108 protein-coding genes, 1 pseudogene and 2 riboswitches are annotated in these 111,691 nt (G+C 37.0%); of the genes and pseudogenes, 95 read left to right on the top strand and 14 right to left on the bottom strand.

Features of this window, described 5'->3' with window-relative positions; translation table 11 throughout:
- Positions 1-61: 61 nt before the first annotated feature.
- The gene (ltrA, locus tag HMPREF1630_RS06370) at positions 62-1,342 is read left to right on the top strand and encodes a group II intron reverse transcriptase/maturase (RefSeq protein ID WP_037328172.1); all 1,281 of its coding nucleotides are present in this window, start codon (positions 62-64) and stop codon (positions 1,340-1,342) included.
- Positions 1,343-1,411: 69 nt separating this feature from the next.
- Here ltrA and pepF read toward each other — a convergent pair whose 3' ends face one another.
- A complete protein-coding gene (pepF, locus tag HMPREF1630_RS06365) occupies positions 1,412-3,211 on the bottom strand; it encodes an oligoendopeptidase F (protein WP_037328170.1) in 1,800 nt (599 codons plus the stop codon).
- A 531-nt stretch (positions 3,212-3,742) separates the two neighbouring features.
- On the opposite strand from pepF, the gene HMPREF1630_RS06360 reads away from it, so the two are divergent.
- The 4 genes from HMPREF1630_RS06360 (at position 3,743) to HMPREF1630_RS06345 (ending at position 6,954) form a co-directional block, all read left to right on the top strand.
- Entirely contained in the window at positions 3,743-4,975 is a 1,233-nt protein-coding gene (locus HMPREF1630_RS06360; protein ID WP_037328168.1) for an aminopeptidase, read from the top strand.
- Between the two features lie 144 nt (positions 4,976-5,119).
- Positions 5,120-5,497, top strand: a complete 378-nt coding sequence (locus HMPREF1630_RS06355) for a GntR family transcriptional regulator (protein WP_004827114.1) — start codon at positions 5,120-5,122, stop codon at positions 5,495-5,497.
- Positions 5,490-6,356 carry an ABC transporter ATP-binding protein gene (locus tag HMPREF1630_RS06350; protein ID WP_037328165.1) on the top strand — a complete coding sequence of 289 codons (867 nt, stop codon included), beginning with the start codon at positions 5,490-5,492 and terminating at the stop codon, positions 6,354-6,356. The genes HMPREF1630_RS06355 and HMPREF1630_RS06350 overlap by 8 nt, the downstream gene beginning before the upstream one ends.
- Positions 6,337-6,954, top strand: a complete 618-nt coding sequence (locus HMPREF1630_RS06345) for an ABC-2 transporter permease (RefSeq protein WP_037328162.1) — start codon at positions 6,337-6,339, stop codon at positions 6,952-6,954. Before HMPREF1630_RS06350 ends, HMPREF1630_RS06345 begins: the two co-directional genes overlap by 20 nt.
- A 35-nt stretch (positions 6,955-6,989) precedes the next feature.
- Here HMPREF1630_RS06345 and HMPREF1630_RS06340 read toward each other — a convergent pair whose 3' ends face one another.
- Both HMPREF1630_RS06340 and HMPREF1630_RS06335 read right to left on the bottom strand, forming a co-directional pair.
- Entirely contained in the window at positions 6,990-7,415 is a 426-nt protein-coding gene (locus HMPREF1630_RS06340; protein WP_004827108.1) for a DUF3021 domain-containing protein, read from the bottom strand.
- A 9-nt stretch (positions 7,416-7,424) separates the two neighbouring features.
- Complete coding sequence (locus HMPREF1630_RS06335; protein WP_037328159.1) at positions 7,425-7,865, bottom strand: LytTR family DNA-binding domain-containing protein; 441 nt, start codon at positions 7,863-7,865, stop codon at positions 7,425-7,427.
- Between the two features lie 227 nt (positions 7,866-8,092).
- Between HMPREF1630_RS06335 and HMPREF1630_RS06330 the strand changes: the two genes are divergently transcribed.
- The gene (locus HMPREF1630_RS06330) at positions 8,093-9,619 is read left to right on the top strand and encodes an AbgT family transporter (RefSeq protein WP_037328156.1); all 1,527 of its coding nucleotides are present in this window, start codon (positions 8,093-8,095) and stop codon (positions 9,617-9,619) included.
- A gap of 1,056 nt (positions 9,620-10,675) precedes the next feature.
- On the opposite strand, the gene HMPREF1630_RS06325 is transcribed toward HMPREF1630_RS06330, so the two are convergent.
- On the bottom strand, positions 10,676-12,379 hold the full coding sequence (locus tag HMPREF1630_RS06325; RefSeq protein ID WP_037328154.1) for a DUF2207 domain-containing protein: 1,704 nt from the start codon (positions 12,377-12,379) through the stop codon (positions 10,676-10,678).
- Between the two features lie 137 nt (positions 12,380-12,516).
- Here HMPREF1630_RS06325 and HMPREF1630_RS06320 point away from each other — a divergent pair, with 137 nt between their 5' ends.
- The 8 genes from HMPREF1630_RS06320 (at position 12,517) to HMPREF1630_RS06285 (ending at position 20,419) form a co-directional block, all read left to right on the top strand.
- The gene (locus HMPREF1630_RS06320; RefSeq protein ID WP_037328153.1) at positions 12,517-13,863 is read left to right on the top strand and encodes a TrkH family potassium uptake protein; all 1,347 of its coding nucleotides are present in this window, start codon (positions 12,517-12,519) and stop codon (positions 13,861-13,863) included.
- A 9-nt stretch (positions 13,864-13,872) separates the two neighbouring features.
- Positions 13,873-14,532, top strand: coding sequence for a potassium channel family protein (locus HMPREF1630_RS06315; RefSeq protein ID WP_004827095.1), 660 nt, complete (start codon positions 13,873-13,875; stop codon positions 14,530-14,532).
- A 333-nt stretch (positions 14,533-14,865) separates the two neighbouring features.
- Positions 14,866-15,270: a DUF3842 family protein gene (locus HMPREF1630_RS06310; protein ID WP_004827091.1), complete on the top strand. Its 405-nt coding sequence runs from the start codon at positions 14,866-14,868 to the stop codon at positions 15,268-15,270.
- A gap of 198 nt (positions 15,271-15,468) precedes the next feature.
- A complete protein-coding gene (locus HMPREF1630_RS06305; RefSeq protein ID WP_037328151.1) occupies positions 15,469-17,142 on the top strand; it encodes an ABC transporter substrate-binding protein in 1,674 nt (557 codons plus the stop codon).
- On the top strand, positions 17,143-18,126 hold the full coding sequence (locus HMPREF1630_RS06300) for an ABC transporter permease (RefSeq protein ID WP_037328149.1): 984 nt from the start codon (positions 17,143-17,145) through the stop codon (positions 18,124-18,126).
- Positions 18,110-18,997, top strand: coding sequence for an ABC transporter permease (locus tag HMPREF1630_RS06295; RefSeq protein WP_156095812.1), 888 nt, complete (start codon positions 18,110-18,112; stop codon positions 18,995-18,997). The genes HMPREF1630_RS06300 and HMPREF1630_RS06295 overlap by 17 nt, the downstream gene beginning before the upstream one ends.
- A gap of 4 nt (positions 18,998-19,001) precedes the next feature.
- The gene (locus HMPREF1630_RS06290; protein ID WP_037328147.1) at positions 19,002-19,805 is read left to right on the top strand and encodes an ATP-binding cassette domain-containing protein; all 804 of its coding nucleotides are present in this window, start codon (positions 19,002-19,004) and stop codon (positions 19,803-19,805) included.
- Positions 19,799-20,419: an ABC transporter ATP-binding protein gene (locus HMPREF1630_RS06285; RefSeq protein WP_004827081.1), complete on the top strand. Its 621-nt coding sequence runs from the start codon at positions 19,799-19,801 to the stop codon at positions 20,417-20,419. Before HMPREF1630_RS06290 ends, HMPREF1630_RS06285 begins: the two co-directional genes overlap by 7 nt.
- 60 nt (positions 20,420-20,479) lie before the next feature.
- On the opposite strand, the gene HMPREF1630_RS06280 is transcribed toward HMPREF1630_RS06285, so the two are convergent.
- Positions 20,480-21,736, bottom strand: a complete 1,257-nt coding sequence (locus tag HMPREF1630_RS06280; protein ID WP_004827079.1) for an AraC family transcriptional regulator — start codon at positions 21,734-21,736, stop codon at positions 20,480-20,482.
- A 271-nt stretch (positions 21,737-22,007) separates the two neighbouring features.
- On the opposite strand from HMPREF1630_RS06280, the gene argF reads away from it, so the two are divergent.
- The 22 genes from argF (at position 22,008) to HMPREF1630_RS06160 (ending at position 48,648) form a co-directional block, all read left to right on the top strand.
- Positions 22,008-23,000 (top strand): ornithine carbamoyltransferase, encoded by a 993-nt coding sequence (gene argF / locus HMPREF1630_RS06275; protein WP_037328145.1) that lies wholly within the window; start codon positions 22,008-22,010, stop codon positions 22,998-23,000.
- 134 nt (positions 23,001-23,134) lie between these two features.
- Positions 23,135-24,499 (top strand): alanine/glycine:cation symporter family protein, encoded by a 1,365-nt coding sequence (locus tag HMPREF1630_RS06270; protein WP_004827072.1) that lies wholly within the window; start codon positions 23,135-23,137, stop codon positions 24,497-24,499.
- A gap of 121 nt (positions 24,500-24,620) precedes the next feature.
- Positions 24,621-25,796: a CD0519/CD1768 family membrane protein gene (locus tag HMPREF1630_RS06265; RefSeq protein WP_052039392.1), complete on the top strand. Its 1,176-nt coding sequence runs from the start codon at positions 24,621-24,623 to the stop codon at positions 25,794-25,796.
- Positions 25,797-25,802: 6 nt separating this feature from the next.
- Positions 25,803-28,334: an ATP-dependent Clp protease ATP-binding subunit gene (locus tag HMPREF1630_RS06260; RefSeq protein WP_037328143.1), complete on the top strand. Its 2,532-nt coding sequence runs from the start codon at positions 25,803-25,805 to the stop codon at positions 28,332-28,334.
- Positions 28,335-28,338: 4 nt separating this feature from the next.
- The gene (locus HMPREF1630_RS06255; protein WP_004827066.1) at positions 28,339-29,514 is read left to right on the top strand and encodes a putative NPN-dependent ornithine cyclodeaminase; all 1,176 of its coding nucleotides are present in this window, start codon (positions 28,339-28,341) and stop codon (positions 29,512-29,514) included.
- A complete protein-coding gene (locus HMPREF1630_RS06250) occupies positions 29,514-30,608 on the top strand; it encodes a fused N-dimethylarginine dimethylaminohydrolase/saccharopine dehydrogenase domain-containing protein (RefSeq protein WP_037328141.1) in 1,095 nt (364 codons plus the stop codon). The genes HMPREF1630_RS06255 and HMPREF1630_RS06250 overlap by 1 nt, the downstream gene beginning before the upstream one ends.
- Positions 30,609-30,629: 21 nt before the next feature.
- Entirely contained in the window at positions 30,630-31,556 is a 927-nt protein-coding gene (gene arcC / locus HMPREF1630_RS06245; protein ID WP_037328139.1) for a carbamate kinase, read from the top strand.
- 155 nt (positions 31,557-31,711) lie between these two features.
- The gene (locus HMPREF1630_RS06240; protein ID WP_037328137.1) at positions 31,712-32,059 is read left to right on the top strand and encodes a hypothetical protein; all 348 of its coding nucleotides are present in this window, start codon (positions 31,712-31,714) and stop codon (positions 32,057-32,059) included.
- A gap of 92 nt (positions 32,060-32,151) precedes the next feature.
- On the top strand, positions 32,152-33,033 hold the full coding sequence (locus HMPREF1630_RS06235; protein ID WP_037328135.1) for a radical SAM protein: 882 nt from the start codon (positions 32,152-32,154) through the stop codon (positions 33,031-33,033).
- A 19-nt stretch (positions 33,034-33,052) separates the two neighbouring features.
- Positions 33,053-33,484 (top strand): GNAT family N-acetyltransferase, encoded by a 432-nt coding sequence (locus HMPREF1630_RS06230; protein WP_037328133.1) that lies wholly within the window; start codon positions 33,053-33,055, stop codon positions 33,482-33,484.
- Positions 33,485-33,540: 56 nt separating this feature from the next.
- Positions 33,541-34,179 (top strand): hypothetical protein, encoded by a 639-nt coding sequence (locus HMPREF1630_RS06225; RefSeq protein ID WP_052039391.1) that lies wholly within the window; start codon positions 33,541-33,543, stop codon positions 34,177-34,179.
- Positions 34,180-34,735: 556 nt separating this feature from the next.
- Positions 34,736-35,437: a zinc metallopeptidase gene (locus tag HMPREF1630_RS06220; RefSeq protein WP_037328131.1), complete on the top strand. Its 702-nt coding sequence runs from the start codon at positions 34,736-34,738 to the stop codon at positions 35,435-35,437.
- Positions 35,438-35,696: 259 nt separating this feature from the next.
- A complete protein-coding gene (locus HMPREF1630_RS06215; protein WP_037328130.1) occupies positions 35,697-36,158 on the top strand; it encodes a CtsR family transcriptional regulator in 462 nt (153 codons plus the stop codon).
- Between the two features lies 1 nt (position 36,159).
- Complete coding sequence (locus tag HMPREF1630_RS06210) at positions 36,160-36,744, top strand: UvrB/UvrC motif-containing protein (protein WP_037328127.1); 585 nt, start codon at positions 36,160-36,162, stop codon at positions 36,742-36,744.
- The gene (locus HMPREF1630_RS06205; protein WP_037328125.1) at positions 36,741-37,718 is read left to right on the top strand and encodes an ATP--guanido phosphotransferase; all 978 of its coding nucleotides are present in this window, start codon (positions 36,741-36,743) and stop codon (positions 37,716-37,718) included. Before HMPREF1630_RS06210 ends, HMPREF1630_RS06205 begins: the two co-directional genes overlap by 4 nt.
- Positions 37,708-40,152 carry an ATP-dependent Clp protease ATP-binding subunit gene (locus HMPREF1630_RS06200; RefSeq protein ID WP_037328123.1) on the top strand — a complete coding sequence of 815 codons (2,445 nt, stop codon included), beginning with the start codon at positions 37,708-37,710 and terminating at the stop codon, positions 40,150-40,152. The genes HMPREF1630_RS06205 and HMPREF1630_RS06200 overlap by 11 nt, the downstream gene beginning before the upstream one ends.
- 625 nt (positions 40,153-40,777) lie before the next feature.
- Positions 40,778-42,928 carry an ABC transporter substrate-binding protein gene (locus tag HMPREF1630_RS06190; RefSeq protein WP_037328118.1) on the top strand — a complete coding sequence of 717 codons (2,151 nt, stop codon included), beginning with the start codon at positions 40,778-40,780 and terminating at the stop codon, positions 42,926-42,928.
- A gap of 143 nt (positions 42,929-43,071) precedes the next feature.
- Positions 43,072-44,256 carry an amidohydrolase gene (locus HMPREF1630_RS06185; RefSeq protein ID WP_231549520.1) on the top strand — a complete coding sequence of 395 codons (1,185 nt, stop codon included), beginning with the start codon at positions 43,072-43,074 and terminating at the stop codon, positions 44,254-44,256.
- 266 nt (positions 44,257-44,522) lie between these two features.
- A riboswitch (SAM riboswitch) is annotated at positions 44,523-44,636 on the top strand.
- An 88-nt stretch (positions 44,637-44,724) separates the two neighbouring features.
- The gene (locus HMPREF1630_RS06175; RefSeq protein ID WP_004827040.1) at positions 44,725-45,561 is read left to right on the top strand and encodes an SAM hydrolase/SAM-dependent halogenase family protein; all 837 of its coding nucleotides are present in this window, start codon (positions 44,725-44,727) and stop codon (positions 45,559-45,561) included.
- The gene (locus HMPREF1630_RS06170) at positions 45,561-46,112 is read left to right on the top strand and encodes an ECF-type riboflavin transporter substrate-binding protein (protein WP_004827038.1); all 552 of its coding nucleotides are present in this window, start codon (positions 45,561-45,563) and stop codon (positions 46,110-46,112) included. The genes HMPREF1630_RS06175 and HMPREF1630_RS06170 overlap by 1 nt, the downstream gene beginning before the upstream one ends.
- Before the next feature lie 5 nt (positions 46,113-46,117).
- Positions 46,118-47,827, top strand: a complete 1,710-nt coding sequence (locus tag HMPREF1630_RS06165) for an ABC transporter ATP-binding protein (protein WP_037328112.1) — start codon at positions 46,118-46,120, stop codon at positions 47,825-47,827.
- Positions 47,824-48,648, top strand: a complete 825-nt coding sequence (locus tag HMPREF1630_RS06160) for an energy-coupling factor transporter transmembrane component T family protein (RefSeq protein WP_037328110.1) — start codon at positions 47,824-47,826, stop codon at positions 48,646-48,648. The genes HMPREF1630_RS06165 and HMPREF1630_RS06160 overlap by 4 nt, the downstream gene beginning before the upstream one ends.
- Before the next feature lie 50 nt (positions 48,649-48,698).
- Here HMPREF1630_RS06160 and HMPREF1630_RS06155 read toward each other — a convergent pair whose 3' ends face one another.
- Both HMPREF1630_RS06155 and HMPREF1630_RS06150 read right to left on the bottom strand, forming a co-directional pair.
- The gene (locus tag HMPREF1630_RS06155; RefSeq protein WP_037328106.1) at positions 48,699-49,346 is read right to left on the bottom strand and encodes a hypothetical protein; all 648 of its coding nucleotides are present in this window, start codon (positions 49,344-49,346) and stop codon (positions 48,699-48,701) included.
- A gap of 52 nt (positions 49,347-49,398) precedes the next feature.
- Positions 49,399-50,904 carry a C69 family dipeptidase gene (locus tag HMPREF1630_RS06150; protein ID WP_037328103.1) on the bottom strand — a complete coding sequence of 502 codons (1,506 nt, stop codon included), beginning with the start codon at positions 50,902-50,904 and terminating at the stop codon, positions 49,399-49,401.
- A 254-nt stretch (positions 50,905-51,158) separates the two neighbouring features.
- Between HMPREF1630_RS06150 and HMPREF1630_RS06145 the strand changes: the two genes are divergently transcribed.
- The 5 genes from HMPREF1630_RS06145 to HMPREF1630_RS06125 are packed head-to-tail and all read left to right on the top strand — an operon-like array spanning position 51,159 to position 56,966.
- A complete protein-coding gene (locus tag HMPREF1630_RS06145) occupies positions 51,159-52,493 on the top strand; it encodes a sugar ABC transporter substrate-binding protein (protein ID WP_004827027.1) in 1,335 nt (444 codons plus the stop codon).
- 47 nt (positions 52,494-52,540) lie between these two features.
- A complete protein-coding gene (locus tag HMPREF1630_RS06140; RefSeq protein WP_004827025.1) occupies positions 52,541-52,945 on the top strand; it encodes a hypothetical protein in 405 nt (134 codons plus the stop codon).
- Positions 52,946-52,950: 5 nt separating this feature from the next.
- Positions 52,951-54,981: an ABC transporter permease subunit gene (locus tag HMPREF1630_RS06135; RefSeq protein WP_037328182.1), complete on the top strand. Its 2,031-nt coding sequence runs from the start codon at positions 52,951-52,953 to the stop codon at positions 54,979-54,981.
- 1 nt (position 54,982) lies between these two features.
- Positions 54,983-55,876, top strand: a complete 894-nt coding sequence (locus tag HMPREF1630_RS06130; protein ID WP_037328100.1) for a sugar ABC transporter permease — start codon at positions 54,983-54,985, stop codon at positions 55,874-55,876.
- 4 nt (positions 55,877-55,880) lie between these two features.
- Positions 55,881-56,966 (top strand): ABC transporter ATP-binding protein, encoded by a 1,086-nt coding sequence (locus HMPREF1630_RS06125; protein WP_037328097.1) that lies wholly within the window; start codon positions 55,881-55,883, stop codon positions 56,964-56,966.
- A gap of 156 nt (positions 56,967-57,122) precedes the next feature.
- Here the strand turns inward: HMPREF1630_RS06125 and HMPREF1630_RS06120 are convergent, their stop codons facing one another.
- Positions 57,123-57,587, bottom strand: a complete 465-nt coding sequence (locus HMPREF1630_RS06120; protein WP_037328093.1) for a methylated-DNA--[protein]-cysteine S-methyltransferase — start codon at positions 57,585-57,587, stop codon at positions 57,123-57,125.
- A gap of 64 nt (positions 57,588-57,651) precedes the next feature.
- Between HMPREF1630_RS06120 and HMPREF1630_RS06115 the strand changes: the two genes are divergently transcribed.
- The 3 genes from HMPREF1630_RS06115 to HMPREF1630_RS06105 all read left to right on the top strand — a co-directional run bounded on the left by HMPREF1630_RS06115 (position 57,652) and on the right by HMPREF1630_RS06105 (position 62,259).
- Positions 57,652-58,953 carry a glutamate-cysteine ligase family protein gene (locus HMPREF1630_RS06115; protein WP_037328090.1) on the top strand — a complete coding sequence of 434 codons (1,302 nt, stop codon included), beginning with the start codon at positions 57,652-57,654 and terminating at the stop codon, positions 58,951-58,953.
- On the top strand, positions 58,946-60,316 hold the full coding sequence (gene radA, locus HMPREF1630_RS06110; RefSeq protein ID WP_004827013.1) for a DNA repair protein RadA: 1,371 nt from the start codon (positions 58,946-58,948) through the stop codon (positions 60,314-60,316). The genes HMPREF1630_RS06115 and radA overlap by 8 nt, the downstream gene beginning before the upstream one ends.
- A 101-nt stretch (positions 60,317-60,417) precedes the next feature.
- Positions 60,418-62,259 (top strand): FAD-dependent oxidoreductase, encoded by a 1,842-nt coding sequence (locus HMPREF1630_RS06105; RefSeq protein WP_331279820.1) that lies wholly within the window; start codon positions 60,418-60,420, stop codon positions 62,257-62,259.
- A 62-nt stretch (positions 62,260-62,321) separates the two neighbouring features.
- On the opposite strand, the gene HMPREF1630_RS06100 is transcribed toward HMPREF1630_RS06105, so the two are convergent.
- Positions 62,322-63,191 carry an NAD(P)/FAD-dependent oxidoreductase gene (locus HMPREF1630_RS06100; RefSeq protein WP_037328088.1) on the bottom strand — a complete coding sequence of 290 codons (870 nt, stop codon included), beginning with the start codon at positions 63,189-63,191 and terminating at the stop codon, positions 62,322-62,324.
- Between the two features lie 211 nt (positions 63,192-63,402).
- Between HMPREF1630_RS06100 and HMPREF1630_RS06095 the strand changes: the two genes are divergently transcribed.
- From HMPREF1630_RS06095 to HMPREF1630_RS06085, 3 genes are read left to right on the top strand one after another with little or no spacing between them, the layout of a single operon-like run.
- Positions 63,403-64,272, top strand: a complete 870-nt coding sequence (locus tag HMPREF1630_RS06095) for a D-alanyl-D-alanine carboxypeptidase family protein (protein ID WP_037328085.1) — start codon at positions 63,403-63,405, stop codon at positions 64,270-64,272.
- Position 64,273: 1 nt separating this feature from the next.
- Positions 64,274-65,218, top strand: coding sequence for a type I phosphomannose isomerase catalytic subunit (locus HMPREF1630_RS06090; RefSeq protein ID WP_037328083.1), 945 nt, complete (start codon positions 64,274-64,276; stop codon positions 65,216-65,218).
- 1 nt (position 65,219) lies between these two features.
- Positions 65,220-66,482 (top strand): beta-N-acetylglucosaminidase domain-containing protein, encoded by a 1,263-nt coding sequence (locus HMPREF1630_RS06085; protein ID WP_037328080.1) that lies wholly within the window; start codon positions 65,220-65,222, stop codon positions 66,480-66,482.
- A 31-nt stretch (positions 66,483-66,513) separates the two neighbouring features.
- On the opposite strand, the gene HMPREF1630_RS06080 is transcribed toward HMPREF1630_RS06085, so the two are convergent.
- A complete protein-coding gene (locus tag HMPREF1630_RS06080) occupies positions 66,514-67,956 on the bottom strand; it encodes a nicotinate phosphoribosyltransferase (RefSeq protein WP_037328077.1) in 1,443 nt (480 codons plus the stop codon).
- A gap of 151 nt (positions 67,957-68,107) precedes the next feature.
- Here HMPREF1630_RS06080 and HMPREF1630_RS06075 point away from each other — a divergent pair, with 151 nt between their 5' ends.
- The 39 genes and pseudogenes from HMPREF1630_RS06075 (at position 68,108) to thiE (ending at position 102,961) form a co-directional block, all read left to right on the top strand.
- Positions 68,108-68,755 carry an HAD family hydrolase gene (locus tag HMPREF1630_RS06075; protein ID WP_037328074.1) on the top strand — a complete coding sequence of 216 codons (648 nt, stop codon included), beginning with the start codon at positions 68,108-68,110 and terminating at the stop codon, positions 68,753-68,755.
- On the top strand, positions 68,755-69,213 hold the full coding sequence (locus tag HMPREF1630_RS06070; RefSeq protein WP_037328070.1) for a PTS sugar transporter subunit IIB: 459 nt from the start codon (positions 68,755-68,757) through the stop codon (positions 69,211-69,213). The genes HMPREF1630_RS06075 and HMPREF1630_RS06070 overlap by 1 nt, the downstream gene beginning before the upstream one ends.
- A 181-nt stretch (positions 69,214-69,394) precedes the next feature.
- Positions 69,395-70,876: a glutamate--tRNA ligase gene (gltX, locus tag HMPREF1630_RS06065; RefSeq protein ID WP_037328066.1), complete on the top strand. Its 1,482-nt coding sequence runs from the start codon at positions 69,395-69,397 to the stop codon at positions 70,874-70,876.
- Positions 70,876-72,294, top strand: a complete 1,419-nt coding sequence (gene cysS, locus HMPREF1630_RS06060) for a cysteine--tRNA ligase (protein ID WP_037328062.1) — start codon at positions 70,876-70,878, stop codon at positions 72,292-72,294. Before gltX ends, cysS begins: the two co-directional genes overlap by 1 nt.
- Complete coding sequence (gene rlmB, locus HMPREF1630_RS06055; protein ID WP_037328059.1) at positions 72,294-72,998, top strand: 23S rRNA (guanosine(2251)-2'-O)-methyltransferase RlmB; 705 nt, start codon at positions 72,294-72,296, stop codon at positions 72,996-72,998. The genes cysS and rlmB overlap by 1 nt, the downstream gene beginning before the upstream one ends.
- Positions 72,985-73,509, top strand: a complete 525-nt coding sequence (locus tag HMPREF1630_RS06050; RefSeq protein WP_037328056.1) for a YacP-like NYN domain-containing protein — start codon at positions 72,985-72,987, stop codon at positions 73,507-73,509. The genes rlmB and HMPREF1630_RS06050 overlap by 14 nt, the downstream gene beginning before the upstream one ends.
- 30 nt (positions 73,510-73,539) lie before the next feature.
- A complete protein-coding gene (locus tag HMPREF1630_RS06045; RefSeq protein WP_037328054.1) occupies positions 73,540-74,562 on the top strand; it encodes a sigma-70 family RNA polymerase sigma factor in 1,023 nt (340 codons plus the stop codon).
- Between the two features lie 162 nt (positions 74,563-74,724).
- A complete protein-coding gene (locus tag HMPREF1630_RS09655; protein ID WP_037328051.1) occupies positions 74,725-75,738 on the top strand; it encodes an SHOCT domain-containing protein in 1,014 nt (337 codons plus the stop codon).
- A gap of 100 nt (positions 75,739-75,838) precedes the next feature.
- On the top strand, positions 75,839-76,561 hold the full coding sequence (locus tag HMPREF1630_RS06035) for an ABC transporter ATP-binding protein (RefSeq protein ID WP_037328048.1): 723 nt from the start codon (positions 75,839-75,841) through the stop codon (positions 76,559-76,561).
- Positions 76,554-78,203 carry a hypothetical protein gene (locus tag HMPREF1630_RS06030; protein WP_037328045.1) on the top strand — a complete coding sequence of 550 codons (1,650 nt, stop codon included), beginning with the start codon at positions 76,554-76,556 and terminating at the stop codon, positions 78,201-78,203. Before HMPREF1630_RS06035 ends, HMPREF1630_RS06030 begins: the two co-directional genes overlap by 8 nt.
- A 59-nt stretch (positions 78,204-78,262) precedes the next feature.
- Complete coding sequence (locus HMPREF1630_RS06025) at positions 78,263-79,057, top strand: hypothetical protein (protein ID WP_037328042.1); 795 nt, start codon at positions 78,263-78,265, stop codon at positions 79,055-79,057.
- Positions 79,048-79,542: an FUSC family protein gene (locus HMPREF1630_RS06020; protein ID WP_037328040.1), complete on the top strand. Its 495-nt coding sequence runs from the start codon at positions 79,048-79,050 to the stop codon at positions 79,540-79,542. Before HMPREF1630_RS06025 ends, HMPREF1630_RS06020 begins: the two co-directional genes overlap by 10 nt.
- A 190-nt stretch (positions 79,543-79,732) precedes the next feature.
- On the top strand, positions 79,733-81,100 hold the full coding sequence (locus HMPREF1630_RS06015; protein ID WP_231549519.1) for a DUF3798 domain-containing protein: 1,368 nt from the start codon (positions 79,733-79,735) through the stop codon (positions 81,098-81,100).
- A 71-nt stretch (positions 81,101-81,171) separates the two neighbouring features.
- Positions 81,172-82,749 carry a sugar ABC transporter ATP-binding protein gene (locus HMPREF1630_RS06010; RefSeq protein WP_037328036.1) on the top strand — a complete coding sequence of 526 codons (1,578 nt, stop codon included), beginning with the start codon at positions 81,172-81,174 and terminating at the stop codon, positions 82,747-82,749.
- A complete protein-coding gene (locus HMPREF1630_RS06005) occupies positions 82,742-83,818 on the top strand; it encodes an ABC transporter permease subunit (protein ID WP_037328033.1) in 1,077 nt (358 codons plus the stop codon). The genes HMPREF1630_RS06010 and HMPREF1630_RS06005 overlap by 8 nt, the downstream gene beginning before the upstream one ends.
- Positions 83,811-84,935: an ABC transporter permease subunit gene (locus tag HMPREF1630_RS06000; protein WP_037328030.1), complete on the top strand. Its 1,125-nt coding sequence runs from the start codon at positions 83,811-83,813 to the stop codon at positions 84,933-84,935. Before HMPREF1630_RS06005 ends, HMPREF1630_RS06000 begins: the two co-directional genes overlap by 8 nt.
- A gap of 205 nt (positions 84,936-85,140) precedes the next feature.
- Complete coding sequence (locus HMPREF1630_RS05995) at positions 85,141-85,683, top strand: ECF transporter S component (RefSeq protein ID WP_037328028.1); 543 nt, start codon at positions 85,141-85,143, stop codon at positions 85,681-85,683.
- Positions 85,684-85,738: 55 nt separating this feature from the next.
- Positions 85,739-86,377: a CpXC domain-containing protein gene (locus HMPREF1630_RS05990; protein WP_037328025.1), complete on the top strand. Its 639-nt coding sequence runs from the start codon at positions 85,739-85,741 to the stop codon at positions 86,375-86,377.
- A gap of 45 nt (positions 86,378-86,422) precedes the next feature.
- Complete coding sequence (locus HMPREF1630_RS05985; protein WP_037328022.1) at positions 86,423-87,724, top strand: radical SAM protein; 1,302 nt, start codon at positions 86,423-86,425, stop codon at positions 87,722-87,724.
- A 3-nt stretch (positions 87,725-87,727) separates the two neighbouring features.
- Positions 87,728-89,128 carry a beta-Ala-His dipeptidase gene (gene pepD, locus HMPREF1630_RS05980; protein WP_037328019.1) on the top strand — a complete coding sequence of 467 codons (1,401 nt, stop codon included), beginning with the start codon at positions 87,728-87,730 and terminating at the stop codon, positions 89,126-89,128.
- Positions 89,129-89,628: 500 nt separating this feature from the next.
- Positions 89,629-90,456 carry a class I SAM-dependent methyltransferase gene (locus HMPREF1630_RS05975; RefSeq protein ID WP_037328017.1) on the top strand — a complete coding sequence of 276 codons (828 nt, stop codon included), beginning with the start codon at positions 89,629-89,631 and terminating at the stop codon, positions 90,454-90,456.
- A 53-nt stretch (positions 90,457-90,509) separates the two neighbouring features.
- The gene (locus HMPREF1630_RS05970) at positions 90,510-91,136 is read left to right on the top strand and encodes an L-2-amino-thiazoline-4-carboxylic acid hydrolase (protein WP_037328014.1); all 627 of its coding nucleotides are present in this window, start codon (positions 90,510-90,512) and stop codon (positions 91,134-91,136) included.
- Positions 91,136-91,468: pseudogene (locus HMPREF1630_RS05965) on the top strand (alpha/beta fold hydrolase); the annotation flags it as partial. The gene HMPREF1630_RS05970 and the pseudogene HMPREF1630_RS05965, both read left to right, overlap by 1 nt.
- 10 nt (positions 91,469-91,478) lie before the next feature.
- Positions 91,479-91,985, top strand: coding sequence for a hypothetical protein (locus tag HMPREF1630_RS05960; RefSeq protein WP_037328011.1), 507 nt, complete (start codon positions 91,479-91,481; stop codon positions 91,983-91,985).
- A 181-nt stretch (positions 91,986-92,166) separates the two neighbouring features.
- Positions 92,167-92,298 (top strand): hypothetical protein, encoded by a 132-nt coding sequence (locus HMPREF1630_RS09720; protein ID WP_269319701.1) that lies wholly within the window; start codon positions 92,167-92,169, stop codon positions 92,296-92,298.
- 268 nt (positions 92,299-92,566) lie between these two features.
- Complete coding sequence (locus tag HMPREF1630_RS05950) at positions 92,567-92,833, top strand: HPr family phosphocarrier protein (RefSeq protein ID WP_004826954.1); 267 nt, start codon at positions 92,567-92,569, stop codon at positions 92,831-92,833.
- A gap of 131 nt (positions 92,834-92,964) precedes the next feature.
- Positions 92,965-93,696 carry a Fe-S cluster assembly ATPase SufC gene (gene sufC, locus HMPREF1630_RS05945; RefSeq protein ID WP_037328009.1) on the top strand — a complete coding sequence of 244 codons (732 nt, stop codon included), beginning with the start codon at positions 92,965-92,967 and terminating at the stop codon, positions 93,694-93,696.
- A 1-nt stretch (position 93,697) separates the two neighbouring features.
- Positions 93,698-95,110, top strand: coding sequence for a Fe-S cluster assembly protein SufB (gene sufB / locus HMPREF1630_RS05940; RefSeq protein WP_037328008.1), 1,413 nt, complete (start codon positions 93,698-93,700; stop codon positions 95,108-95,110).
- A complete protein-coding gene (locus tag HMPREF1630_RS05935; RefSeq protein WP_037328005.1) occupies positions 95,110-96,153 on the top strand; it encodes a SufD family Fe-S cluster assembly protein in 1,044 nt (347 codons plus the stop codon). Before sufB ends, HMPREF1630_RS05935 begins: the two co-directional genes overlap by 1 nt.
- 1 nt (position 96,154) lies before the next feature.
- Complete coding sequence (locus HMPREF1630_RS05930; protein WP_037328003.1) at positions 96,155-97,375, top strand: aminotransferase class V-fold PLP-dependent enzyme; 1,221 nt, start codon at positions 96,155-96,157, stop codon at positions 97,373-97,375.
- Positions 97,375-97,806 carry a Fe-S cluster assembly sulfur transfer protein SufU gene (sufU, locus tag HMPREF1630_RS05925; RefSeq protein WP_004826942.1) on the top strand — a complete coding sequence of 144 codons (432 nt, stop codon included), beginning with the start codon at positions 97,375-97,377 and terminating at the stop codon, positions 97,804-97,806. Before HMPREF1630_RS05930 ends, sufU begins: the two co-directional genes overlap by 1 nt.
- Positions 97,793-97,984, top strand: a complete 192-nt coding sequence (locus HMPREF1630_RS05920) for a hypothetical protein (RefSeq protein WP_004826940.1) — start codon at positions 97,793-97,795, stop codon at positions 97,982-97,984. Before sufU ends, HMPREF1630_RS05920 begins: the two co-directional genes overlap by 14 nt.
- A gap of 47 nt (positions 97,985-98,031) precedes the next feature.
- A riboswitch (TPP riboswitch) is annotated at positions 98,032-98,127 on the top strand.
- 137 nt (positions 98,128-98,264) lie between these two features.
- Complete coding sequence (thiS, locus tag HMPREF1630_RS05915; protein WP_037328001.1) at positions 98,265-98,462, top strand: sulfur carrier protein ThiS; 198 nt, start codon at positions 98,265-98,267, stop codon at positions 98,460-98,462.
- 1 nt (position 98,463) lies between these two features.
- The gene (gene thiF / locus HMPREF1630_RS05910) at positions 98,464-99,069 is read left to right on the top strand and encodes a sulfur carrier protein ThiS adenylyltransferase ThiF (protein ID WP_037327999.1); all 606 of its coding nucleotides are present in this window, start codon (positions 98,464-98,466) and stop codon (positions 99,067-99,069) included.
- On the top strand, positions 99,059-99,829 hold the full coding sequence (locus HMPREF1630_RS05905) for a thiazole synthase (RefSeq protein WP_037327997.1): 771 nt from the start codon (positions 99,059-99,061) through the stop codon (positions 99,827-99,829). The genes thiF and HMPREF1630_RS05905 overlap by 11 nt, the downstream gene beginning before the upstream one ends.
- A gap of 1 nt (position 99,830) precedes the next feature.
- Entirely contained in the window at positions 99,831-100,988 is a 1,158-nt protein-coding gene (thiH, locus tag HMPREF1630_RS05900; protein ID WP_037328178.1) for a 2-iminoacetate synthase ThiH, read from the top strand.
- A gap of 8 nt (positions 100,989-100,996) precedes the next feature.
- Positions 100,997-101,554 carry an energy coupling factor transporter S component ThiW gene (gene thiW, locus HMPREF1630_RS05895; protein WP_052039389.1) on the top strand — a complete coding sequence of 186 codons (558 nt, stop codon included), beginning with the start codon at positions 100,997-100,999 and terminating at the stop codon, positions 101,552-101,554.
- Positions 101,523-102,350: a hydroxyethylthiazole kinase gene (gene thiM / locus HMPREF1630_RS05890; protein WP_081931877.1), complete on the top strand. Its 828-nt coding sequence runs from the start codon at positions 101,523-101,525 to the stop codon at positions 102,348-102,350. The genes thiW and thiM overlap by 32 nt, the downstream gene beginning before the upstream one ends.
- Positions 102,347-102,961: a thiamine phosphate synthase gene (gene thiE, locus HMPREF1630_RS05885; protein WP_037327992.1), complete on the top strand. Its 615-nt coding sequence runs from the start codon at positions 102,347-102,349 to the stop codon at positions 102,959-102,961. Before thiM ends, thiE begins: the two co-directional genes overlap by 4 nt.
- 287 nt (positions 102,962-103,248) lie before the next feature.
- Here thiE and HMPREF1630_RS05880 read toward each other — a convergent pair whose 3' ends face one another.
- Together HMPREF1630_RS05880 and deoC are read right to left on the bottom strand one after the other, a co-directional pair.
- Positions 103,249-103,959 (bottom strand): GntR family transcriptional regulator, encoded by a 711-nt coding sequence (locus HMPREF1630_RS05880; protein ID WP_037327989.1) that lies wholly within the window; start codon positions 103,957-103,959, stop codon positions 103,249-103,251.
- A 7-nt stretch (positions 103,960-103,966) separates the two neighbouring features.
- The gene (gene deoC / locus HMPREF1630_RS05875; RefSeq protein WP_004826929.1) at positions 103,967-104,674 is read right to left on the bottom strand and encodes a deoxyribose-phosphate aldolase; all 708 of its coding nucleotides are present in this window, start codon (positions 104,672-104,674) and stop codon (positions 103,967-103,969) included.
- 161 nt (positions 104,675-104,835) lie between these two features.
- Between deoC and HMPREF1630_RS05870 the strand changes: the two genes are divergently transcribed.
- The 7 genes from HMPREF1630_RS05870 to HMPREF1630_RS05840 all read left to right on the top strand — a co-directional run bounded on the left by HMPREF1630_RS05870 (position 104,836) and on the right by HMPREF1630_RS05840 (position 109,817).
- Positions 104,836-105,261 (top strand): PTS sugar transporter subunit IIA, encoded by a 426-nt coding sequence (locus HMPREF1630_RS05870; RefSeq protein WP_004826928.1) that lies wholly within the window; start codon positions 104,836-104,838, stop codon positions 105,259-105,261.
- Positions 105,262-105,278: 17 nt separating this feature from the next.
- Positions 105,279-105,773, top strand: coding sequence for a PTS system mannose/fructose/N-acetylgalactosamine-transporter subunit IIB (locus tag HMPREF1630_RS05865; RefSeq protein ID WP_037327987.1), 495 nt, complete (start codon positions 105,279-105,281; stop codon positions 105,771-105,773).
- Between the two features lie 61 nt (positions 105,774-105,834).
- Positions 105,835-106,659 (top strand): PTS mannose/fructose/sorbose/N-acetylgalactosamine transporter subunit IIC, encoded by an 825-nt coding sequence (locus HMPREF1630_RS05860; protein ID WP_004826926.1) that lies wholly within the window; start codon positions 105,835-105,837, stop codon positions 106,657-106,659.
- A gap of 15 nt (positions 106,660-106,674) precedes the next feature.
- Entirely contained in the window at positions 106,675-107,499 is an 825-nt protein-coding gene (locus tag HMPREF1630_RS05855) for a PTS system mannose/fructose/sorbose family transporter subunit IID (RefSeq protein WP_155811853.1), read from the top strand.
- A 59-nt stretch (positions 107,500-107,558) separates the two neighbouring features.
- Positions 107,559-108,467 (top strand): class I mannose-6-phosphate isomerase, encoded by a 909-nt coding sequence (locus tag HMPREF1630_RS05850; protein WP_037327984.1) that lies wholly within the window; start codon positions 107,559-107,561, stop codon positions 108,465-108,467.
- Positions 108,468-108,476: 9 nt separating this feature from the next.
- Positions 108,477-109,127 carry a ribulose-phosphate 3-epimerase gene (locus HMPREF1630_RS05845; RefSeq protein WP_004826923.1) on the top strand — a complete coding sequence of 217 codons (651 nt, stop codon included), beginning with the start codon at positions 108,477-108,479 and terminating at the stop codon, positions 109,125-109,127.
- A gap of 12 nt (positions 109,128-109,139) precedes the next feature.
- A complete protein-coding gene (locus tag HMPREF1630_RS05840; protein WP_037327982.1) occupies positions 109,140-109,817 on the top strand; it encodes a transaldolase family protein in 678 nt (225 codons plus the stop codon).
- Positions 109,818-109,867: 50 nt separating this feature from the next.
- On the opposite strand, the gene HMPREF1630_RS05835 is transcribed toward HMPREF1630_RS05840, so the two are convergent.
- Positions 109,868-110,113 (bottom strand): hypothetical protein, encoded by a 246-nt coding sequence (locus HMPREF1630_RS05835; RefSeq protein ID WP_037327979.1) that lies wholly within the window; start codon positions 110,111-110,113, stop codon positions 109,868-109,870.
- A complete protein-coding gene (locus tag HMPREF1630_RS05830; RefSeq protein ID WP_037327977.1) occupies positions 110,110-110,598 on the bottom strand; it encodes a dihydrofolate reductase in 489 nt (162 codons plus the stop codon). Before HMPREF1630_RS05830 ends, HMPREF1630_RS05835 begins: the two co-directional genes overlap by 4 nt.
- Before the next feature lie 88 nt (positions 110,599-110,686).
- Here HMPREF1630_RS05830 and HMPREF1630_RS05825 point away from each other — a divergent pair, with 88 nt between their 5' ends.
- Positions 110,687-111,244, top strand: a complete 558-nt coding sequence (locus tag HMPREF1630_RS05825) for a chromate transporter (protein WP_037325864.1) — start codon at positions 110,687-110,689, stop codon at positions 111,242-111,244.
- On the top strand, positions 111,234-111,691 hold a 458-nt coding region (locus HMPREF1630_RS05820; protein WP_037325863.1), incomplete at its 3' end, for a chromate transporter. The genes HMPREF1630_RS05825 and HMPREF1630_RS05820, both read left to right, overlap by 11 nt.

Here is a 111,691-nt window from a genome sequence, read left to right as displayed (position 1 = left end):
TGAAATCAAAATCTCACACCTAAGAAATAAGTTACGCAAGCGGAAAGGAGCAAGTGCACACATGGAAGATAAAATAATAAATCAAATCCTAAACCCAGAAAACATGCACCAAGCCAAAGTAAAAGTCATCTCCAACAAAGGAACAGCAGGAACAGATGGAATAAGTGTAAAAGAAATAGATGAATACATCAAAGCTAACTGGGCAAGGATAAGACAAGAAATAATCGAAAGACGCTACAAACCACAGCCGGTAGTCCGAGTAGAAATCCCAAAATCAAACGGAGGAAAAAGAAAACTAGGAATACCAACAGTAATGGACAGAATAATCCAACAAGCAATCGTACAAGTACTAACCCCGATAATAGACAAAAGATTTTCTGAAACAAGCTATGGCTTCAGACCAGGAAGAAACTGTCAAATGGCAATAACCAAAAGCCTAGAATACTTAAATGATGGATTCGAATGGGTAGTAGACATAGACCTAGAAAAATTCTTCGACAAAGTGCCACAAGATAAACTAATGAGCATAGTCCATGAGCATATCAAAGCACCAGATACAGAATCACTAATCAGAAAATACCTAAAAGCGGGAATAATGAACAAAGGCGCATACGAAAAAAGTGAAATAGGAACCCCACAAGGTAGAAACCTATCACCACTACTAAGCAACATCATGCTAGACAAACTAGACAAAGAACTAGAAGCAAGAAAACTTAGGTATACAAGATATGCAGACGATTGTTTAATATTTGTAAAAAGTAAAGCAGCAGCCACAAGAGTAATGCACTCAATAACAAGATTCATAGAAAATAAACTAGGATTAAAAGTAAATGCAGAAAAAAGCAAAATAACAAGACCAAACAAAATAAAATATCTTGGATTTGGCTACTGGAAAGACAACAAAACAAATCAATGGAAAGCACGAGTCCATGAAACATCATTTAAAAGATTCAAAGATAAAATAAAGACTCTAACCACAAGAAAATGGTCAGTTTCTTTTGATTACAGAATAAAGAAAATAAATGAAGTAACAAGAGGTTGGATAAACTACTTTAAAATAGCAAGCATGAAAAGTAAACTAAAAGCTTTCAGCGAGCATTTAAGAACCAGACTAAGAATAATATGTTGGAAAATGTGGAAAGTACCAAAGAAAAGACAATGGGCGTTAAGAAAAATGGGAGTAGTAAAAGACCTAGCAAGATTAACATCCTATTGTGGAAACAGATACTACTTTGTAGCAACAAAAACCTGCTTAGTAAGAGCAATCACAAAAGAAAGATTAAGTAAAACAAGCTTAATTGACCCTTATGACTACTACATAAGCAGGACATGTGTAAATTAAATTGAACCGCCGTATGCCGAACGGCACGTACGGTGGTGTGAAAGGGGCTAGATCTTAGCCCCTATTCGATTATTTATACATATTTAGTTTTTTCAAAAGTTCATCTATTTGATCAACAATTTGGCCGATGAAGGCTATTGCGTCTTCTATTGGTTTTGTACTTGTCATGTCTACGCCAGCTGCTTTTGCTAAGTCTATTGGGCCCATGGATCCGCCTAGTTTTAGGACTTCTAGCCACTGTTTTCTGTCTTCTTCTGTGCCGTGGACTATTTTTTCTGAGATGGCTGTACCTATTGTAAGACCTGCTTGGTAGGTGAAGGAATATAGTCCCATGTAGTAGTGTGGTTGTCTCATCCAGGTGAGTTCTGCTCCTTCATTTAAGATTACAGCGTCGCCCCAGAATTTTTCTAGTTTTTCTTTGAAGATTTGATTGAAATCTGCTGCTGAGAGGCTTTCGCCTTTTTCGACTCTCCTATATACTTCTCTTTGGAAGGCTGCTTCGAGGTAGTGGGTTACAAAGTTGTGGTAGTAGGTTTTGCCGATCATTGTTGATAGGACCCAAAGTTTTTCCCTGTCATCTTTGGCTTTTTTCAATAGATATCTTTCCATGGTGATTTCGTTGGCTGTTGATGGAGCTTCGACGAAGTACATGGACATATCGCATGAGAGGGCGTTTTGGTTAGCGTTTGACAAGATGCCTTGGCCGGCGTGGCCTAGTTCGTGGGCAAGGGTCATGACTTGGCTCATGGAATGGTTGTAGGTTGTCATGATGAATGGGTGGGATGGGTAAGGTGAGGAGCAGAAGGCGCCAGTTCTCTTACCAATATTTTGTGAATAGTCTATCCACCTGTCAGCAAAGGCTTGTTTCATGTAGCCGATATAGTTTTCTCCGAGTGGAGATAGGCCGTCAACTATATAGTCTCTTGCTTCTTCTATGGAAACTTGTGGTTCATAGTCTGGGTCAATGGATAGTTTTAAATCAGCGTAGGTCATTTCGTCTAGGCCGTAGTGGTTTTTGATGATGGTCGCATATTTTCTCATAATTGGGGCAAGTTTTTCCATAATTATGTCAATATGGTTTTCGTAAATATCAAAATCTACGTCTTGGCGAGCTAGTAAATAGTGAAATACTGAGTCATAGCCACGTAAATCTGCCATTATCTTTTCGTTTTGGATAAGGTTGTTATAAACAGAAGCATCTGCATTTTGGTAAGCTCCTAAAACCTTGTGGTAGTCAGCAAAGGCCTTTCTTCTTAGTTCTGTGTCAGTTTCACCTTCTAGAAATTCTTCGAAAGTGTTGTGGTTAAGGACAACTTCCTTGCCATTGTGGTTGATATTTTCAAATTTCATATCTCCATATCTCATGTCATTGTAGTTGGTATATGGAGCGTCAAAGGTAGGTGCAAGGGCAGCTAGGGCTGCTTCGGTCTTTTCATCTAGTAAATATTTTGCCTTGTCTTTTACTCTTTGGAGGTAGTAGGCATAACCAGGGTGGTTTTTGATAACTTCATCTAGAATCTTGCTGTCAACTTTGACAAGGGCAGATTCGTAGAAAGAAAGATTTGCAAAAATCTTTGCAGCCTCGCTACCAAACTTAGCATCTCTTTTAGCCATGGCATCGTCTGTGGCATCTGTTTCCTTAGAAATACCTGAAAAAGTACCAAGGCCATCAGTTAAAGAAATTATATCTGAATAGGCTTCAAGAGAATTATAAACATCCTCGCTTGTCTCAAGTTTAGCATATTTTTCTTTAAAATCAGAAGCCATTCTGGCTAATTTTTCAATATCAGCATAAAAAGCTTCATCAGAAGCGTAAAGGTCTTCAATGGCCCAAGTTTCTTTTGGGTCAACATCACATCTTTTTTTCATTTTTTCCTCCTTAATGGTAATAAAATTTTTGTTAGCAAAAATTTTATGGTCTACACAATATATCAAGCAACGAAAGTTGCGAAGATAGATTGACGTAGAACCTTATGTAACTTTTTAGAATCGATGCGGTGAAAAGGAGCATTGATTCTAAAAAGATTACTTTCCTTACAAAATTCACTTAGTGAATTTTGAATAAAATTTTCACTAAAACATCAGCCCTCCCTGCAATCTGATTTCATCAAATCGGGATAGGGCTTCAGTTTGCAAAGTTTTTACGGTTTTCAAAATTTCTCAAGGTGCAAAGCACCACAGTAGAAATTTATGAAAAACCTCATGTAATTTTTTGCTGGTGACGCGACGAATTTTATCTCGAGCGTAGTCGAGAGAAGGAGCGTTATTAGCAAAAAGATTACGTTCCTTAAAATTTTACTTTTAACTATTAACTATTATATCACTTTGTATGTTTAGTAAAAGACTATTAGCCTAAAATTAAGAGTATAATGTAATAAATGCTTTACATTGGGAGGAAATATGCAAAAAAGAATAGAAAATTTTGCCAGGCTTGCAGTTGAGTTTGGTGTTAATGTACAAGAGGGTGAAGATGTTTTAATTTCTTCTCCTGTTGAATCGCCTGAATTAGCCCGTCTTATGACTAAGGCAGCTTATGAGAAGGGGGCCAGGAAGGTTTCTATAAATTGGGTTGATGACGCCCTTACAAGACTTGCCTATGAATACGAAAGTCAGGAAACTTTAAACGAAGTGCCTGACTGGCTTGTGGAGAAATCTCGCTACCAAATCGCTGAGAAGAGGTCAAATAGGATTTCTATTGTTTCTGAAGACCCAGATCTACTTAAGGGACTTGATGAGACAAAGATTTCTGAGGCTGTTAAGGCTCGCTCCCTAAAGCTAAAGGACTTTGTAAAATATACTATGAATGATATTGTGTCTTGGCTTGTAATTTCAGTCCCATCTGTAAAATGGGCAGAAAAAGTATTTCCAGACCTTAAGGGCGATGAAGCTTGCCAAAGGCTTTGGGAAGTTATCCTTGATGTTTGTAGGGTTTCTGATTCTTGGGAAGAAACTAAGAAAAATTGGGAGGACCACCTTAAGACCCTCGATGATAAGGCAGAATTTTTAAATAGCCACCAATTTGAATATGTTCATTACAAATCAGCTAATGGTACAGATCTTAAGGTGAAATTACCAAAAAATCACATTTGGATGTCTGCTGGATCTAAAAACGCAAAGGGAGACAGGTTTATTCCAAATATGCCAACTGAGGAAGTCTTCACAGCTCCTCAATACGATGGTGTTGACGGTAAGCTTGTGGCTACAAAACCTCTTGTTTACAACGGTGTAGTTATAAACCACTTTGAATTTACCTTCAAGGATGGGGTGGTAATTGATTTTGATGCCAAGGAAGGCAAGGACACCCTAAAGAAGATGTTAGAGTCTGACGAGGGCTCAAAAAATCTTGGCGAAATTGCTCTTGTTCCTTATGATAGCCCAATTTCAAATTCAAATATTTTATTTTACAATACCCTTTTTGACGAAAATGCCTCCTGCCACTTTGCTTTGGGCAAGGCATATCCAACCTGCGTTGAAGGTGGGGCCGACCTTGACGATAGCGAAGTTAAGTCTATAGGCATAAATGATTCTCTAATCCACGAAGACTTCATGGTTGGCGATAAGGACTTAGAAATAATCGGCTACAAAAATGAAAAAGCCTATCCAATATTTAAGGACGGAAATTGGGCGTTTTAAAATAAGATTAATCATAAAAGATAAATATATAAGATGCCCCTTTTGCTTATTTTAAAGTAAAAGGGGTATTTTTAATTATCAGTTTATAAAAAAGTCTTGACAAATTATAACTGTTAATATACACTATATACAGATGGAGGATATATGGACATAAAAATAAATTACTCGAGTAAAGATCCGATATATTTACAAATCAAAAATCAAATTAGGGATGCAATCTTAGATGACAAACTTGATATAGACAAGCCTCTGCCTTCCATAAGGCTCCTTGCTAAGGAGCTTAGGGTGAGCGTGATTACAACCAAGAGGGCCTATGACGAACTAGAAAAGGACGGATTAATCAATTCTGTTCCGGGCAAGGGCAATTTTATCAAAAGCCAGGACCCTCAAATGGTCAAGGAAAAACTCATGGTGAAAATCGAAGACCATATCAGGGAAGTCATCAAGCTTTGCAAGTTGGGCGATATTTCCAAGGAAGAGATCCTCGCCCTAGTTGATGTATTGGAGGAAAGTGATGACTGATGCGATAAAAATAAAAAATCTAGTGAAATCTTTCGGCAATTTTAGGCTGGGCCCTGTCGATTTAGGGATCAAAAAGGGAACTATAACAGGTTTTATTGGCGAAAATGGGGCAGGAAAATCTACCACCATCAAGCTTATTTTGGATGTAATTGGCAGAGACGGTGGGGCAATAGAAATTTTTGGCAAGGACATAAAAGACTTGTCTGTTGACGATAAGTATGAAATCGGTTTTGTCTTTGATGACTTATTTTTGCCGGGGTCTATGAAGGCCTGTGAAATCGAGAAAATGCACTCATTGCTTTATAAGGACCATTGGGAAAAAGGAACTTTTTATGAATTTGTAGAAAAATTTGCTCTTCCAACTAATATTCCTATAAAGACTTTCTCGAGAGGAATGAAAATGAAATTGGGCCTTGCCCTCGCTATGAGCCATGGGGCAGAAATCCTAATCTTAGATGAGCCTACAAGTGGTCTTGATCCAGTTGTGAGGGATGATTTTCTGGATATCCTCCTAGATTTTATCCAAGATGAGGACCACACAGTTTTGATTTCTTCCCATATTTTGTCAGACCTTGAAAAAATCGCCGACTACATTGCCTTTATCCACAAGGGTCAGCTAATTTTTAACGAAGAAAAAGACGGCCTAAGTGAAAAATATGGCCTTGTTTCCTTGGGAGATGAAGAATTTGAAAGCCTAGATAAATCTGCCCTTGTAGGTGTGAGAAAGCACCAATTTGGTAGGGAATGTTTGGTAAGAAGAGAAAAAATGCCAGATGGTTTTGAAATGCAAAAACCATCTATAGAAGACATTATGGTCTATATGATAAAGGAGGCCTACAATGAAAGCCTTGATATATAAGGATTTAACAACAACAAAATCATCAATTGGGCTGATGACAGTAATCATGGTTGCCATTGCCTTTATTTTTAATAAGGAAGGTCAACTGTCACTTTTTCCTTTGACCTTTATCTTGCTTCCAACCATACTTTTGGGAATCCTATTTGGAGTTGACGCAGAAAGTCACATTGATAAGTATTTGATTTCAACAGGGATTGGCAAGGAAAAAATCGTCGGATCAAGGTATTCCTTTGTTTGGATTCTTTCCATCTTTGCCTTTATCATAAGCCTAATTGTTGGCTACAGAGTAAAAATGCCCCTCGCCCTTTACTGTGCAAGCGTCCTTTTTTTCTCAAACTTCATAGCCCTAGTCCAACTACCCCTCATGTATAAGTTTGGAGAAGAAAAGTCCAGGATGATTTTCTTCCTATTTTATTTTATAATCTTTGGAAGCTTTTCCTATTTTGGGGCAAACAAGGAGAAACTTTTAGACTTGATAAATTTGGGTGTGAGTTTGAATAAAAATATCTTGGCCCTAGGCCTTTTGATTCTAACAATTTTATTAAGTTTTCTTTCCTTTAAAATTTCTGCTGGAATCTATAAGGCCAAGGAATTTTAAAAAATGGTCCCGAATTTGGGACCATTTTTACCTGCTTATAACTTTTTGTTGATTTGGCCTATCATATTTTTTTCGTAAATATAACAAGCGAAAGAGATTAATAAATAAACTCCAACAAAGAGGATGATTGAAATTACTAGGCTTAAATTATATTCAAACCACCTTAGGTAAAGGCCTGCACAGATAAAATAGATAATCATTGCACAAAAGTGGATGGAATGACTTAAATAGGTTGCCCTATTCTTGTTTTTAAAAATATTCGCCATTAGGACTGAAACAATGCCAAAGCCACCATAGACCAAGCATTGAATGATTTTTGCATAACCAGGTGCTTGGCTTGCCACAAATCCAGAAACCCCAACTATATTTTCCTTAATTATCATAGATAAAACTGCCTCGATTAAGGCGCCTATACCTACACCTACCAAAAATCCACCTAATAAATCTTTAAAATTTTTCATTACTCCTCCTTATAGGCCCAAGGCCCTCCTAAATTCTTTTAAATTTCGCCTAGAAACGTAGGCTACATCACCATTTGTAAGCTCGACTGCTATTGTTCCTGTAAAGGAAAGGTCGAGTTTTTTCACAAAGTCAAGATTTACAATATCTGAACGAGATATCCTTATGAATTTTTTCTTATCAAGCCTCTTATCCAATTCAGAAACAGTAAGTCTTGATGAAAAAGTTTCGTTTTTCGTTTTTATAAAAACACTCTTATCTTGGGCAAAAATTCTTATAATTTCTTCGTGAGAGAGGATAAAAACCTCCTTATCACGAAAGGCCACAAGCTTGTCAATTAACCTGTCAGCAAGCAAATCCTTTATTGTTTCGATTTCTTTTGAATATTCCTTGGCAAATATTTTTACCTGGGTTTCGTCGATTGTTCCATCAATTATTATGTCAACTTTCATCCCTGCCTCCTGATTCTATTATAAAGCCTAGATCCAACTAATGCATTCATTTTCGGATAAAAGGTCAAAATTCGGCGACAAACGGTCTGTAAAGAAGGTTTTAGATGAGTTTTGAAATATTTTAGGTGAATTTGATTGAAAAAAATCGTATATTGGAAAGGTGCTAATTTTTCAAGACAGTTTTTAAAACTTAGAATATATAAGAATTTAATAAAAAAGGAGGACTTATGTCTAAGAATAATAAATCAGGAGGAATCTTGGCTAAGATCGAAAAAGTCGGTAATGCCCTGCCCCATCCTGCTATAATTTTTGTAATGATGATTGTAATTTTAGCTGCCATTGCGCAAATATGTGTATCAGCTGGCCTTTCTGTATCCTACTATGATGCAAAAGCCGAAGCTGAAACTACTATAGAGGCTGTGAGCCTTATAAACGCTGAAGGCATTCGTTATATGTTTTCATCTCTAGTTCCAAATTTCACATCCTTCGCACCTCTCGGTGTAGTTTTAGTCGCTATGCTTGGTGTAGGTGTGGCTGAAGATGCGGGATTTTTTGATGCTGGTCTAAAGAAGATGCTTTCAAATGTGCCACCAATGATCCTTACAGGAGCTGTTGTCTTTACAGGAATCGTATCAAACATCGCCTCTGATGCGGGTTATGTTGTGGTAATTCCTCTTGGGGCAATGATTTTCGCCTCAGCTGGCAAACATCCAATAGCAGGTTTGGCTGCAGCTTTTGCAGGTGTATCTGGTGGATTTTCTGCCAACCTAATTTTTGGGCCAACAGATGTCATGCTGGGTGGAATCACAAACGAGGCCCTAAGGGCAGCAAATATTTCCTATACAGTAGATGCTTCAGGCAACTGGTATTTCCTAATAGTTTCTACCTTTGTTTTAACTTTAGTAGCAAGCGTGGTTACAGAAAAAATTGTAATTCCAAACCTTGGAGAATATAAGGGAGCCTATGTCCACGAAGATAACCCCCTAACTGACCTAGAGAAAAAGGGACTTAGAAATGCCATAATAGGTTTTTTAGTCTTTGCTATAGTTATGGCGATTTTAATGGTACCAGAAAATGCTATCTTAAGGGAAGCAAATGCCCAAGGCAAGATGACCTTAGACGCCTTTTTGGGCAAGGGCTTAGTAGGAGCAATCTTATTTATGTTCCTAATTCCGGGCTATGTTTTCGGAAGGACAACAGGCAAATTTAAGGATTCAAAAGACCTAATAGGAGCCATGACCAAGTCAATGGAATCAATGAGCGGATTTTTGGTACTAGCATTTTTCGCGGCCCAATTCGTATCATTTTTCGCCTATACCAACCTCGGCACAATCCTATCTGTAAAGGGAGCTGAGTTTTTAGAATCGATAAAATTAACAGGAGTACCATTAGTAATCCTCTTTATCATCCTATCAGCCTTCATCAACCTCTTCATAGGATCAGCCTCAGCCAAATGGGCAATCATGGCACCAATTTTTGTGCCAATGTTTATGAACATGGGACTTTCCCCAGAACTAAGCCAAATGGCATACAGGATAGCCGACTCATCAACCAACATCATAAGCCCACTAATGAATTATTTTGCAATGATAGTAATCTTCATGCAAAAATACGACAAAGACAGGGGACTAGGAACCCTAATCTCAACCATGCTACCATACTCGATAGCATTCTTAATCTTCTGGACAATCCTCTTAATAGGTTGGATGCTACTAAATATCCCACTAGGACCAGGAGTAAAGCTATTTGTTTAATCTATCCGAGATTAATGGTAGTAAAAACTTTTAAATAAAAGTTTTTACGGTTTTCAAAATTTCTCAAGGTGCAAAGCACCGCAGCAGAAATTTATGAAAAACCTTATGTAATTTTTTACAAGCGATGCGACGAGTAGGAGCATTGATTGTAAAAAATTACGTTCCTTAGCTCGTTAATCTTATATTAACTGTGTTAAAAATTATGTCTAGGTCATTTACATGACCCCTCCGTAATAAAGGGGACCCCAGGGGAACGTTTCGCACGTTCCCCCATCGGGTCCCCTTTAAAACCCCTTCCGTTACCCCCTCCGGGCGACCCCTCTCGGGGGACAAGGAGTTTGCCTATCGGCAAACTTGTTGGTATGGAGGAGCCCTTGTTCTAGATAACTATTATTCTAACTTTTTAAAATCCCAAGCCTCCTAAAAATTGCAATCTAGTCTGACTTGAACTTTTTATTTATAAATTAGTTCACAGTATTTATATTGCTTTTATTCGTAAAAAGCTGTCAGTGCAATTTTCTTTACGGATGCATGGGATTTTAAAATTCTCGACTTTAAGACTTTTAATCTCTCCTTATAAGAAAAATAAAACTCATTTAGCAAAGTTTGGCGAAAGCCAAACGAGCTCAGCAAAATCTGGAACATCGAAACTAATTCTCCCCTTTATCGAGAAAAGATTTCTAATCAAGGGTTGCGTTAAGAAAACTGATTGTTTGAGGCGTAGCCGAGTTATCAGTTTTTAGCAGCCCGAAGATTAGAAATCTGTGCTGAGATACGAACGCTTATACAAGGTAGTTATCTCTACACAAAAAAGCTTGCCGAAAAGGCAAGCTTCTACTCCCGCCCTCCGCATAAGGAGCCGCTTGTGTGGTGTAACGGAGGGGGGGTCAAGGGGGAGGGCGATGAGGGACGACTTGCCCAGCGGCCGAGAGCGGCGGAAGGTCCCTTGGGCCTCCCCTTTGAACGGAGCAGTTATGTCAATGACTGAAATAATATAAGAGATAAGTTCAATCTCGGATTGATAGAGAATAATAACTTATCTTGGATAAGCACTACCTACCTACCTCCTCCACCTCCACCACCAAAGGATCCGCCTCCTCCACCAACAGAGGTTTGGCCACCGAAACCAGCGTTAGAAAATCCTGTGGCATTTGCATAGGATTGGTTGATGGATTTTGAGTAAGCCCCTGCATTGGTGAAAAAGTATGGGTGGTAGATGAAGTAAGACTGGTCATTGTAGTTTTCATCTACAAATCCTTGGAAATTGCTATCTACATTCAAAAGTATGGAGTAGAGGAGGTATTCTTTCCAGTTTTTCATCTCTTCCGGGCTCTTTGTTCCTTCATCGGCGTAGTCTCTTAGGTAGGATTTAAAACCAAGGATATTTTCGTAAAGACCTAGACCCTTGTTTGTAATCCTTAGTTCCTTGCCAGTTCTCTTGGAAGATAGGAAGGTTTTTTCAAATTCGTAGTCTTCGATGTAGGCTTCAGCTTTTAGGGCCTTGATAGATTCATCTTCAAGTTTGTCGTAGATATTATCTAGGTCATCCTTCTTTGCTTTTAGATATTTCGAAAAGTCGGAGTCGGTGAGCATTCCGTCGTGTTTCCTAAGACTTGCCCTATAAAGCATGTCAAACAAACTTTCCTCTACAGGACCCATGTCTTCAGGTTTTGAGAGGATTTTTATGGCTTGGACTTCTAAAAATCTCGGCTCCCTATCTCCTAAATCAATATGGCCTTCCATGGCCCATTTTAGGATGAAGGCGTTCATGTAAGCTGTGCCAAGGTCGCCACCTATGATTGGTATATATTTTATAAGGTAGGCTAGGTTTTCTATGTGGCCCTCATAAGGTACTTGGCGATAATATTTGTTTTTAAAATCATTTGGATGTGGGAGGTCGTCTGCATTTGCAAGAGCTTTTGGATCAAAGCTTAGTTTGATAGCTCTAATTATGGAAAATATTCCGGTTAGGCCAAGGGCAGTGGCTAGACCGATTAGGACTTTAGCCCAGATTGGCAAAGGAATTTTGTAAGCTCTTCCTTCATTTTCTTCCCATTTGGATCCCTTAACTGCTTGGTTGGCATAGTCTTCGAAATTTTTATTTTCCCTGTAGGAAGTGGCAAAAGTCCCCTTTGGGAATTTGACCATGACTGTTGTGTAGTTTATATCTCCGGTTGATTCTAGGATAATTTCCCCATTTTCTTCGTGGATGGTACCCTTAAGACCAAAGGCCCAAAATTTTATGTCTTTAAAAGGCTTGTAACCCTTGATTTTGACCTTGACATTTTCTGGTTCAGGGTCAAAATTATCTCCTACAAAGGTAAAGAACACCATATCAGCATCCTTAAGTCCAACTGCTAGAGGATTTATTTTGTAGGATAGCTTGTAGGCGTTGTCAGCGTAGTTTGAAATCCCCCAACAAAGCTCGACCTCATCGTCGCCTCTCTTTATGATTCCCTTCTTGTAGGCCTTTTCTTCAAAAGAAAGGTCAGTATCCCAAGGTTCTATAGGTCCAAATTTTTTGCCAAAGGCAGTGAGGTTAAAGTCCTCAATTTTTAAGCCTTTGAGGTTGTTAATGGTCTTGTATCTTTCTGTATAATCTTCGTTGGTTTCGTCTATTTTCCAAGTTTCGTCTATGTGACCGACACCCTTTTCATCGATGTTTGCATCTATTGATATTTCTTTAAATTCATCTGCATGGGAAAAATTTGGGATAAAAATCCCCAAAATAATTGCCATTGTAATTAGTAATTTCTTCATAAATTCTCCTTTGAATAATATTATACTTTAAAATTTTGTTAAAAATTCTTCCTAAAGGTATTCATTAGTACTTAGCCTTTGACCTTAGGATTTAAGAGGGTAAGATTTTTCTACAGGTAATAATTATAGGAGTCATAATGAACAAAAGTTTTATCAATAAAATTTTCAATAAGATAAGCTTAAACCCACCCATGGTTTTGAGTTTGGGTTTTGCTATTCTTATTTCTATAGGTGGGATTTTGCTGTCCCTACCGGTTTTTACAAAAAGTGGAGAGGCGACTGCCATGGTTGATTCCATGTTTGTGGCAGCGAGCGCTTCTTGTGTAACAGGTCTTACACCAGTTAACACTCTTGAGCATTGGAACACCTACGGCCATGTCCTAATCATTACCCTAATCCAAATTGGAGGCTTGGGGGTAATGAGTTTGGCTTCTTTTATCCCCCTTATTTTGGGTAAGAAAATCGGGATGAAGTCCAGACAAGTTTTGAAAGAGCAGCTAAATGTTGATAGCCTTGAGGGCATGATTGTGCTTTTTAAATACGTTTTGGTTTTCACTTTCGCTACAGAAATCCTAGGCGCTATGCTTTTGTCTTTTAAATTTATCCCATTGTATGGGGTTGGCACGGGACTTTGGTACTCGATTTTCCACTCAATTTCAGCCTTTTGTAATGCAGGCTTTGATATTTTGGGTGATTCAATCTATCCTTTTAGGGATGATTTGTTAGTAAATTTCACCCTTTCTGCCCTTGTAATTGTGGGAGGTTTGGGTTTTGTAGTGACAAGTGAACTTTTTAGGAGGAGGTCATTTAAGAAAATGTCTACCCACTCTAAGCTTGTACTTTCTATCACAGCCTTCCTTTTGATTTTAGGTACCCTTATGTTCCTATTTTTGGAAAGTGAGGACGGGGTTCTCCAATATGAGAGCCTAAAGGGATCGATTTTAGAGTCCTTCTTCCAATCAGTTGTGGCAAGAACTGCGGGTTTTTATTCTGTAGACCTATCGCAAATTAAGGATTCCACAGCCCTTATGCTCATGGGACTGATGTTTGTGGGAGGCTCTCCTGGTTCAACTGCAGGTGGAATCAAGACTACAACACTCGGTGTACTTTTCCTATCAACCCACGCAGTTGTAAGGGGTGAGAGCGAGCCGGTTGTCTTTGGTAGGCATATAGGCACAGAAATTGTGAGAAAGGCCTTAGCAATATTTTTGGTTTCCATAGTGATTGTTCTTTCAGTAAGCTTTATGCTTACAATAACAGAAAGTGCACCTCTGGTAGATATTTTGTACGAAACTGTATCAGCCCTCGCAACAGTAGGGGCAAGTAAGGGAATAACACCTCATCTATCATATATGGGAAAAATTTTAATTACATTTTGTATGTATATAGGTAGGCTTGGACCAATGACTATGGCCTTCGCCTTTGGTATGAAGGCTAAGAAGAGCTTGATCAGGTATCCAGAAAGTTTAATAAGTATAGGTTAAGGAGAAAATATGAAAAATAAAAATGTATTAGTACTTGGTCTTGGCAGGTTTGGCTCAGCCCTTGCCAAAAAATTATTTGAAAAAGGCGTGGAAGTATTGGCTGTGGATAGGGACTATACTAAGGTACAAAGGGTAGCAGACCAAGTTACCTATGCAGCTCAGGCTGATATGACAGATGAAGAAGCCATGAGAGATTTGGGTATAAAAAATTTTGATATAGCAGTAATAGCGACAGGATCCAACATCGAAGCTAGTATCGAAGCTACCTTGCTATGCAAGGATGCAGGCATAACTTCAGTTGTCGCCAAGGCTACAACCGTAACTCACGAGAGGATTTTAGAAAAAATTGGTGCTGATAAGATAATTTTCCCAGAACTTGACAGTGGGGAAAGACTTGCCAGGGTAATCGCTGGTTCAAACCTCCTTGAATTTATAGAGTTTTCCAAGGAATTTTCCCTTGCAGAAGTGAGAGTCCACAAGGCTTGGGTAGGCAAAAACCTATTGGAATTGGATTTTAGAAATAAATACAATCTAAATGTTGTTGCCTTTGAAAGAGGTGGTCAAACAATAATAAATCCGGGTCCACACACCGAAATTGAAAAGAACGATCTTATAGTTATTATTGGTAAGAAAGATGATGTAGAGAAAGTTTCTAACGAGGAAAAATAGGAAAACGTCAGGAAAATATAAAAATATTCAAAAAATGCAAAAGAATAATTTTCTGTGAAATAGTTTGCATAAGTCGAAAATTGTGTTATAATATAAGCAGCTATAAAATAGCTAGGTTTTTCATTATTAATTCCTTATAGTTTTCCCTTATGAAAACTAGGACTAACTTATTCTTTTCTATTGGGAAGGGACCTGCGTGGTCCTTTTTCTATTGGAAAAATCACAAAGGGACAAAAAGTGTTAAAAATTTTGCTTAGAATTTATTTGTAAAAAAATTTCTTTTTAAAAATAAAGTTTTTATGTTATAATGGTATCAATAGAATAGAGGTTAATATGAATGTATTGGTTATTGACGCCCAAGGCGGAGGTCTTGGCAAGCAAATTGTGGGATCTATAAGAGAAAAGCATAAAGATTTAGATATAACTTGCGTAGGGACAAATTCCCATGCCACATCTGCCATGCTAAAGGCTGGGGCAAGCCGTGCTGCTACAGGTGAAAACGCCCTTATAGTAAATTCGCACAAGGCTGATATAATTATTGGACCTATTGGAATCCTACTTACAAATTCTATGTGTGGAGAAATTACGAGTAAAATGGCTGAAGCTGTTTCTGTATCAAGAGCAAAAAGAATCTTGATACCCTTCCTTCATGATGATAATGTAATTGTAGGAGTTAGCGATTATTCTATGAAAAAATTAATAAGTCTAGCTCTAGAAGAGCTTGAAAAAAATATATAGGCTTTTATCAGGGGTTGCCAGTAGGCGACTTGGCTATAGAAATAGCTTGATTAGTAGGTACTAGCTTTAATTTTAAATTATACTATGAAGGTATAGAAATTCCCCAAGGGATATTTCTATGCCTTTTTTTGTATCGAAAATTAGACCCGGGAGCTTATAGGTGTTGGAATGTGGCTTATTAAAAATTAAGGAGAATGTATGAACAAACAAGTAAAGAAATTATTTGGTCTGATGGCTCTAGTTTTAGCCCTAACTGCTTGTGGTAGTGGGTCTGGCGAGAAAAAAGAAGAAGCCAAGGAAGAAGTAAAGACAGAAAGTCAAGAGACAGGTAAAACCGAAGAGAAAACTAAAGAAAAACCAAAAGACGAATTGGTTTTGGGTATTGGCCACGAACCAGAAAAGGGATTTAACCCAATATTTGAATCTTCACATTCAAGTTCTATGATCTTCCACTCAGCTTTATTAAAACGTGACGTGAACCTTCATATAGAAAATGACCTAGCAGATTCTTATAAGCTTTCAGTAGACAACAAAACTTATACAGTTAAATTAAAAGACGGGCTAAAATTTGCTGACGGTTCACCACTTACAGCAGAAGATGTTGCCTTTACTTATAATACAGCCAAGAAAGAAGCGGCAGCAGGCATAAACCTAGAAAGATTTAAAGAAGCTAAAGTTGTAGATGATAAGACAATAGATTTAGTTCTAGAAAAACCAGACATCTCATTCACATCTACACTCGCATCTCTAGGTATAGTATCTAAAAATTATTACAATGATAATTATGGTGAAAAACCACTTTCTAGTGGACCTTTCGAGCTTGTAGAATGGAAAAAAGGCCAAGAAATGATCGTTAAACCAAACGAAAATTACCATGGTCCAAAATGTCCATTTAAGAAAATTACCTTCTTATTCTTCAAGGATGATGACCAAGCTCTTGCTACAGCAAGCGAGGGAGTTTGCGATCTTATCAGAGTTCCTTATACAGCTAAGGATATGAAAATCGAAGGCTTCCACCCAATTAGTATCAAGACAATTGACAATAGAGGTATTTCTCTTCCTTATGTTCCAAACGAAGGCAAGGTTACTGATGATAAATCAATCGCACCAGGCTCTCCTATTGGAAATAACGTTACATGCGATATAGCTATCAGAAAAGCTCTAAACATAGCCATGGATAGGAATGAGATAATAAAAGACGTTTTAAATGGTGAAGCTACAAAGGCTACATCAATCGCAGATAACCTTCCTTGGTACAACGAAGAAACGGCAGAAATTCACGATGGCGACATCGAAGGAGCTAAAAAAATGCTTGATGAAGCTGGTTGGAAGGAAGGCGCTGATGGTATAAGAGAAAAAGACGGTATAAAGGCTAAATTTGATCTTTATTACGCTTATAAAGACAGGGAAAATCTTGCAGTTTATTTTGCAGAAAAAGCCCGTCAAATCGGTATTGAAATAGAAACTAAGTTCGGTGATTGGGACTTTGTAATGCCACACATGTACGACCAAGCAGTTTTATTTGGTTGGGGTGGTTATGACCCACTTGATATGTACTATTCTTATTCAAGCAAGTACAGAGCTTATGATTTTTATAACACAAACTTCTACTCAAATCCAAAAGTAGATGAGTATTTTGATAAGGGATTGTCATCTGGCAACCTAGATGATTTCTATGACTATTTCAAGAAAGCCCAATGGGATGGCCAAACTGGTTTTTCTCACTTAGGTGATTGTCCATGGGTATGGCTTGTAAATGAAAATCACGTTTACATGGTAAGAGACGGTCTAGAAATCGGCCAAACTAAGATAGAACCTCACAGCTCTCGCTTCACAATTTTAGATTCAATATCAAATTGGAAGTGGGAATAGATGACTAAGAGGATTGTAAAAGAATTATTTCTTTTTCTTCTCTTAATCCTCGCTGTTAGTTTTATATCCTTTCTTCTCCTGGACTTATCGCCTATAGACCCCGTTGCAAGTTTTGCAAGGGCTAAGTCTATAGGCTTAAGCCCAAGTCAAAAACAAGAATTAATCAAACAATGGGGGCTAGATCAGCCCCTTATGATTAGGTTTATTTCTTGGATTAAACATCTAATAAGGGGAGATTTGGGTGTATCTAACATTTATGGTAGGGAAGTTATAGATATAATCAGAGAAGGTTTTTCAAGATCTATTTTGTTAATGGCCCTAGCATGGATTTTTCAAGGGCTAGTTGGTATTGGTCTTGGAATTGTTTCAGGAGCAAATGCAGGTAAGCTTAAGGATAAAATTATAAAAGCCTATGCTATTGTTTTTGCATCAACCCCAAGTTTTTGGGTGGGCATTTTATTAATTATTGTATTTTCTTTGAAATTAAAAATTTTCCCATCGTCCATGGGTTCGCCTGTTGGCGTTTTAAAAGCAGATATCACCTTTGTTGATACCTTAAAACACTTAGCTCTCCCAGCCCTTACTTTGATTTTAGTTGGAGTTTCAAACCTAATCCTGCACACAAGGAGCAAGGTAATTGACATTTTAAATTCAGATTACGTCCTCTATGCCAAGGCCAGAGGGATGAAAAAAAGTCAAATCCTTAACAAATTCGCCTTTAAAAACCTAGTTCTACCGGGCCTAAGCCTTTTGTTTACGTCATTTTCAGAACTTTTCTCAGGAACAGTTCTTGTTGAAAATGTTTTTAACTATCCTGGCATAGGCAACCTTACTGTTCAAGCTGGTCTTAGGGGTGATGCACCACTTTTGTTGGGTTTGGTTTTATTTTCGGGGGTCTTCGTATACTTGGGTAATAGGATTTGTGACCTCTTATATCTAGTCATTGATCCGAGAATAAGGAGGATGGATGAAACTCGAAAATAATTTATATACAAAAAATATTACCAGGTCCTACTCACAAAGAGTTGAGGAAAAGGGCCTTAGCCTTAGAAAAAAAACCCTCCTTTTAATCTTTATCGCTCTTGCCTTTCTCTCCTTCATATTTATAAAAGGCTCTATGATAAACGACGACACTCTGGCAGTAGATTTTGCAAATAAGTTAAAGGCGCCAAGCTTAGAACACTTATTTGGCACAGACGCCAGTGGGAGGGACATGGCCCTTAGAACAATTAAGGGCCTTTCAAACTCGATTTATATAGGCATTATTGGAAGTCTATCTTCTCTCTTAATAGCCTCAATTTTTTCCCTAACATTAAGTTTGGGCAATAAAAATATAGATAAGATGGTAAATTTCATCATAGATATATTTTTATCCATCCCCCACATGATGCTTTTGATTCTAATATCAGTATCAACTGGTAGGGGTGCCAAGGGAGTCATCCTAGGCATTGCCCTAACTCACTGGACCAGCCTTACAAGACTTCTTAGGGGAGAAATCTTAGAATTAAAAAATGAAAATTATATAAAGATATCAAAAACTCTCGGCAAGTCAAAGGTTTTTATCTTTATCCACCACATCCTACCTCATATAGCAGGGCAGATGATCGTGGGGCTAATACTTTTATTTCCCCACGCAATCTTACACGAATCTGCCATAAGCTTTTTGGGTTTTGGTTTGTCTTTGTCGACCCCATCCATAGGAATTATCCTATCAGAGTCGATGAAATATTTACTCCAAGGCCACTGGTACTTAGCGTTTTTCCCGGGACTTCTCCTATGTTTGGTAGTCTACGCTATAAATTTACTAGGGGAGAATTTAGGTCGCTTGCTCGATCCATATTCTTATCATAGGTGATTTTATGAACATATTAGAAATAAAAAATCTAAATATTTCATTTTTTCAATACCAAAAGGGCCTTGAAAGACGTAGGCTAGATGTGGTTAGAAATTTAGATTTGAATTTAAAAAAAGGCGAGATAATGGCAGTATTTGGAGCGAGTGGGTCTGGTAAGAGTCTCCTCGCCCACGCCATTCTTGGCCTTTTACCCTATAATGGTTTTTATGAGGGGGAGGTCTGCTATAAGGGGAAAATTTTAGACGAAAACCTCCTGGAAAAAGTAAGGGGTAAGGAAATTTTCTTTATTCCCCAAACAATTAATTCCCTTAACCCCCTCCTAAAAACTGCTAAACAGGCGAGGTTGACCTTAAAAAGGAGCGATTATAAGAGGCAAGAAGAAGTCTATAGGAACTTCGGACTTGGCAAGGAAGTTGACAAGATGTATCCCTTTGAATTATCTGGAGGCATGGCAAGAAGGGTCTTGGTTGCAGATGCTTTTCTTTCTGGTGCAGAGCTAATCATTGCTGACGAGCCAACACCAGGCATGGATAAAAAGGCGACAGATGAGATAATTGCTTATTTCAAAGACCTAAAGGCGGCTGGCAAGACATCTTTAATCATAAGCCACGATATAAATATGGCCCTGGCTCTAGCAGATAGGATTGCAATTTTTTATGATGGAAGGATTATAGAGGTTTCGCCAGTAGAAGCATTTTCAAATGGCGGAGAAGACTTAAGAAATCCTTACTCACGCATGTTAATTAAGGCCCTACCTGAAAACGGGCTTACTTTACTAAGCAAGGAAGAGGTAGAGGGTCTATGCTAAAAGTAGAAAACTTAAGCTTTTCCTACGATGGGAAAGTTCAAATTTTAAAAGATATAAGCTTTGATTTAAATCCTGGAGAAGTATTGGGCCTTATGGCTCCATCGGGTTATGGTAAATCGACACTCGGGAAATTAATGGCAGGTTATATCAAAGCACAAAGAGGAAGTGTCACAGTTGATGGCAAGGATATAAATGATCTTAGGGGATTTTTGCCAGTACAAATGGTCCACCAGGCACCAGAAAAAAATGTAAATATTAGGTGGAAGGTGGAGAAGATTTTAAACGAGGGCTGGCAGGTTGACGAAGATGTAAAGGAAAAATTTGGGATAGAGGATTCGTTTTTGAAGAAGTTTCCAACAGAATTATCTGGTGGAGAACTCCAAAGAGTCTGCCTAGCAAGGGTATTAGGAAGAGAAACTAAATACTTAATTGCAGATGAGGTAACAACAATGCTTGATTCCATCACCCAGGCTCAGATTTGCCACCTTTTAATCCACTTTGCTAAAAAACACAAGCTTGGAATTTTATTTATTTCTCATAATAAGGACCTAGTTGAAGTTGTTTCAGATAGGATAATTGATCTTAAAGATATAAACAAAATAGAAAAAGAATAAGTTGAAATAAAAAAACGCCCCTGAGTGCTTTATCATCTAGTTAAGGGGCGGATTACAAGTTTAATAAGTGTGGTTTTTCTTATCAGCTTGGTGGTTACTTCTAAATTCTGATGGGGTCATACCAACGTGTTTTAAAAAATTTCTAAGGAGGGTCTTTGTTGAATTGTAGCCGACATTTATGGCTATATCAGCAATTGGGTCGTCTGTGTTTACTAAAAGGTCACAGGCGGCGTGGACCCTAACTTGGTGGAGGTAGGAGTAGAAGTTTTGCTCCATAAAATAAACAAAAATTTTGTTGATATTTCGTGGGGTCAGGTCAAAACTCTTTGCGACCTCCATTATGTCTATATCACTTGCAAAATTTTCGTTCACATAGTCGATAAGTTTTAAGTCCTCAGGCTTAAAGGTGAAAGTTGCATCACCTTCTATAAGCTGGTTAAGCTTCCTAAAGTCTTTGGTACCTATAGACTGTTTGGATTGAAAAACTTTTGAAAGTTGGGCTGGGTCTGAATAATGGACTGCCTTAGCTATTTCTTTGAGGGTCATAGAGGTATGGATTAGTAAAAATTTTGCCTTATAAATCCTGATTTCATGGAGAATATCAAGAAAACCAAGGTTTGTGACATCTTTGATATACTGGCTTATTGCAGATTCAGACATAAGAAAAATTTTTGATAAGACTTCGAGACTTATGTCTTTAGATGAATTTAAAAACATATACATAAAAATATTTTCTGGCTTGGCAGCGATTGATTCTCCAAAGGTATCGCTGTCGTCTACATATCTCATGTAGGTAATCAATAGTTCAGTAATCTTGCACATAAGATAGATAGTTGAGAATTTTTGTTTGGTGTGGATGATTAGGTTTAAGGAATGAACACCTACTTCATTTCTGATATCCTCAAAAATATCTTCGATTTTTTCGATAGCCTCAAGGTCATAGAGGGCAGACTCGTTTGAATAAAGACATTTAATAAAGTCAACGTCTTCTTTGTTAAGATTTAGTTGGCTTTTAATATAGATATTTATAAGGTTGAAATTATATACTAAAAGGTAGTAGGAAATTTTCTTTTCTACCTCGATGATTTCTGAAGTTTGCCAAGGAAGGATTGATATAACTGTACCGGGAGCCATCTTGTAGACCCTATCCTGGATTTTGATTTTGCCTTCACCCTCTAGGATATATAAAAATCTACTATGTTTATGCATCAGTGGCAGAGTTTTGCCATCATCAGATTGGATATCAAAACTGATGAGGTTCGATTCGTTCATAGACGATGAAAACGAATCCTGTAGTGTAACATATTTTTTTCCCATAAGAAAAATCCTCCTTATTATATAATATTTATTATTATTTTTATTTCAAGATATTTAAAAAAATATTTATAAGCAGGAATAAAAACGTTTGCTTTGCAAAAAAACGTCAAAACTTGACAAAAAAAGTCAAAGTTTTGGCGTTTTTAAATTTCTGACAAAAAATAAGGCTAGATTTGTCCCGACAATTTTTAAAATATGTGATATTATATAAGTGTGAAATCGTTACTATAAATTTTGTTGGTAACAAAAAAATAATAAAGGAGAGATTATTATGGCAAAAAATTTCAGAGGAAAATCATTCTTAAAATTACTTGATTTTTCAACAGAGGACATTAGATACTTATTAGACCTATCTAAAAACTTCAAAGATATGAAGAGAGCAGGCATTCCTCATAGATACCTAGAAGGTAAAAATATTGCTATTATTTTCGAAAAAACCTCAACAAGAACTAGATGTTCATTTGAAGTAGCAGGTTATGACCTAGGCATGGGAGTTACTTACCTAGATCCAACAGGATCTCAAATCGGTCACAAAGAATCTGTAGCTGATACTGCTAGAGTTCTTGGTAGAATGTATGATGGTATTGAATTTAGAGGATTCAAACAAGAACACGTAGAAGATCTTGCTAAATATTCTGGAGTTCCAGTATGGAATGGTCTAACAGATCAATGGCACCCAACACAAATGCTAGCTGATATGCTAACAATCGAAGAACACTTTGGTCGTCTAAAAGGACTTAAATTTGTATACTTCGGCGATGCTAGAAACAACATGGCAAACTCTCTAATGGTAGTTTGTGCTAAACTTGGTGTGAACTTTGTAGCATGTGCTCCAAAAGAATTATTCCCAGAAGAATGGTTAGTAAAAGAATGCGAAAAAATCGCAGCAGAAAACTTCTCAACAGTTACACTTACTGAAGATGTAGATGCAGCAAGCAAAGACGCTAACGTAATCTACACAGACGTTTGGGTATCAATGGGTGAACCAAAAGAAGAATGGGAAAAGAGAATTAAGATTCTTAAACCATACCAAGTAACAAAAGAAGTTATGGCTAACGCAGACAAAGAAGCTATCTTCCTACACTGCTTACCATCATTCCACGATAAAGGAACAAAAGTTGGACAAGAAATATTTGAAAAATATGGTATGGAATCAATAGAAGTTACTGACGAAGTATTTGAAAGCGCACAATCATTAGTATTTGAAGAAGCAGAAAACAGAATGCATACTATAAAAGCAGTTATGTATGCAACCCTTTGCTAGTTTTTTAAACTAGACTATAAAAAAATACAAGGATGGGGCTGGCCTTAGGAAGTAAACTTAGATTCTTGAAAATCTTCTTTAGTCTAAGAGGAAACCTTTTGGCCAAGGCTCCATAAAATTAAAAAGGAATTATTATGCAAGCAATATTAGATATTATATCAAAACTGACAGGTTGGTTCTGGGGATGGCCTATCCTTATAGTATTATTAGGTGGTGGTCTTTTAATCTCATTCAGAATGGGATTTGTTCAAATAAAATACCTTCCTTTCGTACTTAAGCAAACGTTTGGAAAGATGTTTAAATCTGATGTTGGCGGCGAAGGTTCAGTTTCACCATTCCAAGCAGCATCAGCAGCCCTTGCTTCATCAATAGGTGCAGCTAACATAGTAGTAGCTCCATCTATTATCTTTACAGCAGGTCCAGGAGCAGTTTTCTGGATGTGGATAGCAGCTCTTATCGGACAAGGTACAAAATTTGCAGAAATCGTACTAGGTATTAAATACCGTGAGAAAAACGCTGATGGTGAATTCGTAGGTGGTCCATCTTATACATTCAAAAAAGGTATAGGTGGTACTCTTGGTAAGATAATGGGATTCTTAGTTTCTTTCTTCTTCATGATTGAAATTCTTCCATCAATTACCCTACAAACAATTTCAGCAGTAGGCCCACTTGAACAATTAGGTCTAAGCCGTCTAGTAGGCGCAGTTGTTATTACTATCCTAGTAGTATTAGTTGCTTACGGTGGTATCAAGAGAATCGCTCAAGTAACAGAAAAAATGGTTCCATTAATGGCAGCTGTTTATATCATAGCAGGTCTTCTTGTTATAATCATGCACATCGACCAAGTTCCAGCAGCTTTCAAAGAAATCTTTGTTGGCGCATTTAACCCAAGAGCTATCGGTGGTGGTGTTGCTGGTGCAGGTATCTCAGCATTAATCAAAGCCGGTGCAGCTAGAGGATGCTACTCTAACGAAGCTGGTATGGGTTCTGCTCCATACGCACACGCTACAGCTGTTACTGACCATCCATGCCGTCAAGGTATGTGGGGTATCTTCGAAGTTATCGCTGATACAGTTATAGTTTGTACAATATCTGCCCTTGTTGTATTAACAACAGGTCTATGGCAAAACCCAGACATGAAAGATATCGGAGTTGAAAGAGCATTTAACTCTGCTTTCGGTCAAATCGGTACAGCAATAATCGCAGTTTCACTCTTCCTATTTGTACTTTCTACAATTATAGTAATCGTATTCTACGCTGAAAAACAAGGTGAATACTTATTTGGTACAACAGTAGGTAAGATAGTTAGATTTATAGCATGTGCTATGATCCTTCTAGGTGGATTTGTATCATTTGATAACGCAGGAGTATTTCTTGATGCAACCCTAGGATTAGTAGTATTTACCAACATGGTTGGTATGATTATCTTAAGTGGTGAAATTAGAGAACTCGTTGATGAATTCTTCAATGATCCTAAATTCTACCCAGGAGCTAAGTAAATAAAAAATTAAACTAAGTTTAATTAACAGGTGCATAAAACTAAAAATGTCCGATTCTTTCGGATATTTTTAGTTAAAGCATTTGAAAAAAATAAAGATTTATCTTGTTAAGGATGATTAAATGGAAGAATTAGAAGAAATAAGAGACGAATTAAAAATGGACAAAACCATAAAGAAAGATGTTGGCCCAGAGGTATTTATATTTCTGGCAGCCTTCCTAGGCCTCTTTATCTATATGGGTTCTATAATGGGCGGGACAAACATGATTAAGACAATGATGCTCACATCATACGACCTTTTGATGAATGTCTGCCTATATTTGATGGCCGTTGCAGTTTTAGCAGGTGGTATATCTGCTATATTTTCAGAATTTGGCGTTATTGCCTTAGTAAACAGGCTAGTTTCAAAGATAATGAAGCCTATATACGACCTACCAGGTGCATCTTCTCTTGGTATGCTAAATTGTTTTATGTCTGATAACCCAGCCATACTAACACTTGCAGCTGACGATAACTTTAGAAAATATTTCAAAAAATATCAGATGCCAGCCCTAACCAACCTAGGAACTTCCTTTGGTATGGGACTTATCACAGTTACATCTATGATGGCCCTACCAGTTGATAATGCTATGAAGGGCGCTCTAGTTGGCCTCGTTGGTGCTGTAGTTGGTTCTATCATATCAGTTAGACTAATGATTTCTAGGACCAAAAAATATTACGGTACAGAAGAGATGGTTGAAACCAAGGGAGCAGGAAACGTACCAGATGGATATAGAAAAGTCAGAGAAGGATCTGCAGGGGCTAGGTTTATAACAGCCTTCCTAGACGGTGGCAAGGTCGGAGTAGACATGGGTGTTGCAATAATCCCAGGCGTTTGCCTTATTTGTACCATAGTAGTCATGCTTACAAATGGAGCAGGAGCTAACGGTTATACAGGCGAAGCCAACCAAGGAATTGCAATATTACCAATGATAGGCGAAAAACTTGCCTTCCTCATCAACCCACTTTTTGGTTTTAACTCACCAGAAGCCATAGCTGTACCAATCACAGCCCTAGGCTCAGCTGGAGCAGCCATTGGTATTGTAGCAGATATGTCTGGCAGAGGCATAGTGACAGCAAACGACATAGCAGTATTTACATCAATTTGTATGTGCTGGTCAGGCTATTTATCAACTCACATAGCTATGATGGATGCCTTAGAGACAAAAGAAATGACAGGGAATGCAATATTGTGCCATACTATAGGAGGCTTAGGAGCAGGAGTTGCTGCCCACCTAATATATATGGTGTTAGGATAGGTAAATATGGACATAAGTAAGTATTCACAATCTTCTGTGGAAATTATTAAAGAAGCCAATAAGGTTGCCATCAGAAAAAATAACGTAGAGGTATCTGACCTTCACATTTTCTATGCGATTTTGACCTTAGAGGAAAAATTAATAAGGACATATTTCAAGGAATTGAAGGTAATCTACCAAGATGTTTTGGATGATACAGAAAATGCTCTGACCAAACTGAGGTCAGCCAAGGGGATTTCATCCCTTTACACATCTAGGTCCTACCAAAGAGCCCTTTTGATAGCAGAAGAAATTTCTAGAAACCAGTTTGAAGAAAAAATTAAGACTGAACACCTGATGCTCGCTCTTTTGAGAGAAGCTGATATGCCGACTGCAAAACTTGCAGCGACTCATGGGCTTACTTATAAAAATTTCAATGAACTTGTTGCTAAGAAATTTAATGAATACCTACTAAAGGGCGTCGACCAAGAAACTATAATAAACCTTGAAAAATACGGGACAGTCCTCACCAAGGAAGCCATCGAAGGAAGGCTTGACCCTGTTATTGGCAGGGAAGAGGAAACCAGAACCGCCATCAGGATTTTATCTAGAAGGATAAAAAATAACCCGGTCTTAATCGGGGATGCGGGGGTTGGTAAAACTGCCATAGTTGAAGGTATTGTCCAGAGGATAGTAGCTGGTGACGTACCAGATGATTTAAAAGATAAGATAATTTTCTCCCTAGATATGACATCCCTCGTTGCAGGTGCTAAATATAGGGGAGATTTTGAGGAGAGACTTAAGAAAATCCTTGAGATAATTAAGGATTCTAAGGGTAGGATAATTCTATTTATAGATGAAATCCACAACATAATAGGCTCTGGATCTGCAAGTGGGACTATGGATACAGCAAATATGCTAAAGCCGATGCTTGCAAGAGGCGATATTTTAACAATAGGTGCTACAACCATCGAAGAATACAGAAAGTATATAGAGGTGGACAAGGCTCTTGATAGGCGTTTCCAAAAGATATTAATCGAGGAGCCAAGTATAGAAACTACCATAGCCATCATGAGGGGAATTAAATCTAAGTATGAAAACCACCACATGATCAAGATAGCTGACCCTGCGCTTACAGAGGCAGTGAAGTTATCAAAGAGGTTTTTGACAGAAAGAAAACTCCCAGATGTAGCTATTGACGTTATAGACGAGGCCTGTGCCCAGGTAAAAATGGCAAGAGATCAAAAGCCAGAAGAGTTAGATGAGCTCCACAGGAAAATTGTCCAGCTCGAAATGGAAAACATCGCCTTAAAGAACGAAAAAGACAGCCTATCGAACCATAGGTCTAAGGAAAAAGAAGAAAAAATCAAAGAACTCGAAAAAGAACTCGAGAAAAAAACTGACTTATATAATAAAGAAAAAGAAAGACAAGAAACTATTGTCAAGCTTGAAAGAGAAATCGACATCATAGGCTTTGAGATAGAAGAAGCTAAGGATAAGAGAGACTTTGAAAATCTTGATAAGTTTGTAAGTCTAAAAGACAATGTAAGCGAAAAACTAAAGAAAATAGAAAATCAAGGCGAATTTTATCCGTTAAGAACCAAGGTCGGTGTATCTGAGGTTAAGGATATTATTTCAAAGATGAGTGGGATGCCAAAGTCCAAACTCCAATACGACAAACTTGATTCTATAAATATCGTAAGAGAAAAACTCAAGGAAGAATTCGTAGGTGGCGATGATATGATTGATAAGATTATCAATACCTATATCATAGCTGAAGGTGGACTTTTTGAGAGAAGTAAGCCAGTCTTAAGCTTTATTGTTACAGGTCCATCATCTTCGGGTAAGTCTTATATAGCCAAACTTTTGGCAGACTACCTTTATGAGGGTGATAAGTCCCTACTAAGCTTTGACATGAGCGAATTTACTGACAAGTCATCAATTACAAAATTAATTGGAGCGCCACCAGGTTATGTTGGTTACGAATTTGGAGGAGTTTTGACCCAGGCACTAAGGACAAAGCCTTATAGTGTTTTGGTTTTTGAAAATATTGAAAACGCACATTTCGAGGTTCAAAACCTAGTTTTACAAATCGTTCAAGATGGAACTATCAAGGATAATAAGGGACGTGATATCAACCTTAAAAATTCTATTGTAGTTTTAACTATGACTGTGGAAGATGGCGATGAAAGTGCCAAAGAGAAACTCGACGTCGACTTTGGCAAGTATGTCGATTATGTCTTCAAACTCAAGCGTTTGGACGATGATAAATTGGATAAGCTTATTTCCTTAAACTTTAAGGAATTAGAAAAAGCCTTGGCAGAAAGGCAAATAAACCTATCTTATGCAGGTGGATTTTTTGATAAATTCGGCAAATATGCAAAAGATGAGGGCTTTGATGCAAGGAGCTTGAAGAAGCTTATAGAACAGGATGTTTACTTTTTGATTTGTGAGAAGAATCTCACAAGTGAAATAAAAGCATTCTCAGAATTAATCTTGGATTTTGATGGTGAAAATAAGTTCACTGTCAAGTTGAAAGAAAAAAATAATAAGGAGTAGAAAAATGGAATTTAAAGTACCAGAATTTGTTACACCAGACTTTTCAGAAGAAAAGTTCAAGAAAGCACAAAATATTAGCCTACAAGAAGTAGAAAAAGACGGTGTTGCACCTGATGATTTCTACCTTACCCGTCATATGCCTACCTTCTATAAGGTTGATGGAAAGTGGATCCTACCTGAACATACATCATTAAACTGCGTAGCAGTCCTAAAAGACGGCAAAATCGTAGTAGAAGAAATAAGAGACCTTAAAAAAGGTGAACAAGTTGTAGTAAGCGAAGACGGCAAAATCGAAGACGGTATCTTTGTTTATAACAACGCCTTCCCAGAAGATGTATATTCTAGACCAGGCAAGGCTGTAGAAACATCATTCTCTGAAGACTATGATAATCTATTCGAGCTTTTACAACACGAAAGAGATTCAGAAGATGGTTATATAGTATGGGTACTAGGTCCTTCAGTAGTATTTGACTACGATACAAGAAAAGCTCTAAACCAATTAGCAGAAAATGGCTATATCAACTGTCTATTAGGCGGAAACGCTATGGCAACCCACGACCTTGAAGGTGGATTTCTAAATACAGCTCTTGGCCAAAATATCTACACCCAAGAAAACCAACCAATGGGCCACTATAACCACCTTGACCTCCTAAACGAAGTAAGAACAACAGGTTCTATAAAAGAATTTATCGCAAGTGGAAATGTAAAAGATGGCATTATCAAAACCCTATCAGACATGGACGTACCATTTGTTCTATCAGGATCAATCAGAGATGACGGTCCACTTCCAGAAGTAATAGGCGATGAAGATAGAGCACTTACAGAAACAAAGAAAGAACTTGATAAGGCAACAGTAATTATTTGTATAGCAACCATGCTCCACTCCCTATCAGTAGCCAACATGGCATCTAGCTATAGGATTAGAAAAGACGGAAAAATTTCACCAGTATACCTCTACTGTGTAGACGTAACAGAAAACGTAGTACACAAGGTAGGAGCAGCTAGGGAAAATCTTGCATACGTGCCAATGGTAACAAACGTACAAGATTTCGTAGTAAACTGTGAAAAAGCTCTAATAAGCCCAGCAAACAAGGCTTTTGCTAGAGAGATGGAAATTCCTGAAATGGAATATGTAGAAGCAGATAAAAAAGCTGATAGAAATGAAGGAGAGATACAATAATGAAATTTGAAATGCCAAAATACCATCATCCAGATTTTGAAAAAGATTTTCTAAAAAATGCACCAAATGTAACCCTAGAAGAAGTAAAGGTAGATGGCCTAAGCCCTAGAAACTACCACGCTCTTTCAGTTTATCCAGAATACTTCAAAATAAACGACAAATGGGTTCTAGCAGCACAATCAAGAATGGATACAGTTTGCGTAGCAAACGACACTCCAGGTGAGGAAAGCGTAAATATAGTTGAATTTAGAAACCTTAAAAAAGGTGACAAGGTAGTAATCGGACGTACAGAAGATGCTTCAGAAGGTATCTATGTATGGACCCAAGGCTTCCTAGAAGGAGATGCTCACCAAGATACATTTGCATTTAGAGCTGGTAGATCAAGAGAAACAGCCTTCTCAATCGACTATGATAACCTCTATGAAGTATTAAAATATGAAAAAGCTCATAAAGGTTATGTAACCCTAATAGTAGGAGCAGCTCTTGCCCTAGACAGAGACTCAAGAGCAGCGCTTGAAAGATTGGTGAGAAATGGTTATGTAAATGCAATCTTCTGTGGTACAGAAACTGCAGCCTTTGACCTTGAAAAAGGAATCTTCGGCACAACTTGGGGCCAAGAAAAATTTGAAAAAGAACAAAACTCAACCAAAAACTTATACAAAACAATCAACCTAGCAAGAAAATACGGCTCAACCAAGGCTCTTGTAGAAAGTGGAAAAGTTAAAGACGGCTTCATGAAAGCCTGTGTAGAAATGAATGTTCCAGTAGTAATAGCAGGCACCATCCGTGACAGACTAGGACTCCCTGAAACAATCAACAACGTATATGATGCTCAAAACGAAATGAGAAAACACGCTAGAAAAACATCTACAATCATCATGATGGGCGCAATCCTATATACAATCGCAACAGGAAATATGACCCCATCCTACAACGTATTTGACGGCGTAGTAAGACCAGTTTACATGTATACAATAGACATCCAAGAATTCGCAGTAAACAAACTATCAGACAGGGGAACAGTAACAGCTGTTTCAATGGTAACAAACGTACAAGACTTTATCAGAAACGTTGACAGAGCCTTAAACAACTAAAATCAAACTTAAGGAGAAACAATGAAAAAAATCGTACTCGCCCTAGGCGGAAACGCACTAGGAAATAGCCCAGAGGAGCAAAAAAAAGCAGTAGCAGTAACTGCTAAGTCAATCGTAGACTTAGTAGCAGAAGGCAACCAAGTAATAATATCTCACGGCAATGGCCCACAAGTAGGCATGATCAACCTTGCCATGGACACAGCTAGCAAATCAGAAGCAAAAACAGCTGAAATGCCATTTGCTGAATGTGGTGCCATGAGCCAAGGCTATATCGGCTACCATCTTCAAAACGCTATCGAAAATGAACTAGCAAAAAGAGAAATGGACCAAACTGTAGTATCACTTGTAACCCAAGTATTGGTAGACAAAGAAGACAAAGCCTTCCAAAATCCAACCAAACCAATTGGATCATTCTATTCTAAAGAAGAAGCAGAAAAACAAGAAGCTAAAGGCTTCACCTTCAAAGAAGACGCAGGCAGGGGCTACAGAAGAGTAGTACCAAGCCCAAAACCAATCGACATAGTTGAGAAAAAAGCAGTTGAAAAACTCTACAACGATGGAATGATCGTAGTAGCAGCAGGTGGCGGCGGAATTCCTGTAATCAAAGAAGATGGCAAATTAATCGGTGTTGACGCAGTAATCGACAAGGACTTCACATCTGCAAAAGTTGCTGAACTAGTAGGAGCAGACATACTTGTAATCCTCACAGCAGTAGAAAAAGTAGCCATCCACTTTGGTGAAGAAAACCAAGAATGGCTAGGTCACCTATCAGTAGAAGAAGCTGAAAAATACCTAGCAGACGGTGAATTTGCAGAAGGCTCAATGAAACCAAAAGTCGAAGCAGCCCTATCATTTGTAAAATCAAAAGAAGGCGCAAAAGCACTAATCACATCCCTAGAAAAAGCCCTAGACGGCCTAAAAGGCGAAACAGGAACTTATATTGGTTAGGAAAGCATTGCTTAAAATTTAAAAATCAATAGACTTCTGAAAAAGATGGTGGGCACAATGCCCACTTCTTTTTATGTAAAAACATACTTTAGTTATAAATGTGATATAATAGATATAAGAAAACCTGATTAAATTTTGTAATAAAAGGATCTGATATGGATAAGAATTATGACAAAAAACGAAACCTATATTGTCTAGCAAGCCTACTTGTAATCGCCTACACTCTTTTGTTTTTCTTTCTTGGGGAAGACTTTGGTCTTGGATATGATTTTGAAAATACTTTTTTAAACCCAGTCCTCTTGCCCCTAAGCCTTTCCTTGTGGCTGATTATTATTGGGATTTTCTTAAGAAAAAAATACGACAACCTCATTTTGCTCTTCGTGGTGATATTTGCTGCAGTGCACGTATTTTATATAGTAATTGGAATTGGATTTGATAAGACGTTCATGGATTTCATTAAAGAATATCTCATGTTTTTGACTTTTGGACTTATAAATTTATAAAATGACCCGGCCTTTGGGTCATTTTTATGTGTGTTTTTTGATAATGTAAAAAAGTATTATCAGGTATAGTAGATAAAAGGAAAGGAGACTTTATGCATTATACTGGAGAAGTTTATAGGCCTCCTCTCGAAGCCTACACTCCCTTACTTGAGGTGACTTATGGGTGTTCGCACAATGCTTGTGCTTTTTGTACGATGTATCATAACACAAGATTTGGCATCTCACCCCTTCGCCATATAGAAAGCGACATTATCGAGATAAGCAAGACTTATCCAAGGCCTATAGAGAGGATTTACTTGCTAAATGGAGATCCTTTTGTCCTACCTACAAAAAGGCTTTTAGAAATTTCAAATTTAATTCATAAATACTTGCCAGAAGTCAAAACTATTACGTCCTACGCTAGTTTTTATAACCTAAAAAACAAGTCGGTTGAAGATATGAAGCTCTTAAAAAAAGCTGGCTACAATGAGCTCTGGTTTGGAGTTGAGACAGGGGACCCGGAGGTCCTTTCTTGGCTTAATAAGGGCGCAGACCTTGGCGACTATTACGAAGGACTTGATAAGATGAAGGACGCCGGCATGGATTACTTTGCCATTGTCATGCAGGGCATAAAAGGAGCTGGTAAATCTTATGAAAACGCCCTTGCCACTGCAGAATTTTTAAATTATTATCCTGCTAAGGGGATTTTTATAATGTCGACAGATGTCCAGCACGGGTCTAAGCTATACAAAATGCGAGAAAGGAGCGAGTTTACTGAGACCACCAACAGGGAAAATCTTGAAGAGCAAATTACTCTTTTGGAAAATTTGGAAGTCCCTGGTGACGTCCTCTATTCCTCTGGTCATATCGTAAACTTGGTAAAAGTCACAAGCCACATGAGAAATAAGGAAAAAATGATAGAGAAATTGAAAGATGCCCTTAAAAGTTTGCCTGATTATATTTTGGATGGCAAAAACCAGGGTAGGGCCATATAAAAATCGAGGAGATTTTAATATGAAAATTTTTGTAAAAAAATTTGGAGAACTAACAAGCTATGACCTTTATGAAATACTAAGGCTTAGGGTAGATGTTTTTGTCGTTGAACAAGTCTGTTCCTATCCTGAAATAGACGGTAAAGACCTTGATGCCATTCACATTTACTTTAAGGATGGTGGTCAAATATTAGCCTACGCTAGACTTTATGAGGAAGCTGGCGATATCCATCTAGGCAGGGTAATTGCAAAAAAAAGAAGACAAGGCCTCGGCAGTTTGATCTTAAAAGAGGCAATAGAGGCAGCGAAAAAGTGTTATAATACCAAGGAAATCAAAATCGAAGCTCAAACCTACGCCAAAAATTTATATGCCAAGGCTGGCTTTGTGGAAGACTCTGAGATCTTTTTGCTCGATGGGATTGAACATGTGAAGATGGTGTTGGAAATAAAATAATTTGGGGGTGCATATCTACATTTCATTTTGAAAATTTTGAGTATGAGAGGTTAATTATGGAAATTTTTACAAATGAATTTCACAACAAGCATACATATATAAAAATAAATGATATAAAAAAGGTGAGTTTGGATGATTTTAAGGCTTTGGCCAAGGAGAAGCCTCTTCAAATAGGAGTTGATTCTAATCAGATAGACTTAATTGAGCTTTTGAAAAAGGCTGGTTTTATCCTTAAAAGAAAATGTTACGATGTAGAAGTAAGCAGAGAAGATTTGAAAAATCCCCTAGGGCCAAAAAGATTTGAAACAAAGCTAACAAACAAGGGAGAAATGGCTTATGAAAAGGCAAGCAACTTGGTTTTTAGATACTACAAAAAAACCCACGAACAAGTAAGCCCTCTGACTGTAGACTATGAAAAATTCAAAGAAATCCTCCCAGATCAAGCTTTTTATTATGAAAAAAATGGAGAAATGATACTGGCGGCCTTTCTAGAAAACGAAGAAATCGCCTACCTAGCAGGTTTTGAGGAAAAACTTGCAGATGACTTTATAAATGACTTGTTAATTTATTTATTTGGAAAATACAAAGAAATTTTCTTCGAAGCCGACACCACAGACCCTTTGGCCACAAAGCTTAAGAATAAATTTCTAGAAAAATTCGACCCTACTTTTGATACCTATATCAAATATAAATAGATAAAAAATTGGAAAAATAAAAACCAAAGAAGAAAACTAATATAAGCAAAGCTTGGCAAAGCCAAATGAGCCAGGCAAATTCTGGAACCTCGAGACTAATACACTCCTTTATCGGGTAAAGATTTCTAATCGAGGGTTGCGTTAAAAAATCGCATGTTTGAGCGTAAGCGAGTTTGCGATTTTTAGCAACCTGATGATTAGAAATCAGTAAGGATATAAACTAACTAAAACAAGGTATTCTTACTACCAACAGTTTGCCGAAGGCAAACACATTGTCCCCCGAGAGGGGCCGCTCGGAGGGGGTAACGGAAGGGGTTTAAGGGGACCCGATGGGGGAACGTGCGGAACGTTCCCCTGGGGTCCCCTTTTTACGGAGTGGTCATGTAAATGACTAAGAAATAATATAAGATAAAAATAAATTTAAAACTAAAGCTGAAAGAAAATATTCCTGGAATAATAGACTCACTAGTGAAACACTGACCTTCTTTGACTTTTAAGAAAACCTGAATATAATAGATTTAATACCAATTTTTTGAAAATAGAAAAGAGGAATATTATGTATCCATACGGATTTTATTTTGATAGAACTTATTTTTTAGTCTTGATAGGCCTTGTGATTTCAATGCTTGCCCAGGCTAATATAAATGCAAAATTTAATAAATACAGAAAGATAAGGTCTAAACGCGGGTTGACTGGGGCTGAGGCTGCCCAGATGGTCCTTGATTACAACAATTACAGGGATATTTCTATCAAGAGGGTAGGTGGGTCTTTGTCGGATTATTTTAATCCTATGACCAAGGAAGTCGCACTTTCTGCTACTTCTTTTGAGGATAGCTCAATTGCTTCTTTGGCTGTGGCTCTCCATGAGATTGGCCACGTTATCCAATTTAAGGAAGGCTATATCCCTCTTAGGGTTAAATCTTTTATTGTGCCAGCAGTTAATTTTGGATCAAGATTATCTTTTCCAATTCTTTTGGTAGGGGTATTTTTATCCCAACCTAAGCTAGTAACCATAGGTCTTGCCCTATTTTCACTCACACTTTTATTTCAAATCGTAACTTTACCTGTGGAATTTGATGCGTCAAGAAGAGCTATCCTTGCCCTTGAAAGGACTCATATCCTAGATGAAAGTGAAATCCCGGGAGCTAAGGATATGCTTGGTTCAGCAGCCCTTACCTATGTGGCAGCTACCCTTGCCACAGCCCTTCAATTGTTAAGACTCTTTCTCTTATTTGGCAATAGGAGTAGGCGTGACTAGGATTTATTAAATCTAAGTTTAAAACAAGTAGTCATACTCGTAATAATTTAGAATAAGCTAGAAAAATTTGAATCAATGCAAATTATAAGCCAAGTGCCCGGAAATTTTCTAGGGCACTTTTTTATAAAACAAATTGGTATTGTAAATTCCGACTAAACCAGTATAGTTTATTTAGGAAGCGAGGCTTCTTTTATTTTAAAGGCAATGGTCAGAGATAGTCAGTAAGCTTTGACCTAAAAATAGAGAAAGACAGGAGATTATGGCAGGTTTAACTAATCAAATAGAAAGATTTCTAAAGCTTATGCTCGAAGATAGCGTTGATGGAGCCTTAGAAATCGGTAGAAATGAGTTGGCGAGTCAGTTTGATTGTTCGCCAAGCCAAATTAATTACGTTCTTTCAACCAGGTTTACCCCTCACAACGGCTACTTGATTGAGAGCAAACGTGGTGGCAATGGGTTTATAAAAATAATTACCATTGTTGAAGAAGATGACTATGTTTCCTATTTGCTTAGGAATTTGGCTAAAGAAATGAGCCAATCAAGGGCAAATAATCTCTTTAGAGACTTATACGAGAGGCAATATTTTAACAAAAACGAATACCTGATGGCAAGGTATGCAGCAAGTGATAAGACCCTTGCAGATATAGAAGCCAAGGGGAGAAACACCGTAAGGTCATCGATTGTTAAGAGCCTTTTGTTGAGTATTTTGGCAAGGAGTTAGTATGAAATGTGATAAATGCGGCAAGGAAGCCAGCGTAAGCCTGAAGGTTATTTTTAATGGCAACAGTCATAATATAAATCTTTGTTCGGATTGTATGAAGAAATACGCAGACATACCTGAGGGATCAGACCTAGGGAAAATTAATTCACAGAATATTTCCTTTAATCCAAAGGACTTGGAGGGGCTTTTGCAAAAGTTTATTCCTAGTCTTGAGGAAGTTATCGATGGATTTTATGAATATAAATACAATCAAGCCAACAAAGACCTATCTTATATCCTAAATGTTGACGAAAAATCTTGCCCTTACTGTGGCAATTTAAGGTCAAATATAAGAAATGGAGTTTTTGGCTGTGCCTATTGCTATAAGCTCGATAAGGATTTGACAGATAAGGTTTTGAAGACCTATAACAACCTTAGCGAGTACAAGGGTGCCTACCCAAGGGCAGAAAGAGAATTTAAGGAAGTGGCTGACGAGATAAAAAACCTATCCCAAAGACTCAATGAATCTGTAGAAACAGAGGATTATGAGTTGGCAGCAGACCTTAAGGAAAAAATTGATAAATTAAATATGCAGGTGAAAAATTGATAGATTATGCAAAAGATGTTTTAATCTCTACAAACCTATCTTTAAGACGAAACATAAAGGGTTATGATTTTCCGACAACTATGACCTATGATGAGAGTCTGGTTGTCATGGATATGGTAAAGAATATTTTTGGAGACAGGCTGGTTTTACTTTCTGATTTGTATGATGGAACTATTGATAAATTAATTTCCGAAATGGTTTTAAGTCCTGATGCTCCAGGTAAACTTGCCCAGGTCGGCATTATTTTTGAGGGTGACACCACTCTTGTAATTAACGATAGAGACCACCTATCCATCAATATTTCAAACTTCGGCTTGGATCTAACAGGTGCTTATAAAAAGGCAGCCGAAATTGAAAAAATCCTTGATGACCACTTGGATTTTGCCTTTTCTAGTGAATATGGATATCTCACAAGTGGGGCAAGAAATGTAGGAAGTGGCCTAGAAGTTTGGATGAAGTTATTTTTATTTGGTCTAATTGATAATCCAAAAACCTATGCTGGCCTTGAGCAGGCGATGGTTTATGCGGGCCTTTACCCACAGAAATTTGTGCCAAAAGGTCTTAAGTCTTACGCAGATGACCTTTATTTGTTAAAAAATTACGGCAACTATAGGCAAAATCCTGAAGCCTACCTTAAAAAGGTAGAAAAAAATCTAGAAACCCTAGTAAAAAACGAAAAGAGGTTTAGAAGAGATTATAGGATTATAAACAATATTGATGATAGGGAAATTGAAGAAGAGATAGATCTAATAGAAAAAAGCTTAGAAACAGGGATGGTTAAGAGTCTAGATAAGATGATGAAGGCTCTTTACAGGCTAAAAAAATACCAGATTCTAGGCTTTAAGATAAAGTTTAGTGAAGAAGAAATTAACGATTTGATTAAAAATCTTTCTTCACACAAGTATAAGGAAAATTTTGATGCCGGAAGGTATGAATTTTTGATGAAAGAAATGGGGGAAAGCCATGGAGAATAATAGATTAAATAAATTAACCCAACAGGCTAGGCGTGAGTCCTATAGTCTAAACCATGACTATATAGGCACCGAACACTTGCTTCTTGCCCTCATGAAAACAGGGTCAAAAGCGACAAAGGCCCTGGAGGCGGCAGGAGCAAATTATGAGCTTTTGAGGTCCATTGTCATAAACAACATTGGCAGGGGCACAGCAGTGAGACCTGCTACAGAATATAGCAAAAAAGTAAGGAAAATTTTGGAAACTGCGAGGTTTTATGCCAACAACAGGCGAGCACTTGCAACCAGCGAAGAAGATGTTCTTCTAGCTATCATAAACGATGAAGATTCCTTTACAAACATAATGTTTTTACTTTCAGGAGTGGAAAAAGAAAATATTAAAAAACAACTCCTATCTATGGTGAGGGAAGAAAAGGCAGAGGGAGTAGCAAATTCTAAATTCAGCGAAAATATCACAAATTATTGCACAAATCTTAATGATTTAGCTGAAGAAGGAAAAATTGATCCTGTAATCGGCAGGGAAGATGAGATTAAAAGGATAATCCAAATCCTAATGAGAAGGACAAAAAATAATCCAATCCTAATTGGTGAACCAGGCGTGGGCAAGACTGCCATTGCTGAAGGACTTGCAAGCGAGATTGTCAAAGGCAACCTTCCTGCGATTATGAAGGGAAAAACAATCTTGAGCCTTGATTTGGCATCGATGATAGCCGGCACTAAGTATAGGGGTGATTTTGAAGACAGGCTTAAGAAATTATTTGAGGAAGCATCTAACCGTGATGACTTAATCTTATTTATAGATGAGTTCCACATGGTTCTAGGCGCTGGAGCTGCCGAAGGTTCTATGGATGCGGCGAATATCTTAAAGCCAATCCTAGCCAAAGGAGACATCCAGATAATAGGTGCTACAACCATTGATGAATACAGAAAACATGTAGAAAAGGATTCTGCTCTTGCCCGTCGTATGCAGGAAGTGATGGTTGACGAACCAAGCCTTGAGGATTCTAAAAAAATAATTGAAGGGCTCAAGTCCATGTACGAAGACCACCACAAGGTAAGAATAACAGAAGAAGCCATAAATGCAGCTGTGGACCTATCTGATAGGTATATCACTGATAGGTACTTGCCAGATAAGGCAATAGACCTTATTGATGAAGCATCATCAAAGTTAAGGATTTTGGCCTTTGATGATGAGCAAGAGGATATAGATACCCACGAGGACATCTTGGAAAAATTGAAGGCGGAAAAAGACCAGGCAGTCCTTGACCAAGACTTTGAAAAGGCAGCAAAACTTCGTGACATCATAAACCAAAAGAAATTTGACCTTGAAGAAGAAAAGGAAGAAGAAAGCGAAGGCTATAAGCTAGCTATAACTTATGACGATATAGCAAATATTGTAGCATCTTGGTCCAAAGTCCCAGTTGAAAGACTTACCGAAGATGAAAAGGCCAAGTATGCTAAGCTTGATAAGAATTTAGCTGGCACTGTTATAGGCCAAAACGAAGCGATTAAGTCTGTTGCCCACGCTATCAAAAGAGCGAGGGTTGGCCTTAAAGATCCTAAAAAACCAATCGGGTCTTTCATTTTTGTAGGACCTACAGGTGTAGGCAAGACCTACCTTGCCAAAAGTTTGGCAAAATCCCTATTTGGTTCAGAAGATAGGTTGATTAGGATGGATATGAGTGAATATATGGAAAAATTTGCCGTAAGCCGTATGGTAGGCTCTCCTCCAGGCTATGTAGGCTATGAGGAAGGTGGCCAACTTACTGAAGCAGTAAGAAAAAATCCATATTCTGTAATTCTCTTTGATGAAATCGAAAAGGCCCATCCAGACGTCTTCAACCTCCTTCTTCAAATCTTAGATGACGGTAGGCTCACAGATGGCCAGGGCAGGACTATTGATTTTAAAAATACAATTATAATCATGACTTCAAATGTTGGCGTATCAAGTCTAGCCAAGGCCACATCAATTGGTTTTGATCTAGCAGAAGATAAGCAAGAGGCTGACAACGAACGCAACAAAGAAATAATTACCAAGGCCATAAAAGATTCCTTTGCACCAGAATTTTTAAACAGACTTGATGAAACAATTATGTTTAATTCCCTAAGCGAGGCTGATATCAAGGAAATAACCGGTCTTATGCTTGAAAAAACTAGGGATAGACTTAATGAAATCGGCATAGAAATCGCCTTTGATGAAAGGGTAGTAAACTTACTTGCAAAGGAAGGTTTCAACTCCGAATACGGGGCAAGGCCACTAGAACGCCACATCACAAAGATGATAGACGATAGGCTAGCCGAAGATATTTTGGATAATAAGCTTGATAAGGAAATGACTATTAGGCTTTACGTTCAAAACGATAGGTTGTGTTTTAGGAATATTACAAAATCCAGGAAAGCTTCTAAAGAAGCTAGGCAAGAAATTGAGGCTAAATAAGTTATTTATGTTTTGATTTTAAATTTTGTTTAATCTTATAGATGTTTATTTTTCAACAATTGAATCTTCGTTCAAAGGGGGATGCCCAAGGACCCTTCCGCCGCCCTCGGCCGCTGGGCAATATTGTCCTCATTGGCAAAAAACCCGTTTGCTTCGCAAACTCCTTCGTGCTCTCGCACTACGTTTCCGGCATAAACGCCCCAAATCAAGGGGCGTTTATGTCCCCCTTGAACCCCCTCTCCGTTACACCCCACAAGCGGCTCCTTAGCGGAGGGCGGAAGTAGAAGCTTGCCTTTCGGCAAGCTTTTTTTGATAGGGTTTACGTCTTTGTTTCAGATTGACTATCTTCTAATAAATGGGTAAGGACGTCTGGATTTTCTTGGTTTTGGCTTTTTTGCCATTATGTTAATGCGAATAATTTGCGAATAATTTATGAATAAAAACACTTTAGGAAATGAAAAACTTTGGGGCACAAAGTCCTTTAGCTTGATATTACCACACTTAGAAATCTACAAAACTGAAAAAAAGAAATTAATATATATACAAAAATCTTTGACCGGGATGAATAATGGGGGTAGAGTTTAAAATATTTTTAAAAATATACATATAGAAAAGGAAGGTTAGTATGAAAAACAAAAAAATTTACTCATCCCTAATGGCTTTGGCTTTAGTTCTGAGTCTTTCGGCTTGTGGATCTAATACAGATTCTACAGGAAATAAGGGAAGCCAAACAAGCGGACAGGAAGAAAACAAAGAAGCTAGTTCTTCTAAAGGTGATCAAGGAGACAATCTTGATGATTTTCAAAAGCAAACAGCTGATGACACCATCGTTTTGGGTGTAAGCACTATTAATGGAGACTTCATCCAAGGTTACAATAATGACGCCAACGATGTAAATGCTAGAAGGTTTATGGGTATTGAAGGAAACAACGGCTATTCTTGCTATGTAATTGATGAGTTTGGTAAGTTTCAAGCAAACACTGCAGCCCTTGATAAAGATTCAGAAGTTATTATGAATAAAGATGGGTCTAGAACTACTAAATTTACCATCAAAAAAGATTTAAAATGGTCAGATGGTAAGCCTATTACAGCTGATGATTATCTTTTTGGAATCCTTCTAGAATCTGATAAGGATTTTAATACGCTTACAGGATCTTTAAATGTAGGTGCAGATTCTTTAAAGGGTTACGAGGCCTTTAAGAAGGGGGATACAGATTCGTTTGAAGGTCTTGATAAGATTGATGATTATACTTTCTCTCTTACAGTCGATGCATCTCAATTGCCATACTTTGAAGTTCAAGCCTTATCAAATGCAGGTCCTACTCCACTTCATTATATTGGAGAAAATCTAGGGCTAGCAAAAGACGGCAAGAAACTTGTTGTAAAAGATGGTTATCAGGTGACAGACAAAGATAAGGAAAATTACAAAAAATCTATAGATAACCAAATTGCCCTCCTAAAAGAAAACTTTGAAAAGGACAACGAAGGAGAGGATAAGGGAAGCGAAGATTACAAAAAAGCTAAGGAAGAATTAGACAAAAAAGTAAAAGATTTAGAAGCTCGCAAAAATGGTGATGTGGATCCAACAAGACTTCTAATTGAAGAAGCTATGATAAAAGAAACTAGTGATTATAGGTTTAATCCTGCTGTGACTTGTGGACCATATAAGTTTAACAAATTTGAAAATAACATGGTGGTTCTTGACCTTAACGAGAATTACCAAGGTAATTTCAAGGGCCAAAAAGCAAGCATTCCTCACATAATCATCCAATTGGTAAATAGAAATATAGGCCCAGACCTTCTAGAAAATGGAGACATCGATATTTGGGAAGGAGAAACTGACGGCGCAAAAATTGACCAACTCAAAAAAGCTGAAGAAGCAGGAAAAATCCAATTATCTTCTTATGAAAGAAATGGTTATGGAAATATAATCTTTTTAACAGACAGGGGAGCTACCAAGTACAAGGAAGTAAGACAAGCTATTGCAAGCCTAATGGATAGAAATGAATTTGTCCAAGCCTTTCTAGGTGGTTATGGTGTGGTGACAAATGGTATGTACGGCCAAAGCCAATGGATGTATAAGGAAAGAGGGGCAGACCTACAAGAAAAACTTACAAACTGGGTTTTAAATATTGATAAGGCAAATGACTTATTAGACAAGACTCCTTATAAGTTTGAAAAAGATGGCAAAACACCATGGGATAAGGCGAAGGCTCTTGATGAATTTAACAAAAACCAAGAAGTCTTTGACTATTATAGGTATGATGATAAGGGAAATAAGCTTGTTGTCAACCAATATGGAGCAGAACAATCTCCAATCACAAGCCTAATATCAAACCAACTCCCTCCAAATGCTAAACAAGCAGGTATGGAATATAATGTCACAGCCGGTTCCTTCTCAACCCTAATGGATTATTTAAGTTTCCCCAAAGAAGACGCACAATATACTGCTTTTTCAATGGCTTCAGACTTTTCAACTCCATTTGACCCATGGTTCTACTATTCATCTCAAGGACCATTCAACAGAAGCAAGGTAAAAGATCCAAAGGCTGATGAAGTTACAGCAAACTTAAGAAAAACAGATCCTTCTGACAAAGAAGGCTACCTAGATAAATGGGAAGAATTCCAAAAATGGTATAATGACTACCTACCAGAAATCCCACTATATTCAAATGTATTCCACACAGGATATTCAAACAGGATTAAAGGCTTTGATGTAATTACGCCAGTATGGCAAGCCTGCGACCAAATAAACGCAATGACACTTGAAAAATAAAATTGAATTAATATAAGGTGATGATTAAGAATAGTCAAGGCTATTCTGCCATCGCCTTTTTTTCTATGTCCCGAGCGATAAAATTCATTTAATTTTTATTTCCTCTTAAATTTTTGGGTAAAATTATATCAGAGGTGAGTTTAGTGAATGAATTATTAGAAGAAATATTTAGTGAAATAGACAATCATTTTGATGAGATGGTTGCTTGTCGTAGGCATATTCACCAAAATGCTGAGCTTTCTTTCAAGGAAGTGGAGACTGCTGATTTTGTTGAGGATTTTTATAAGGATAAGGATGTTAAGATAACAAGTCACATGGGTGGCAATGGCCTTAGGGTGGTAATTGATACAGGTAGGCCTGGCAAGACTATTGGACTTAGGGCTGACTTTGATGCCCTTCCAATCAAGGAGGAAACTGGACTTTCCTTTGCTTCTAAAAACGAGGGTGTCATGCACGCTTGTGGCCACGATGCACACACAGCCTATCTCATGGTCCTTGCAGATATTCTCCGTGAGAAAAAAGATAAGCTTGCTGGTAAAATTGTGATAATCCACCAACATGCAGAAGAAGTCCCACCTGGAGGTGCCAAGGGGATGATTGAGGCAGGAGTCCTCGAGGGGGTTGATAATGTTTTTGGTATCCACGTCATGAGTGCCATGGATTATGGCACTATCCAATACCACAAGGGCAACACCCAGACGGGCAGGGCCATGTTTAAGATAAAATTCCAAGGTAAGGGCGGCCATGGATCTATGCCTCACTTATCAAACGACTCAATTGTTGCCGCAAGTCATTTTGTGACAGCTGTTCAAACTGTCGTAAGCCGTAGACTTTCTCCATACGAGGTTGGAGTTGTAACCATTGGTTCTTTTGACGGCAAGGGCACCTTTAATATTATCAAGGATTCTGTAACTGTTGAAGGTGACGTTAGGGCCATGGCAGATGAGACTAAGAAAACTATCGAAGAAGAAATCAAGACCATAGCTAAGGGAATTGGGGAAACTTTTAAGGTAGGAGTTGAAATAGAATACACTGATGATTATCCAGTTTTATACAACGACCCTGAGATGACCCAGCTGGTTGTGGATGCTGTTAAAGAAGCTAAAATTGGGGAAGTTACCGATATAATCGACTGTGGTCCTCAACCACCATCTGAAGACTTTTCCTACTATGCAAAAGAAAGGCCATCTTGCTTTTTCTATGTAGGAGCAAAGAAGGAAGACGCCCCATATCCACACCACCACCCAAAATTCGACATCAGAGAAGATGCCATGAAAATCTGTGCCAAGGCAATGGCGGCTGTTGTGGTGAAGTATTTGGGGGAATAATGAAATATGATTGGCTAAACCTAGTATAGGTTGATTTTATCCGTTTGGATGTATAATAGAAACGACTAGAAAGATAGTATTCCCAATGGGAAGACAAAAAAGACAGGAGGATGGACTAACTCCTGTCTTTTTCCTTTTATATAATATTTATTTATCTTGTCATTCCGACAAAAACTCCGAAGGAGTTAACGAGGAATCATATAAATATAAGATAAGACTTTATTTAATAAAAAATAGCAAATCCCAGCAAAAGCAGTATAATAAAACTACCATAAAGAGAAGGGGAGAGACAAGCTCTGTGATCCTTCAGCAACCTACTTTTTGTAAGGTGCTAAAGCTTGGCTGATGGAGTTTTTTCACATCCATCAGGGCGATGGGTGTTTTTTCGTGCCTAAAATTTATTTATGGAAATTGACTGATAGAATTATGTTGATATAATATCCTAGTAATAATTTGAAAGGAATTTATATGAACACATTAGTTTTTCAATCAGATTTCGGTTTAGGAGACGGAGCAGTTTCCGCTATGCACGGAGTAAGTTTTATGGTAAATCCAGACTTAACCATAGATGACTTGACTCATGAAATTATGCCCTACAATATTTTTGAAGCATCTTATAGGCTTTTACAAACTATCAAGTATTGGCCAGAGGGCACAGTTTTTGTATCAGTAGTTGACCCAGGGGTTGGCTCTAGTCGCCATTCTATAGTGGTAAAAACCAAGTCAGGTCACTATATAGTCACACCAGATAATGGCACCATTTCTCATGTGGCAAAATATATAGGCCTTGAGTCTGCAAGGATTATAGACGAGATAAAGGATAGACTTCCTTTTTCCGAAAATTCTCACACCTTCCATGGTAGAGACGTTTATGCCTACAACGGGGCAAAACTTGCCGGTGATATTTCTTATTATGATTTTCTAGATGAGCTTAGTCTAGATGAGCTTTGCTATGAAACCATAAAAGATGCAAAAATCACTGATGGAGTCATAGAAGGCACTGTTGACATCTTAGATATTAGGTTTGGATCTTTATGGACAAATATCAGCCTCGATATGCTAAACGAAGCTGGTATCAAACAAGGGGATATGATTAAGGTCATTATCTATTATAAGGGCATCAAAAAATATGAAAATCAGATGACCTTTGGCCATTCCTTTGCAGATGTAGGTTTGGGTGAAACCGTAGCCTATATCAATTCGTTAATCAATCTTGGTATCGCAATTAACCAAGCGTCATTTTCTGCTACCTACCAAATCGGTACAGGGGCAGATTGGAGTATTTTTATTAAAAAGGAGCAATAATGAAAAAGAATAATTCTATTACTACAATTGTAGCTATCGGTATTGGCGCTGCTGTATTTTTTATCCTAGGTAGGTATTTATCTATACCAGTTGGCTTTATACCAAACACATCAGTTGAAACAACCTATCCATTCTTGGCTTTGATGTCAGTTCTTTTTGGACCAGTAGCAGGCGGTCTAATCGGTCTTATTGGCCATGCTATTAAGGACCTTCTAACTTATGGTCTATGGTGGTCATGGGTTGTAACATCAGGCATCACAGGCTTTGGTTATGGTCTAGTCGGTTCTAAACTTGACATTTCTCAAGGCACTTTTACAAAAAAAGATATGGTTAAATTCAATGTTGGCCAAATAATTGTAAATGTTCTTTGCTGGGGAATCATTGCACCAATTTTAGATATTTTAATCTATTCAGAACCAGCCAACAAGGTTTTTGCCCAAGGTTTTGTATCAGCAGGCTTAAATTCAGTAGCAGTTGGTATCTTAGGTACAATTTTAATCGCAGCTTATGCTAAGACAAGAACAGCAGATAATTCACTAAAAAGAGATTAGGATATATGGAAAATAGACAGGACCTGGTAGTTTTTGACAAGTACAATTTTAAATACAAGTCCCAGGTCGAACCTTCGCTTTTTGACATAGATTTAAAAGTGAAAAAGGGCGAGAAAATAATAATTGTGGGCCCATCTGGCTCTGGCAAGTCCACCCTTGCCAAAAGCCTAAATGGACAGATTCCAAACACCTTTCCTGGGGATATAACAGGCTCTTGTCTAATTGATGGAAAAGATTTACTTGATTCGTCTATTTTTGACCTATCCCTATCGGTAGGCACAGTTCTTCAAGATACAGACGGTCAATTCGTAGGCCTTACTGTTGCCGAAGACATTGCCTTTTCTCTAGAAAATGACAATGTAGACCAGGAAGAGATGAAAAAAATCGTTGAGAAGTGGGCGAAAGAATTAAATCTTTCTAAGCTTTTAGAAATGAAACCTGGAGAGCTTTCGGGAGGACAAAAGCAATCGGTCTCCATAGCTGGGGTCTTGGTTTCAGATGTGCCGATTTTATTACTTGATGAACCTCTGGCAAATCTTGATCCAAAGTCTGGCAGAAAGACTATGGAGTTATTAAAAAGGCTCGCTGATAAGCTTGGTTATACAGTTATTGTAATTGAACATAGGCTTGAAGAGGCCCTTTTACTTGATCCCGATAGGATAATTGCTGTTGACGGTGGGAAAATTCTTGCAGATATGAGTCCGACTGAACTTTTAAAGTCAGATATTTTGGAGAAAATCGGTATTAGAAGACCTCTTTATATCGACGCTATGAAATACGCTGGCGTAGATATTTCTGGCTACGAAAAGCTTGGAGACTTTGATGAAGTCGAAATATCACCAAAAGACCTTGCCAAGATAGAAGGATGGGCTAAGGGGCAGGTTGGCAAAGAAATCAAAAAAACTAATGAAGAAGTGATTAAAATAGAGAATCTGACCTTCTCCTATGAGAGGGAAAATATTTTGGAAAATCTTTCCCTAGAGATTGATAAGGGGGAAATAATTTCGATTCTAGGTCCAAATGGAGCAGGAAAATCAACACTCGCCAAGCTTATGTGTGGGTTCTTAAGACCAGATTCTGGGAAAATAATCCTTGCAGGGAAGGATTCGAAAGACCTATCCATAAAAGAAATTGCCGATAAGGTTGGCTTCATCCTCCAAAATCCAAACGCTATGATTTCAAAGACTATGATTTTTGATGAAGTCGCTTTTGGTTTGAGGGTGAGGGGAGTAGCCGAAGATGTAATCGAGAAGAAAGTTCATGATGCTCTTGAGATTTGTGGCCTATATTCCTTTAGGAAGTGGCCGATTTCCGCTCTTTCTTACGGGCAAAGGCGAAGGGTCACCATAGCTTCAATTTTGGTTTTAGACCCAGAAGTGATTATTATGGATGAGCCGACAGCCGGTCAAGACTTCCACCACTATACAAAAATGATGGAATTTATAAGGAAAATCAACAAAGAATATGACCTAACCATCCTAATGATTAGCCATGATATGCACCTAATTGAGGAATATACAGATAGGGCGCTTGTAATCGGTGATAAGAAAATCCTAGCTGATACTACTCCAGCTGAGCTTTTTAGTCAAAGTGAATTAATTGACAGGGCAAATCTTGCCGAGACATCGCTTTTTAAACTTGGTCAGAGGCTTAAAAGTATGGATGCCCTTGACTTTATAGAAACCTTTATTGGTTATGAAAGGAGCAAGAGATGAATAAGACCCTCGGATATATCAAGAACGATACATTTATTCACGGGCTTTCTGGCACAACAAAACTACTTGCTTTTATTCTCCTTTCTGTAATAGTCATGACTAGCTATGACACAAGATTTCTAATCCTCGTTATGGGCCTATCGCTATTGGCAATGAAAATTGCAGAAATTCATTGGGAAGATGTGGCATTTTTGATAAAAATTGTCGCAGTCTTTTCCCTAATCAATATCCTTGCAATTTATATTTTTGAGCCAGCCTATGGAGTGGGACTCTATGGGTCAAGGACACTTATTTTAGGCACTGGAAGGTATGCCCTAACTTTGGAGCAAGTTTTTTACGAATTTAACGTCGCTCTTAAGTATTTTTCAACCATTCCCTTGGCTATAGTTTTTATTTTTGCCACAGATCCGTCCGAATTTTCATCAAGCCTAAATAGGATTGGCCTATCCTACAAAATCTCTTACGCAGTCGCCCTTGCCCTTAGGTATATACCAGACATCCAAAAATCTTATTTTGATATCAGGCAGGCAAGCCAGGCTAGGGGGATAGAAATGAGCGAGAAGGCAGGTCTTGTAAAGAGAATTAAGGCGAGTAGCAATATTGTAATTCCCCTAATTTTTGACAGTCTAGAGAGGATTGAAGCCATAGCCCAAGCCATGGAATTAAGACGTTTTGGGAAAAATAAAACTAGAACCTGGTATAAGGCTAGACCCTTTGGTAAAAATGACTTTGTAATTTTATTTATCACCCTAGCCTTGGTCGGAATCGGAATTTCTTTATTTTTCATCAATCAGGGCAGGTTTTACAATCCATTTTTATAGAAAAAAAGAGCTCTCTTTATATAAGAGAGCTTTTTAGACCCTTCGGGGTCTTATTTTTTTGTTATTTTGTAATTTATTCCATTTACAAGTTCAACCTCATAAGGACTTTCGGAAAAATAGCCTCTTAGAAAGTCTAATCTGTAATTGTGGTAGGTAGATTCTTCGGACTTTAGGTCACCTACCATACCGGCTCCGACTTCAAAAGACTCGTGGTGGTCATGGCTGTGGCCACCTTCGCAAGATGCATTTCTTGAATTTTCAAGGTCGATGGCGTCTTGGTATTTTTTATGAAGGTTGGTGTTGGTTATCAAATACAAACTATCTCCATCTAGGACGGCTGAAAGACCTTGATCGCAAGGCATCCCGTCAAGGAGATAAGTATTGAGGTCGGTAAAAATTTGCTCAAAGCTTGAAAAATCTTTGTTACTACCACATTCTTTGCCGAGTTTAAAGAGCTTCTCGCTTGGATTTTTGCAAAGGCTGAGGGCTTTGGCAAGGCGACTTTCAACTATATCTATTTTTTCTTGGAGGTAGCCGTGGATATTTTCCTGGTCTAAAATTTCCTCCAAGGGCTTGGTTGAAACTGGTTCATATTCTATTTGAGAAAAATCCCCATCCATCAAAAAATCTGTGATTTCATCTTGGAATTTGATTTTTTCATACATCAGGTAGTGGATTGGTCCTAGGGTTTTTGACATATTTACTCCTTTTATATTTTAAAGATAAAACCCGAGCTTGGCTCTGGCACTATTAGGCATCTGATCTTGAAAAGCTATTTTTCATTTTGTTGGATGCTACATAGAGGACTTGGTCTAAGAGGTCTTGGCTTTCTTCTTTTAGGAAGTCAGCAATTTCTTGGTTGGCTTCTTCTAAGACTTTTACAGAAGCTTCCCTAGAAAGATTTTCTTTTATAACTTTCTCATCTGTCTTATAAATCATTTCCCAACCAAAGCTTCCAACTTTTTCCTGGTAGCGTTCAATTAAATTAGCTGTATCAGCGAAATATGGGTCTGCAAGGGCTGCTACGATTCTGTTAATCCAGTAGAAAGATTCTGTGGTGACCTTGCCTGTAGTATCTCTCAAATAGGCTGGTGTATCTGTGATATTTACATAAAATGGCACCATGGTATTAAAGACGTTTGAGCCTAGGGCAAGCCATTCGATGGCCTTTATAGGTTCTGGCATATCTTTTCTAATTTGAGTGAGGCCTAGGAAGTTGTTTCTGTTTATACCAATTGGGCGGAAGGCTCCTGCTTGAGATGCGTCTCCGTGCTTTTTGTATGGGTCGTAAGGTGTGCCTTGGAAGTGGTGGGAGAGGGCATATTTTATATCCTCAACTGTGATTTTCCTCTCAGGGACCCTTGCCCATGGAAGGTCGTCATCGTCAGGTCTTAGGTCAGCATCAATCCCATCATAGGTGTTTGATCTAGGATTAAAATATCTTTGTAAAATCCAAGCCCTTGGAGTGTTGTAAACGTGGTCAGCATCAGAATGGCTGCCAAAGGCGTCCCTTGGATTTATATTTCCATCAAGGGATAGGTCTAGGTTGTGCTTTTCTATAAAAACTTTTAGGTCAGCTGAACATAAGTAGTTTTCACCCTTACTGAGAGCATCCTCTAGGTCGAAAGTATCAAGTCCTAGCTGGTTTGGCATGATGACATAAGAATCATCTGGGACACGTCTTGCAATCCAGTGGTGGCCACCGATGGTTTCTAGCCACCAAATTTCGTTTTCGTCTTGGAAGGCAATGCCGTTTTTTTCGTAGGTTCCATATTCTTCTAGGAGGGAACCTAGGCGAAGGACACCTTCTCTAGCAGAGTTTATATATGGGAGGACTATTGAAACAAGGTCTTCCTCACCAATGCCACCAGGCACTTCTTCCTTAAAATCTTTATCACCTTTTTTTCCTACAGGTTTTTGGTAAACAACAAGGGGGTCTGCACCTAAAACTCTTTCGTTAGAAGTAATTGTTTCGGTCGCAGTCATAGCTACGTTTTTAGAATTTACCCCGCAAGCGCCCCAAATTCCTTGACCTGCCACAGCTTCTGGCATGGCTGTATAGGTGAGAGGGTTTGATGGTAGAGGTATTTCCACCTTAGAAATCACTGCTTTATAGACCTTAACTTGGTCTTCTGATTTTATTAAAACAAATTTTTTTGGACTATATGAACCACTGCCAGAATCCTCATTTCTGGCAACTAGGGTTGATCCGTCAAAGCTTGCATTTTTACCTACAAGTATAGTTGTACATGCCATAGTAAATCTCCTTTTCTTTATATAAATAATGTACCGTTTACCCAAAGAAATGAAACAGAATTAAAAAAATTTTTAAAAATTTTTCGAAAAAATAAACAGGTGTAAATGGCAAAGTTTCAATCTTGTTTAAGGGTAGAGAAAAATATTTTTTCTTAATTTTCGAGAACGATTCCGATATTTAATTGACATAATTCTAATTATTATATATAATAAGCATATGATAAACGCTTTCATATCATTTTTTAGGAGGAAATATGAAAAAAGGAATAAAAACAATAATGGCCCTATCACTTGCCTTTGTTATGGCAGCATGTGGTGGAGCTAAAGACGGTGGCAAAGAAGCTGCTGAAGGCGGTAAGGAAGCTAATAAAGATACAAGCGCAAAATTAACTGTGCAAGCAGAAGAAGGCTGGGTAGATTATTACAAAGCTGCTGCAGAACGTGTAAAAAAACAGTTTCCAAATGCAGACATCGAAATCAAAACTGTAGGCTCATTCGACCACTTAGATATAATCGATGCTACAGCTGCAACTAACGAAGACGTTGCTGACCTATTTGCAATTCCAGCAGACAGGCTTTATGGTCTACATGGAAATGACATTTTAGCAGCTATTGACTCTCAAAAACTTGCTAAAGAAATTGGTGGTTGGGATGATTTTGATAAGGGAATCGGTGGAAACTTCAAAATCGATGATGAATATTTTGCTTTTCCATTCAACATTGAAACACTTATTACTTATGTAAACAAGAAAAACGCTGAAGAAAAGAAAGTTGACCTTTCAAAACCAATTGAAATCAACGATGTAGCTGATGAATCAACAGTTTTACTACCAATTTTTGATGCTTGGTACGGTGTTGCAGCAACAAACTCTTCAGGAATCGAACTTCTTGGAAAAGATAAAGATGGTAAATTATTCTCAGACTTCACAAAAGAATGGGATGAATTAGAACCAGAAAAACAAGCTACAGTTAAGGCACTTTTCGAGTATTGGAAAAAACACAACGAAGCTGGTACACAATTATTCGATGCTGACGCTGGTTGGGGATACATTGATGATACCTTCAAACCAGGCAAGGGTGGCGTAGCTAGACTTGGTGGACCATGGGATGCAGCTCCTATATCTGAACAAGCAGGCGAAGGCAACCTAGAAATTTTCCCAATTGGACAATTAACTCTAGCAGGCAAACCACTTACTCACTGGCAAGGTGGATGGGGACTTGCAATGAACGCTAGAATCGAAGAAGATGCTGACAAGGTAGCTCTTGCAGAAGCAATGATCAAAGAAATTGTAAATCCAGAATTCGCTGCTGACCTATACAAGGCAACAGGTAAGGTACTAGAAAATGTAAGCGCTGAAAAATATCAAGGAATGGACCTCCCAGAAACTGATAAGAAGATCATCGCAGCTACAATCACTTCTTACAAAGAAGCTCCAGCAAGACCACTATTTAAAGAGTGGGGCGATGTATGGGATACCTACAAAAACGCAATACTATCTTGGAACTCTGTAAAACCAGCTGACGAAAAAGCTGCATACGCAGAATTAAAGGCATCATTCGAAGCAATGATGGCAAACTTTAACCATTAAAATTATTAAGGGGCGTCCATTAGGACAGCCCCTTATATTTCAAAGTTATGGAGAAAGTAAAGCAAAGAAATAAATTTTTATTAAAAATACTAATAATATCTGCGCTAATCATCCTTAATTTTAGCTTAGAAGCTATGATGATGGCAAAAGATCCAAGTGTTTTTACAACTATTTCTAAAATTAACCCAGAACTAAGTTATGATGATTTTTTAAACTCGATTATTTTTTCATTATTTATCAAGGTTATAAATCCCATAACTATATCCCTATACACCTTTTTTACTATTAAAAAATACGGAATTAACAAAACCTATAAGCTATTTTTTGGGGCAATGACTCTTATTAGTATAGTCAACCTATTTTTTTCATTTAGCATAGGATCTGTATTTTATTATCTAGGACTTATACTAAATATTTTCTTATTAATAGTAATAACAAGACAAGAAAGGTAATGATAATGACTTATGAAAAAAGCCTTATAGATAGGAGGGGCAGGACTTATCCAAGAAAGAATCAATACATTATAGATTTGATTGAAGCTAAAGAAATCGGTTCCAGCCCTAAATATACTAAAGCAAACCATCCATACAATATTAAGTTAAAAGAATATGAAAATCAGAAAAAAGCCCTCCTAGAAAAAGCGAAAAGTGAGGCTAGTTCTGATAAACACCTTCCAACAGATGGTAAATTAAAAGACCTATATATAGAAAAACTCGTGGCAGAGAAGATGAGGTCTTTCTATGAGGAAAACAAAGATTTATCTTATGATAGTCTTCTTGACTACAGGCTTAATGAGCTTGATGTAAATGAGATACCAAAAATCTTAGACCACGATAAATTTTTAAAAGACAGCTTAAAAGATGCTTTAGAACGTCAAAAAAACTTGACTAGCGAATATATCGAAGCAGAAAGTAAGTTTATCGAAGCTGATAGGAAGGTTCTTAAGGAAAGATATGAACACGATGTAGCCGAAATCGAAGAGGCTTTCAAAGAAGAAAGAATATCTAAAAAAGCCTATAAGGCTACTAAAGAACAATTAAAACAAAAGTTTAAAGATCAAAACCTAAAGATAGACTACAGGAATCCTGAAAGATCAATAAAAGAAGAGATTGAATCTTATAACTATAAGCTTAAAGAAGATCTTAAACACTCCTTAAAGATTTTGGAAGAAGAAAGATCAGATGCTAGGAGAAGGACACCTATAGAAGTAGAAAAGGAAAGACCTTTTAAATCTATAATTACAGCACCAATCCCAGGTCTTGGCCAACTATTAAATGGTCAATGGCAAAAAGCTTTGATGTTTTTCATCGGTGCCTTATTTGTATATTTTATAGCTATTCCTTATGCGCTTGGCTTTGGAAATTACCAAGGAGACGGTATCGCAGGTCTTATTTCCCTAGCCCAAGGTGGCAAGAGACTTGATAGGTCTATAATCTTTATGATAGAGGGAATCTTAGCCCTAGCCTTTATCCTAATTGGACTTTGCATCCTTATAGGATCATTTCTAGATGCCTATAGGACTGAAAAGGGAGAAATCCAAGGCATAAGACCAAATTCATTCTTTGAAACAAGGAAGTACCTAAGAACTGATGGGTTCCCATACCTAATAACTTCACCAGCTCTTTTGGTAATTGTTTTTATAGTAATAGTACCAATCGTAACAGCTATTCTAATTTCCTTTACAAATATGGATCCACAACACCAAAACAAGTTCACTTGGATTGGTCTAAATAACTATATTTCTATAGCAAGTGGTCAAGGAATAGCAGGTAAGGCCTTCTGGCATATTTTTGGTTGGACAATTATGTGGACAATCGCAGCTTCTACACTTGCGATTGTATTGGGCTTCATCTTTGCTCTTATGGTTAATAACGAAAGAATCAAAGGTAAGAAGTTTTTTAGAACTATTTATTTATTGCCATGGGCAATACCAGCCTTCATCACAATCATGTTCTTCTCAATCATGACCAGTCGTGGGGGTGTAATAACAGAGGCTGTAAATTCTTTGTTTAACACATCGTTAGACATTAAAAATAACACAGTTCAAACAAGAACAGCCCTAGTGCTACTTCAAGGTTGGTTGGGACATTCTTATATATTCCTTCTTACAACTGGTGTACTCCAAGCTATACCAAAGGACTTATATGAGGCTGCAAGCATAGACGGAGCTACAGGATTCCAAAGGACATTAAAGATAACAATTCCTTTGGTACTTTTCCAAATATCTCCAATGTTAATCAACCAATACACATTTAACTTTAACAACTTCTCAATAATTTACCTCTTTAACGGCGGTGGACCATTCAATCCACAAGTTTATGGTAACTTAGCGGGATCAAGTGATATTTTGATTTCATACATCTATAACTTGACTATGAACAGTCAGTACCAGGCGATAGGAGCTGCGATTACAGTATTCATCTCTATAATACTCATAATCATTTCCTTCTTTGGTTACATGAAATCATCAGCCTTCAAGGAGTATTAGTATGTTTAAGAAAAAGAAAAATAAAGACCTCTACCTATCAGACCTCCAGCCACTTACAACTGCAGGCAAGGTAGCCTTGACACTTTCCTACCTAATCTTATTTATATGGGCTGCGATTATCGTTGTACCACTCGTAATCATGGTTGTTTCATCATTCAATGGCAACCAAGGCCAATATATATCAATGACAGGCGACTTTGTATTTTCTGTAAATAACTTTAAGTATTTATTTGAAAAAACTCAGTTCTTAAGATGGGTAGTAAATACATTGAAAATAGCAACAGCAACAACAATCCTCACCCTAATCTTTGTATCTTTCACAGGCTATGCTTATTCAAGATTCAGATTTAGGGGCAAGAAAGCAAGTCTTATAACCATAATGCTAGTTCAGATTATCCCAGCCTTCGCAGGAATCACTGCTTACTATGCTATACACACAATTATTTCAGGTGTAGTACCGGTATTTTCTCGTACAATGATGCTGATTTTAATCTATTCTGGTGGGGCCATAGCAGGTAATACCTTTATCTTAAAAGGTTACCTTGATTCTATATCCCAAGAGCTTGATGAGGCAGCAAGGATAGATGGATGTTCAAACTTCCAAGTATATAGGCTAATAATAATGCCACTTGCAAGACCAATGCTAGCAATCATAGCCCTTCAATGTTTCATAGGACCATTTCTTGATTACATGATGCCAAAAATACTCTTGACAAATCCAGCAGATTACACCTTGGCAACAGGCCTATTCACCCTAATATCAGACGTTAGAAATATGAACCAACCGGCCTTTGCAGCAGGAGGCTTCTTATCAGCCATCCCTGTTATGCTCCTCTTCTTGTTCCTACAAGATGAGTTAGTTGGAGGATTGTCATCAGGTGCAGTGAAAGGATAAAATAATGAGAGTTAAATTAGATAATTTAGGAAAAAAATATGAAGGAAGGGATAAGTTTACTATTAGAAATATCGATCTTGATATCAAAGATAAAGATTTCTGTGCTATCCTAGGTCCTTCAGGTTGTGGAAAATCAACCCTAGTAAGAATGATAGCGGGCCTTAACTCAATAACAGAAGGTACCCTATACTTTAACGACAAAATAATGAACACAGTAGAGCCAAAGGATAGGGACATTGCCATGGTATTCCAATCTTACGCCCTCTACCCACACATGACAGTATATGATAACATGGCCTTCTCCCTAAAAATGAAAAATGAGAGAAAAGAAGTCATAGACCAAAGAGTGCAAGAAGCAGCAGACATTTTGCAATTAAGAGACTACCTATATTCTAGACCATCAGACATATCAGGTGGTCAAAGACAAAGGGTAGCCCTAGGTCGTGCTATAGTAAGAAAACCATCAGTATTCTTAATGGACGAACCACTTTCAAATCTTGATGCTAAACTTCGTGAGCACATGAGAGTTGAAATTGTAAGGATTCATAACCAGCTAGAAACAACCAGCTGCTATGTAACCCACGACCAAACAGAAGCTATGACCATGGCAACAAAAATCATCCTTCTTGACCAAGGTAAAATCCAACAAGTAGGAGCACCAAATGAATTCTACCAAAGACCAGAAAACCTCTTTGTAGCAGGCTTTATCGGTTCACCAACTATGAACATCATAGAAGGTAAAATAGAAAATGGTATGTTTGTCAACAAGTCTGGCCTTATGAAAATAAAAGCAAACGACAAAGATGCAGCAGCACTTAAAAATTATGAGGGTAAGGAAGTTTATCTTGGAATAAGATCAGAAAGATTTATACCAGGTGAACACGAATATAACTCTGTAACTGCAACTATTGAAGTTATAGAAATGCTAGGCAAGGAACAAATAATCTACTCAAGAATGGAAGATGGCACAGAGCTCGTAGTAAGCCAGCCAGGCCATTATGAATATAGAAAAGGTGAAACTCACACCTTCAGCCTAGACCCAGAAGCCCTCCACTTCTTTGACGGAGAAAGCACAAATAGAATCAACTAAACAAAGAGAGTCGGATGCCCGACTCTTTTTTGTTAGGGTAATAATTACAACTGATTTAAGTAAAAAGAAAATTAAAATAATCGGAGATTTTACTTATCTGTGTATTTATTGGTGGTCTAATACTATTTTTGGTAATTATCTATTTTAAAATATGAATTATAAGGAAACATCAAGCCCTTCTATTCTAAGGAGGGCTTTTTTTATTTCCTTGCCATAGGCAAATCCACCAAGGCTTCCGTCTGATTTTATCACCCTGTGGCAGGGAATTATGATTAAAAAAGGATTTTTGCCGATGGCTGTGCCTACTGCTTGGTTCGCTCTTGGCCTTCCTATTATTTTTGCGATTTCTTTATAAGCGGAAGTTTTTCCGTAGGGGATTTTTAGTAAAGCTTGCCAGACTGATTTTTGAAAGTCAGTGCCTTCTGGGTCCAGGAGGTCTAAGTGATCAAAGCTTGTTCTTTTTCCTTCTAGATATTCTAAAATTTGGTCTTTAAAGGTATTAAAGATTGGCTGGTCGTGGCTTTTTTTATAAATTTCATCAACTAATTCGATTTTCTTTATCTTTTCCTCATAGGAAATTTTTATAGTTCCTAATTGTGACTTAAAATAACCGTATTTCATAGGTTTATTATACCTTGGTTTATTTCTCAAAAATTCGTATAATGATAGGAGTAAAGGGGTTATTATGGAAAGATTAGAAAAGATTCAAAAAATTGTAGATTTTATTAAGGCTGGTGAAAAGGACGAAAAGAACTTTAGGTTGGGCTTTGAAATAGAACACTTTGTTGTTAATAAGGATACTTTAGAAAGCAAATCTTTTTATGGCCACGACGGGGTAGGCGAGATTCTTGAAGACTTAGCTAGCCTTGGCTATAAAAAAGCTGATGAAACTGGCATGGCTTTTTCTGATGGCAGTGTCGATATCTCAATAGAGCCTGCTGGTCAATTTGAGCTTGCCCTAAGGGCTAAGGCCTCTGTTGGTGAACTTTTTGAAGTTTACAAGACCCACATGGAAAGACTTGTTCCTATTTTTGAAAGAAGGGGCCTTCTTTTAGTTGCTCTCGGCTATCATCCAAAATCTAAAATTGATGAAATAAAGATTATTCCAAAGACTCGCTACGATTTCATGTACAAGTATTTTGAAAAATATGGGGGAGAGTTTGCCCACAATATGATGAAAGGAACTAGCTCCATGCAGTTGGCAGTGGATTTCAAAAACGAAGAAGATTTCAAAAAGAAATATTTTCTAGCTTCTGCCCTTAGCCCATTTTTGTATTCAGTCTTTGATAATTCCTTGATATTTGAAGGTGAAATTTATATCGACAGGAACTTAAGACAAACAATTTGGGAATATACAGACAGGGACAGGACTGGGCTTTATGATTTTGCCTTTGATTCTGACCTATCTTATAAAAAATATGCCGAAAAAATTCTCGATACACCTATGATTTTCATGCCAACACCTGATGGTGAAACTTATATAGGCAGGAAAACCTTAGACGAATTAATGACAGAAGAAAATACTGATGAAATGGTAAACCACGCCCTTTCTATAGTCTTCCCAGATGTGAGGGTGAAATCCTACATTGAAATTAGGATGCCGGATAATATTCCATATCCTTACAACATGGCGGCAGCCGCTCTAATAAAGGGCATATTTTTTGATGATCAAACTTTAGATAAGGTCTATGAACTTTTTTCTGATATGACTTATGACCAGGCCCAAAAGCTTAAGAGCAATGCAACTAGGATGGGGATTTTTGCTCTTTATGAAAATGTAGAAATTTTCCAACACGTCCTAGATATAATTGACATAATTAGGCCAGTTCTTGAGGAAAATGAAAATAAATACCTAGACGAACTTGAGTCTATGCTTGATTTTGGGATTGTACCAAGGGATATTTTTGCGAAAATTTATAAGGAAAATCCAAAGAGGGCTGTTTATGAATTTTCTGTAAATAGGTTTGTGGAGGCAATCAATGGCTAAGGTAAAAAAAGCCTACGAATGCACAAACTGTGGACATATCCAAAATGTTTGGGCAGGCCAGTGTCCAGCTTGCAAGAAGTGGGGAAGCCTAGTTGAAACAACCATCAAGGAAGAAAAAGTGGGAAACAAAGTCGTCCTTGATGATGATAAAAAAGCTAAAATGCTAAGGGAAATCGAAATAAATGAATCGGAGAGAATCCACTCAGCCTACGAAGAATTCGACAGAGCTGTGGGAGGAGGACTTGTTCGTGATTCGGTTTCTATCCTTACAGCTAGACCGGGTGCAGGTAAGTCTACACTTTTATTACAATTATCAAAATCTTATGCTGACGAGGGGCTCAAAGTACTCTACGTATCAGGAGAAGAAAGTGAAAGTCAGATAAAATCAAGGTCGCAAAGGATAATGAAAGATGAACCAAAAAATCTTTGGATCCTTTCGACAAATTCTATGGACCTTGCCATTAAGGAAATAAAGGCAACTGGTGCTGACATAGTAGTCCTAGACTCCATCCAGACTTTTTCCCTCCAAGAATTTGACAACAAGCAAGGATCTCCTACCCAGACCATAGAAGTCGCAGGTAAGGCTGTGGAAATGGCAAAAAATCCAGAGAAAAAACGTGCCTTCATCATGGTGGGCCACATGACAAAGACTGGTGAAATGGCAGGTCTAAGAACCCTCGAGCATCTGGTAGATACAGTCCTAATCCTAGATGGAAGTCCTGATGAAGACCTAAGAGTCTTAACTTCAAGCAAAAATAGGTTTGGAAGGACAGGGGAGATTGGATTGTTTTCGATGGATGAGGAAGGCTTAATAGAAATTACAAATCCGAGTGAATATTTCATCACACAAAGGGATAGCGAAATCGAAGGCTCAGCTATCTCTGTGACCAAGGAAGGCTCAAGGCTTTTAGAAGTGGAAATAGAGTCGCTTGTGTCAAAGTCCTTCATGCCATATCCCCAAAGAATTGGCGATTCCCTAAGGCGAGATGACCTAAACACCCTAATTTCTATCCTTCAGGAAAGAGCAGGACTTAACTTATTTGACATGAATGTCATAATAAAAACTACAGGTGGGCTTAAATTATCCGAACCATCTGTAAACCTCGCTATAATTATGTCGATAGCATCTTCCTACCTTAAAAAACCAGTTTCAGATAAGGTGGTTTTTATAGCAGAAGTAGGTCTTACTGGAGAACTTAAAAAAGTGCCTCAGGCCAAGCAAAGAGTTAAGGAATTAGAAAGACTTGGCTATGAAAAAGTCTATTTAGCAAAAAATAGCCTAGAGCAAAAGGATTTTAAAGCAATAAAAATTATTCAGTTAGCAAATATAAAAGAGGTTATTACAAACGTCTTCAAAGTGTAAATCAAGGGGATCATCCTTGATTTTTAGGTAAATAGAAGGTGTACTTTATAAGTAAATATTACACAAACAGAATATTTTAAGGATAGTAATATGAAAAAAATATATTCTTAGTAGGCGCACTTGGCCTCCTTCTTCCTCTTTCTACTTGTAGCAAAGATGAGAAGGCAAGTGAAGACACCAAAGAAAAAGAACAACCTGCAAAAGCCGAAAAGAGCATTGATGATGGTAGCTTTGAAGAAGTAGCTACAGGACATAATGGTGATATCAAATTATCTGTGACTTTTAAAGATAATAAGATTGAAAAAATAGATGTAGTTGAATCTTCTGAAACACCAACAATTGCAGATACAGGATTCAAAGAAATAATTAATAGAATCTTAGAACATCAAACCTGTAAGGTTGATAATATTACCGGAGCAACTGTCACATCTGATGCTGTTAAACAAGCAGTATCTAAGGCAATAGATGAAGCTCATGGTAGTGAAGACTTCAAAAAAGAAGTAAAAGAAGAACCAAAAGAAGCAATCAATATAGACACTGACTTATTAGTTGTAGGTGGTGGTGGAGCTGGACTTAGTGCAGCTTTGTCAGCAGACCAAGAAGGTAATAAGGTTACAGTTTTAGAGAAAAATGCTATGCCAGGTGGCCATACTGCCTTATCTGGTGGTTTTGCTTTGATTACTGGTTCCAAAAATCAAAAAGATGTCTATGGTGTTAAAAATGATAGCGTAGAGTCTGTATATGAAGATAATATGAAAAATGGTGGTGGAAAGTCTATACCAGAAGATTTGAAGCTTTATGCTGAGAAGATGGGAGAAGCAACAGATTGGACTGTTGATTATGTTGGTTCAAAAATCCCTGAAAAATTAACTTCACTTGGTGAAAATAGCGTAGATAGGGCTATGATCTATGAAGGAGCAGGTGCTGGCTTTGTTCAATCATTGTTGGATAAAATAAAAGATACTAAGATAGATTTAAGGACAAATACTAAAGTTGCTGAACTAATCTATGAAGATGGCAAGGTTGTTGGTGCTAAGGCTACAATGTCTGACGGTACACCTGTAGAAGTAAAGGCTAAGGCAGTTCTTCTTGCGACAGGTTCTTATGGTGCCAATAAAGAAATGCTTCCTGAAAGCTTGGATAAATTTGTATTTTATGGTGCTCAACTTGCCCAAGGTGAAGGTCAAAAGATGGCTCAAGACATTGGAGCAGATGTTGTAAACCAAGGCTATGTTGAACTTTTTGAAAATGGTGTTGAATGGAAACCAGGCATAGCAAAATCAACCTATAATGGCTCTATGGCAACTTGGGATGTATCAGGAATCTTGGTTGACAGGGCAGGAAACAGAGTTGTAAATGAAAGATCTGCTGGTATTAACATTGTTAAGGAAATGGAAAAACAAGAAGATGGCAGACTATTCTTGATAATGGATGCTGCTACCTACAAGGCTTTTGAAGATAATGTTGCAGGCTATGGTATTACAAAGAAAATGCTTGATGATTGGATAGCAACAGATGGAGCAAAAATTCCTTATTTTGCTAAGGCTGATAGCCTAGAAGAACTAGCTAAAAAGGTAAAAATTGATCCAGAAGGATTGAAGAAAACTGTTGAGAGATACAATGGTTTTGTAGCGAATAAAAAAGATGAAGATTTCGGCAGAGATCCTAACTATATGAAGGCTAAGATTAGCGAAAATGGTCCTTATTATGTTGTTGAACAATTGCCAAGATATGCAACAACCTTGGGTGGATTAAAAATCGACAACCAACTAAGGGTAATCAACAAAGAAGGTAAGGCTATTGAAGGTCTCTTCGCTTCAGGCGATGTAGCCGGTGGTGCTCGTGGAGATGACTCTATACCAGGAGCAGATTTTGGTTGGGCAGTAACATCAGGTTATGAAGCTGGTAGAACAATTAGCGACTATTTAAAAAATAAAAATTAAATAAAAATTTAAAAAGGGCACCCCTTAATCCACTTGGAAAGGGGAGCCCTATTTTTGTCGTTTTACTTGCTTGCTTTTATACCGGCAAGGGTGCCATCGGCAACAGCTGTGGCTATTTGTTTTACATCTTTAATTCTAACATCTCCTGCGAAAAATAAGCCGTCAACTTTTGAACTTATGTCTTCAGCAAGGAAGGTATTTTTTATTTCGGCTAGGTCTTTGACTAGGTCGGTATTGCCGTTTTGACCGATTTGGACATAGATTTCTATGCCTTCTTTATCTTCAATTACACAATCATATAAGATGGCCTTAACACACTTATCATCTCTTACTTCTATATCTTTAAGGCTTGTAGATGTGTGGACTTTTATCTTATCTGAAGCTTCGATTTGCTTTTTAAATTCGTCAATGCACATAAGAGCATCTTGATTTTGAACTATGTGGACTTCTTTGGCGAATTTGGCTATATATAAGGCTTCCTTGCTGGCTCCATCAGATCCACCGTTTACTACAACAGTTTTATTCTTAAGGCTTTCTTCATTGCCATATGGCCAATGTTTAACCTCGAAGCCCTTGTAGTCCATGTCAAGTTCTTTTAAGTGAGAACCCGCCGCATATATAAGTTTTTTACCTTCATAGGTATTTTTATTTGTTTTTACAAGGAAAAAGTCGTCTTTTTTCTCTATAGACAAACACTCTTCATAAGTTACGTCAATCTTAGAAAAGGCGAGTTGGTCTTTTAGTTTTTGTGAAAATTCCTCACCTGATTCATTATCGGCAAGACTAGCATAATGACTAACTTTGGAAACATGGCTAATTAGACCACCTACCCTATCTTTTTCTAGTAAAAGTAGGTCCTTGCCACGAGCCTTTGCATATAAGGCTGCACTTACACCGGCAGGGCCTGCTCCAATTATAATTATATCTTTCATATTTTTCACCTCGATATTACTATCTGATAGAAATAATCAATTGCAAGTATTTATAAGAGATTTTAGGCTTGCTTTTCTAAATTTTTCCGGGGCGATTTAAAGCAGATAAGGTTTAACAGATTCTTTTTAAGCTTAGAAATTTTTAAGAGTAATCTTTAAAACTTACAAAAAAATTAATTATTTAAAATGAAATTTAGTGTACAATAGAAGTATGAGAAAGATTAGAAATTTATTTATAATTGCCTTACTTTTGATTATAGCTGTTTTTATTAGCACTAGGGTCAAAAAACAGGCTGAGGATCAAAATTTTATATCAAAGGCAGTCTACCTTTACAACCTAACTGATGATAAGGAAGTCCTTGCTAAAAACGAAAATGAAAGGTTGCCAATGGCTTCACTTACAAAAATTATGACTGTAAGGGTAGCCTTAAAGCACATAAAAGATCTCGGTCAGATAGCTCCTGTAGATACAGATGCTTATTACAGAGCGGTTGAAATGAATGCATCAATGGCAGGCTTCAATGGAGGAGAAACTACAACCTATAGGGACTTGTTATATGCAACCATGCTAAGGTCAGCTGGTGAAGCTGCAGACAGTCTTGCCATAAATATATCTGGGTCTATGGATAATTTTGTAGACCTCATGAACCAGGAAGCAAAAGATTTGAAATTGAAAAACACATCATATGCCAATGCCGACGGTATGGATAATCCTTCAAACTACCAATCTGCCAAAGATTGTGCCATGCTTATAAAAGATAGTCTTAAGGATGGAAATTTTAGGGCGATTTTTACAAAAAAAGACTTCAAGACAAGTCCAACAGTCAATCACCCAGACGGGGTTTACCTAGAATCAACAATTTTCCACCACCTAAAAAAATACCAGCAAAATGGCTTTGAAATAATTGGAGGCAAGTCTGGAACAACTGATGACGCTGGACTTTGCTGGGCAACTCTTGCTGTGAAAAACAACAAGGAATACATCCTAGTTGTAATGGGCGTGCCCTATGATAACATAAACAACCTAAACGATGGTCACATAGAAGAAACTTTGAGGATTTACGAGAGTATAGGAGACTAAAATGGAAAAAATTTTATTTTTAGAAGGGAAGTTTTCAGAGAAAATTTGGGGAGGAGCTAGGCTTAAAACCGAATATGCTTACCCTATTCCATCAGATAAGACAGGAGAGTATTGGGCGATTTCTGGCATGGAAGGTGCTTCGTCTGTCGTCACAAATGGTGACTTTAAGGGAGAAAGCCTAAGAGATATTTACAGAAACCACAAGGATTTATTTGGAAATTCTAAAGAAGAAAATTTTCCACTCTTGGTAAAAATAATTGATGCAGCAGACGACCTTTCAATCCAAGTCCACCCGGATGATGAAATGGCAGCTCGCCTTGAAAATTCAAAGGGCAAGACTGAGTGTTGGTATATCCTAAATGAGGAAGATGCGTCAATTGTTTTTGGCCTAAAGGTTAAAAGCAAAGAAGAAGCTATAAAATTAATTGATGAAAGAAAATGGACTGACCTATTAAGGGAAGTGCCTACCCAAAAAGGTGATTTTTTCTTTGTCAGGGCAGGCACAGTCCACGCCATAAAAAAAGACTCCCTAATCCTTGAAATACAACAAGCTTCAGACATCACCTATAGGCTATATGACTATGATAGGAAGGATGCTGATGGAAATTTAAGACAGCTTCACTTAGAAAAATCCAAAGAAGCCATAAAAATAATCAAGGAAGAAGGACAAATCCAAAAAATATCCCAACAAGGTTATGAGGAGAGAATCCTAACGGAAAATGAATACTTTGAAGTTAGAGAATTTAAGTTTAAATCCGAAGGTGTTTTTAAAAGAGCAAAGCCTTACCTCCTAGAATCTGTAATTGAAGGGGCAGGAGAAATTGAAATAGACGGAGAAGTTTATCCTCTTAAAAAAGGAGATTTCTTTATAATTACAAATTTTGCTAAGGATTATAAAATTACAGGAAAACTTACAATCATAGAAGCGAATCCTATGGAGGTCTAAGATGAAAAAAGGTATTATAGAGGGATTTTATGGTATTCCCTGGACCTTTGAAGAAAAAATGTCGATGATAAAATTTCTCGCAGAGATCGACATGGACCAATATATCTATGCACCAAAAGACGATCCCTACCACAACAAAGAGTGGCGCAAGCCTTATCCAGAAGAAGAGATTGGAAAGATTAAGGCCCTAGCAGAGCTTAGCAGGGAAGAAGGTATAGAATTTACCTGGGCTATCCATCCAGGGCAAAATCCCTTTGACTTTGATCTTTATGATGAAGAAATTTCTAAGATTTTTGCCAAGTACAGGCAATTGATGGATGCTGGTGTTAGGTCTTTTGGACTTTGCATGGATGATATCGACAAAGCAGTCGCCTATGAAAAAAGAAATGCCCACATGAATCTCATAAGGGACTTGGCAGATTTTGTGGAAAAGGAGACAGGAAATCATCTTTACTTTGTCCACCCTTGGTACAATGACGCTTGGATTAACGAGCAGGGTTATGAATACGAAGCCCTCTTGAGGGATATTAAAAATCTTAACGTCATGTGGACCGGCAACCAGGTTGTCGCACCGATTTCTCATAAGTCAAACGAAGACTTCAGAAAAAGAACCGGCAAAAAGCCATATATTTGGTTTAATTGGCCAGTAAATGATTATAGGCCGGATAAAATTTTTATGGAAATTTTTGAATTTTACGATTCAAAAGACCTAAACTTTGACGGCTTTTACCTAAATCCAATGAACCAGGCAGAAGCTTCAAAAATAGCAATCTACCAATTGGGTGAATATTTGAAAAATCCTCTAGCATACGAGCCGGAAGATGCCTTTATAAAGGCAATAAATTTTTTGGAGCCAAAGGCGAGTGGGGATTTATTTGAACTTGCTTCTAGTTTTTGTGGGTCCTTGGTCTATGAGAGGACAGAGGGAAAGAAATTTAGTGAAGATAGGGAGATTAAAAGAGCCTTTGATCAAAAAGATTTAAAAACTCTAAACTATCTTTTGGGAGAAAAAATAAAGGCCGCAGAATATTACCAAAAAAATCACGCAAATGAAGACCTATATAGGGAAATAAAACCCTTTGTAGTAAGCTTACAAAATCTTTCGAAAGCTATTTTAGCAAAGTTTGATGGAAATATAAACGAGGCAGAAAACCTATATAAAGAATCTAAAAATATTAAAATCCAAGTCTTAGGCGACGAAGGCTTAGAAGAAGTTAATGTAAGAACCAGCGAAGTCTTGGAAGAAATTTACCAAAAAATTTAAGCACAAAAAAGGCAGCCTAAGCTGCCTCTTTTTATTTAGATTTTGCTTCTATAATTAATTTTTGTTTCAAATTCCAAAGTTTTTGGGAAAGGTCTACGTAATAATTGTGTGGGGCATCATACCTCTTAACTTCATCCCAAAGGCTTGCGACTTCTTCTTTTCTATAGGCGGCGATTTTTTCTAGGGAAGGTTCCTCGTAGACTAGCTTACCTTTTTCGAAGATTTTAACTTGCATTTGTCTTGCCTTGTAATTTTTCATTTTTTTCATCTTCCAAGTGAAAAGTGGGTCAAAGATTACAAGAGGTTCGGAATCGTCAACTTCTTCGTCCCTAAGGGCTATATAATCTGCCTCTGCCTTGCCGGTTTCTTTGTCATAAAGCCTGTAGACTTTCTTGAAGCCTGGAGTTGTAATTTTTTCTACATTTTCAGAGACTTTGATTTTAGCTTCAAGCTCACCTTCTTTTTCGATTGCAACAAGCTTATAAACCCCACCAAAAACAGGGTCAGACTTGGCAGTAATTAGCCTTTCACCTATGCCAAAGGAGTCGATTTTTGCTCCCTGGGCAAGGAGGGATTCAATTTTAAATTCATCAAGTGAATTTGAAGCGACAATCTTAAAGTCCTTAAAACCATTTTCATCAAGCCTTTTTCTAACTTCCTTAGAAAGGTAGGCCAAATCTCCTGAGTCAATCCTAACTCCACCTGTAAGTCCCCTTGGCACGAGTTCTTCCTTAAAGACCTTCATGGCATTTACAAGGCCAGATTCAAGTGTGTCGTAGGTATCAATTAAAAGGATACAATTAGTTGGGTACATTTTTGAGTAGGTTTTAAAGGCTTCGTACTCTGAATCAAAGGCCTGAATCCAAGAGTGGGCCATGGTGCCTGAGGCCTTAAAGTCATATTTTTTGGCCGAATAGGTGTTGGATGTGATAGGGGCACCAGCTATGTAGGCAGCCCTTGCACCTGTAATAGAAGCGTCAGCACCTTGAGCACGTCTTGCCCCAAATTCCATAACAAGCCTGTCGCCAGCTGAAGATACAATCCTGTTGGTCTTTGTAGCTATTAGGGAATTAAAATTCATTGATAAGAGCAAGTAGGTTTCAATTATAGAACACTCTATGATTGGCGCCTTGACAGTAACAATTGGTTCGCCCGGAAACATAACTGATCCTTCAGGAAAGGCATAGACGTCTCCAGTAAACTTGAAATTTCTCAAATATTCTAAAAATCCTTCAGAAAAACCACCCTGGTCCTTAAAATATTCTATATCTTCGTCGGTAAAGTGGAGGTTTTTAATATAGGAAATTATATCATTTAGACCTGCGAAAATCGCATAGCCACCACCATCAGGATTTTTTCTGTAAAAGGCATCGAAGACTGCGACGGTGTCTTTCATTCCGTTTTCGTAATAACCATTAGACATAGTGAACTCATAAAAATCACTAAGCATGGTTAGGTTTCTAATCTCTTTCATAAACTCCTTCTTAAATATTTTCTCATTTAATATTTTATTGCAAATATTATCTTACCTATATTTATACCCTAAAAGTGGAAAACTTTCTTTAAATATTTATCGTACACAAATTTTTAAAGAAAAGTACAATAATAAAAAAAGCGAGGATTAGATGTATATATTTGATATAGACGGTACCTTGTTATACACAATAGATACCATAACTTATTTTATAAATGAAACTTTAAAGAAATTTGATTTGCCTTCTTGTCCAAAAGATAAGGTTGAGGCTTTTGTGGGAAATGGACCAGTTGTCCTATGTGAAAAAACACTCGACTATGTTGGTGCAAGCAAGGATCAAGCTTTTAGGAAAAATTTTTTAGATTCTTATAATAAGGCCTACGATGATGACCCAGCCTACCTTACTAAGGCCTATGACGGAGTGAAAGAGGCGCTTGATGAACTTAAGAAAACAGGAAAGCCTCTTGTTTGTTTCTCAAACAAACCTGACGAAACTTGTAAGAAGGTCATTCCTGTTGTTTTTGGGGAAGGTTTTTTTGATGCTATCCTTGGTTATAGGGGAGATTATGAAAGGAAACCATCACCTGCAGGCATAATGATTTTAAAGGAAAAGTTTGGGGTTGATTTTTCAGATATTATTTATTTTGGTGATAGCGAAGTAGATATGAAGTGTGGAAAAAATGCTGGGATTTTTACTGTTGGTGTATCTTGGGGGTTCAGAGATAGGAAGGTTCTTGAAGATGCCAACCCAGATCTTATAATTGATGATCCAAGCCAAATGGTCATTAGGAGAGTCTAATGGGAGAAATTTCTTTAGCGAGAATCGATTCTAGGCTGGCAAGTGGCCAGCTTGTGAAGGACTGGTGTGAGAAATATGGCCTAAAAAAGGTAATCATTGCCAATGATAGGACTGCCGAAGACCCAATTAGAATTGAGGTGATGGACCTTACAATTCCAGAAGAAATAGAATCAACTTATTTGAAGGTGTCAGGTGTAAAAGATTTTCTAGACAAAAATGAGGGAGCGTATTTTTTGCTTGTAGAAACAACTTGCGACTTAGAAAAAATTTTGGATGCTGGTGTTTCAATCAAAGAAGTGAATGTTGGCATAATTCATTTGTCAATTGGTAAAAAATCTCTCACAGAGCTTGTAGCTGTGGACGAAAATGATTTGAGAATCTTCGATAAAATCAAAAATCAGGGAGCAAAAATTTTTATTAGGACTTCGGTTTTTGACGATGAAGAAAAAATAATTTAATAAAAGGCAAAAAATTATCAAAAAAATAAAAATCAACCTTGACAAGGTTGATTTTTGTAGTAATAGATGTTATAATTAGATGAGTTAAGGTTAAGTTAGGAGGGGAAGTTTTACTTCCCTTATTTACTTATCTATCTAAAAGACGAATTTGATGAAAAATAGAAAGAAAAAGGAGTTATTAATGAGCGAAGTTAGAGTAAGATTTGCACCATCCCCAACAGGATATTTGCATATAGGTGGTCTTAGGACAGCCCTATTTAATTACCTATACGCAAGGCATACTGGTGGAAAGATGCTTTTGAGAATAGAAGACACAGACAGGACTAGGTTTGTTGAAGGCGCTTTAGAGAACCTTCTAAAGGCTCTAAAATGGTCTGGAGTAGAAATTGACGAAGGTGTTATGCTTGATGAAAATGGTCATGTTACAGAAAAAGGTGACTGTGGTCCATATATCCAATCAGAAAGGGTGAAGGCAGGCATCTATGACAAATACATCGACCAATTAATCGAAGAAGGTAAGGCTTACTATTGCTTCTGCTCCCAAGAAAGAGTCGATAAGGTTAGAGACCAAATGAGAGCTGATGGCCTTACACCAAAATACGATGGTCTTTGCAGGTCTATTCCACTAGAAGAAGCTAAACAAAGAGTTGCCAATGGGGAAGAGCACACAGTTAGACTAAAACTACCTAAGGACTATGATATTTCCTTTAATGACAGGATTAAGGGCAAGATTACCTTTAATACTGACGACCAAGACGACCAAGTCCTTATAAAAAGAGATGGTTACCCAACCTACCACTTTGCTGTAGTTGTAGACGATCATTTGATGGGTATTACCCACGTTGTACGTGGCGATGAGTGGATTTCATCAACACCAAAGCACGTTTATCTTTACGAAGCCTTTGGTTGGCAAGCTCCAGAATATATCCACCTACCTACAGTTTTAAATAAGGACCACAAAAAATATTCAAAGAGAAACGGCGACGGCATGGTAGAAGACTTCATTGAAGAAGGCTATACACCAGAAGGTCTTATAAACTTCCTTTCACTCCTAGGTTGGTCACCAGACAGTGAAGAAGAAATCTTCACCATGGAAGAATTAGCAAAACAATTTGATTTTGACAGGGTAAATAAAACTGGTGCTGTTTTTGACAAGAAAAAACTTGACTGGGTTAACGGTCACTATGTAAGAGAATTAAGTCCAGAAGAACTTGCCAAAGACATCAAGCCATACATGATTAAGGCTGGCTTAATTGACGAATCTTATGACCACGACAAATTAGTTCTCCTTGCAGAAACATGGCAATCAGCCATTGATAAGTTCTCAGATGCACCAGAACTTGCTAAAAACTACTATATCAAGAGTGATGAAATAGAATATGACGATGACGCAAAAGAGGCAATTTCAACAGAAAATGCTAAAACTCTCTTTGCTGCATTTTTAAACCAACTTGACCAAGTAGATGAAATTGACGCTGATTTTGCTAAATCAGTTATGAAAACTATCCAAAAAGAAACAGGTATCAAGGGTAAGGACCTATGGTTCCCAGTAAGGGCGGCAGTTACAGGTTCAGTTCATGGACCAGACCTATCAAATGCCTTTTTAATAATGGGTAAGGACCTAGTTAAGGATAGGCTAGAATACGTAAGGGATAATTTTTAATGAAGATTTACAATACTCTTAGCAGAACTAAGGAAGTATTTAAACCAATTGAAGAAAATAAAATAAAAATGTACGTCTGCGGACCTACAGTTTATGATTATATGCACATAGGAAACGCCAGACCTTTGGTGATTTTTGACACCTTTAGGCGTTTTATGACCTATAGGGGTTATGATGTGACCTATGTGGTAAATTTCACCGATGTTGACGATAAGATTATAAAAAAATCTATCGAAGAGGGCATCACAACCAAGGAAGTCACAGACCGTTACATTGCCCAATACGTGACAGATGCCAAAGCCCTAAACCTAGACGAAGAAGATACTATCCACCCAAGGGCAACCGAGGTTATGGATGATATTATAAATTTCGTTAAGGGTCTTATTGATAAGGGTATGGCCTATGTTTCAGACGGCGATGTTTACTTTGATGTAAGCAAAAAAACTGACTACGGTAAATTATCAAGAAAAAATCTTGACGATCTAGTTCATGGTGCAAGCCAAAGGCTTGATGACAATGACGCAGGAAAAAAGAAAAACCCTGCAGATTTCACCCTTTGGAAGGCAACTAAGCTTTCCGGTGAAGTCGCCTGGGATAGCCCGTGGGGTAAGGGTAGACCAGGTTGGCACATAGAATGTTCTACCATGAATAAGAAAATTTTGGGAGATACAATTGACATCCATGCCGGTGGCGAAGATTTGGAATTTCCTCACCACGAAAATGAAATTGCCCAATCTGAAGCCCTAAATGAAGTGAAATTTGCTAACTATTGGATGCACAACGGGATGATTCAGGTAAATGGATCAAAGATGAGTAAGTCTGTCGGAAATTTCTTTACCCTTGATGATATCAAGAAGGAATACGACCTGATGACTATTAGGTTCTGGCTTCTTACAACATCCTATAGGCAGCCAATAAATTTTACTAAGGAAATAATCGACCAGGCTCAAGCATCTTTAGATAGGCTAAACAATGCTTATTTCAAGGCGGAAGAATTACTCGCAAAGACAAGCGAAAAAGAAATTTCAAGTGCGGAAAAAGATTTACTTCAAATCCTAGTTGATAAGGAAAATGAATTTGTAAGTGTAATGGAAGATGACCTAAACACTGCAGATGCCATCACAGTTTTATTTGATTTAGCAAAATTCATCAATACAAATTTAGATGGTGATTCTTCAAAAGATTTTGTGGAAAAAACTTTTGAAACATACTCTAGACTCTATGATGTCCTTGGACTTCTTGCCAAGAAGAAGGAAAGCGAAGTAGACGAAGCCTTTATAGAAGAAAAAATCGCAGAGAGAAACGCTGCTAAAAAGGCAAAAGATTTTGCAAAAGCTGATAAAATTAGGGATGACCTTAAAGAAATGGGCATCATCCTTAAGGATACCAGAGAAGGTACCAAGTGGGAGATAGGCTGATGGATAAGATTTACGGCAGAAAACCTGTAATCGACGCCATTGATTCAGGTGTAAAAATCTATAAGGCCTTTGTTATCAAACAAAATTCTAAGATTGTCGAAGAAATTATTGCAAAGCTCAATAAGGCGGATGTTGAGATAAATTTTGTAGATAAGAGATTTTTTGATAAAATAGAATTGAACCACCAGGGTGTTATGGTCGAGGCAGAATCATTTGAGTACAAGGACTTAAGAGATTTGGATAAATACCAAAGGCTTATAATCCTTGACCAAATCGAGGACCCTCACAATCTTGGTGCAATCATCAGGAGCGCAGAAAGCTTTGGCTTTGACGGGGTGATTATTCCTGAAAGAAGGAGTGCATCCGTAAGTCCAATAGTTTATAAAACCAGTGCAGGAGCTATTAACAATATAAATATTATCATGGTTAAAAACACCAACAGGGCCATAGAAGAAATCAAAGAAGCAGGATTTTGGGTCTATGGACTAGCTGGTGAGGCCTCTTCGCCAATCGATCAAGTGGACCTTAAGGGTAAGGTTTGTTTGATAGTTGGTAACGAAGGCAAGGGCCTATCTAGACTTGTAAGGGAAAATTGTGATATACTTATTAATATACCAATGAAGGGTTTTGTAAATAGCTTAAATGCATCTGTAGCCTCAGCCATTGCCATGTATGAGGTTTTAAGACAAAATGGTTTTAGTTAAGAAAAATATAACCTATGTCGATGGCTACAATGTAATAAATAAGTGGCCAAAACTAAGGGAAGCTACCAGAGAAAGCTTAGCAACAGCAAGGGATAATCTCATAGAAGATTTAGCTGAGTATAGCTTTCTTACCGGGGAAAAATTGGTGATAGTTTTTGATGCCTACAACCTTGATAGGCTCAAGGAAACGAGCATCGAAAAATATGGGATGAAGATAGTTTTTACCAAGAGGTTTCAAACGGCTGATACCTATATTGAGGCAGAGCTAGCAAGAATTGCCAGAAGGCACAACGTCAAGGTAGTTACAGACGATGGGCAAGTCCAAAACATGGCCCTTGTGAAGGGGGCAGTGAGGATGACAGCCCTTGAACTTAAAACTGATCTTGATATATTAAGGTCCAAGATTAAAAAAACTAAGAAGGCAAGTTTTAACCAAAACTACGATGCCTATCCCATTTCTAAAACCTTAAAAGCTAAGCTAGATGAGCTTAAAATAGACCTAGATGACTAGGTAGGTAAATAAATTCAAACGGGTGATAAGATGGATAAAATAAATTTAAAAGATACGGAAACTTTAGAAAAGCTTAGAGATTATCTTGATACAAGTGATTTGAGTGATGAAGAGCTCACCCAACTTGTAGAAGCGATGACCGATGAGCAAAGAGAAGAAATTCTAGACATCATTTCTGAAGAAGACGACGAAGACTTTGATGATGACGACGACCTAATTGGTTCTGCCAAAAAGGGAGTGAATACTTCCCTTGCCCCTATCAGACGCAAGGATATGATGAAATTATCTGACCTAAACAACGAAGAAATAGTGGAGCAATTCCAACTAGGCAACCAAAACGCTCTAGCAGCCCTTGTTGAAAAAAACCAAGGACTTGTAAGGAGCAGAGCCTCATATTTCTTTAGGTCTCATGGCAATGATTTAGACCTAGAAGATTTGGTCCAATCTGGCATGCTTGGCATGATAAGGGCTGCAGAAAAATTTGACCTAACCCTAGGATACAAATTTACAACCTACGCCTACAAATGGATAGACAAGGCAATCAGAAAGGCCATCAACAAAGAAGGACATACAATCAGAATACCAGCAGGTAAGTACTTAAAATTAAATAAATTAAAACAAATTCTAAAAGCCAACCCAGAAGCAAGCGATGAAGAGATTTACAGAATCCTAGAAAACGAAGGAATAAATAAAAAACAAGCAGATGATTTATTCCTAATTAATAGAAACCAAGTAAACTCAACATCCCTAAACATCAACCTCGATAGTGAAGACTCCACAGGTGATGAGCTAATGGACATGGTAGGCGACGAGTCAACCCCAGTAGATATGCTAATTCTTGAAAAGGATATGGAAAATTTCCTCATGCAAGCCCTTGACCAGCTAACAGACAGGGAAAAGCAAATTATAATCTACAGGTACGGCCTAGATAACGAAAAACCAAAGACCCTAGAGCAAATCGGAGCAATCTACGACCTATCTCGTGAGAGAATCCGTCAAATAGAAAACCAAGCCCTAGGAAAATTAAAAGATTATTCTGATTCAATTGGATAAAAAATATTAATTACAAGACTTATTCACTAAAATTCAGCTGAGTAAGTCTTTTTTTTGAAAAAATTTCTTGGATATATAAGGATTATAAAAATATTAATTTGATTTATGATATAATTAAATTATTAAAATAGATTAATAAAATAGAAAATAATTGAGGTAACTATGGAAAATAAGCAAATTGTAAAAGAATATATGCTAGAAGATATCATAGGTAAGTCTATACAAGTTCCAGGAGTTAAGGTTGATAGAAAAAAATTTCTTGCAGAAGTATTTAGTGGTTATTGTGAAAGTTTGGATGAATTAATAGACAAGGGCCCTATAGGAATAGGAATGGACCAAAAAACACTTGATATAATTGCTAGTAAATTGATTTTTAAAAGAACTAGCCAGTCGTCAATGGCATCATTTGTAACTGGACTTCCTGGAGGTTTGGCAATGGCTGCAACAATACCAGCTGATGTTTTGCAATTTTTTGCCATGGCTTTAAAACTTGCCCAAGAATTATCCTATATATACGGAGGAAGTGATATTTGGATAGATGGGTCAGTAGATGATGAGAAAGTTAGAGACCAACTCATCTTATATTCTGGTGTAATGTTTGGGGTATCGGGAGCAGTTTCTGGCCTTAGGGTCTTATCTACACAAGTGGCTAAAACAACAATGAAAAAAATCCCGCAAAAGGCCTTAACTAAGACAATCTGGTATCCTATTATAAAGAAAATATCTAGTCAGATTGGTATAAAAATGACAAAAACAACCTTGGCAAATGGGGTATCAAAAGCAGTTCCAATTGTAGGAGGGGTAATATCTGGATCATTAAATTTTGCATCTATGATGCCAGCTGCAAAAAGATTAAAAGCCACCCTCGAAGAATCTTGCTTTAATTATAATGATGAAAAATTTAATGAAGATATAGAAGTTTTATTAGAAGTAAGTGAAGAGGAAACAGAAGATAAAAATAAATTTATTCCTAAAGAAAAACTTTTGGAAGGATTAGATTTTACTAAAAATAGCCTTAATTCATTGAAATCAAAGATTAAAATTGGGAAAAATATATCAAAAGATAATACAGAAGATCCCTATGAAGAAATTAAAAAGTTAAAAGAATTATTAGATATGGGCATTATAAGCGAAGAAGAATTCGCTATGAAGAAAAAAGAACTCTTGAATTTATAAATTATTATTCATAACGTATAGGGTTTAATTTTGATCCATGTATGAAAATATTTAATGAATAATGAAATTGAGAAGCTTATTTAAATAAGAAAGGAATTATATGATAGAAGTAAAGAACTTTACCAAGGAATACACAGTCGAGAAAAAGGCTGTTGATGATATTTCTTTTGAGGCTAAGGATGGGGAAATCTTTGGATTTTTAGGCCCTAATGGGGCTGGCAAATCTACTACCATCAAGTCCATTGTAGGGATAAATTCAAAGACCAAGGGCGAGATTTTTATCAATGGCATTCGCTTAGAAGACGACCCAATGGCCTACAAGAGCCAGTTTTCCTATGTGCCAGATAATCCGGAATTATTCGAAAATTATTCGGGAAATGAATATATAAATTTCATCGCAGATATATATGGGGTTGACACTGAGACTAGAAAGCAAAGACTAGATTATTACCTAAACTTTTTTGACATTAGAGATGCTATGAAAGATCAAATTTCAACCTATTCCCATGGTATGGCTCAAAGACTTGCTATAATCGGTGCTCTAATCCATGACCCACAAGTTTTAATCCTTGATGAACCTATGGTTGGCCTTGATGCCAAGTCTGCCTACAATCTCAAACAAATTTTAAGGGAGAGGGCAAAGGCTGGCAAGTGCGTCATGTTTTCAACTCACGTTATGGAAGTGGCCCAAGAACTTTGCGACAGGATTGCAATTATTGCCAAGGGCAAGATTATCGCCATGGGAACTCTAGATGAAATCAAGCACATCGCAAATAATGATGGCACTCTTGAATCAATTTTCTTGGAGCTTACAGATGAATAAGTCTAATATCCTAACACTTTCAAAATACAGTCTTAAAGAGTCATTTTTTCCATATATGCCGAGGAAAACTGTCCCAAATATGCCAAAATCATATTTAGGTAGGATTTTGCTTTTAATATGGACTTATGTATTTTTTGGAGCGGTTTTTACAGGAGTTTTCAAGGCCTCTGCCTACCTTTACGTGGCAAACGATATGGCCTTTATGTATTTTACAAGCTTTGGCATGTCCATGACCCTAATGGTATTTCTATTTTACCTGCCACAAATTTTCTCAAACCTCTACACCAAGTCGGCCATAGCCAATTACCAAACAATGCCGATTAGGGAGGGCGAACTCTTTGTAGGGAAGGTTTTTGGCGGAGTTTTAAGCTTTGTGGACTTTTTCCTATATTTAATAATCGGCCTTGTCATATATTTTAAGGAAGCGGGCTTTGATCCTTGGGTTTTAGTAATGGGGCTAATATTGTATTTGCCAATGGTTTACCTACCTTATGGGATTTTGTCACTTTTCTTACTTGTAATAAAAAAGTTTACCAACGTCAATAGGCATGCAAAACTTTTTAAGACAATTGGCTATTTAATCATGTTTGGCATTATGGGAGTGATTTATTACTTCTCCTTTTCGGCATCAAATTCAAGTGGAATGGGAAAGATGAATGTAGACATAAATCAAATTACCCAAACTTTAAGCATGGTTTCAAATGTGTTTTTCAATGCAAAGATATATGGCCTTGCTGTGGCAGGAACAATGAGCCAAAGGCTTATTTTTACAGGTCTTATTTTTGCTTTGTGTTTACTTTTGGCCTTTATTTCCTATAAGATAGCCAATAAATTCTACTATGAAGCTGTCTTTGATGAACACCTTGATACATCAAAGAAAGAAGCGACTCCAAGCAAGGATATTAAAATCGAAGCGGGCAGCCAATTTAAGGCTATCTTCAAAAAAGACTTAAAAACACTTTTTTCAAATATAGTCTTTTTGTCAGGACCTCTTGGTATGGTCATGGTTATCTTAGTTATGGGCTTTGTCCAAGCGAGAACTGCTATGGAAGAATCGGGAGTTGACCCAGCTAGTCCAGAGCTTCTCCTATTTGCCTTTTTGATCTCCCTTGGAGTTGGGCTTTTCATCTGGCTAAACGGTGGCCTTGCCAATACCGCCCTATCAAGGGAAGGCAAGAGTTTTTATCTCATCCAGACCCTGCCAATTGACCCAAAAAGCCATATGAGGGCGAGATTTGCTGCAGCTTACGTGGTTGCCTGTGGGATAAACCTAATTCTTGCTCTAGCATACACATTTTTACTCAAACTTACGATTTTAGGAGGCTTGGTAATATTTGTAGGACTTTCTCTAACATGTGCTTTTGCCACTATGATTAGCCTTTACTTCGGAACTTTTATGGTCTACACCCAGTGGAAGAAACCTCAGGAAATCCAGCAAAGTGGAGGACTAAAGGCGGTTGGGATTTACTTAGGCTCTTTGCTAGTTATGGGTCTACTAGGACTTACTGTATTTGCTATCACAGAACTTACTGACAATATACTTATCGGTGCAGGCACAGGTCTTCTTGTAGTTTTAATAATAGTATTTCTAGTTTATAGGGCTACTCTTAAAAAATATACAAAGGGCTTTATGGACGTATAAAAATCCGGCTTTAAAAAGCTGGATTTTTTAGTATAGTAGGTAACTAGAAAGGAAGATTTATGGAATATCAAAAACCCTTTATTTATATAGATACAAACTTCAGTCCGGCCGACGGACTTTTCATAAAAATGGCGCTAGATTCCTTTGATTTTGAACTTGTGGGCCTATCTTCAAACAGGTCTTATATGTCAAGCGAAGCTGCCGGGGAAAATATTTTGGGCCTTATAAATAGCGAAGACTTATTTTTGTCTGTAGCAAAAAATTTTGATGATAAGAAATCAAAACTAGATGAAGAAATTTTCACACCAGTGGCTGATTATCTCGAAGAAGTCGACGCCTATGAGAATCTTTATGACCTTGCAAGTGACTGTGGCAGGCTAGATATAATCGCATCTGGTGACTTATCTAACATTGCCAAGGCCATTCGAGAATTTGATGACTTTATAGACTTCATAGACCACATTTTCTTATCTATCCCAGACTTAAAAAGTCAAACAAAAGAAGAATTAACAAACCTAGATTTGATTTTATCTTCAGGTATAAACCTCTTTGTCATTGACCAAAAATTTGCAGATAACTTCATCCTAGAAGAAAAAGATTTGGAAAATATCATAAAAACTCATCCACAAATGGAAAAACTTTTGAAATCTTATGATCAAGAACCTCTAATTGGTGTCATCCTTCTCTACTTATCCCAAAGACCAGAAGCCTTTATCTTTGAGGAGGCAGGTCTTAAGGTCAACTTCGATGAAAAATCCCTAGATAGGTCAGAAGCAAGACCTAAGATCTATATGGTAAATAAGGTCAACGAAGAAAGTTTTTATGATTATTTAAGAGCTATCCTATGCAAGTAAAATTTCCAGGACCAAGGATAAGAAAAACAGGTCTTGCTGTATTAATATCAATGATAATTTCCCACTACAGACCTGGAGAAGGCCTCGCCTTTTATTCGGCCATAGCGGCCATTATCTGTATGCAGCAAAATGTCCACCAAACTTTTCATAAGGGACTAGGCAGGATAATCGGTACTCTTTTTGGCGGCACTATAGGCCTTATCTATCTTTTGACTTTTCCAAGTAAAAAAATTCCAGATATTGTGGGTCTTTTTGTAATTGCCATCCTTGTTACGATAATTATCTGGGTCATGTCCATGATAAATAAAAAGGATGCTGTATCCATAGCAGGCATTGTGTTTTTATCGGTAACAATAAACCACGCAGGAGACCTAGTTCCCTTTAATTTTGCCCTAAACAGGGTGATAGATACCCTTATCGGTGTAATCGTAGCCTTTCTTGTAAATTATATAGACTTTAGACTAAAAGAATCTCTAAAATTTTGAACTAAATTTTGGAGATTTTTTCTTTGGAAAAAATAAAAAAATTATTCTTTGAGGAAAATGATAACAAGGTTAGGATGCTAGGACTTGCAAAAAATACTTGCGAAAGAGTTTGCTAAATCTATTTGACAATGTGGTAAAGCAAGTATATAATCATCACTATGATATAATAAAGGAGTAACAAATGAAACCGATGATGAAGAAAATGACATCACTATTTTTATTGGCTTTTGTATTTATGGGCCTAGTTGGATGTCAAAAAGTAGATGATAAAGCTGAAGATGCTGCTACAAAGCAAGAATCAACTGAAACAAAGGATGCAGCTGACAAAGATGCTAGTGAAGTAGCCGTAAACAACAAGGCGAAATTTGAAAAGCTTAAAGAGGGCGAAAAATTCCACATAGGTCTTGTCACTTCAACTGTATCTCAGAGTGAGGACGAGTTCCGTGGTGCCCAAGCTGTTATGGACAAGTATGGAAAAGCGTCTGAAGGTGGAATAATCGTACATGATACATACCCAGACAAGATTGAGACTGAAATGGAAACAACAATTTCTAAGATTAAGGCTATGGCTGATGATCCAGAAATGAAGGCAATCATCGTAAACCAATCAGTGCCAGGTACAACAGCAGCCTTTACAGAAATTAGAAAGTCTAGACCTGACATTATCCTTGTTAACCTTACACCTCAAGAAGACATCCTAATGACTTCAGGTGTATCAGACCTAGTAGTAGATGCTGATAATATTTCAAGAGGTTATAGGATGGTTAAGGCAGCACAAAAGATGGGTGCTAAGAAATTTGCTCACATCACCTTCCCAAGGCACATGGCAATTGAAACTCTTGCTATAAGACGTGCTATCATGGAAGAAGCTTGTAAGGACCTTGGTATGGAATTTATTTCCCTAAACGCACCAGATCCTACAACTGATATCGGTACACCAGGTGCCCAACAATACTTGGCTGAAAACATAGGACCATGGATTGAAAAATACGGCAAAGACACTGCATTTTTCACAACTAACGATGCCCTTACAGAACCACTCCTAAGGGGTGTTGCTGCTGGTGGAGCAATCTTTGTTGAGCCAGACCTTCCAAGCCCAATCATGGGTTATCCATCAGCTTTCTCTATAGGTCTTGATGATATAGCAGGCGATTGGCCAGCAATCCTAAAGAGAGTAGAACAAGTTGTAATCGAAAAAGGTGGTAAGGACAGGATGGGTACATGGGCATATTCACTTGGATATACCAGCACAGTATCTGCTGTTGACCTAGTTATTGATGTTTTAAACGGAAAAGCTGATATTACAAATCAAGATGATATTAAGAAGGCTTTTGAAGGTGAAACTCCTGGAGCTAAGTGGGTTGTTTCTAAGATGATTAATATGGCAAATGGACAAGAACTTCCTAACTACGCCCTAGTTGCCCAAGATACTTATGTATTTGGTAAGGGATACCTAGGAATGACAGAAGAAAAAGTTGACGAAAAGTATAGAAAAATTAACGTTAACGTAGAAGATATGGTTGAAAAGCAAAAAGAATCCGAAGGTAAATTCGAATAATTTTTTAGCCTAAGCGATGGAAAATTTTCCTCTGCTTAGGCTTTGCTAAGTAAAAGAGAAGTGAGTTATAGATGTTAATGGAAATTAGGGGCCTTAGTAAGAGCTTTGGTCAAAATAATGTTTTAAAAAATGTAAATTTTACTATAGATGAGGGAGAAGTTGTTGGCCTTGTTGGAGAAAACGGAGCTGGCAAGTCAACCCTTATGAATATTATCTTTGGTATGGAATTTATAAAAGATACTGGTGGCTATGAGGGAGAGATAATCCTTGATGGGGAAAAAATCGACTTCAAAAATCCGACCGATGCTCTAAAGGCAGGTATTGGGATGGTCCATCAAGAGTTTTCTCTCATACCAGGTTTTACTGTGGCTGAAAATGTGACTTTAAATATGGAAAAAACCAAACAAAGTCCAATTTCAAAAGTCTTTGGCAGGGGCTATGAACTAATAGATGCCAAGGCCAATATAGAAGATACAGAAAAAACTCTAGATAAACTAGGCTTGGATTTAAATCCAAAAGAATATGTAAGTGAATTACCAGTTGGCCACAAACAATTCATAGAAATAGCAAGAGAAATAAAAAGAGAAAATATCAAGCTTTTAATTATGGACGAGCCAACAGCAGTTTTGACTGAAAGCGAAGCAGATATCCTAATTTCTTCTCTAAAAAAACTTGCAGAAAAAGGTATAGCTGTTATTTTCATTTCCCACAGGCTAAGGGAAATCTTAGATCTTTGCGATAAGGTGATTGTCTTAAGAGATGGAGAAATAGTCGAAGATAGAGAGGCTAAGGGTCTTAAGATTAAGCAAATTGCAGGATGGATGATGGGAAAATCCAATAGGCAAGCCTATGTTGATGATGATCAAAGAGAAATTTATGAGGATGATATTATTTTCGAAGTCCAAAACCTCTACGTAGAAATGCCGGGCGAGATGGTTTATGATGCTAACTTTAAGGTTAGACGTGGAGAAATCTTTGGCCTAGCAGGTCTTGCTGGCCAAGGCAAACTTGGTATAGCCAATGGCATCTTGGGCACCTATCCAGTTAAGGGTAGGGCAATCTTTAATGGTGAAGAGTTGAAACTTTCTGATACCAGTTCAATTTTGAAAAAGAAAATCGCCTTTGTATCCGAGGACAGGCGTGGAGTAGGACTCTTGCTAGGCGAAGATATAGCCCTAAATATTGCCTTTAACGCTATGGAAGTTTTTGATAAGTTTATTAAGAAAATTTTCACTTTCAAATTTAGGGATGACGAGGCCATTGTTGCCAATGCCAACAAATATATAGACAGCCTCGCCATAAAGACCCAAGGACCTTATGAACTTGTAGGCAGGCTTTCTGGAGGCAACCAGCAAAAAGTATGCCTCGCCAAGGCTTTCACAATGAACCCGGACCTCCTATTTGTATCAGAGCCAACTAGGGGAATTGACATCGGGGCAAAAAGACTTGTCCTAGATTCCCTAAAAAAAGCTAATAGGGAAGATAAGACAACCATAATTATGATTTCTTCAGAACTTGAGGAACTTCAATCAGTTTGTGACAGGATAGGAGTTGTCTGCGAGGGTAAAATCGTTGGCGTCCTAGATCCTACAGCAAGTGCTGAAGACTTCGGTCTGTTGATGAGTGGAGAGGAGTTAGTAAATGAATAAAATTAAAAACTTTGTCGCAAAAGTTGGGATAGCAAGATTTATCATCGCCCTATTTTTGTTGAGCTTATTCATAGCTGCTCCTGCCGCAGGTATTAGCGTAAAAAGTTCTTTAGAAAATGTAATCGCGAGATTTGGTATGTTTGCCATCCTTGTCCTATCATTAATTCCAATGATAGAATCAGGTTGTGGTCTTAACTTCGGCATCCCAATCGGTATAGTGGCAGGAATTTTAGGTGCAGTTATTTCCCTGGAATTTAATATCACTGGCTTTGGAGGAATCTTTTTTGCCATGGTTATCGGCGCTACAATTGGAGTGGTTTTTGGTTTTGTTTATGGACTTTTACTTAACAAAATTATCGGCGATGAGATGCTGATTTCAACTTATGTTGGATTTTCTTTCACAGCCTTTATGTGTATAGCCTATGTATTCTTACCATTTAAAAATCCTGTTTCAGTCCTTTCTTACGGGGGAACTGGTCTTCGCCAGCAAATTCCTGTTGGGGACTATTGGATGAAAAATATTCAAAATTCCACCGGTGGAGTCAATTCTGTGGGGCTACTATCAGATTTTCTATCCTTTGACCTTTTTGGGGTGAGGATTCCTATAGGGATGCTTTTGTTTTTTGCTCTAGCAGCCATCCTAGTTTGGGGACTTTTTAGGACAAAAACTGGAACAGCCATGTCTGTAGTAGGATCTAACTACGAATATGCCAAGGCAAGTGGTATTAATATAAAAAAAGTAAGGCTTGAAGCCATAGTGCTTTCAACAGCTATAGCTGCTGTGGGTATAGTTGTATATCAACAATCTTATGGTTTCATCCAGCTTTACCAAGCACCAGCATCCTTCACTTTCCAGACTGTTGCATCAATTTTAATAGGTGGGGCGACCTTGAATAAGGCAAAAATTAGCCACGTTATTATTGGTACCCTCTTATTTCAAGGAGTAATTACCCTAACACCTACAGTTATCAACGGACTTTTGTCTATAGACGTCTCAGAGGTTATGAGACTTATCATAACAAACGGAATGATAGTTTATGCCCTCACAAGGAGGATTGACAATGATTAAAAATAAAATTTCAACCAGACACCTTGTACCTATAATGTTTATGGTGATATGCGTGGTGGGTTATATCCTAAGTGGGGCCCAGCTAGGATTTATTACAAGTGAGCTTGCAAATAGGCTTGTTCGTAATACCTTCTTAGTTCTAAGCTTGATTATCCCAATTATAGCAGGAATGGGCATAAACTTCGGTATCCCACTTGGAGCCATGGCTGCTCAGGTAGGCCTAATTTTCTCCCAAGATTTAGGTTTTACAGGTCTCCTGGGCATAGCAGTGGCTGCTGTAATCGCCTTTCCTATTGCCATTGTCCTCGGTATTTTTTCGGGCAATGTTTTAAATAGGGCCAAGGGTCGTGAGATGATTACATCTATGATGCTTTCATTTTTCATGCTAGGTGTTTACATGCTTGTAATCATGTTTTTTACAGGCACCATCATTCCTATCAGAGATAAGTCAATGCTTCTTTCATCTGGAGTGGGAATTAAAAATTCAATTAGCCTTGCAACTGCAGGTGCTATTGATAATGCCTTAAAATACAGGATTCAAATTCCCCTAGGCAAAGATCAGATTAAATTTGATGTACCAGTTTTAACTATTTTTATTATTGGTCTCTTATGTGTCTTTATCACATATTTTAAAAAGACCAAGCTCGGTCAAAACATGAGAGCTGTAGGTCTTGACCAAGGTGTAGCTAACAACTCCGGTCTTAATGCTGATAAGATAAGGGTAAAATCAATTGTTTATTCTACAGTTCTTGCAGCCTTCGGCCAGTTAATTTATTTGCAAAATATTGGTACACTTGCAACCTATGCAGGACTTGATCAAGCGGCCCTATATGCAGCTGCAGCCCTTCTAGTTGGAGGAGCATCAATCCTTAAGGCCTCTATTGTAAATGCTATAATCGGTACAGCCCTCTTTCACTTGATGTTCATCATCATGCCTCTTGCTGGCAAGGAAGTTACAGGGGATGCCATGGTCGGTGAATTCCTAAGGACCTTTATATCCTATGCCATAGTTACAATTTCATTAATCCTTCACGAATATAATAGGAAAAAGGAAATCAAGGAAAATAGGCTAAAAGCAATAGACGCTAACCAAAAAGCTGATAAGGTTGGTGCTTAAGATAAAATATTTTTTCATAGATTTTAGAAGCTAGGAGTCTAGCTTCTTTTTGATTTCAAAGCTAAGAAAAAAATAGAGATTAAAAATTGAATTAATATTTCTTTGGATTTTTTTAAAGGAAATTAGTTTAGATAAAATTTTCACAGATTTATTCTTATGGTATAATGTATGGGACGTGGTGTCAAAAATATAAAAAGGAGTTAGAATGAAAAAATTAAGCACACAGAAATTGGTATATATGGCACTTTTTGCAGCTCTTGTATACATATTTTCACGATTTTTCCAAATACCAATAGTAACCCCTCTTGGTCAAACAAGGTTCCACTTAGGAAACGTATTTTGCCTACTTGGTGGTCTCTTATTAGGGCCTATATATGGTGGCATTTCAGCTGGAGTTGGCTCTGCACTTTTTGATTTATTTGATCCGGTATATTTTACAAGTGCACCAATTACCTTTATAACAAAATTCGCCATGGCTTTTGTGGCAGGAATGATTTATAAGAACAGGGATAAGCTTGTCAATACTCAAAAGCTAGTTATCGCTGGCGTCCTAGGTCAAATCACCTACGTAATTTTATATTTAGGCAAGACCTTTATCAAAAACAGACTAATTTTAGGTTTAACTATGGAAGCAACCATGGCAGAAGTCATCCAAAAAGGTTCAGTTTCAATGGTAAATGCAGTTATATCTGTAATTGTAGCTACAATTGTTGCTATCCCTCTCCTTAAGGCTGTAAAATTTGAATAATAGTCCTCTTTTTTGGGTAAGTATAAGTTAAGCTTAAGAAAGAGAAAGGTTTGATATGGAAAAGAGAGAAAAAGTATTTGAAATAACTTGTCCTAAGTGTAGCAATAAATTTGAAAAGAGTTTACCAACAGCGATTTTTTCTTTGGGTGAACAAAGAGATGAGATTTTCCAAGGAAAATTTGCTGACATCACCTGTCCGTCATGTGCAAATGAATTTATTTTAAATTATCGTTTTGCCTACACAGATGAAATAAACCTCTTCATGATTGTAAACGACCCTGCCTTTGTGGATAAGAAGGCAAGGCTTGCTTTTTCGACAGGTCTAGGCCTTATTGGTGCAGAAAGAAAAGACGAACTTATCAAGCATAATTTAAGGATTACTTATGATTATCAAGCTTTGAAGGAGAAGATTTATATTTTTGAAGCTGGTCTTGATGATAGGGTAATCGAGCTAATGAAGTATTTTATTATCAATAGCGAAGACTTTGCCTACAAACTTAATCAGATTAAGGATTTTATTTTTACAGAAAATAAGGACTTTTACTTAGAAACTGTTTTGAATGTGGGACTTAAACTAGATTTTTCTGACATTCTTTATGAGACAATCTTAACTAACTACGGAGAATTTATCAAAAAGGATAGGAGTTTTTTAGTTGATAGGACTTGGGCAGAAAATTTTTTAAAGACAAATTAAAGAGGGCTTATGCCCTTTTTTACTTTATTATTTTGAGAGATAAAAATGAAAATATACCTTAAAGACAATAATAAAAGAAAAATAGCCTATGATATTTTAAATATTTTCCTAGACCATGAAGAGATGGATTTTACTGATGATGAAAGTGATGCAGAAATCAAAATTGGGGATGGTTTGGTTGATATTACCGGCCTAAATTTCTTTTTTAAAACAAACCAAGAATTGAAAATTATCTTATATGATTATCTGGCAAAAAAAACAGGCTACAAGTCGCCTTGGGGGACGCTCACAGGGTCTAAACCATCAAAGCTTTTGAAAAATAAAAGTCTAGGAGAAATCAAAAATACCTACAAACTTTCAGATGAAAAACTTAAGCTTTTAGAAAAAGTTAAGGAAAATCAAGGTAGGCTTAGTGTCTGCCAAGATGATTTTAGCCTCTATATCAACATCCCCTTCTGTCCGACTAGGTGTGATTATTGTTCCTACCCAACCCTAATCGGATCCCACCACGACAAGGGAACCTATGTGGCCTATCTCATAAGAGAGATTGAGGAAATTAATTTGCCTTCAAACCTTGATTCCATCTATATTGGTGGTGGGACTCCTTCCTACCTAACTGCAGATGAAATTGAAAAAATCCTAACAAGTATAAATAAAAAATTCACCTACAAGGAGCTTACATTCGAGGCTGGCAGGGAGGATACCCTGGATATTAAAAAGCTTGAAATCCTAAAAGCAGGGGGAGTGTCAAGGATTTCTTTGAATCCTCAAACCTTTAATAGGGAAATTTTGCAAAAATTAAATAGGGATATAGATATGGATCATTTCCTTAAGATTTATAAGGCTGCCAAGGACCTAGGATTTATTGTCAATATGGACTTTATAGTGGGTCTTGAAGGTGAAAGCGTGGATGATTTTTCTAAAAATTTCCCTATCCTCCAAGACCTCCTTCCGGATAATATTACCTTCCACGCCCTCGCCATAAAGTCTGGCTCAAAATACAATGAAAAAGGGTCAACAGGTGAGAGGGAGGATTCCTTAAAAATTGCTGAAAAGATAGGTGATTTTACAAGGGAAAATGCCTACGAGCCCTATTACCTCTACAGGCAAAAAAATATTATTTCGAACTTAGAAAATGTAGGCTACCAAAGAAATAATACTGCCCAGAGGTATAATGTAATCATAAATGAAGAAATCGGATCAATTCTTGGTCTTGGGATGAATGCCAATTCAAAATTGCTAATTGGCAAAAAGTTTAGAAATCCGAGAAATCTTAGGGACTACTACCAGGATTTTGAAAAAAATCTCTTAGCCAAGAATGAAATGATAGAAGAATTAAGGAGATAAAAAATGAATTACTCTGACCAAGTTTTAAAATATTTTAAACAACTCGCTAAAATTCCTAGGGAATCAGGCAACGAAAAAGAAGTTTCAGATTTTTTGGTAAACTTTGCCAAGGAAAGAAATTTAGAAGTAACCCAAGATGAGGCGTTAAATGTAATAATTAGAAAACCAGCCAGCATAGGATATGAAGACCACGCCATTGTTGCCCTCCAAGGTCACATGGATATGGTTTGTGTAAAGGTTGAAGGAAGTGACCACGATTTTGCCAAAGACTCAATCAAATTATTAGAAGAAGACGGTTGGATTACAGCTGATGGCACAACTTTAGGCGCTGATGATGGAATTGGTGTTGCTTTTATTTTAGCTGTTTTAGATGACGATAGCCTAAAGCATGGTCCAATCGAAGCGATAATTACCACAGAAGAAGAAACTTCTATGGGAGGTGCAGGAAGGCTTGACCTATCACAAATTACTGCTAAATACCTAATAAACATCGACTCCGAAGAAGAAGGCATTCTTACAGTAGGTTGTGCAGGTGGTCTTGACCTTGAAATCGAATTTGACAAAAAATTTGAAAAAGCAGATGGAGACTTCATAGAAGTAGGTCTAAAGGGCTTTGCAGGTGGCCATTCAGGTATGGAAATCGACGAATTTAGGCTAAATGCCAACAAAACTCTAGGTAGACTATTAGAAGGCATCGACGGCGTTCAAATCGCTACAATTTCAGGTGGAGTAAAGAGAAACGCCATCGCATCTAAAGCAAACGCTCTTGTTACAGTTCCTAATAAAGATAAAGAAATTAGCCTTATCAAAGAAAGAATTGCAGAAATTAAAAACGAATATAAAGACGTGGACCCAAAGGGAGAAATCTGGGTAAAAGAAGCTAGTTTTGATGGGGAAGTACTCACAAAAGAGCTTTCTAAAAATATAATAGATTTACTTTTTGTAATCCCAGATGGCCTTTACAAAAAAGTAGGAGATTCAATAGTAACAAGCTCAAACCTTGGCCTAATCGAAGATAGGGAAGGTGTAATCTGGATATCATCAATGTTCAGATCAGAAATCGACTCTCAAAAATTCTACAAGGCAGCTATCTCAAAGAAAATAGTAGAAAGTTTTGGGGCAAGGGCAGAAATCACAAGTGAATATTCAGGTTGGCAAAGGGAAGACAGCCCAATAATTGACCTTGCAAAAGAGGTTTGGAAAGACGTTCACGGAGATGAAATGCAAATAGCCACCACCCACGGTGGACTAGAATGCGGCCTCTTCAAGAAAACCCTAAAAGACACCGAAATGATCTCCTTTGGCCCAGCAATAGAAGGTGCCCACAGCCCAGAAGAAAGAGTAAACATAAAATCAATAGCAAATAACTTTGAATTCTTAATAGAATTATTAGAAAGAATTTAAGAGAAAAATTAAAACCACCCTGTTTTTAGATGGGGTGATTTTTTGTTGGTAAAATTAGAAAATATGTGATAAACTAGGGGTACAATGAAACTAATAATCGATATCATATAATGAGAGAGGGTCTTTAATTGTGACTTTGTACAAGACTATATGGATAGATCTTTTGGGTTCGTTCTTGATGTTTTTGTGATTGCGGCTTTAGCAACATAGGATTAACTTTGGTAATTCTATTTGAATACACAGTATTTCCAAGATGGCAAGCCCTATTCACACCTATATTTCTTTTAATCCTTATTTCCCTTGCTGACAGGTTACCAAAGGGATTGCATATGATTATTCGCGGAGGCTGGTTTAACTTAATATATTTTGTTTACTACTTATCTTTATTGATAAATTATACTAATATCAATTTATAAGATTATAAAGTAAAGGATTAAAATTATTGTTTTAGTTGTTAAAGGAAAATTTTATATAATTTATTATTTACAGGAGGAAATTTTATGAAACAAGTAAATTTTATGGATGACGATAAAACAAAGGCTGACTACAAAAATTGGGTTCCCAAAAGCTTGTTAAAGAATTTAATATTTGCAAGCCTTGCAGCTTTCATCCTATTTATAGCCTTTGGTGTCAGTGATTTTGTATTTAGTGGAAGAACTCGTCTAATATGTGCCCTTATTCTTGGGCTTGCAACGTTGATACTTATTTTCTTTGCAATCTGGATGAGATTTTTATATAGGGCTTTTGATTACAACGGGAAAAGAAAGCTTGCCAAAGTCATAATAGAGGGGACTGCCGACTATGTAAAGATCCCAGATGGTGGCGTGGGTTTAGATGTAGGATGTGGTAGCGGTGCACTTACAATTGCTTGCGCAAAGAAAAATCCAAAAGCGACCATGGTGGGCTGCGACATATGGAGTGGGACATATAAAAGTGAATTTTCTAAAAAACTCTGTGAAGACAATGCAAAATTAGAGGGAGTAGAAAATGTGAAATTTGAAGAAGGAAATGCAGTGAATCTCCCTTTTGAAGATGAAAGTTTTGATGCAGTGACAAGCAACTATGTTTATCACAATATTGCAGGGCAAAACAAACAAAAACTTTTACTAGAAACTTTTCGTGTACTTAAAAAAGGTGGAGTCTTTGTTATCCACGATTTGATGAATAAGTCAAGCTATGGAGATATGAATAAATTTATGGAAAAGCTGAAAAAGGATGGCTACCAAGATGTGCAATTAATTGATACAACAAAGGGTCTTTTTATGGGCCACAAAGAAGCTTTATTGTTAGGGCTTTCTGGATCAACTCTTCTAATTGGGAGAAAATAAAATTGTATTTAAATCAAAATAAAAAATTTTAGAAAATTGATGGGGTATGTAAGATGAAATACAAGGGTTTTTATTTCTTATTATTTAAAGGTCCAATGAAGAAAGTTCTTATAGAAAAGTATGATAAAGCATATGCATCAGAAATTATTAAAAAGAGCAAAAAAGTTTATCGAGAACTTGTAAAAAATATGGACGATATCGGCGAGGATAATCCCATGGCGTACAATGAGATGTTTGCCCTTGTCTTTGTTGCTCCCTATATAGCAAGTGAGAAAAAGATTCCACCTGAAATAGTGCAAGAAATGATGCGTCGCTCTCTTTATACTTTCAAATGGGTTTTTTCCTTGATTAATCTCAATACTAAAAGGGGAAAAGAGGCCAATAAGAAAAATATTCTTAAGTATTACAAGTGGTATACAGAGGAAAAAGAAAAACTCTATCCAACTTCTTTTAAGGTTGACTTTGAAGGTCAACCCTATGAGGGTGCTTGTTACTATAGGATTACACGTTGTCCCATTTGTGCTTATACAAAGAAGTTGAGTGTAGATGAATTAATGCCACTATTCTGTGAACTTGATGAGCTTATGATAAGCTTTCAACATGGAGTTTTACACAGAAAAGAAACTATCGCCAAGGGAGGAGATTACTGTGATTACTTCATCGTGGGAGATAAAGAGTAATACCTAAATTTTTATTAGATAAGCTTATGGGCAAGGATAATCTAAGCGTAATAGAAATGACCTATCCGCAAATTTCGAAAAATACGATAAAAACTGCCTGTAAGTTTATCTATCATTACAAGCCTCCAAAAAGTTTAAGTAAGTTTTTAAATCCAGTACTGTTTTGGAGGGGAAGTGAAGAGCCAATCCCTGCAAAAAGTGAAAAGATATTAAGAGACTATCTTCCGCAAATGAAAACAGAAGTATTTGAAGTAATGGGTCACGGATAATTTCTCCATGAACATCCCCAAGAATACGCCGAGAAACTAAAAGACTTTTTGGAAAATAAATAAGGAGAATATTATGGATATAAGACGAGCAATATTAGATGGAATTGCAATGGCTGCTATCTTTAACGGTGCGGTGGCAGCTTTTGTACTGATTGACCCGAGATTTTTCTTCGATTCCTATCCAAAGGGAATACAAAATTCGGCTCCAGAAAAGATGACAAAAGAAGAAAAAAGAATAAATTTTATACTTACGATTATAATTTCAGGAATCGTATTTATATATGGAATGACCTCTCTTTTACATACAGGAATAAAAGGACTTAGAGATCTTTTCTGGATGAGTTATATTCAGTGGATAATATTAAACTTGGGAGATTTCTTCTTGTTGGATCTACTTTTGTTCCAAGGAAAGTACAAGGATAGGATAGTCATACCAGGCACAGAAGGGCATGAGGATTACAAATTTGGAAATTGGATGAAACATTTGGCCATTAAGGAACATTTTATCTTAATGCCATTTTTACTAATTCCAATCGCATCCATAATCCAAGCCTGGCTAGTGGTGTTACTGGGATTATAAAATGAAATTTGAAAGATATGATTAATTTGTGACACATAAGAATCACAAGAAAAATACCTTTAAAAAATGTGACTGATATACGATAATAATAAGAAAAATAAATTTAAGTAAAAATCACGAAGAGAAAAATTTGGAAATTAGAAAAATATAAAAATCAGATTTAGAAGAATTAGCAAAGTTAATGGTAGATGTCTATAAGGCTCCACCTTGGAATGATAAGTGGACAGTAGAAATAGCACTGGAATCCTTAAACGATATTTTAGATTTTCCTAAATTTTTTGGCAATGTAATTGTCGATGAAAATAAATTATAGGAATAAGAATTTTGAGAATCTAAGTAAATAAAAATATTAAAGAAACAATTATAAATTAAAAATCTTACACAGATTTATTAAAAAAACATTCCTCCAACTCATTCCCACAGGGGGAAACTAAAATAGTATAAATAAAAATAAAAAAATATACATTAATAAATAGCTAATCATAAATATCTTGGATATTTAAACAAAAAATCGTTTGCAAATTTTCTAAATGATAGTAATATCTATTGTAGGATGATAAATATTTGACAAAGGAGGCCCTATGTACGAACAAAAAGTAACACTTTCTAACGAAATTGGTTTGCATGCTAGACCAGCATCTATTTTCATAAGACAAGCTGTGCAGTTTCCTTGTGATATAACTGTTGAGAAAGCTGGAAGGAGTTATAATGCTAAGTCTATCATGTCAGTTCTGAGCATGAGTGCTTCTAAAGGCGACGAGATAATTATAAGAGCAGATGGTGATGCGGAAGAAGAAGCTGTAAATAGTCTTATCGATTTAGTTGAAAATAAATTGAATGAATTTTAGAACTTATAATTAACGGGCTTTGGCTCGTTTTTTTTATTTTTTATGGTATGTTGGTTAATGCGGAATATTGATAATCCCTAGCAAAAAGGTATGATTTAAAAAGAGTTAATAATAGATAAAAGAGGTAAATGATGAGCGATTTATTAAAGATTGAAAATCTCCATGTTTCGGCTGGAGATAAGGATATACTTAAGGGAATAAATTTGACAGTTGGCAAGGGCGAAGTCCATGTTGTTATGGGCGCCAATGGTTCTGGCAAGTCCACCCTTATGAATACAATTATGGCAAATCCTGCCTACACAGTAAATGAAGGAAAAATTTTCTTTGAAGGTGAAGATATCACAGATTATAGCGTTGATAAGAGGGCTAGACTTGGTATTTTCATGAGCTTCCAATACCCAGATGAGATTCCTGGAGTTAAGCTTTCAGATTTTTTAAGAATTTCAGAAGAACAAATCACTGGCAAAAAACCAAAAATTTTGGCCTTTAACAAAGAACTTACTAAGCAAATGGAAAATTTAAAATTAGATTCTTCCTATGCTAATAGGTATGTAAATGTAGGTTTTTCTGGTGGCGAGAGAAAGAAATCAGAAATCTTACAAATGCAAATGCTAAGTCCAAAACTTGCTTTATTAGATGAAACAGATTCTGGTCTAGATGTAGATGCGGTTAGGATTGTATCTGATGGCATCAAAAACTTCCTAGATGGTGAAAAATCTGTAATTCTTATTACCCACCACAGGGAAATTTTGTCTAATATTAAGGCTGATTATGTTCATATCCTAAAAGACGGCGTTATTCAGGAAACCGGAGACGATAGCTTAATGGATAAGATTGAGGCCTGTGGCTACGAATGGGTGTAATATGAAAGAAATTAATATTGAAGAACAATTAAAGGACATAGACCGTGGTTACTATGATTTCTTTAATGAATTTATATATTCAGATATTACAGAAAAGGGCTTAAATGCTAAAATTGTAAATGAAATATCCGATAAGAAAAATGAACCAGAATGGATGAGAAAGAGAAGGTTAAAATCTCTAGAAATTTTTGAAAAAACTCCTAATCCATCTTGGGGACCAGATCTTTCAGAACTCAATATGGCTGATATTACAACCTATGTAAAACCACCTACAGATAAAAAATCTACTTGGGAAGCCCTTCCAGAAGACATCAAAGATACCTTTGACAGGCTTGGTATTCCACAAGCTGAGCAAGAAAGTCTTGCTGGTGTTGGTGCCCAATACGATAGTGAGGAAGTTTACCACTCTATCCAAAAACACTTATCAGATCAAGGCGTAATTTTCATTGATTTTTCAACAGCTGTTAGGGAACACGAAGACTTAGTTAAAAAATATTTCCAAAAGGCAATTCCACCTACACTCCACAAGTATGCAGCCCTTCATGGCGCTGTTTGGTCAGGTGGATCCCTTATTTACGTGCCAGAAGGAGTGAAGGTTGATATACCACTTCAATCTTACTACAGGCTTAATGCTCCAGGTGCTGGCCAATTTGAGCATACAATGATTATCGCTGAGGATAATTCCAGGGTTCACTTTATAGAGGGATGCTCTGCGCCAAAATATAATGTTGTAAATCTTCACGCAGGTTCTGTAGAAATTTTCGTTGGCAAAAACGCCGAAGTAAGATTTTCTACCATAGAAAACTGGTCTAGAAATATGTACAACCTCAACACCAAGCGTGCCATTATCCAAGAAGGTGGAAAGATGATTTGGGTATCAGGATCTTTTGGTTCAAAAGTTTCCATGCTTTACCCAACAAGCATCCTTGCTGGTAAAGGGGCTAGAGCGGAATATACAGGTATTACCTTTGCAGGTGACGGTCAATATATAGACAACGGTTGCTCTATGATTCACATTGCCCCAAATACCTTCTCAACAGCCCTAACCAAGTCAATTACAGCAGGAAATGGCAAGTCCATGACCCGTTCTTTAGTTGCTATGAGGAAAAATTCCCAAGGATCAAAATCAACTGTTGATTGCGAAAACCTCATGATTTCAGAAGAAAGTCAATCAGATACCATCCCAGTTTTAGACATTAGAAATGACGATGTAGACTGTGGCCACGAGGCAAAAATTGGTTCAATTGACCAAGGCCAAGTATTCTACCTAATGAGCAGGGGTATTCCCGAAGAAGAGGCTAAGTCAATGATTGTAAGAGGTTTTGCAGAGCCAATCTCAAAACTTCTACCTCTAGAATATGCAGTTGAAATGAATAATTTGATTGATATGGAATTGGAAGGAGCAAACGGCTGATGGCAAAGATAAATGAAATGAGGGCCCCTACTTGGGCCTACTTAGGTCTTAACAATGCTGAGTACAACCTAGTTGAAATAAAAAACCAGCCTTTTTATGGAAAATCTCTTGGCGAGGAACAAAGCGAAGTTAAAAAAGCTTTTGAGGGCGAAACCTATGGCCTTTCTGCGGAAATAAATAAAGAAAATGAAGACTTTAGAAACCACTTCTTAAGTTTTGATATAGACAAAAATAGGGAAACTGAATTTATAAACTTAGAGATGAATGATGAAAACAACATCCTTGTGTCAGATATAGAAATAAATGCAAGGACCAATACTTCTTCTTCATTTTTGGTGAATTTTTCAGACCTTGCAGAGGGTAAGATTTTTGTAAATTCTCAAATTTTAGTTAACTTAGAAAAAGAAGCTAAGGTGAAACTTGTAGTTGTAGTTGACCTTAAAAACGAATCTACTAACCTAAATTCAATTGCAACCAGACTTGCCGATAGGGCAGAGCTTGATGTGACTTATATTGAAATTGGAGCAACTAAGTCCATGGTTAACATTAGAAACATCCTAAGGGGTGAAGAAGCTAAGGTTGTAGAAAATGGTGTTTATTTCAAATCTAAGGAAGAATACTTAGACCTTTTAACTGTAAATGAACACTATGGCATAAATACAGATTCAAATACCCTATTTAATGGTGCTTTAAAAGATAAGGCTGTTAAAAATTTCAAGGGAATTGTTGATCTTAGACGTGGATGCACTAAGGCTGATGGCAAGATTGGTGATTACTCAATGATGCTTTCAGATGAGGTGGTTAATAAATCTGCACCAGTGCTTTTAAATGAAGAAAAGGAAGTAACTGGCAAGCACGCAGCAAGCGTGGGCAGGATGAATAAGGAAATGTTATTTTATATCATGAGCCGTGGTTTTAGCAAAAAACAAGCAGAATCTATGATGCTTGAGGCAAATTTTGCCCCAGCCCTTGATAAGATTGAAGATGAAACTCTTCGCAAAAAAATAGCAGACGAAGTTCATGCACTAAATTCAAGGAATTAGTATGAATATCGAAGAAATTAGAAAAGATTTCCCCTATCTTGATGGGGCCAAGGTTGGAAAGGATGTAATTTACTTAGATACAGCTGCCACCAGCCAAAAGCCAAGGCAAGTCATCGAAGCGGTTGACACCTATTATAAATATAAAAACGCCAACCCACACAGGGGAGCACACTTCCTTTCTTGGGTAGCCACAGAAGCCTATGAAAATGGTAGGGAAGTAATCAAAAAATTTATAAATGCTAAATCTCGTAATGAAATAGTCTATACAAAGACTGCAACAGAGGCTATGAACCTCCTTGCCTATTCTTATGGACTTGATAATTTAAAGGCAGGCGATGAGATTCTAATTACTATTTTAGAACACCACGCCAACCTTGTTCCATGGCAGATGGTGGCAAAGGCAACTGGCGCTAAGCTTGTTTTTGCCTACCTCAATGACGATCATTCGCTTGACTATGAGGACTTAAAGGCGAAGATAAATAGTAAAACCAAGATAGTTTCAGTTACAGGTGCATCAAATGTGACTGGAGAAATTACAGACCTAAAGAAAATTATTGGTTGGGCAAAAGAAGTGGGAGCAACTACCATTGTAGATGCAGCTCAGTTAATTGCCCACAAAAAGATTGATGTTACTGATCTTGATTGTGATTTTTTAGTGTTTTCTGGTCATAAGATTTATTCTCCAATGGGAATTGGAGTTCTTTATGGAAAATACGACCTTCTTGATAAGATGAAACCTTTTAACTTGGGCGGAGATATGATAGAATATGTCTATGAAGATTATTCAACCTTTGCCAAGGCTCCTCTAAAATTTGAGGCTGGAACCCCTAACGTTGGTGGGGTTATTGGTCTAGTAGAAGCTATAAAATATGTGGAAGAAATTGGCATGGAAAATATCCATGCTCACGAGATGAAATTAACCCACTATGCCTACGATTTAATCAAGGACATAGAAAATATAAAAATTATCCATCCAACAAGTTGTGAGGAAGGGGCCCTAATCTCCTTTACCTTCGATGACATCCACCCACACGACATAGCAACTATTCTTGATTCTAAAAAAGTAGCTGTAAGAAGTGGCCACCACTGTGCCATGCCTTTACACACTTATTTAGGAATCTCATCTACAGCCAGGGCATCTTTTGCAATCTATAACACAAAAGAAGAAGTTGAAATCTTTGCAAAAAGCTTAAGAGAAGTTAGAAAGGTGATGGGACTATAATGGATATGCAAGAAATTTACAGTCAGATTATCCTAGATCATTCAAGGAACCAAGCCAACAAGCATGACCTAGAAGACCCTGACATAAAAGAAGACGGCCACAATCCATCTTGTGGCGATGAAATAGTTTTACAATTAAAATTAGATGGAGACAAAATTGTGGACGCAGCCTTCACAGGTGATGGTTGCGCCATAAGTCAAGCTGCCACATCAGTAATGTGCGATATGTTGGTTGGAAAAACCATGGCAGAGGCAGACAAAATGGCTGACATCTACCAAAGGATGATCAAAAGAGAAGATGTGACAGATGAAGAACTTGAAGAGCTCGAAGATGCTGTGGCCTTCAAAAATATCCAAAACATGCCACAAAGGGTAAATTGTGCCCTACTTTCTTGGAACACCCTAAGGGCTGTTATAGATGAGAAAAAATAACTTAGACAAGTTAGAGTTTTATACATCATTTGCAAGTGCAGGTTTGGTCTATATATTAGCCTTCCTCCAATATAGGAAGGGTAAGGATAGTTGGTGGCTAATCCTAATTGCCGCCATCCTAATGACTGCCAATGCCTATGTGAAATACAGAAAGCTTGAAAAAAGTAAAAATAATTAAAAAGAGGCAAAAATAAAATTGAAATTATTTTGAATATGCCTTATAATGATATTAGCTAGGGGTGCTTTTAGCTGAGAGATGATTCATCAACCCTTTAAACTTGTTAGGTTAGAACCTGCGTAAGAAAGCTAGAAAGAAGAGTTTAAAGGCCCCTAGAAGGGTCTTTTTTTAATGGGAAAGGCTTATAAAAAAATAAAAAAATGAGAGTCTAGGCACTAAAGGGGCATACCACCTCGGGTATGGCTGTCCTTTTTGTGCCTTTTTTTGAGGGGGTGAATGAGTGATTAAGGTAAATGACAAGGAGGTTTCCTTTATCGAGGGAGAAAATCTCAGGGATTTTTTGATAAGAAATTATTACGACCCAGATTTTTTGGCCTGTGAAGTTGACTGCCACTTGGTTAAAAAAGTGAATTTTGATAAATTTATCTTGGAAGATGGGGCAAAAGTAGAAGTCTTTTCCTTTGTTGGTGGGGGTTGAAATGAGAGATGAGATTTTAAAAAGACAAGACCCAGAAATTAATGAAATACTCAAAAATGCCAAAGTTTCGATTTTAGGTTGTGGGGGACTTGGTTCAAATATAGCCATGGTCCTTGCCAGGTGTGGGCTTGGGGAAATTCACATCTACGATTACGATCAGGTTGAATTATCAAACCTAAATAGGCAAAACTACGACCAAAACGATTTGGGAAAATCAAAGGTAATTCAAACAAAGAAAAAAATTGAAGCAAGCCTTCCCTATACCAAAGTTTATGCAAAAGAAGTTTTGATTGGCAAAGAAAACTTAGACCAAATATCAGAAAAAACTGATATCTTCATCGAAGCTTTTGATAAAAAAGAGATGAAAAGCTTGGTATTTGAATATTTTTTGGGAAGGTATGACAAAAAATTAATTATGGCTTCAGGCCTTTCGGGTCTTGGGGATTTTTCAGATATAAAGGTTAAAAAAATAGAAAATGTGACTATGGTTGGGGACTTTAAATCAAGTCCAGATCAAGGTTTGTACGCGCCTTATCTAGGAATTGTAGCAAATTTAGAAGCCCTCTTAGCGCTTAAAATTATTATAGGAGAAAGAAATGGAAAATAAAGATTATTTAGTACTTGGAGATAAGAAATTTGAGTCAAGGTTTATCCTTGGTTCTGGAAAATATTCACCAGAATTAATTGATGCAGCTATCAAATCTGCTGGTTCACAGATGATTACCGTTGCACTTAGAAGAGCAAATACCAAGGATGTGGCAAATATTTTAAATTACATACCAAAAGAAGTTACCATTATTCCAAACACTTCAGGTGCAAGAAATGCTGACGAAGCTATCAGGATTTCAAGGCTTGCGAGGGAAATGGGTTGTGGAAACTTTGTTAAAATCGAAATCATGAGAGATTCAAAATACCTTTTGCCAGATAATGTTGAAACCCTAAAGGCAACAGAAATCCTCGCCAAAGAGGGCTTTGTAGTTCTTCCTTATATGTATCCAGATTTAAACTTTGCGAGGGATTTGAGGGATGCAGGAGCTTCCGCCATCATGCCTCTTGCCAGCCCAATCGGTTCTAACAAGGGCCTTGCTACCCGTGATTTTATAAAAATAATAATTGATGAAATAGACCTACCAGTTATTGTTGATGCAGGAATTGGCGTGCCAAGTCAGGCTGCAGAAGCAATGGAAATGGGAGCCGCAGCTATCATGGCAAACACAGGTATAGCGTCTGCCAGCGACATAAATTTGATGGCTAAAGCCTTTAAACACGGAATTGAGGGAGGCAGACTCGCTTACCTTGCAAAACCTGGTAGAGTTTTACAAACAGGTGCTGACCCATCTTCACCACTAAGGGACTTTTTTGACTGATATGAATATTAAAAGTGTGCTCGATTATTTCCCAGAAATGGATATAATCGATTCATATATCAAAGAAAGGGTAAAATTATACTACGAAGAAGTAAAAAATACCAAAGTTACCAAGGCTGATGTTTTGGCAAGCCTTGAAGCATCAAGTCTTAGTCCAAGAGATTTATATAACCTCCTAAGCGATGAGGCAGAAGAATACCTTGAGGTCATGGCAGAAATGGCAAAGGAGAAAAGAATTAGGTATTTTGGCAACAATGTTTGCCTATTTTCTCCAATTTATATAGCAAATTACTGCGAAAATTCTTGCAGGTATTGTGGTTTTAGGGCCAAGTCTGATATAAAAAGGGCAAAATTAACCCACGGAGAAATCGAAGAGGAGATGAAGGCCTTGGCAGCAACAGGTATCGAAGATGTTTTGATCCTAACTGGTGAATCTCAAAAATTTTCATCAATAGAATACATCGCGGAAGCTTGTAGGATTGCCAGCAAGTATTTTAAGGTAATAGGTATAGAGGTTTATCCAGCCAATGTGGCAGATTACAAGATTTTAAGAGAAGCTGGGGCAGATTTTGTGACAGTTTTCCAAGAGTCTTATAATCCAGAAACCTACGACTACTACCACCCTTACGGCCACAAGAGGAGTTTTTCATATAGGATTGATACCCAGGAAAGGGCTCTTCAGGCAGGTTTTAGAGGAGTTGGTTTTGGAACACTTTTCGGCCTGGGAGATCCAATCGAAGAAGCCTTTAAACTTGCTATCCACGCAAGCGAAATCCAGAAAAAATATCCTCACGCAGAAATTGCCATTTCTTTGCCAAGGATGAGGCCAACCCACGGTGCGGATAATTCCCTAAAATTCAACATAGTTGATGATAAAAAGTTTTTCCAAATTATGACTGCAATTAGGATGTTCTTGCCTTTTGCATCAATCACCCTTTCAACTAGGGAGTCAAAAGATTTTAGAAATCTCGCTGTAAAATATGCTGCCACAAAAATTTCGGCATCAGTTGATACATCAATCGGCCATAGGTCAAAGAAGAGTGCCGATGAGGGTGATGAACAATTTGAAATTGACGATGCAAGGTCAACTGCAGAAACCTTCGATGACCTAAAAAAGCTTGGCATGACCCCAGTATTTACAGACTATATCAACCTTTAGGAGGAGAAATGCAAGAAAAGCAAAAATTACAAAATAGACAGAAAATATTAATTTTAGTAACCCTATCCATGTTTGTTTCCATAGGGGTAGTTATATCACCGATACTGAGATTTGAAGGTTTTGCACCTACAGCCCACTTTGTAAATATAGTTTGCTCTGTAGTATTAGGTCCTTGGTATAGCTTGGCAAATGCAATAATAACAGCGATAATAAGAATGAGTCTTTTAAATATACCACCACTTGCAATCACTGGTCAGGTCTTTGGTGCCTTTTTATCAGGATTTCTTTATAGGAAAAGCAAGGGATCTATCCTTGCTTGCGTTATAGGAGAGATAATCGGCACAGGAATCATAGGTTCTATCGCCTCCTATCCAGTAATGACCCTTCTTTGGGGCAAGGGAGATATTACCTGGTACTTCTACCTACCAAGTTTTTTAATAGCTACCATAATGGGAGGATCAGTTGCCTATATTTTCCTAAAAACTTTGCAAAGAGCAAAAGTCTTATATCCAATCCAGAGAAATATAGGAGTAAATGTTTATGATAAATCTAGAAGAGATAATTGAGGTAAGGGATAGGTTAAGGGAAAAATCACCACTAGTCCATGCCATCACCCATCCAATCGCTATAAATATGGTTGCTAATGTTATTTTATTTATGGGAGCCAAGGCGATTTGTGCAGCCCATCCTCAGGAGGTGGCTGAAATTGTAGGGATGTCTGATTGCTTAAGTGTAAGTCTGGGCAATATTACAAGCGAGAGAATGGTTGCCATTGATGAGGCTTGTCATGCAGCAAATGGAAAAAATATCCCCCTAACTATTGATATGGTTGGTGTTGGTGCATCGACTCTTCGCTATAAGTTTGCAAATAAACTTTTAAGTAAGTATAAATTTGACCTCATCAAGGGCAATGCTTCGGAGATAAGGGCCCTTGCAAGTGGGGCATCAAACGCCAAAGGAATTGATGTTGGCAAAGCTGATGAGCTTAAAGGTGCTAACATAGAAAAAATTTCTGTGAAAGCCTGTGAACTTGCTAAGAAATACCATACAATAGTCCTAGTCACAGGAAAAACAGACTTGGTTGTAGGAGAAAATTCTTATTACACCATTGATAATGGTGTAGAAAACCTAAGCAAAATTACAGGTACAGGATGTATGCTAACTGCAATGATTTCAAGTTTTATGGCAGTTGCTGACCCGGTTTCTGCTGCTATTTGTGGTCTACTTACTATGGAAATTGCAGCAGAAAAAATAGATACGGATAGACTTTACACATTTTTTGTAAATCTCATGGACGAGATAAGCCTAATTAGCAATGAAGAAATAAGTAAAAAAGCAAAAGTAAGGGAGATAAAATTTTGAAAAAATTATACCTTGTAACAAATTCGGATAAGTATAGCGAAGAAGAATTTTTGGAAAGAGTAGAGGCTGCCTTAAAAGGAGGGGTTGACATTCTCCAATTGAGGGAAAAAGACAAGACTGACCTTGAAATTCTTGATCTTGCTAAAAAGGTCAAGACACTTTGCGATTCTTATAAGGTGCCAATGCTTATCGACGATAAGCCACATATAGCTTGGGCGCTAGGCCTTGGAGTTCACCTAGGCGCAGATGATATGCCAATCGCTCTTGGTAGGAAATTATTGGGAGAAAAGGCCCTCATAGGAGCCACTGCTAAGTCCGTTGAAGCTGCTCAAAAAGCTGAAAAGGAAGGTGCTGACTACCTTGGAGTGGGAGCTATATTTGAAACCAAAACCCACGTTAAAACCAAAAGAACAAGTGTCGAAACCCTAAAGGAAATCAAGAAAAATGTAGGCATAGAAGTCTACGCCATAGGTGGCCTAAATATTGATAATGTAGACATCCTAAAAGGCACAGAAGTAGACGGCATCTGCGTAGTAAGGGCCATTATGGATAGCCCAAATGTAGAAGAAGACACAAGAAAATTGAAGGAAAAAATAAATAAAATTCTGTAGATAAGGAATTAATCCTAATATTTTACAAGAGATAAGCAATTAATCCTAATATTTTACAAGGATTATAAGATATTCAGACGTTTTATAATAAAAACTAAATCCCTAATCAGGATTTAGAACATGTGATAAAAACGACATTTTTGCTTAGTATTGATATTTCATGATGTGGTTTTTAATATAACTTATATATTATTTCTAAAATTTGCTAAGTTAGCTTAAATTAAAAAAGCATCTTCAATTAGTCTAGCTAACTGGAGGTGCTTTTAAGGTATTTGATAACTTAGATATTAACTAATTGTAATATCAAATTTAAAGGAATTTACATTTCCGTTATACCAAGCTTCAGAGTATTCTAGAGGTAAATCATTGTGATAACCTATTGTTTTAAAGAAAAATAGTGGGTCTCCACAAGCTATATTTAATAGTGATGCTGAAAGTTCATCAGATATTTTCATCTCTAGTATTCTGCTAACTTTATTTATTTTGTAACCTAGCTGGTCTAGGCAAGTGTATAAACTAACTGAAGAATAGTCTATTCCCATTAAATCTTCTAACCCTTCATAAGGAAGATAGGTGTTTACCAATACTGCTGGTATACTATCAGCGTATCTAAGTCTACATATTTTAATTACTTTGCTTTTGGATTTTAGATGTAGTGCATTAGCGACACGTTCTGGACATTCGACAAGGTCAGAAGATATTAATTTAGTTTTAGGTCTAATACCTTTGGCCTTCATATCATCATCGAAACTCTTTATTATATTTGTAAAATCCTGGGTTATTTTATTATTTTTTACAAAAGTACCCTTACCTTTTACCCTATCAAGGTAGCCTTCATCTACTAGGGATTGTATGGCTTGCCTAACAGTAGGTCGACTTACCCCATATTCAAGAGCTAAATCGGTTTCTTTAGGTATCATTTCATCTATTTTATAAGTAGATTCTTTGATCCTTTCTAATAAATCGTCTCTAATGATTTCATAAAGTTTTTTTTTCAAATTTTATTTAAATTTCGATGGTGCCTTGATCAGATACTAGTTTTTCTAATTCTTCGCTAATTTTTATACCTGAACTAGTACCAATTCTTTCGGCCCCATTTTTAATCATAGCTATAAATGTATCTACATCTCTAATTCCACCAGCAGCCTTAACTTTAACAGTATCACCAACTACTTCTTTCATAAGTTTCACATCTTCCACAGTTGCACCTGAAGGACCAAATCCAGTTGATGTTTTAATAAAGTCAGGTTTAACTTCTTTTGATATTTCAGCAAGTTTTCTTATTTGATCTTTGTTTAGGTAGCAGTTTTCAAATATAACTTTAGAAATTACGTCATTATCTCTACAAATTTTTACAATTTGTTCCATTTCATCTTTAATATAGTCAAAATTTCCATCAACAACTTCTGTCAAATTGATAACATAATCAATTTCATCAGCGCCATTTTTAATTGCATCTTCTGTTTCAAAAACTTTTGTAGCTATTGTTTGTTGGCCTAGAGGGAATCCTATAGCAGCACCAACATGAACATCTGAGTCTTTTAAGAATTCTGCGCATGCCTTGCTTTGAACAGAGTTGATTGCAACCATTTTAAAATTATAGTCCATAGCTTCTTGGCATAATTTCTTCATGTCTTCTCTGCTTGCATCAGCATGTAAGTTTGTGTGATCAACAAATCTTCTTAGTTCCTTGAGTGTATACTGTTTTGTCATTTTTTAAAACCTCCACGTATATGTTATTACATAGTATATATTACCATATTCTGAATAAATAGCAAGAAATATTTGAAAAACCACTTGACAATTAGATTTGTAAAGGTTATCATAATAACTAAGAATATATATGTATTTACATACATTTTTTAGGAGGTATTATGAAGCTACTATTAGTATCTCATGGTAATTTTTGCCACGGGATAAAAGAAAGCTATGAAATGATAGCAGGTAAAAATGATAATATTATTTCAATAAGCTTAGGCGATGATGGAATAGGCGTCTTCTCTGAAAAATTAAGAAGTAAACTTACTGAATTAATTGAGAATGACGAGGTCTTAGTTCTTTCTGATATCCAGGGCGGAACTCCATATAATGAAGCTTATAGGTTTAAGCTAGAAAATCCTGATAAAGTAGAAATTTTAACAGGTATGAACCTACCTATGCTAATAGAGTGTGGTACAAGCCTTGATATAGGCTCTTCTATTGAAGAATTGGTAAATATTGGATTAAATGTCGGTAAAGATTCTATTGTAAAATGTGAAATAGATGATTCAGACGACGATGATGACGATTTAGAGTTTTAATTTATAAGGAGGAATATATGACAATTACACTAGCAAGAGTTGACGACAGAGTTATTCACGGACAAACAATGACAAGATGGGCAGCATCAAGAAAATTAGATGCATTTGTAATCGCAAGTGATAAGGTTGCAGGTGATGAATTAAGAAAAAAAGTTTTAAAATCAGCTGCTAATCCTCATAAACTAGGTATATATGATAATAAGACATCTGTAGAAAAAATAAAGATGGCGAGTGAATCAAATAAAGATTTCTTTGTTATTTCTGACTCTCCACAAAACTTTGCTGAGATTTTAAAAATGGGTGGAGATTTTGGAAAGGTATTAAATATTGGACCAATGAATACAAGACCAGGTGCAAAAGTATTAGGAAAGACAACAGCAATTGACCAAGCTGATTATGATGCTTTTGAGTATATGCACAACCATGGCATTGAACTTCAATTTCAAATAATCCCTGAAGATTCTATAAGAACATGGGAACAAATTAAAAAATTGTACGATGCTGCAGAATAATTTATTTATTAAGGTCTTAGGTGCCTTTTTAAAACCTAAAAATATTATATAAGGAGAAGTTATGGATAATTTATTTTTACCAGCTCTTATTGCGGGCATATTTTGTTTTCTAGGTGCCATTGAAACTCCGTTCGCATTTGGTATGACCGGAGGATTCTATATCTTAGGTAGACCTCTAGTAGCAGGACTTATTATGGGCTTGGCATTTGGCGACGTTAAGGCAGGTGTTTTGTGTGGTGTTGCAGTTCAAGGTGTGTTTATAGCTAACCTATCAACAGGTGGTACTACTAACAGTGAAATCACATACGCAGGTTATGGTGGTATTGGTCTAGCAATGGCTACCGGAGGAAATCCTGCTGTAGCGGTTACCTTATCTATTTTGATTGGACAAACATTTGGACTTATTTTCTATAATACAGGTAGGGCAGGATATTCATTCTGGAATACCCGTGCACAAAAAGCGGCAGAAGAATTAGATTATAATGGAATTAGATTTAATCATATAATCGGTCCAGCAATCACAACATTCTTACTAAGAGCAGTCCCTGTTTTCTTAGCCGTATATTTTGGACAACCTATTGTAGACTGGTTATTACACAGCATTCCTGAAAAAGTAACTGATATTATTACTATTTTAGGTGGTGTTCTTCCTGCACTAGGTATTGCTATGTTGATGAATATTGTAATTAAACAAAAGGTTCATTTTATATTCTTCCTAGTTGGATTTGCATTAACAACCTTCGCAGGACTTCCTATGATTCCAGTTGTTATACTATCTGCTCTAATTGCTTATATAGTTTATCTTGCTTCAGGAAATAAAACAGTTGTTCAGGCTGCAAGTGTAGCAGAAGATTCAGATTTCTATGAAGATGATGATTTATTTTAATTAACGGGGGTAATGATGACTAATACTAATAATAAAGAAAAATTAACTCCAAATGAAAGAAGACAAATTTGGAAAAGATGGGGATGCTCTCACTTAGCTTCAATGAGCTATGAAAAATTACAAGGTCATGCTTGGGCATACACATTTACACCTTTTGCAAAAAAATATTATAGCGATGATCCAGAAGCGGCAAAAAGATTGATGGAAAGACATTCGATGTTCTATAACACCGAGCCTCAGACAGGTCAGCTTGTTACTGGTATAGTAACATCACTAGAAGAACAAATTGCTCTAGGTGAAGATATTTCTGAAGATATGCCAGTTAATATCAAAACAACACTTATGGGACCTCTTGCTGGTATTGGTGATTCAATCATCCAAGGAATTATAGTTCCTACACTATTATCAATTGGTATGGGACTTGCAGCATCAGGAAGTGCCTTAGGTCCATTGTTTTATATCATCTCTTATGCAATCATAGGAACATTTATAACTTACATTTCTTTTAACTACGGTTATAAACTCGGTGTAAATGCTATAGATACAATTGTTGGTGAAAATGCTCAAAGAATAACTAGTGCATTTAACGTAATAGGAGTTATTGTAGTAGGGGCTTTAGCGGCTGCAAATATAAACCTAACTACTAAGATTGAGATTCCAATGGGAACAGAAGTACAACAATTACAAGCACTACTAGATGGTATTTTTCCAAAATTACTACCATTTGCAGTTGTAATGCTATCTTATTGGTTATTAAAACATAAGAAGGTATCAGCTACAAAAGTAATTTTAATTCAAGTTGCTTTAGTATCTGTTGGTGTAGTATTGGGAGTATTTTAAGTATAAGACTGTTGCAGGGAGCGCTCTGCAACAGTTTATTTTTTGTAGGAGGATCTTAGGTGATAATATTAAATACAGTTTCAAATGAAAAAGTTTGGGGAACAAGCAGATTGCATGATTATTTTGGGGATCCCGGCATTGAAAAAATCGGTTCAGTATATACGGTAAGCGGAATTAAAGAAATTTCTTGCGAAATTATATATGGAGATGAGAATAAAGACCTTTATTCAGCTGTTAAGGCCAATCCAGAAAAATTTGGCTTAGCTAATGGTGTTGATTTTCCACTTATAATTTCATTTACATCTGCTGATAAGGACCTAAGCATACAAGTTCACCCAACTGATGATTATGCGAAAGAGCATGAAAAGAAAATGATTGGCAAAAGTGAGGCTTGGTATTTCATAGAAAAACCAAACAAAGGTTGGATATATGCAGAAACTGACATTGATGATAAAAAAATAATCAAAGAGAAAATTTTGAATAAAGACTATGAGTCAGTTGTAAATAAGGTAAAAGTTGATGAAGATGATATGGTTTATGTAGAGGCCGGAACTATTCACGCTCTAACAGAAGGATCATTAGTATATGAAATTCAACAATCTTCAGATATTACCTATAGACTTTACGATTACGATAGGTTAGATAAAGACGGCAATCCTAGACAGTTACACTTAGAAGACGGAATCAATACAATTGTATCTAGCAACAAAGTTTCTATAAAAAACTTTGAAAATGATTGTGAATTAAAATATAAACCTTTTAATTTATTAAGAACAAAAATAAGTGGTGAATATATAAATAATAACAATATAGCCCAAGCAATTACAATTACAAATGGAAGTGCTGTTATAAATGGCCATGCTCTTATTCAGGGTCAGAGTGTTTTGATTTTACCTGGAGAAAGTGTTAATATTGATAAACCAGCAGATGAAGTGGTGATTGCAACACCAAATTTATATTTTTTATAAGGAGACGATTTGAGTAATATTAAAATATGCCCATCATTGATGTGTGCAAATTTTGACAATTTAAAAAAAGAAGTAGTTAGCCTAGATAAGGCTGGAGCAGATATATTTCATATAGATATTATGGATGGAAACTTTGTGCCAAATTTTGGTATGGGTTTACAAGATATTGATACTGTTAGGAGAAACACTAATAAGGAAATTGATGTTCATTTAATGTCAATAAATGCTTCTGACCATATAGGGCTTTTTAAAAAAGCTGGAGTAGATATAGTTTATGTCCATTCAGAAGGGGATTCATTAATATCAACAACTCTAGCAAAAATAAAAGAAAATGGAATGAAAGTTGGTTTGGCAGTTAGTCCAGGCACAAGTATCTATTCTATTAAAGAGCTATTAAATTTAGTAGATATAGTTCTGGTTATGACAGTAAATCCAGGATTTGCGGGCCAAAAGTATTTGGATTATGTAGATGAAAAAATATTTAAACTCGCAGACCTAAAGTCTAAATATAATTTTGAAATATTTGTAGACGGAGCCATATCTGAAGAAAAGGTAAACTACCTAAAAACTAAGGGGGTAGATGGGTTTATATTAGGAACATCTGCTCTATTTGGCAAAGATGAATCATATGAAGAAATCATTAAGAGATTGAAATCATAAAAGTAGGCTAAAATGAAATTAATAATAGATGATGCAAATATTGAAAATATAAGAAAAATATACGATTATTACCCTGTATCGGGCGTTACTACCAATCCATCCATCCTAGCTAAAGCTGGTGGAAATCCACTTGAACATTTGATAAAGATTAGACAAGTCATTGGTGAAGATGAACTTCATGTACAAGTGCTTGAAGATAGGGCCGAAGAAATAATTAGGGAAGCAGAGTTTCTAAATGAAAAGCTAGGCGCCAATACTTATGTTAAAGTTCCCGTCAATCCGGAAGGGCTAAAAGCTATTAAATACCTATCTAAAGAGGGTTTTAAAATTACAGCGACAGCTATATATTCAATAAACCAGGCATACTTGGCTGCTGAAGCAGGGGCAAATTATTTAGCTCCGTATATTAACAGAATTGATAATCTAGGTTATGATGGTATTAATATAGCAAAAAGTATTCAAAAGATATTAAATGAAAATAAATATGAAACACAAATCTTAGCTGCGAGTTTTAAAAATAGCAACCAATTAATTAGATTGGCTGAGATAGGAATTGGAGCCTCAACTTGCTCATCAGATGTAATTTTTAAATTAATTGATGATAAGAATATAGATGGTGCAATTAATGACTTTAAGGAAGATTTTTCAAAATTAGATCCAAGTAAAAAAACTTGGCTTGATTTTAATTAAAATGAAAAGATGTAGTGATAAATTTCCTACATCTTTTCTTATTATAAATTTTACAAAAATTCTACCTCGTTTTCCCCAATTACCACAGATGGCACGCCTGCTCTGTGGGATTTTCTTACTTTTTCGTAGCCAGGAAGGGTATCCCTGTATTTTAAAAATAGTTTTAGGCTTGGCATTGAAGATGTGATGTTTACGACATCGTAGTCTGTATATTTTTCTGAGCCTTCCTTAATTTCCCCTAAAATTCCTGCGCAATCTGGGCATAGGTTACTTACAAATAATATTTTATCTTTCATTTATTTTCCTTTCTTTTGTATCTTACAAACTTTATCTTTATTCCATTATCGTCTATGGGTTCACTTTCTTCGACCGGTTTGAAATTATTATCTTTATCAAAGTTGTGGAGGAAGGTGTCAGCCTGTCTATCGGCATTGATTTTTGTTATAATTGCTTCATCAATATGGTCTAGGAGAAGCTCGCAAATTTCCGCTCCACCAATGACAAAGGCTTCTTTGGGAGATTTATTCACATAATTTATCACATCAGAAACATTATTAAAAACCAAAGCTCCTTTTCTTTTCAAAGATTCATCCCTTGTCAAAATTATATTTTCCCTCTTAGGAAGGGCAAAGCCAATAGAATCAAAGGTCTTTCTTCCCATTATTACAAGGCCACCAGTAGTTGTTTCCTTAAAGTGGTTAAGATCTTTCTTCAGGTTATAAAGCATTTTATTATCCCTACCGATAGCCCAATTTTTATCAACAGCAAGTATTAATTTCATATCCACCTCACCTTACTTATACCCAGAAAGATAGTAAAATATATTTATACTTAGAAATATTTTAAGATATACTTAGAAAGGGAGACTTATGGAAAATAAATTGTGGAAAATTTTTAAATCAACCCTATACCTATCAGCCTTCACCTTCGGTGGGGGCTATGTCATACTAACTTTGATGAAAGATACCTTTGTAGATAAATTAAAATGGATAGACAAAGATCAAATGCTAGACATGACAGCCATAGCCCAGTCGGCACCTGGGGCAGTGGCAATAAATGCCTCGATAGTAGTAGGCTATGAAATATCAGGCCTTCCTGGCATGGCAGTAGCTATTCTAGGCACAGCCATCCCACCCCTCATAATAATTTCAGTCATATCAATGTTTTATGAAGCCTTCATAGCAAATTATTATATAGCAAGCTTTCTAAAAGGCATGCAAGCAGCCATAGTCGCCCTAATATTCAAAGTCAGTTTTGATATGGGGCGTGACCTCTTAAAAGAAAAATCCAAAATAGTTCCGGCAATAATGGTCACAGCCTTCATATTAGGATATTTTCTCAAGGTAAGTATAGTCTATATAATTGGCAGTCTCATCCTATTGGGACTAATAAACTCTCTAGCAAAAAGGAGGAGCCATGTTAATTAAATTATTCATAAGCTTTTTTAAAATTGGACTCTTCTCCTTTGGTGGAGGCTACGCAGCCCTCGCCCTAATCCAACAGGAAGTAGTAGTCGAAAATAGCTGGCTAGCTGTAGGAGAATTCAACGACCTAATCACAATCAGTCAAATGACCCCAGGACCAATCGCCCTAAACTCAGCCACCTTCGTAGGCCAAAGAGTGGCAGGTTTCCCTGGAAGCCTAGCCGCAACAATAGGCTGCATCCTACCATCAGCCATTATAGTAGGCGCCCTATCATATTTTTATAAAAAATACAAGGATATAGACATAATGGCAGATGTCCTAAAATTTTTAAGACCAGCCATTGTAGTAATGATCCTAATAGCAGGCCTAGACATCCTAAAAACATCCCTATTTGATATAAACCCAGTAGCATTTGAAAACTTGAATGTAAAAATGCTGGGCCTATTCAT

Origin of the sequence: Anaerococcus lactolyticus S7-1-13, assembly GCF_000758765.1 — a bacterium.
Lineage (GTDB): Bacteria > Bacillota > Clostridia > Tissierellales > Peptoniphilaceae > Anaerococcus > Anaerococcus lactolyticus.
Note: the sequence above shows the minus strand (reverse complement) of the source record. Positions and strands in the feature narration are given on the sequence as shown.

Coding starts and splice junctions, on each gene's coding strand:
- sufU (WP_004826942.1), top strand. CDS start 97,375: ATGGATATGCAAGAAATTTACAGTCAGATTATCCTAGATCATTCAAGG.
- HMPREF1630_RS06115 (WP_037328090.1), top strand. CDS start 57,652: ATGGAAAGATTAGAAAAGATTCAAAAAATTGTAGATTTTATTAAGGCT.
- HMPREF1630_RS06045 (WP_037328054.1), top strand. CDS start 73,540: ATGGATAAAATAAATTTAAAAGATACGGAAACTTTAGAAAAGCTTAGA.
- HMPREF1630_RS05990 (WP_037328025.1), top strand. CDS start 85,739: ATGGAAAAGAGAGAAAAAGTATTTGAAATAACTTGTCCTAAGTGTAGC.
- rlmB (WP_037328059.1), top strand. CDS start 72,294: ATGGATAAGATTTACGGCAGAAAACCTGTAATCGACGCCATTGATTCA.
- HMPREF1630_RS06340 (WP_004827108.1), bottom strand. CDS start 7,415: ATGAAAAATTTTAAAGATTTATTAGGTGGATTTTTGGTAGGTGTAGGT.
- HMPREF1630_RS06235 (WP_037328135.1), top strand. CDS start 32,152: ATGCATTATACTGGAGAAGTTTATAGGCCTCCTCTCGAAGCCTACACT.
- HMPREF1630_RS06330 (WP_037328156.1), top strand. CDS start 8,093: ATGTCTAAGAATAATAAATCAGGAGGAATCTTGGCTAAGATCGAAAAA.
- HMPREF1630_RS05985 (WP_037328022.1), top strand. CDS start 86,423: ATGAAAATATACCTTAAAGACAATAATAAAAGAAAAATAGCCTATGAT.
- HMPREF1630_RS06125 (WP_037328097.1), top strand. CDS start 55,881: ATGAGAGTTAAATTAGATAATTTAGGAAAAAAATATGAAGGAAGGGAT.
- HMPREF1630_RS06270 (WP_004827072.1), top strand. CDS start 23,135: ATGCAAGCAATATTAGATATTATATCAAAACTGACAGGTTGGTTCTGG.
- sufB (WP_037328008.1), top strand. CDS start 93,698: ATGAAAGAAATTAATATTGAAGAACAATTAAAGGACATAGACCGTGGT.
- thiM (WP_081931877.1), top strand. CDS start 101,523: ATGTTTATGATAAATCTAGAAGAGATAATTGAGGTAAGGGATAGGTTA.
- HMPREF1630_RS06315 (WP_004827095.1), top strand. CDS start 13,873: ATGAAAAATAAAAATGTATTAGTACTTGGTCTTGGCAGGTTTGGCTCA.
- HMPREF1630_RS06190 (WP_037328118.1), top strand. CDS start 40,778: ATGAAAAACAAAAAAATTTACTCATCCCTAATGGCTTTGGCTTTAGTT.
- HMPREF1630_RS06080 (WP_037328077.1), bottom strand. CDS start 67,956: ATGAAAGAGATTAGAAACCTAACCATGCTTAGTGATTTTTATGAGTTC.
- deoC (WP_004826929.1), bottom strand. CDS start 104,674: ATGACAAAACAGTATACACTCAAGGAACTAAGAAGATTTGTTGATCAC.
- HMPREF1630_RS06350 (WP_037328165.1), top strand. CDS start 5,490: ATGACTGATGCGATAAAAATAAAAAATCTAGTGAAATCTTTCGGCAAT.
- HMPREF1630_RS06215 (WP_037328130.1), top strand. CDS start 35,697: ATGGCAGGTTTAACTAATCAAATAGAAAGATTTCTAAAGCTTATGCTC.
- HMPREF1630_RS05975 (WP_037328017.1), top strand. CDS start 89,629: ATGAAACAAGTAAATTTTATGGATGACGATAAAACAAAGGCTGACTAC.
- HMPREF1630_RS05960 (WP_037328011.1), top strand. CDS start 91,479: ATGGATATAAGACGAGCAATATTAGATGGAATTGCAATGGCTGCTATC.
- HMPREF1630_RS06305 (WP_037328151.1), top strand. CDS start 15,469: ATGAACAAACAAGTAAAGAAATTATTTGGTCTGATGGCTCTAGTTTTA.
- HMPREF1630_RS06135 (WP_037328182.1), top strand. CDS start 52,951: ATGACTTATGAAAAAAGCCTTATAGATAGGAGGGGCAGGACTTATCCA.
- HMPREF1630_RS06290 (WP_037328147.1), top strand. CDS start 19,002: ATGAACATATTAGAAATAAAAAATCTAAATATTTCATTTTTTCAATAC.
- HMPREF1630_RS06175 (WP_004827040.1), top strand. CDS start 44,725: ATGAACACATTAGTTTTTCAATCAGATTTCGGTTTAGGAGACGGAGCA.
- HMPREF1630_RS05835 (WP_037327979.1), bottom strand. CDS start 110,113: ATGAAAGATAAAATATTATTTGTAAGTAACCTATGCCCAGATTGCGCA.
- HMPREF1630_RS06020 (WP_037328040.1), top strand. CDS start 79,048: ATGCAAGTAAAATTTCCAGGACCAAGGATAAGAAAAACAGGTCTTGCT.
- HMPREF1630_RS06295 (WP_156095812.1), top strand. CDS start 18,110: ATGAAACTCGAAAATAATTTATATACAAAAAATATTACCAGGTCCTAC.
- HMPREF1630_RS06220 (WP_037328131.1), top strand. CDS start 34,736: ATGTATCCATACGGATTTTATTTTGATAGAACTTATTTTTTAGTCTTG.
- HMPREF1630_RS06170 (WP_004827038.1), top strand. CDS start 45,561: ATGAAAAAGAATAATTCTATTACTACAATTGTAGCTATCGGTATTGGC.
- HMPREF1630_RS06050 (WP_037328056.1), top strand. CDS start 72,985: ATGGTTTTAGTTAAGAAAAATATAACCTATGTCGATGGCTACAATGTA.
- HMPREF1630_RS06200 (WP_037328123.1), top strand. CDS start 37,708: ATGGAGAATAATAGATTAAATAAATTAACCCAACAGGCTAGGCGTGAG.
- HMPREF1630_RS06120 (WP_037328093.1), bottom strand. CDS start 57,587: ATGAAATACGGTTATTTTAAGTCACAATTAGGAACTATAAAAATTTCC.
- HMPREF1630_RS06130 (WP_037328100.1), top strand. CDS start 54,983: ATGTTTAAGAAAAAGAAAAATAAAGACCTCTACCTATCAGACCTCCAG.
- HMPREF1630_RS06000 (WP_037328030.1), top strand. CDS start 83,811: ATGATTAAAAATAAAATTTCAACCAGACACCTTGTACCTATAATGTTT.
- HMPREF1630_RS06310 (WP_004827091.1), top strand. CDS start 14,866: ATGAATGTATTGGTTATTGACGCCCAAGGCGGAGGTCTTGGCAAGCAA.
- HMPREF1630_RS06085 (WP_037328080.1), top strand. CDS start 65,220: ATGAAAAAAGGTATTATAGAGGGATTTTATGGTATTCCCTGGACCTTT.
- HMPREF1630_RS05950 (WP_004826954.1), top strand. CDS start 92,567: ATGTACGAACAAAAAGTAACACTTTCTAACGAAATTGGTTTGCATGCT.
- HMPREF1630_RS06160 (WP_037328110.1), top strand. CDS start 47,824: ATGAATAAGACCCTCGGATATATCAAGAACGATACATTTATTCACGGG.
- HMPREF1630_RS06005 (WP_037328033.1), top strand. CDS start 82,742: ATGAATAAAATTAAAAACTTTGTCGCAAAAGTTGGGATAGCAAGATTT.
- HMPREF1630_RS05935 (WP_037328005.1), top strand. CDS start 95,110: ATGGCAAAGATAAATGAAATGAGGGCCCCTACTTGGGCCTACTTAGGT.
- HMPREF1630_RS06070 (WP_037328070.1), top strand. CDS start 68,755: ATGGGAGAAATTTCTTTAGCGAGAATCGATTCTAGGCTGGCAAGTGGC.
- HMPREF1630_RS05870 (WP_004826928.1), top strand. CDS start 104,836: ATGAAGCTACTATTAGTATCTCATGGTAATTTTTGCCACGGGATAAAA.
- HMPREF1630_RS06250 (WP_037328141.1), top strand. CDS start 29,514: ATGAAATTTGAAATGCCAAAATACCATCATCCAGATTTTGAAAAAGAT.
- HMPREF1630_RS06255 (WP_004827066.1), top strand. CDS start 28,339: ATGGAATTTAAAGTACCAGAATTTGTTACACCAGACTTTTCAGAAGAA.
- HMPREF1630_RS06015 (WP_231549519.1), top strand. CDS start 79,733: ATGATGAAGAAAATGACATCACTATTTTTATTGGCTTTTGTATTTATG.
- HMPREF1630_RS06155 (WP_037328106.1), bottom strand. CDS start 49,346: ATGTCAAAAACCCTAGGACCAATCCACTACCTGATGTATGAAAAAATC.
- HMPREF1630_RS06285 (WP_004827081.1), top strand. CDS start 19,799: ATGCTAAAAGTAGAAAACTTAAGCTTTTCCTACGATGGGAAAGTTCAA.
- pepF (WP_037328170.1), bottom strand. CDS start 3,211: ATGAAAAAAAGATGTGATGTTGACCCAAAAGAAACTTGGGCCATTGAA.
- HMPREF1630_RS05995 (WP_037328028.1), top strand. CDS start 85,141: ATGAAAAAATTAAGCACACAGAAATTGGTATATATGGCACTTTTTGCA.
- HMPREF1630_RS06355 (WP_004827114.1), top strand. CDS start 5,120: ATGGACATAAAAATAAATTACTCGAGTAAAGATCCGATATATTTACAA.
- HMPREF1630_RS05855 (WP_155811853.1), top strand. CDS start 106,675: ATGACTAATACTAATAATAAAGAAAAATTAACTCCAAATGAAAGAAGA.
- HMPREF1630_RS06090 (WP_037328083.1), top strand. CDS start 64,274: ATGGAAAAAATTTTATTTTTAGAAGGGAAGTTTTCAGAGAAAATTTGG.
- HMPREF1630_RS06280 (WP_004827079.1), bottom strand. CDS start 21,736: ATGGGAAAAAAATATGTTACACTACAGGATTCGTTTTCATCGTCTATG.
- HMPREF1630_RS06075 (WP_037328074.1), top strand. CDS start 68,108: ATGTATATATTTGATATAGACGGTACCTTGTTATACACAATAGATACC.
- HMPREF1630_RS05825 (WP_037325864.1), top strand. CDS start 110,687: ATGGAAAATAAATTGTGGAAAATTTTTAAATCAACCCTATACCTATCA.
- gltX (WP_037328066.1), top strand. CDS start 69,395: ATGAGCGAAGTTAGAGTAAGATTTGCACCATCCCCAACAGGATATTTG.
- HMPREF1630_RS06030 (WP_037328045.1), top strand. CDS start 76,554: ATGAATAAGTCTAATATCCTAACACTTTCAAAATACAGTCTTAAAGAG.
- HMPREF1630_RS06025 (WP_037328042.1), top strand. CDS start 78,263: ATGGAATATCAAAAACCCTTTATTTATATAGATACAAACTTCAGTCCG.
- HMPREF1630_RS06240 (WP_037328137.1), top strand. CDS start 31,712: ATGGATAAGAATTATGACAAAAAACGAAACCTATATTGTCTAGCAAGC.
- pepD (WP_037328019.1), top strand. CDS start 87,728: ATGAATTACTCTGACCAAGTTTTAAAATATTTTAAACAACTCGCTAAA.
- HMPREF1630_RS05905 (WP_037327997.1), top strand. CDS start 99,059: ATGGAAAATAAAGATTATTTAGTACTTGGAGATAAGAAATTTGAGTCA.
- HMPREF1630_RS06210 (WP_037328127.1), top strand. CDS start 36,160: ATGAAATGTGATAAATGCGGCAAGGAAGCCAGCGTAAGCCTGAAGGTT.
- radA (WP_004827013.1), top strand. CDS start 58,946: ATGGCTAAGGTAAAAAAAGCCTACGAATGCACAAACTGTGGACATATC.
- HMPREF1630_RS06260 (WP_037328143.1), top strand. CDS start 25,803: ATGGACATAAGTAAGTATTCACAATCTTCTGTGGAAATTATTAAAGAA.
- cysS (WP_037328062.1), top strand. CDS start 70,876: ATGAAGATTTACAATACTCTTAGCAGAACTAAGGAAGTATTTAAACCA.
- arcC (WP_037328139.1), top strand. CDS start 30,630: ATGAAAAAAATCGTACTCGCCCTAGGCGGAAACGCACTAGGAAATAGC.
- HMPREF1630_RS06035 (WP_037328048.1), top strand. CDS start 75,839: ATGATAGAAGTAAAGAACTTTACCAAGGAATACACAGTCGAGAAAAAG.
- HMPREF1630_RS06320 (WP_037328153.1), top strand. CDS start 12,517: ATGAACAAAAGTTTTATCAATAAAATTTTCAATAAGATAAGCTTAAAC.
- HMPREF1630_RS09720 (WP_269319701.1), top strand. CDS start 92,167: ATGGTAGATGTCTATAAGGCTCCACCTTGGAATGATAAGTGGACAGTA.
- argF (WP_037328145.1), top strand. CDS start 22,008: ATGGCAAAAAATTTCAGAGGAAAATCATTCTTAAAATTACTTGATTTT.
- HMPREF1630_RS06140 (WP_004827025.1), top strand. CDS start 52,541: ATGGAGAAAGTAAAGCAAAGAAATAAATTTTTATTAAAAATACTAATA.
- HMPREF1630_RS05830 (WP_037327977.1), bottom strand. CDS start 110,598: ATGAAATTAATACTTGCTGTTGATAAAAATTGGGCTATCGGTAGGGAT.
- HMPREF1630_RS06100 (WP_037328088.1), bottom strand. CDS start 63,191: ATGAAAGATATAATTATAATTGGAGCAGGCCCTGCCGGTGTAAGTGCA.
- HMPREF1630_RS05860 (WP_004826926.1), top strand. CDS start 105,835: ATGGATAATTTATTTTTACCAGCTCTTATTGCGGGCATATTTTGTTTT.
- ltrA (WP_037328172.1), top strand. CDS start 62: ATGGAAGATAAAATAATAAATCAAATCCTAAACCCAGAAAACATGCAC.
- sufC (WP_037328009.1), top strand. CDS start 92,965: ATGAGCGATTTATTAAAGATTGAAAATCTCCATGTTTCGGCTGGAGAT.
- HMPREF1630_RS06145 (WP_004827027.1), top strand. CDS start 51,159: ATGAAAAAAGGAATAAAAACAATAATGGCCCTATCACTTGCCTTTGTT.
- HMPREF1630_RS06325 (WP_037328154.1), bottom strand. CDS start 12,379: ATGAAGAAATTACTAATTACAATGGCAATTATTTTGGGGATTTTTATC.
- thiH (WP_037328178.1), top strand. CDS start 99,831: ATGAATATTAAAAGTGTGCTCGATTATTTCCCAGAAATGGATATAATC.
- HMPREF1630_RS05840 (WP_037327982.1), top strand. CDS start 109,140: ATGAAATTAATAATAGATGATGCAAATATTGAAAATATAAGAAAAATA.
- HMPREF1630_RS05930 (WP_037328003.1), top strand. CDS start 96,155: ATGAATATCGAAGAAATTAGAAAAGATTTCCCCTATCTTGATGGGGCC.
- HMPREF1630_RS06230 (WP_037328133.1), top strand. CDS start 33,053: ATGAAAATTTTTGTAAAAAAATTTGGAGAACTAACAAGCTATGACCTT.
- HMPREF1630_RS05970 (WP_037328014.1), top strand. CDS start 90,510: ATGAAATACAAGGGTTTTTATTTCTTATTATTTAAAGGTCCAATGAAG.
- HMPREF1630_RS06345 (WP_037328162.1), top strand. CDS start 6,337: ATGAAAGCCTTGATATATAAGGATTTAACAACAACAAAATCATCAATT.
- HMPREF1630_RS06360 (WP_037328168.1), top strand. CDS start 3,743: ATGCAAAAAAGAATAGAAAATTTTGCCAGGCTTGCAGTTGAGTTTGGT.
- HMPREF1630_RS06150 (WP_037328103.1), bottom strand. CDS start 50,904: ATGGCATGTACAACTATACTTGTAGGTAAAAATGCAAGCTTTGACGGA.
- thiF (WP_037327999.1), top strand. CDS start 98,464: ATGAGAGATGAGATTTTAAAAAGACAAGACCCAGAAATTAATGAAATA.
- HMPREF1630_RS06300 (WP_037328149.1), top strand. CDS start 17,143: ATGACTAAGAGGATTGTAAAAGAATTATTTCTTTTTCTTCTCTTAATC.
- HMPREF1630_RS05865 (WP_037327987.1), top strand. CDS start 105,279: ATGACAATTACACTAGCAAGAGTTGACGACAGAGTTATTCACGGACAA.
- HMPREF1630_RS09655 (WP_037328051.1), top strand. CDS start 74,725: ATGGAAAATAAGCAAATTGTAAAAGAATATATGCTAGAAGATATCATA.
- HMPREF1630_RS05920 (WP_004826940.1), top strand. CDS start 97,793: ATGAGAAAAAATAACTTAGACAAGTTAGAGTTTTATACATCATTTGCA.
- HMPREF1630_RS06010 (WP_037328036.1), top strand. CDS start 81,172: ATGTTAATGGAAATTAGGGGCCTTAGTAAGAGCTTTGGTCAAAATAAT.
- thiW (WP_052039389.1), top strand. CDS start 100,997: ATGCAAGAAAAGCAAAAATTACAAAATAGACAGAAAATATTAATTTTA.
- HMPREF1630_RS06225 (WP_052039391.1), top strand. CDS start 33,541: ATGGAAATTTTTACAAATGAATTTCACAACAAGCATACATATATAAAA.
- HMPREF1630_RS06095 (WP_037328085.1), top strand. CDS start 63,403: ATGAGAAAGATTAGAAATTTATTTATAATTGCCTTACTTTTGATTATA.
- HMPREF1630_RS06165 (WP_037328112.1), top strand. CDS start 46,118: ATGGAAAATAGACAGGACCTGGTAGTTTTTGACAAGTACAATTTTAAA.
- HMPREF1630_RS06335 (WP_037328159.1), bottom strand. CDS start 7,865: ATGAAAGTTGACATAATAATTGATGGAACAATCGACGAAACCCAGGTA.
- HMPREF1630_RS06265 (WP_052039392.1), top strand. CDS start 24,621: ATGGAAGAATTAGAAGAAATAAGAGACGAATTAAAAATGGACAAAACC.